Origin of the sequence: Parafrankia irregularis, assembly GCF_001536285.1 — a bacterium.
In the GTDB taxonomy this organism is placed as follows: domain Bacteria; phylum Actinomycetota; class Actinomycetes; order Frankiales; family Frankiaceae; genus Parafrankia; species Parafrankia irregularis.
The window spans coordinates 401,109-516,451 of sequence record NZ_FAOZ01000002.1 but is presented as its reverse complement, the minus strand read 5'-3'; the positions used below and the strand labels follow the sequence as shown (position 1 = coordinate 516,451).

Here is a 115,343-nt window from a genome sequence, read left to right as displayed (position 1 = left end):
CGACCGCCAAGCCCAGGTAGAGCAGGCCGGCGCGGGTGACCACGCCGGTGTCGGGATGGTCGCCGACCAGCCCGTCGTCGACGGCGTAGCGCAGGATCCACGGACCCGCCAGCGACGTGGCCGTGGTCGCGACGAGCAGCAGCGCGGCCAGCGCGACCGCCGCCCAGCGCGGCCGCAGCACCGCCAGGGTCCGCACCGCGAGACCGGCGCCCGCGGTGGACGTCATGGCGTCACCGAGACGGCGCGATCCACGCCGTCAGGGTGCGTGTCCCCAGGGAGCGCGCCGCCGGGGTGCGCGGCCAGCACCCGGCGGTAGCGCGGAGATCGGGTGAGCAGGTCGTCATGGGTACCGAGGTCCGCCACCCGGCCGCCGTCGAGCAGCACGACCTGGTCGGCGAGGGCGATCAATGCGGGCTGGTGTGCGACGAGCAGCGTCGTGCGGCCCTGGATCACCGTCGCCAGGGATGCGACGATCTCGGCTTCCTTCGCCGGGTCCACCGCGCTGGTCGGCGAGTCCAGCAGAAGCACCGGCGGGTCCGCGACCAGCGCGCGAGCCAGTGACAGCCGCTGGCGCTGGCCACCGGACAGGTCGAGACCGCGTTCACCGACGGCCGCGTCGTAGCCGCCGGGACGTCCTGCCACCACATCCTGTGCACCGGCCAGCCGGACGGCGACCCGCAGCCGCGTGTCGTCGGCCTCGGGCGCACCGAAGCGGAGGTTGTCGCGGACCGTCCCGCTGAACAGGAAGGCGTCCTCGAAGCCGACGCCGAGCTGGGCGCGTAGTTCGGCGAGGGGCCACTGCCGGGCATCACGCCCGCCGACGAGGATCCGGCCGGCGTCGACCTCGTAGAACCGCGGCACCAAGGCCCCGAGCGTGGTCTTGCCGCTGCCCGTCGCCCCGACCACGGCGACGCACTCGCCGGCCCGCACCACCAGGTCGAGATCCCGCAGGACGGGACGCCCCGGGCCGTAGCCGAACGTCACGCCCTCGAAGCGGATCTCCAGCCCTCCCGCCACCCGTGCGGTCGAGTGGGTGGGGCCGCCCCCGGCCAGTCTGATCGTCGGCATCGGCATCGGCATCGGCGACGGCGACGGCGACGGCCGCCGCGGCGACGCTTCCTGCCGCTCGTCGAGGACCGCGGCCACCAGGCCGGCCGAGACCACCGCGCGCTTGAGCTGGGACGCGGTCATCCCGGCTATCCGCAGCGGACCGACAATCACCAGCCCGAAGTAGCTGAACTGGACCAGTTCGCCGACCGTCAGGGACCCATGCGCGACCCGCAGCCCGCCGATCCACAGCACGCCGACCAGCCCGAACGCGGGCAGCAGCTCGATCAGGGGCTGATAGGTGGCGCGCACCGTGTTCAGCCGCAGCGCCGCCCGCTGCACCTCACCGGCCCGCTCGTGGATGCGGCGACGTTCGTCGTTCTCGGTGCCCAGGCCCTTCGTGGTCCGCACGCCGGCGATCGATTCGTCCACGGTGCTGGCGAGCCGGCCAAGCCGGGTCTGCAGGTCCAGCGCACGTGGCCCCAGCCGCCGGGTGAACCGGACGGCGACCGCGAACACCGCGACCGCCGGCGCCAGGGCGATCGCCGCCAGCACCGGATCGATCGAGGCCAGCAGGACCGCGGCACCGACGAGCATCACCAGGTTCGAGACCATGATCGCGATATTGATCACGGGCTGCTGAGCCTGCTGCAGGTCGGTCGTCGCCCGGGCGACCAGGACCCCGCCGGGATGCCGATCATGGAAGGCCGCCGGCAGCCGTACCACCTGGGCCAGCAGGCGGTCGCGCAGGTCGGCCTCCACCACGAAGGCCAGGCACTGTCCGTAGTAGCGACGCAGCCCGGCGAAGCCTGCGCCGACCACCGCCAGCCCGCCGAACAGCATCACCCCGAGCCACAGTTGGCTCGTGTCACCACCGAGCACCCCGGCGTCAATGGTCCACGTGACGAGCGGGGGCGCGGCGAGCTTCGTGCCCGTCCAGACCAGGCCGGCACCGATCCCGGCGGCCAGCAGCCGCCGGTGGCGGCCCACCGCCGCGACGATCAGCGGCAGCCCCGGCCCGCCACGCGCCGCCCGCGCGGCCAAGGCTCGTGCGGCCCAAGCTCGTGCGGCCGAAGCTCGCCTGGTCACAGCTCGGTGGTGTCCGGCGTCCCGCCCCCGGCGGATGTGGCGGCGGCAGCCAGCGCGGCCGGTACCGGTGCGACGTCGTCCCGCTGGGCCGCCTCGCCGCGGTCACGCCGGGCCACCTCCGCGCGCACCAGCGGCAGCAGGTGGCGACCGTAGTCGATCGCGTCGTCCAACGGGTCGTAGCCGCGGATCAGCAGCGTCGTGACGCCGATGTCGACGTAGTCGAGCAGGGCCGCGGCCACCGTCTCCGGCGTGCCGACCAGGGCCGTGGAGTTCCCGCCGCCGCCGACCGCGGCGGCCAGTGGCGTCCACAGCGCCCGGTCGTGCAGCTCACCCTTGGCCGCGGCGGCGAGCAGCCGTTGCGAGCCGACGTTCTGGGGCGCGTCGCGGTTGCCGGTGAAGCCGCGGAACTCCTTGAAGTACCGGGCTGCCTTCCCGACGTTCGCCCTGGTCGAGGCAAGGATCTGGTGGGCCCGCTCCCAGGCCAGCTCCTCGGTCGCGCCGAGGATCGGCCGGAACGACACGCTGATGCGAGGCGGCGTGTCGCGGCCGGCGGCAGCGGCGGCGGCGTTGACAGCCGCGATCTGCTGGGCGGTTTCGGCGAGCGGCTCCCCCCACAGCGCGAAGACGTCCGCGTGCCGGCCGCCGACCCGGTAGGCCGCCTCGGACGAGCCGCCGAAGTAGATCGGCGGATGCGGCTGCTGCACCGGAAGCACTCCGGCCAGCTGGTCCTCGAGCTGGTAGTAACGCCCGCGGTGGGAGAAGGGCTCGGTCGCGGTCCAGGTCCGGCGGACGATCTCCAGGTACTCGTCGGTGCGCGCGTAGCGCTCGTCCTTGCTCAGGTAGTCGCCGTCGCGCCGCTGCTCGGCGTCGCTGCCGCCGGTGATGATGTGGATCGCCACCCGGCCGGCGGAGAAGTGGTCGAGCGAGGCGAAGTACCGCGCGGCGACGGTGGGGAACACGACACCGGGCCGATGCGCGACCAGGTAGCCGAGCCGCTCGGTGTGCGCCGCAGCGTAGGCAGCGACCTGCAGGTTGTCGACCGAGCCGCTGCTGTAGCCGATGAGCACGCGGTCGAAGCCGGCGTCCTCGTGGGCGACGGCGAACCGCCGGGTGTAGTCGCGGTCCACGACCGGTCCGGGAGTGAGGCTGCTCGCCTCGGAGCCGGGACGGGTGGCGATCAGGCCGATGAACTCGACCGGCATGGTGGCACCTTTCTCCGCACGGGTGACCGGTTGACTGCGCTGTGATGAAGAAGTGCTGATCGAGGCAACCCCCGCAACCCCCCAACCATCACCCTCTATGTCGATCGACTAAGTGAACTTAATACGGAACGGAACGGGCTTGTCAACACAAGAACAATCAGTTACAGACCTGGTACACCCAGGCAGGCGGTACCGGATGCGCGCCACATCGACCGCGCGACCCGGAAACCCGACAGCCGAGACACCGAAGGCGCGGCAGATGCTCACACCCCGCCACCGGAGCGCGGCCCGCACCATCACCACAGGCGATCGAAAGGTCACCCGAAGGTGGGGCGAGCGCTACTGTTGCCACCCGAAACATGACTCGACGTCGCGCGACAGGGGACGATCAAGGCAGTGACACACGATCGGCAGCTGACCCTTGACGATCAACAAACATGGCGAGATCTCTCCGCCGCGCTGGCAGACAGCTGGCAGGGGCGCACCGTCCTCGCCCAGCTTCGCGACGACCGGGCCGCAGGCACCGAATCACTGCGCGCGATGCTGGCCGAAGGGCCACCACCCGGCTTGTCCAGGCTGGTCGAGCTGTACGGCGTCGATCGACTTGTCGCCTGCGCACACGGGCAGGCCCGCACTCGGCTACCCCGGCGCACGGTGATCGCGGGATGTGTTTTCGTCGCCCTGGTCGTCGCCGCCGTGGTGACGGCCGTCTCGGTCCGCGGCTCGGGCGGAGAGTCACCTCCGCCGGTGAGCCCGACGGCTCGGGAAGCCGCCGCGCTCACCGGACCCGCGACACTCGGCCCGTCGTCGACGTTTCCGGAGCGCACCGGCCCGTTGTCCGGTGACCTCCAGGACAAGGAGCTTCAGGCAGCCCTGGTCCGGCGCCTTGCCGGCGCGCAGTGGGTGCGGTTCACCGAGGAGGGCTTCGCGTACGAGGCACGGGCTGTCATGGTGCATAACCTGACCGACGGGACGGAAAGCACCAGGCCAGGCTTTCACAAACTGGCTTTCCTGATCGAGGTGCATAACCTGCAGCAGGACCGATCAGTACCGATCCCGATCGCGGGCGACTACTTCGGCAGTTTCATAGCCGTCCCGAAGAGTCTCGCCACCGGGGCGGATGGCGACTGCGCGCATCCGTTCACGGACCGGTTCCACACCTCCGCCGCCGAGCTGGTAAACGGAACGGCAGACAAATGCGATATGACACTGCGGCCGTTGACCCATAAGGACAGGTATGAGTTCACCGACCTGAGTTTCGTCGCCGACCAGAACGTCACGTTCGGCATGGTCGCCGAGAGCGACGTGTCCGACCTGGTGCCTGACACCGCGGTCAGCCTTGTTGTCGACAGCGACACGACCGCTGGAAGCACCGACGCTTCCTCCGTGCTCGTCCCCCTCGGATTCGGATGAGGCGGCCGGGGGCGCGGCCAGATCGCCGCACCGGTCAGACGGCGCCGTAGAGGCGGTCGCCGGCGTCGCCGAGGCCGGGCACGATATACGCGACGTCGTTCAGGCTCTCGTCCACCGCGGCCGTGACGACGCGGACGTCGAGACCACTCTTTTCGAGCGCGGTGAGACCTTCGGGCGCGGTGACGGCCGAGACCACCACGATGCCGGTGGCACCCCGAGCCGTGAGCAGCCGCAGCGCGTGCAGCGCCGATCCACCCGTCGCCAGCATCGGGTCGAGCATGAAGACCGGCCGCCCGGCCAGGTCGGCGGGCACCGACTCCAGGTAGACCCTGGGCTCGAACGTCGCCTCGTCCCGGGCGAGCCCGATGAAGGCCGTGCGGGCGTCCGGCATGACCGTGAGCGCGGCCGGCAGCATGCCCAGGCCGGCCCGCAGCACCGGGGCGACCACCGGCTCAGCGGCGAGCACCACACCGGTGGTGGTGGTCAGCGGCGTGGTCACCGAGACGGGCATGGTCGGCAGGCCGCGAGCGGCCTCGTAGACCAGCATCATCGCCAGGTCGTGCAGAGCGGCGCGAAACTGGGGACGCGCCGTCCGCTCGTCGCGCATCACGGTGAGTGCCGCGGCTGCCAGCGGATGGTCGACGACCTGTACCTGCACGGTTGGCTCCTGCCGGGAGACTTTTGGGTCCGGTTTTTCGATGAGCGATGATGCCAGGTATGCCGACGGACCCCACCGTTCCGGATCGTCCCGCGTCGGGCGACGACACCGCCACACCTCCGGCCGCCCTTCGCCGCGCCGACCTGGCGAAGATCATCGATCACACGCTGCTACGCCCGGAGACGACCGGCGAGGAGATCGTCAACCTGTGCACGGACGCGGCGAAGCTCGGTGTCGGCACTGTCTGCGTCGCGCCGACCCACGTGTACCTGGCCGCAGCGAGCGCACGACAGGCGGGCAAGGACGACGAGCCCTCGTTCGCGGTGGCCTCCGTTGTGGGCTTCCCGCACGGCACGGGCCTCACGGTGATCAAGGCCGAGGAGGCCCGCCGCGCGGTCGCCGACGGGGCCACCGAGATCGACATGGTCATCGACATCGCGAACGCCATGGATGAGAACTGGCGCGCCATCGAGACCGAGATCACCGAGGTGCGGCTGTCGGTGCCGCCGCATGTGATCCTCAAGGTGATCCTGGAGACCGCATTGCTGCCCGACGAGTGCATCGCGGCCGCCTGCCGGGCCGCCGAGAGCGGCGGGGCGGAGTACGTGAAGACCTCGACCGGCTTCCACCCCGCCGGCGGCGCGTCGCTGCGCGCAGTCCGGGCGATGGTGGCGGCGGTCGGCGGCCGGCTGGGCGTGAAGGCGTCCGGAGGCATCCGCACCGCGCCACAGGCTCTGGCGTTCCTCGATGCCGGGGCCACCCGCCTCGGGCTCTCGGCGACCAAGGACATTCTGGCCGACATCCCGGTCTGAGCTGACCAGCCGGCTGGCCGGTATCCCGGTATCCCGGTGATCCCGGCGTCAGGCCGGTCTGATCCGGATGCCAGGCCGGCCGGCCGCAACCCCGCCGGCGACAGCCGGCTCGGGCGTTACGCTGGTCCGGAGGTTCACGCCCGCCAGCCATCGCGAGGAGGTGCGCTATCACCGCCGAGATGATCGCCCCTGCCTGGATGCACCAGCAGATCACTGCCGACCAGTACGACGCCTGGTCCCCGGAGCAGTGCGCGGGCATCGAGATCGTGGACGGGATGATCGTCGTGAGCCCCAGCGCGTCCAAACGCCACAATCGGCTGATCAAGATTCTCGCCGTCGCCCTGGAAGCCGCGGCCGGGCCGGGCTGGAACGCCGACTTCGACTTCGACGTCCGGCTCCAGGACGCGCCGCTGACGAACCGGCGCCCCGATGTCACCGTCTACCGCGCCGACACGATCGACATCATGCCGGCCCGCCCCGAGCACATCCTGCTCGTCGTCGAGGTCGTCTCGCCCGGCTCGGAGACGACCGACCGGATCGTCAAGGCCGAGCAGTACGCGAAGGCCGGCATCTCCTACTACTGGCGGGTCGAGCAGCCGCCCGCCGGAGTCCCCGTCGTCTGCACCCACGTCCTCGACCCGGCGAGTCGGACCTACCGCGCCGGTGAGGTCTTCACGGGCGTCATCGACGCCGTCGCACCGTTCCCGGTCAGGGTCGACCTGACCCGGCTCTGACGTCGTCTCCGTGGAGCTGACTACCGGCGGAAAGCCCCGAAGGTCGGGCTCCCACGCCAAGGGCGTTCGGTTGGAGGGCGTTCGCACTCCACGAACGCGCCTGGATCCCTGAGTGCAGGTGGCCCGGTGCGGGAGCGCGGTGGCCCGGTGTGGCGAGTCCGAGGAGTGAAGGACTTTGGTCGTCCTGACGACCAAAGTCCTTCTTTCTTGCGGCCCGCCAAGTGCCTTTTGTTCCTCTTGGGGTGAATTGCTGGTGCTGCGGGGCAGTGCCGGATCCTCGGCGAATGGCGGGTGGCGGGATGGCGGGGTGGCAGAGAGGTGGCCGACACGGACTGGCAGGCCGATGTAGGCGGCCCCGGATCGGCCGCTTCTCGCGGTTCTGCTACCGGCAGCTCGGAAGATCAGAGGATTTTGGTTGTCCCAGCGACCACGATCCTCAGGTCTTCGTTGGAAGCAATGTCAGCCCAAGGGCTCGTAGAACGAACGCCCGTGCGGCTGGCACCGCAGCAGTGCCTGGATGTCGTCGCGCAGCGCCGCGAGTCCGGACTCTGCCCGCCGTCGGGCGGCGGGCAGCCCCATGGCCGCGACGTCCGCCGGGCCCACCACGGTCTGCAGATAGAGCTTGAGCTTGGGTTCCGTCCCGCTCGGGCGGGCGACGACGCGGGCGGCGCCGGCCAGATGAAAGATCAGAACGTCGGCGGCCGGCAGGCTTTCACCGTCCGGCTCGGCACCTCCGGCACCTCCGGCGGACCCGGAACCTCCGGCAGGCCCGGCAGGTCCGGCGAGGAGGTCGCGTACCGCGCTGACCGCCTGGCCGCCCAGGTGCGACGGCGGCGACGCACGCAGGGCGCCCATCACCGCGTCGATCGCGGCGAGGTCGGTGAAGCGGGCGGAGACCTGACCGGTGGCGAAGACGCCCACCTGGCGGCACAGGTCGTCCAGGACGTCAAGCAGCGTCCGGCCGGCGCGCTTCGCGCGGAGCGCGGCGTGTGCCAGGGCGAGGGCGGCGGTGATGCCGTCCTTGTCCCGGACCAGGTCGGGCGCGACGGCGTAGCCCAGGGCCTCCTCGTAGCCGAACACCAGGCGCGGATCCGCCCGCATGATCCACTTGAAGCCGGTCAGTGTCTCCACGCAGGGCACCCCGTACCGGCGCGCCAGCTCCCGCAGCGCCGATGAGCTGACGATGGTGGTGGCCACCGGTCCAGGCCGCTCCCGCAGCACCTGCTCGGCGAGCAGCAGGCCGACCTCGTCGCCGGTGAGGATACGGCGGCCGACCGCGACGGCGCAGCGATCGGCGTCCGGGTCGTTCGCCAGCACCAGGTCGGCTCCCAGACGCTCACCGAGCGTGAGGACCGCGTCCAGGGCGCCGGGCTCCTCCGGATTCGGGAACGGCACCGTCGGGAAGGCCGGATCGGGTTCCCGCTGGTCGGCGACGGCGACGGGGGCAGCCAGACCGGCCCGGCGGAACACCGCGTCGACCACGTCCGCCCCGACCCCGTGCAGCGGCGTGTAGGCGACGCACAGCGGCGGCGGGCCGCCCACCGCATCCGACGCACCGGCGTTCCGGGCCGCACCAGCGCCGTGGGTCGTTCCAGCAGCGCCGGCAGCATCGGCCGGACCGGCCGGGCCGGCAGCAGCACCAGCCGGACCGGCGCCGACCTCGCCGACCGCGGTCACCGCGCCCTCGACGTACGCGGCGACGATCGAGTCGTCCAGGCTGTGCCAGTGGTCGGCGAGAGGGATGTCCACCGCCGGCCCGGCAGCCGCGATCGCGTGTTCGATCTCGGCGTCGGCTGGTGTGACGAGCTGGGCGCCATGCCCGGGGTCCTCGGCGCCGGTTCCCCTGCCGGCAGGTCCCCCGTCGGCGGATCCCCCGCTGCGCGCACCTGCGCCGAAACCGGCCAGATACACCTTGTAGCCGTTGTCGGCGGCCGGATTGTGGCTGGCCGTGATGACGATTCCGGCATCGGCGGCGAGGTGGCGGACCGCGAAGGCCACCACGGGTGTGGGCGTGGGCGCCGACAGCAGCAGCGCCCGCGCCCCGGCACCGGCCAGCACCCGCGCGGCGTCGAGCGCGAACCGGTCGCTCCGCCGGCGCGCGTCGTAGCCGATGACCACCGTCGGGTCCGCCCCGCCGGCCCGGCCGCGCAGCCACTGCGCGAGGCCGGCCGTGGTCCGGCGCACCACGGCGGTGTTCATACCGGCGGGCCCGGGCCGCAGCGGCCCGCGCAGCCCGGCGGTGCCGAAGGCCAGCGGGCCGGCGAAGCAGCCGGCAACCGTTTCGACGTCCCCCGCGGCGATCAGCCGGGCAAGTTCGGCCCGGTCATCCGGGTCCGGGTCGCCGCGCAGCCAGGAGTCGACCTGCGCCGCCAGCGGTCCGGGCAGGCCCGGCGCGTCGGGCGGGCCGGGCACGTCGGGCGGGCCGGGCACGTCGGGCGGGCCGGGTGGTCCGTGCGGCTCGCGGTTCAACGCACTTTCACAACGCCACGGCAGGGGACGTCGCAGCAGCGGGGCGTCACAGCGACGGGACGATCTTCGCGAGGATCGAGCCCATCCGCTCGGCCGCGGCGGCACCCGCGGCAAGCACCTCGGTGTGGCTCAGCGGCGTGCCGGTCATCCCCGCGGCCAGGTTCGACACCAGGGACAGCGCCAGCACCTCCAGCCCGAGGGCACGCGCGGCGATCGTCTCGTGCACCGTGGACATTCCGACAAGGTCGGCACCGAGGCCGCGCAGCATGCGGATCTCCGCCGGTGTCTCGTAGTGGGGGCCGGGCAGCGCGGCGTAGACACCTTCGGCCAGGCCGGGCTCGATGGTGCGCGCGAGTGAGCGCAGCCGCGGCGAATAGGCGTCGGTGAGGTCGGTGAACAGCGGGCCTACCAGCGGGGAGCGGCCGGTCAGGTTGAGATGGTCGGCGATCAGCACCGGCTGGCCGACGTACATGTCCGACCGCAGCCCGCCGGCCGCGTTCGTCAGGATCACGGTGCGGGCACCCGCGGCACACGCGGTGCGGACGGTGTGCACGACCCGGGTGAGGTCATGGCCCTCGTAGGGGTGCACCCGGCCGAGGAAGACCAGCAGCCACTTTCCGCCGACCTGGATGGAGCGGACCTTCGGCGTGTGCCCGGACACCTCCGACACCGGAAAGCCGCCCAGGTCGGAGAAGGGAATGTCGATGACGTCCCCACCGGCGCGCGCCAGGACGTCGGCGGCGGGTCGCCAGCCCGACCCCAGCACGATTGCCACGTCATGCCGATCCACCCCGGTGACACCGGCCAGCCGGGCGGCCGAGGCCTCGGCCTCCGCCCCTGGTTGCCCGCCGATGCTGCCACGTTCCGCCACCAGGCGACTGTACGGGCACGCTCCGACCACACCGGGGTGGCCCACTACACGCCACGACGCGGCGTACGCGGAGCACACTGGAGGGGTGGCGCTCGTGTCCGCTGTTCGCAAGCCCCCGCGGGTCCCTCTGGAAGAGGGCGAGTTCATCGAGGTCGTGCTCCGTGGCCGGATGACCGATCCTGCAGGTGGCGGGCGTGTCGTCGCGAAGGCCGAGCGTTTCATGGGGCATCGGCTCGGAATGTCGCGCTGGATTCTGCTGACGACGCGGCGGCTTCTCGTGGTCGCGCCGTTCCCCCGCGAAGGTGACTGGTTCGACGTCTCGCTCGACCGGCGCGATGTGTCGGCCTCCCGCGGCCTGCGCCACGGCGAGGTGATCGTGGTGGAGCTCACAACGCCCAGCGGGCGTCAGATCCTGCGAATCCCGAACCGGATGCGCGCCGAGGCGGCGCGTTTCATCCGGGCCCTGCGCCGCTGAGGCTGCCGCGCGGCCGATCAACGGGCGTCCTTCCGATAGGGTCGCCGGCAGGCATCACGTATCTCGAGATACAGGATTCCTCTGATTCGTGGTGTCGTGACAGCGGCACCCAATGACAGCGGCACGCAGTGATACAGGACGGATGGCAATGTCGACAGCCTCCAGCACGCCCGGAACGCACAGCACGGCGATGCGTACCCACCTGTGCGGCGATCTGCGGCTGGACAATGCCGGCCAGCGGGTCACGGTGTGCGGGTGGGTCGCCCACCGGCGCCAGCACGGCCAGTCGCTGATGTTCGTCGACCTGCGGGACCATTCCGGGCTGCTGCAGTGCGTCGTCGACGGCTCGGTCGACGCCCGCTCCGAGTACGTCCTGCGGATCACCGGCACCGTCTCCGTCCGGCCCGAGGGCACCGCCAACCCGGGCCTGGCGACGGGTGACGTCGAGCTGACGGACTGTTCGGTCGAGGTGCTCTCCACCGCGACGCCGCCGCCGTTCCCGCTCGACGAGCGGGCCGACTCCGTCGAGGAGGGCACCCGGCTCGCCTACCGCTACCTCGACCTGCGCCGCGAGCGGATGCAGCGCAACCTGCGCACCCGCTCGGCCGTGCTCGGCGCCCTGCGCTCCGCGTTCGCCGACAGCGGTTTCGTCGAGGTGGAGACGCCGCTGCTGATGCCGTCGACGCCGGAGGGCGCCCGCGAGTTCGTGGTTCCGTCCCGGCAGTTCCCGGGCAGCTTCTACGCCCTGCCGCAGTCGCCCCAGCTGTTCAAGCAGCTGCTGATGGTCGGCGGGATGGACCGGTACTTCCAGCTCGCCCGCTGCCTGCGGGACGAGGACCTGCGCGCCGACCGCCAGTACGAGTTCACCCAGCTCGACCTGGAGATGAGCTTCGTCGACGTGGACGATGTCCTGGGTGTGGTCTCCTCGGCCGTGCTGGCCGCGGCCGGGGCCGCCGTCGCGGGCTCCGGGCGGGCGATGCCCCCGATCGAGCGGCTGACCTGGCACGACGCCATGAACCGGTTCGGTGTCGACAAGCCGGACCTGCGTTTCGGGATGGAGCTCGTCGAGCTCACCGCGATCTTCGGGAACAGTGGTTTCAAGGCCTTCGCGGGTGCTCCCGCGATCAAGGGCATCCGGGTGCCCGGTGGGTCGGCCACCCACAACCGCAAGGCGCTCGACACGCTGACCGACCGTGCCAAGAAGCTGGGTGCCAAGGGCCTGGTGTGGATGCGGGTCGCCGCCGCCGGCGCGCTGGAGTCCCCGGTCGCCAAGTTCCTCTCCGCCGAGGAGCTCGCCGCGATCGTCACCGCGACGCAGGCCCAGGAAGGCGACCTGCTCCTGCTCGTCGCGGACGAGTGGGAGACGGCCTGCGAGGTGCTGGGCCAGCTGCGCAACGACCTGGGGCGCCCGCCCGCGGGCGAGGGTGAGCTGCGCTTCGTCTGGGTCGTGGACTTCCCGCTGTTCGTCGGCGTGGACGCCACCACCGGGCGGCCGAAGCCCGGGCATCACCCGTTCACCCGGCCGCATCCCAGCGACGTCGAGAAGATGGAGTCGGATCCGCTGGCCGTCCGCAGCCTTGCCTACGACCTGGTCCTGAACGGGTGGGAGCTGGGTTCGGGGTCGATCCGGATCCACGAGAGCGAGTTGCAGCAGCGGATCTTCGGCCTGCTCGGCATCTCACCCGACGAGGCGCGGCAGCGGTTCGGCTTCTTCCTGACCCCGTTCGGGTACGGCGCGCCGCCGCACGGTGGTTTCGCGTTCGGTATCGACCGCCTCGTCGCGATCCTCGCGGGCGAGGACAACATCCGCGAGGTCATCGCCTTCCCGAAGACCCAGTCCGGGCTGGACCCGATGACGGGCGCGCCGACCACCGTCGACGAGCGGCAGCTACGGGAGCTCGGCATCCGGGTGGTCGTGCCCGCGACCGTGCCGCAGGCCGCGCCCTCGCCGCGCCCCGCCGCGGCCTCCTGACGCTGCCGCGGCCTCCTGACGCTGCCGCGCACCCGCGGGTGCGCGGCAGCCGCGCACCCCTCACCCTTCCCCTCCGCACCCCCTTCGCACCCCCTTTCTTGTCACGGTCGCTCGCCCGCACCACGGCCACGACCTCGGACGTCTCATCATGTCGTGACGCAAAAAAGGCGATGGGTCCGAAATTCCTTCTATGCAAAGCACGAAATGTGACCTTAATATGACTCCGAGTTGGAGCTGATCCGGGAACTGGCGTGCGCACGGTCCGGCGGGGGCCAACAAAGTGGTCCCTTCCGCCGTCGTCGGCGGGGATACGGCCGCGCGGTCTGGGTAACCAGCCCGGAGAGCTCGCTGCCCGAGTTCCGGGTTCGCCCACCGGCGTGCCCGCTCACCCGGAGGAGCCGCGGTGCACATTCCCTTCGTTTCGTCGCCGAGTTCTAGCCTGGGAATCGAGTGGGAGCTGGAACTCGTCGACCTGCAGAGCCGCCATCTGCGTTGCGGCGCGACCGAGATCCTCGAGGACCTGCGCGGGAAGGTCGGCGAGGAAGCGGCGGCGAAGGCCAAGCACGAACTCTTCGAGTCCACGATCGAAGTGATCACCGGGGTGTGCGGATCCGTCCCGGAGGCGCTCGCGGACCTGAGTGGAACCGTCGACCCGCTGCGTGACCTGGCGGAACGGCGCGGCCTCGGCCTGATGTGCTCCGGAACTCATCCCTTCAGCGACTACACGACGCAGCGCATAACCACCGACGACCGCTACAGCCGGCTGGTGGCGCAGATGCAGTGGCTGGCCCGCCGGCTCCTCATCTTCGGGGTGCACGTACACGTGGGTGTCCGCTCGCCGGCGAAGGCGATGCCGATCGTGAACGCCCTGATGTCGTACATTCCGCATTTTCTCGCCCTGTCGGCGTCGTCGCCGTACTGGAAGGGCACGCACACCGGGCTCGCGTCATCACGCTCCCAGATCTTCGAGAGCCTGCCGACCGCCGGGCTGCCGTATCCGCTGCACGACTGGGCCGCCTTCGAGCAGTTCATGGAAACCCTGGTCACGTCCGGGACGATCGAGACGATCCGTGAGGTGTGGTGGGATATCCGCCCACACCCGAACTTCGGCACGGTGGAGCTGCGCATCTGCGACGGCCTGCCGACCCTGATGGAGATCGGGGCGGTCGCGGCCCTGGCCCAGTGCCTCGTCGACCGGATGAACACCCAGCTCGACCGTGGTTACACACTGCCGGCGCCGCACCGCTGGGTGGTTCAGGAGAACAAGTGGCGGGCCGCCCGCTACGGGCTCGACGCTGAGATCGTCGTGGATGACCACGGCGGGGTCCGCCCGGTGCGCACCGAGATCGAGGACCTCGTCGACGACCTTCTCCCGGTCGCCCGCCGGCTCGGCTGCGCCGAGGAGCTCGGCAGCGTCCACCGAATCCTGGCGGATGGTGCCAGCCACGCCCGGCAGGAGACCGCGGCCCGGCGGGCCGGCGGAGACCTTACCGCCGTGGTCGATACGCTGCTCGCCGAGATGAACATGGGGCGGCCAGTGACCCCCGGGTAGCTGGCCGACGAATTCGGCGGAGGGCCTGGGCCCGGTAGATGACATCGGACATGACACACAGGACCGCCGCGGCGATGGCGCCCGCCGCGGCGGTCTGGCTGGCGGAGCACGAGAACGACCTGATCCAGCTGCGCCGTGATCTGCACGCACACCCCGAGCTCGGCCGGCAGGAGCACCGCACGACCCGCGTTGTCGAGGAACGCCTGCTCGCCGCCGGGCTGAGCCCGCAGCGCTTCCCCGACGTGCCAGGCCTGTGGTGCGACATCGGCCCGGGGGTGGACGCCGACGCCCCGGTCGTGATGCTGCGGGCCGACCTGGACGCGCTGCCCCTGCCCGACGTCAAGGACGTCCCGTACCGGTCGACGGTGCCCGGCATCGCGCACGCGTGCGGCCACGACGTCCACACGACGGTCACCCTCGGCGCCGGCCTCGCCCTCGCCGCCTACGCCCGGGCGCACCCGCTGCCCGGCACCGTCCGCCTGCTGTTCCAGCCGGCGGAGGAGACCATGCCCGGGGGCGCGCTGGACGTGATCGACGCCGGCGCCCTCAAGCCGGTGACCGCCGCGATCACGATGCACTGCGACCCGGCGCTCGACGCGGGGATGATCGGGCTGCGCTCCGGCCCGATCACCTCGGCCGCGGACGCGGTGGAGATCACGCTGGCCGGGCCGGGCGGCCACACGTCACGCCCGCAGAACACGGTGGATCTGGTCTACACGCTGGCCCGGCTCGCCGTCGACCTGCCCGCCGCGCTCTCCCGGCGGGTCGATCCCCGCTCAGCGCTGTCGCTGGTCTGGGGCCTGGTGCAGGCCGGCACGGTCACCAACGCCATCCCGCGCACCGGCAAGCTGCGGGGGACGATCCGCACGCTGTCCCGCGAGACCTGGGAGGAGACCCCGGAGCTGCTCGAGCGGCTCGCCGAGCAGATCGTCGCGCCGTACGGGGCGCAGATCGCCATCGACTACGTCCGTGGCGTTCCCCCGGTGGTCAACAACGCCGCCGTCGTCGACGCGTTCGGCGCGGTCGTCGACGCGGTGTTCGGGCACGAGGCGGCGACGTCGGTCGCCCAGTCGCTGGGCGGTGAGGACTTCGGCTGGTATCTCACCCATGTGCCCGGTGCCCTCGCCCGGCTCGGCACCCGCACCCCCGGTGGCCCCACCTACGACCTGCACCAGGGCAGCTTCGACGTGGACGAACAGGCCATCGGCGTCGGTGTGCGATTTCTCTCCACCGCGGCGTGCGAGCTGCTCGACCGCTACACCGACCCGGCGAGCATGGAGGAACCCCTCACCTGAGCGGCTCCCGGGCCCGCCACGACGGGCCCGGGCCGGCGCCGGTAGCCCGCTGGTGCCGGCCACCGGTCAGCGGCTGGCTCCAGCGCCGGTGGACGGCCGGTGCCAGTCCGCGGCTGGCACCGGTGCCGCGCCGGCGGGCGGCTGGTGCCGGTGGCCGCCGTGGGTCATGCGATCGGGCGGCTCCGCAGCTCGGAGACGTATTCGGACGGCGCGCCCGCCTTCTCCGCGGCATCGGCGATCTTGTCGACGTGGTTGCGTGACGGCAGCCCGCCCTCGTAGGCGTTCAGGACGTACGTCCAGGCCAGGCTCTCACCGTCCAGAGTGGACACCCGTACCCGGATCCGGGTGTAGAGGCCGGTGTCCGCCCCCTCCCAGACATCGAGACGCTCCAGATCGTAACGATCGAGGTCGTAGAGGAGCACGTACACGTGGGAGCCCGGCGCCTCGACGATGGTCGAGAGCGCGCCATCCCAACCGACGTTCTCACCGCCGAAGGTCAGGCGCCAACCCCTGATCCACCCGGTACCGATCACCGGGGAGTGCGGCGCACGTTCCTTCATGTGCGTCGGATCGAGGTTGCTCGCGTAGGCGGCGTACTTCGTCATCGTCGGGGTCTTCCGATCTCCCCGCCAGGTGTGTTGACGCGGGGTGCTGCCACGCCGGGAGTGGCCGCCGGCGTCACGGGGGTGGGTCACGGGATGAACCGACGTCACATCAGGTCGTCCGACGTCGGTGGAGATACTACGGAGCCGACCGAACCGGAACGAGAGGGACGTCGGAAGAGGGGCAAACTAGAGGGGTACCGCGAGCTCAGGGAGGACCTCACGTGACGCGAATCGTCATCCTCGGCGGCGGGCCGGGGGGCTACGAGGCAGCCCTGGTCGCCGCGTCGCTAGGCGCCACGGTGACCGTGATCGACTCCGACGGCATCGGCGGCGCCTGCGTCCTGACCGACTGCGTTCCGTCCAAGGCTCTCATCGCGACCTCGGAGACGATGACGAACTTCGCGATGGCACCGGCGCTCGGGGTCCGTCCGCATGCCGACCCCGGTGCCGAGGTCGGCAGCTGGGAGCTGACCGAGCCGCCGCACCTCACCCCGCCCGACGTGGTGTCGGTGGATCCCGAGCAGGTCAACGAGCGGGTGCGGGCGCTGGCCCTGGCGCAGTCCGCCGACATCCGCCACCACCTCGAGCGCGAGCACGTCCACGTGGTGCACAGCACCGGGCGGCTGGTCGGCCCGCACGCCGTCGAGACCGCGGACGGTGAGACCTTCGTCGGCGACGTCGTGCTGGTCGCGACCGGTGCCTCACCCCGCGAGGTCCCCGGCTGCGAGCCGGACGGCGAACGCATCCTCACCTGGCGTCACCTGTACGACCTGAAGGAGATCCCGGAGCACCTGGTGGTCGTGGGCTCCGGGGTGACCGGCGCCGAGTTCGCGAGCGCCTACCGTGCGCTGGGCGCGGAGGTGACCCTGGTGTCCTCCCGCGAGCGGGTGCTGCCCGGTGAGGACTCCGACGCCGCCCGCGTGATCGAGGACGTCTTCGTCCGTCGTGGCATCCAGGTGCTCAACCGCTCCCGCGCCGCGTCCGTGCGGCGGATCGGTGACGGTGTGCTCGTGGAGCTGACCGACGGCAGGGCCGTGACCGGCAGCCACGCCCTGATGGCGGTGGGCTCGGTCCCACGGACGAAGAGCCTCGGGCTCACCGAGGTCGGCGTGCGCCTCGGCTCGGGTGGCCACATCGTGGTCGACCGCATGTCACGGACGTCGGTTCCCGGCGTGTACGCGGCCGGTGACTGCACCGGGGTGCTCCCGCTGGCCTCGGTGGCGGCCATGCAGGGGCGCATCGCGATGTGGCACGCGCTGGGCGAGGCGGTCACCCCGCTGCGGCTGGGCACCGTCTCCTCGAACATCTTCACCGAGCCCGAGATCGCCACGGTGGGCGTGACGCAGCGGATGAAGGACTCCGGCGCGATCGCCGCCGAGGTCACCACGGTGCCACTGGCCCGCAATCCCCGAGCGAAGATGATGGGGATATCGGATGGTTTCGTGAAGTTGTTCTGTCGGCCCGGAAGTGGCAGCGTGCTCGGTGGCGTCATCGTCGCTCCGCGTGCAAGTGAACTAATCCTCTCAATTTCCATCGCGGTGGAGAACGGTCTCACCGTGGACCAGATCGCACACACCTTCTCGATCTATCCCTCCTTGTCCGGTTCCATCACCGAAGCGGCCCGGGTCCTGCGGCCTCGCGACCTGTTCGCCGGGTTCGACACCCCCGCCTGAACAGGCCTGCCACTCCGGCGCAGGCCGGATAATGGGCGCATGAAAGGCGTCTTCGTCGGCCTGACGACGCTTGATTCGGTCTACCTCGTCGACCAGCTGCCAGGCGCCGACGAGAAGTGCGTGGCCCGGGATTTCGCCATGAATGCCGGCGGTCCCGCGACGAACGCGGCGGTGACGTTCGCGTACCTCGGCGGGCGCCCCTGCCTGGTGAGCGCGATCGGCACCTCCCCCGCGGCCGCGCTGGTGCACGCGGATCTCGCCCGCCACCGGATCCGCCACCTCGAGCTGGTGCCCGAGCAGACCGCCGGCGACCCGGCCGGCGGGGCGGGCGGAGCGGGCCAGCACCTGGGCCAGGTCGGAGCCCCGCATCTGCCGCCTGGAACCCGTGCGAGCGGCATCCGGGCCAAGTACGGCCCGCCCGCCACCACCGGAGCCGTCATGCGCGCCAAGGTCACCGGAACCGGTCATCCCGGTGCTGTCGAGAACGGCGGCCTGGTCGTCCCAGGCCAGGCCGGCTCCTTCGGGCGCGGTCGCGCCGCCGCTGCGAACACCGCCGTGACCGGCGACGGCGGCGTGGCCGGGACCGTCGGCAACGGCCCGGCCAGCCCGGGAAGCTCGTTCGCCCTGCCGATGTCGGCGGTCATGGTCACCTCCGTGACCGGCGAGCGCGCGGTGGCCTCGACGCACGGGATGGTGCCGCGGTGCACGGCGAACACCGCCGCCGCGGCCGCCGTCGCCGACGCCGACGTCGTGCTCGTCGACGGCCACCAGGTGGACGCCGCGATCGGCCTGCTCCGGTCGCTACGGCGCGGCGGGCCGCCGGTCCTGCTTGACGGCGGAAGCTGGAAGCCGGGCACCGAGCGGATCCTGCCGCTGGTCGACGTGGTGATCTGCTCCACCGCGTTCCGACCGCCCGGCTTCGACCCCGGCGCGGACATCCTGGACCTGCTGTTGCACTACGGCCCCTTCTTCGTCGCCGTCACGGACGGGCCGGGCCCGATTCGCTGGGCGACGAAGGACCGGCGCGGCTACGTGCTGCCACCCGTCGTCACCGCCCGCGACACTCTGGGCGCGGGCGACATCTTCCACGGCGCCTTCGCCTGGATGGTGGCCCACGGCGCGATCGCGACCGACGAGCTGGTCTCCTCGCTCGGCGAGGCCTCCCGGGTCGCGGCCCGCTCCGTGCAGACCTTCGGCCCGCGGAGCTGGATGACCTGACGCCCGCCCGACGACTGCCCCCGCCCGACGACTGCCGCCGAGCAGGAGTTGACGATCCTGGTCGTCAGGACAGCCAAAATCCCGTGATCTTCAAGCGGTGCCGGCCTCAGCCCGTCACACCGCGCGCCACGCAGCCGTCGAGGTGGTCGTCCACCAGCCCGCAGGCCTGCATCAGCGCGTACGCGGTGGTCGGGCCGAGGAAGACGAAGCCCCGCCCGCGCAATGCCTTGGCCAGGGCCTTCGACTCGGCGGTCACCGCGGGGACGTCGGCGAGCGTCAGCGGAGCCGCGCCCGGCGACGGCGGCGCGAAGGACCACACGATGTCCTCCAGCGGTTCGTCCAGGGCGAGCACGGCGCGGGCGTTCATGATCGTCGCCTCGATCTTGCGACGGTTCCGGACGATGCCGGCGTCCACGAGCAGCTCCGTGACCCGCTGGTCGTCGAACGCCGCGACGGTCGCTGGGTCGAACCCGGCGAAGGCCGCCCGGAACGCCGGCCGCTTGCGCAGGATCGTCAGCCAGGACAGCCCGGACTGGAACGCCTCCAGCGTGATCCGCTCGAACAGGCCGACGGTGTCCCGGACCGGCCGGCCCCATTCCGTGTCGTGGTAGTCGATGTACAGCGGCGTCGACAGCGCCCACGGGCAGCGCAGCGCGCCGTCCGGGCCCGCGACGGCACCACGGACCGGGTCATCAGCCATAGCCGCCACCATCTCACGCCCGGCCGGACATCCAGGTCACGCCGGTCAGGCACCCAGGTCACACCGGCCGGGCGCCGCTGCCCGCCCGGTCAGGCTCCGGGTGCGCCCGGCGGGGTCAGCGCGTCGAAACCGGGCTTGATGACGTCGTTGATCAACATGAGGCGCTGGTCGAACGGCAGGAACGCCGACTTCATCGCGTTGATGGTCAGCCAGCTGATGTCCGGCCAGCCATACCCGAACGTCTCGACCAGGGCGGCGAACTCGCTGGACAGGGTGACACCGCTCATCAGCCGGTTGTCGGTGTTCACCGTCACCCGGAACCGCAGGTCGCGCAGCAGGCCGATCGGGTGGCGGTCCAGGCTCGGCGCCGCCCCCGTGTGCACGTTCGACGATGGGCACATCTCGAGCGGAACACGGACGTCCCGCACGAAGCTGGCCAGATCGCCCAGCGTCGCGTTGCCGTCGGGGTCGACCGTGATGTCGTCGACGATGCGCACGCCGTGCCCGAGCCGGTCGGCGTTGCACCACTGCAGCGCCTCCCAGATGGACGGGAGCCCGAAGGCCTCCCCGGCGTGGATCGTGAAGTGGCCGTTCGCGCGCTGCATGTACTGGAAGGCGTCGAGGTGCCGGGTCGGCGGGTTGCCCGCCTCCGCTCCGGCGATGTCGAAGCCGACCACGCCGGCCTCCCGCCAGCGCACGGCCAGCTCCGCGATCTCCAGCGAACGGGCCTGGTGACGCATCGCGGTCAGCAGTGCCCGGATGTGCAGACCGGTTCCGGCGGACCCGGCGCGGAAACCGTCCAGCACGGCTTCGACGACGTCGTCGAGCGAGAGGCCCTGCCCGACGTGCAGCTCGGGGGCGAACCGGACCTCGGCGTAGACGACACCGTCGGCGGCCAGGTCCTCGGCGCACTCACGCGCGACCCGGGCCAGCGCGTCCGCCGTCTGCATGACGCCCACCGTGTGGCTGAACGTCTCCAGGTAGCGCACCAGGGACCCGGTGTGGGCGCCGCCGCGGAACCAGGTCCGGAGCTTGTCGACGTCCGTGGTCGGCAGGCCGCCGTAGCCCGTGGCGTCCGCCAGCTCGACGATGCTCTCGGGCCGCAGCCCGCCATCCAGATGATCGTGGAGCAGGACCTTCGGCGCCCGCCGGATCTCGGATTCGGTGATCACACCCACCACCTCGCCCCCACCCGCCGGCCTCATCCGCCGGACCTGGCCTTCGGACCCGGTCTGCCGGTTCGCCGCCAGGCCCGCGAGTCCCTTGTCGCCACGTTAGTCCGCACCGCGCGGCCGGCCGTCGTGGCGGCCTCGGCGAGTCCCGGCCGGCGCGGCGGCGACACCGCAGGCCGCCGGCCAGCGGGCTCGCGAGGCCGCCTGCCAACCGGTCGGTCCGCCAACCGGTCAACCGGTCAGCCCGTCGCCGGGTCAGCCGGTCGCCGGATCAGCCGGTCGCCGGATCAGCGGATATGAGCCAGCACGAGAGGTGCGGAGGCAGGTCGGGTCCTGGTGACGGAGACTGCGCCGGCCAGCGCCTCGACGGCGCGCGGGAACGTCGACTCGTCGTCGCTGTAGAGCTCGATCAGCGGTTCTCCGGCCCTGACCTCCTCCCCCACTCCGGCGAACCAGCGAAGACCCGCCGCGGGCACGACCGCGTCCTCCTTGCGCGCCCGCCCGGCGCCCAGCCGCCAGGCGGCGACACCCACGGCACGGGCTTCGAGGCGGCTGAGGAAGCCACTGGCCGGAGCGGGCACGACCTGGGTGAACGCGGGCGTGGGCAGCGCCGCGTCCGGATCACCGCCCTGCGCTCTCACCATCGCGCGCCACACCTCGTGGGCGGCCCCGGAGGCCAGCACCGCCGCCGGATCCGGTGCCGGCGAGCCCGACGAACCCGACGAACCCGGACCGAGGCCGGCCAGGTCGAGCATGATCCTCGCCAACGCGACCGTGATCTCGACGAGGTCGGCGGGCCCCCCGCCGCGCAGCGTCTCGACGGCCTCGGCCACCTCGGGGCCGTTGCCGGCGGTGCGGCCCAGCGGCGTGTCCATCGCCGTGATCAGGGCCTCCGTCCGGACCCCGGCGCGGGTGCCGAGCCGGACCATGGTGCGGGCCAGCTCGTGCGCGTCGTCGACCGAGGTCATGAACGCGCCGCTCCCGACCTTGACGTCCAGCACCAGGGCCGAGGTGCCCTCGGCGATCTTCTTGCTCATGATCGAGGAGGCGATCAGCGGGATCGACTCGACGGTGCCGGTGACGTCACGCAGCGCGTAGAGCCGGCGGTCGGCCGGGGCCAGGCCAGCCCCGGCGGCACAGATCACACCGCCGACCTCGGCGAGGATCCGCCGCATCCGCTCGGCGTCGAGATCCGCGCGCCAGCCCGGGATCGCCTCCATCTTGTCGAGAGTGCCGCCGGTGTACCCGAGCCCGCGTCCCGCCGCCTGCGGGACAGCCGCCCCGCACGCCACCACCAGCGGGACGAGCACCAGGGAGACCTTGTCGCCGACGCCTCCGGTCGAGTGCTTGTCCACGGTCGGCCGGGGCAGCCCGGCCAGGTCGAGGCGCTCGCCGCTGGCGATCATCGCGGCGGTCCAGTGATCCAGCTCGTCCTCGGTCATGCCGTGCCAGCACACGGCCATCAGGTAGGCGGCCATCTGCTCGTCGGCGACCCGGCCGCCGGTGTAGCTGTCGAGCAGCCAGGCGATCGCGTCCCCGGGCAACGCGGCGCCGTCCCGCTTGGCGCGGATGAGATCGACCACATCGAAGGCGCTCATGCCACCGGCTCCGTCCCCGGCCCGGCGGCGGACACCGTGGCTGTGGGCGGGAGGGCGGCGGGGCCGAAGGCGTCGGGGAGCAGCTCGGCCAGTGTCCGCACCCCACTGGCCGTGGTGACCAACAGCTGCGGGCCGCCGTGCTCGTGGAGCAGCTGCCGGCAACGCCCGCAGGGCGCGAGCAGCGCGCCGGCCGCGTTCACGCACACGAAGGCGACGAGACGCCCGCCACCACTCGCCCGCAGCGCCGACACAAGTCCACATTCGGCACACAGGGTCAGGCCATACGATGCGTTCTCGACGTTGCAGCCGACCACGACACGGCCGTCATCGACCACCGCGGCGGCACCCACCTGAAGGCCCGAGTAGGGCGCATAGGCGTACTGCGCGGCCTTCACGGCCTCGTCGCGCAGCCGTAGCCAGGCGTTGTCGTCCACGTTCCCTCCCGGGTTGGTCGGTCTCCTGACCCGGTCGGCACCGTGGCCGAGCCGGGTCGCCGTCGGCCCGGGCCGGGTCAGGGCGGGCTCGTCGGGACCCGCCGAGCCGGCCCCGCACCGGGCCGCACCGGGCCGCACCGGGCCCCGACCAGCATGCCCCACTGACGGGAGGTGTACCGGGTGTGATCCCATGGGGATGATGGAGCGCCGAGCGGAGAGGACTGCCGATGCCAGGCGAGCGCCGTGACGCTCCCGATCCAGCCGCTCCACGCGTGCTCATCGGGCGCCGGTACCGGCTCGACGGTGTGATCGGCCGTGGCGGCTTCGGTGTCGTGCACCGCGCGACGGACGAGCTGCTGCGCCGGCAGGTGGCCGTCAAGGAGGTGCTGCTACCCACCGACGGCAGCGAACAGGAGCGGGAGCTCGCCCGGGAACGGGTGCTGCGCGAGGCCCGCGCCGCGGGCCGGCTGCATCACCCGGGCGCGGTGGCGGTGCTCGACGTCATCTCCGAGGGCGACCTGCCGTGGATCGTGATGGAGCTCGTCGACGGGCAGGCCCTGTCGAAGATCATCGATGAGCGCGGGGCGCTGAGCGTCGCCGAGGTCTGCCGGATCGGGATCAGTCTCGCCTACGCCCTGGAGGCGGCGCATCGGCTGGGCATAGTCCACCGCGACGTCAAGCCGAGCAACGTGCTCGTGACCGGCGATCAGCGGGCACGGCTCACCGACTTCGGCATCGCCGTCAGCCACGGCGACCCCCGGCTGACCAGCACCGGGATGGTCCTGGGCTCACCCGCCTACCTGTCACCCGAGCGCGCCCGCGGCGACGCCGGGACGGCCGCGAGTGACCGTTGGGGGCTGGGCGCCACTCTGTTCACCAGTGTCGAGGGTGCCTCCCCGTTTCCCGGTGGCGATCCGATCGCCGTGCTCGCGGCGGTGGTGCAGGGCCGCCGCCGGCCCTTCCAGGCCGCCGGGCGGCTCTCGCCGGTCATCGACGAGCTGATGGCCCCGAGCCAGGCGCATCGCCCGAGCCTGGCCATGGTGCGCGCGCGGATGCGCGAGATCCTGGAGCAGGAGGAGCGCGGCCGCCCGCATCGCACCCGCAGCCGCCCGGCCCGCCCGCCGGTGTCGACCGCCACCCCGCCGCCGCCGGGGGTCGCGGCCGCCCTCTCACCACGGCCGGAGCCGGCGCCGACGATGGTCCTCGGGGCAGCGGATGAGACCGTGCTGACCAGCCGGCCGACAGCCGGCGCCGCCGTGCCCCCGCCAGCGGTCGCCGCTCCTGGCGCGACTGGTGCTCCTGGCGCGACTGGAGGCCCCGCGGTCGCGGGGTCGGAGACGACCGTGCTGCGGCCTCGGGGGGACGGTCCGCCGTCGTCGTCGTCCCGGTTCGCGAGCCGCCTGGAACGGGTCCGTGCGATGGACCGGCTGCGCGCCGCCGCACCCGACCGCAACCGCGACGCGGACAGGACACGCCAGACCGACCGGCTGCGCGGACTCGACCGCATGCGGGCACTCGGCGGGATCCCGGCACGGGTGCAACAGGCCTCCCAGCAGGCTCCGGCGGCTGACACCGCCACGGCCGCGGCCACCCCGCCCGCCGCCACGGTGACGGCCACCCCGCCCGACTCCACGGCTGTGATCCCCGCGCCCTCCGCCGCACCGGCACCGGCACCGGTCATTTCCTCGGCGCCCGAGGGCCCCCGCGGGACGCCAGCCACGACGGCCCCGGCCTCCGGTGCGGTTCCGACCGCGAGCGTGGACGCGACAGTCGCCGTGAAGCCGAGGGCCCTCGAACCCAGGGCCGTCGAAGCCAGGGCCACGGCAGCGGAGGCCACGGCAGCGCCCCCGGACACGAGCACGGCCGCCGACACAGCCGCGGCTTCAGCCGGGTCCGGGGCTGTGGCCGGAGCCGTGGCCGGGGAGACGGCCGCAAGCTCCTCCGCGGGTACGGGCGCGGTGACACGGACGGGCCCCCGGCGGCGCACTGTGATGCTGGTCGCGACCACGCTGGTCGTTGTCTGCGCGGTGATCGCCATCCTCGTCGCCCGCGGCGGCGGCACGGACGAGGATTCGGGGTCCGCATCCGCTCCGACCTCGACCGTCGATCCGCGGGCCGCAGCCGTCGCGGCGGGAGGCGTCGTCGCGACCGATTCCACCCCGGTCGTTCCGGCGGCCGGCTGGGTCGGCTACACCGACCCGAGCGGGTGGTCGATCGCCTACCCGGCGACGTGGGAAAGCCGGCCGGGCCGCGGAGGCACGGGGAACATGGACTTCGTGGATACTGAGACTGGTACTTTCATGCGCATCGGAAGTATCGCGACGGCGAACACCTCGGCCATCGAGGACTGGCGCCGGAACGAGACAAGCTTTCGAGACCAGGTGAGGGACTACCAGCGGGTACGGATCGAACCGGGCGACGGGGCAGACGGCGCACGGCAGGCCGACTGGGAGTTCACCTACACCTCCAGTGGTGGGGGGACGGTGCATGTGCTCAACCGTGGCGCAGTGCGAAACGGGCATGGCTACGCTCTGTACTGGCACACGCCCGAGGAGCTGTGGGCGACGAACCAGCCGCTCATGCAGCAGCTCTTCTCGACGTTCAGGCCGGCGTCGTGAGTTGCCCGGTGTCCGGATTCCGTCCGCCTGACGAGCGGGGTAGCGTGTGCTCCGATCAATTCGTCTGTCAGACTTGAATCGATGGCCAGATCGGCGAGCGTGCCCCCGGATACCTCTCGGCACGGCACACCGCGCTACGTAGCGCAGCGCTACCGCCTTGACGCCCCCATCGGGCGCGGCGGTGCCGGCGTCGTGTGGCGCGGCGAAGATGAGCTGCTGCAGCGTCCTGTCGCCATCAAGGAAATTCTCGTGCCGATGGCTGGCGCGCAGGCGGAGCGGGATGCGATCCGAGCCCGCGTGCTACGCGAGGCACGGGCGCTGGCCAGGCTGCACAGCCCGGCGATCGTCTCCGTCTTCGACGTCGTCGAGGAGCATGAGCGGCACTGGATCATCATGGAGCTCATCGACGCGGACAGCCTCGGTGACACCATCAAGAACCACGGTCCGCTGCCCTTCGACCAGGTCGCGGCGATCGGTCTCGCGCTGGCCGACGCGCTGGCGGCGGCGCATTCGGCCGGTGTGCTGCACCGTGACGTGAAGCCGGGCAACGTGCTGCTCGGGCGGGACAACCGGGTCCGGCTCACCGACTTCGGCATCGCGGCGACCGAGGGCGACGTCACGCTGACCGGCACCGGCGCGCTCGTCGGTTCCCCGGCCTACATCGCCCCCGAGCGGGTCCGTGGTTCGTCCGGTACGCCGGCGAGCGACCTGTGGGGCCTGGGCGCGACCCTCTACTCCGCGGTCGAGGGCTGCCCGCCCTTCGAGGGGCCGGAGACCTACGCCGTGCTGAGTGCGGTGGTCGAGGGCCGCCGCCGGCCGTTCCGTCTGGCCGGACCGCTGCGCGGGCTGCTCACCGATCTGCTCGACCGCCCCGCGGAGCTCCGCCCGGACGTCGAGGAGATCCGCCGCCGGCTGACCCCGATCGCGCGTAACGCCACGCCCGTCCCGGCGGTCGTGACGAATCCGCGCAGCCGCCCGGCCGAGCCGTCCGACGACCTCGTCGCCTCCGATGACGGCCTGGAGAACCTGTCCGCTCCGTCCGCTCCGTCCTTCCCGCCCCAGGGGGAGCAGCAGGCGGCTCCGGCGGCGGACATCGGCGTGACCGATCGGCTGCCGGCCGGCCACGAGATCACCCCCGTGCCGTCGCTTCCAGGGCTGCCCGGGGGCGACGACGAGCTGACGGCGGTCGGTCTCTCCCCGGTCAGCGGCCCGAACCCGATCGCGTCCACCGGCCCGCATGACGATCTCACCCAGATCGGGCCGCTGGCTCCGGCGCCGGACCTGTTCGACCAGGATGACGCGAACCTGGCCGCCGGACTGCTGAGCCTGGATCGGGATGCCGCACGCGACCGTGAGCGCGGCGATCGCACCGGTCGCGTGCCGGTCTCCCACCGCGCGTCGTCCACCGGTCGAGGCGATCATCGCGGCGAGACGGGCCGCGGCGCCGGCTCGGGACGCCGTCCCCCACTCGTCGTGATCATCGCCGGCGGGGCGGCGGCCGCCCTGGCGGGTCTCGCGATTCTGCTGACCGTGCTGCTCACCGGCGGCAAGGACCCGGCGCAGGGAACCGACGTCGACAACGTCACGCCGTCGCCGTCGGCCACACCCGCGCAGGGAATCTTCGCTCCGGCCACCGATGAGGCGACCGTCGAGCCGACGCCGACGCAGACGCGGTCGACCTACCGCCCCCGGCGGACGACGACTCCCACCCCGGAGGCGACCCAGCCGCCGATCAACGAGCCGCCGCCGGAGACGACCCCACCGGTCAAGGTGTCACCGCCGTCGACGCCGACCACCACACCCGCGAGCACGCCGCCGGTGACCCGCAGCCCGGATGCGCCGTCCACGCAGACCGGCGGCCCGACGGGCTCGCCGTCGGGCACCCCCCCGCCTGGCTTCTGAGAATCGGTCCGCGAGAGCCGGGATCAGCGTGGCCTGCCGGCCCGGCCCTCGCGGCGGCTGGCTGGCCACCCCGGCGGCGGCCGGCAGCGGCGGTTTGCGCCAGCAGCGCCGCTCAGCGCTGGCGGCGCGGCATGAGGTCCTGTGCCTGCAGCGTTCTCAGCAGGTCCTCGGGGTTCACGACGATGCGGCCGGTGCAGGCCCGTGGCGCCCCGGCCTCGTCGTACTCGAGCTCGACGGGCAGTCGGTAGAAGGTCGCCAGGTGCCGGGACAGTTCGAGCAGGCGTCCTTCGAGTTCCCGACTCGTCCGCCAGCGGTCCTCGTCGTGGGGTGTGTCCGCCACCCCCTCCTGCTGGAGGCGGTGGCTGCGGCACAGGCCGTCCGGGTCGCTGGCGAGTGCCCGCCTGCCACACCGGTGGACGGCGTAGCCACGGCCACCGCCCATGACTGTCGCGGTGCAACGGTCACGGTCCCGCATGTCGATCGAGCTCCTGTCTCCCCCGACAGCCCGGCGGCCTGGCGGCCAGGCACCTGCCGGCGCTTGCCGCCGCCCGCCGGTCCCGCACGTCAGGCTATGAGGCCATTCGGGGTATTTCCGCAGGTCAGGCGCGAATTCACCGCACCGTCACAGACCAGCACGGAGACGACCGGACCCGTCCCGGACGACCACCGCGGGCTCTTCTCAACGTGACCGGCCCCGCCGAACCGGCGGACCGCCGCGACCGGCGCCGGACATCACGATCACTTGACATATCGTGGCAATAACCATCAACATAGGTAAGCCTCACTTAAGCGGGGGTTTCCTCCCTTCCGCCGCTTCCCTCGCGCACCAGGAACCACCGGATCGGCCAGGCCGTCTCCAGGGCCGCGTTGACCGCTCCAGGGCCGTGTCGACGTTGTGGCGTTGTGGCGTGCGGCGCGCCCTGCCGTCTGGCCGTCCCGCCGTCTTCAGCCCCGCCGCACCAGCTCTTCCAGCCCCACACCGGACGCCAGGGCCCAGTCCGGCTACCGGCATGCCCTGATGCCCTGATGCCCTGATGCCCTGATGTATCAGCAAGATCCCCGTTCGCAGACCAGAGGAGAAACACAAGACATGCGGGTCGTAATGTTCGGATACCAGACCTGGGGGCATCGCACGCTGCAGGCTCTTCTCGACTCCCATCACGACGTCGCCCTGGTCGTGACGCATGAGAAGAGCGACCACGCGTACGAGAAGATCTGGGATGACTCGGTGGCCGACCTCGCCACCGAGCACGGCGTTCCCGTGGCGATTCGCAACCGGCCTGACGACGAGGACCTGCTGTCGCTGCTCAAGGAGACCGATCCCGACGCCATCGTCGCCACCAACTGGCGGACCTGGATCCCGCCGCAGGTCTTCAACCTGCCGCGGCTGGGAACGCTGAACATCCACGACTCGCTGCTGCCCGCCTACGCCGGGTTCGCGCCGTTGATCTGGGCGCTGATCAACGGGGAGCCCGAGGTGGGCGTGACAGCGCACATCATGAGCGACGAGCTCGACGCCGGTGACGTCGTCCTGCAGCACCGGGTGCCGGTCGGCCCGCGTGACACCACCACCGACCTGTTCCACCGCACCCTCGCGCTGTTCGGGCCGATGGCGGTCGAGGGCCTGGACCTGATGGCCAGCGGCCGCACCGACTGGGCTCCCCAGGACCGTTCGAAGGCCAGCTTCTTCCACAAGCGCTCGGAGCGGGACAGCCTCATCGACTGGACCTGGACCGCCGAGGAGCTCGACCGGCTTGTGCGCGCCCAGTGCGACCCCTATCCCAACGCGTTCACCTACCGCAACGGCGAGCGGGTCCGCATCGTCTCCGCCGAGGTCTCCAAGGGCTGCTACGGCGGCACGCCTGGACGGATCTTCATCCGCGAGGGTGACGGCGTGGTCATCGTCGCGGGCGCGCAGGCACGGCATGGACGCAGCCACGGACTACTGATCCGCACCGTGCGCCTGGACGACGGCCGCGAGCTGGCGGCGACGGACTACTTCACGACCATGGGCGGGTACCTCACCGACCGGGCCTAGATCTGCGGCAGTGAAACCGGGCGGCACGCGCTTGTCTGCGTACCGCCCGGTTTCCGCGTTCATTCGGTGCTGTGCCTGTTTATCTGTGCTGCCGTGTCCCAATCCGTGCCGTGCGGACCGGCACGTCAGCCGGAGGTGCCGGCGACCTTCTCGAGGGTCGACTCAAGCTGCTCGAGCTGCCACGGGATGTTCAGGATGGTCGGGTTGTTGACCGCACCCGCGGTGAATGCGTCCACCTCCAGCGCACGACCGTCCACGACCGCCGGAATCTTCTTGAACAGGTCGTTCGCGTCCATCTGGGTGCGCAGCTCGTCCGTGGCGTACCCGATCAGCAGGAAGTCGGCGTCGAGCTCGCCGACCTTCTCCAGGCTCAGTTCGCGGTCGACGACACTGGCCGTCACCTTCGGCGAGAGCTTCATGCCGAGCTGGGAGTACAGCTGGATGGAGACGGTCTCCGGGTCGTCGATCACCGCGAGGCCGTTGGCGTCGTAGTAGAAGCTGTAGCTGAATGTCTTGTCCTTCAGCCCGGGAAGCTTCGCCGCGGTGTCGGTGATGCTCTTCTCGGTGGCGGCGACCGCCTTGGCGACGTCGGCCTCACGCCCGACCGCCTTGCCGATCGTCGTGCTGACCTCCTGCCAGGTCGCGATGCCGGCCTCGGTCTTGTAGGCGACCGTCGGCGCGATCTCGGAGAGCCGGTCGTAGTAGTCCTCGAGCCCGTAGAAGTTGGTGGCGAGGATGAGGTCTGGCTTCAGCGAGGCGATCTGCTCGAGGTTGAGGTCGCCGCTGGTGTCCAGACCCGTGCTCTTGGCAAGGTCGATCTTGCCGTCGAGCCAGGGGAACTTCCCGTCTTCCTTGTAGGGGTTCGTCGCGTAGGCGATCGGCGTGATGCCGAGCGTCGCCAACGTGTCCTCTTCGTAGCTCAAGGCGATGATTCTCGTCGGCGCCTTGTCAATCGTCGTAGAACCGAACTTGTGCTCGATGGTTACCGGGAAACCGGCGGCCGCCGCGGTATCCGCCTGGGTCGAACCGCTGTCGTCGTCATCCCCACAGGCCACCAGCCCGGTCATGACCGCACCGGCAACACACAGTGCTGCCAGTGTGCGCGCTATTCCCCGCACTACAGTCCTCAGCCTTCCGCCCTCGCCACGCCAGCGCGACGATTCGCTTGATCGAATAAAATTTTGGTTAGCTTAACCTAAATCGTTGCCAGGACAACAGGTGCGATCAAGCCGAAACGCACCTGGCGCGGGTCAGGGCCGGCCACGAGTTCGCTCCCTTCGGGAGCAGGTCAGTAGGTCGCGGGCAGGCCTCGACGTGCGAATGTCGGGCGCGGCCCACACCGGGCGGGTCTGCGACGGGAAGGGCTCACTGGTCGAGCCGGTTCCGCAGCTCCCGCTTGTCGATCTTCCCGACGGCGGTGTAGGGGAACCCGTCCATGACCTCGAGCCGGTCGGGAAGCATGAACCGGGCCAGGCCGCGGTCCCGCAGATAGTTCTTGATCTCCTTGAGCCGGGGCGCGCCACCCGGGGCCGCGACGACGACCGCGCAGACGCTCTCCCCGACATCGGGGTCGGGCAGCCCGACGACCGCCACCTGGGCGACCGCGGGATGGGTCTGCAGGTGCTCCTCCAGCTCACCGGCCGAGACGTTCTCCCCGCCGCGGTTGATCACGTCCTTGACCCGGCCCTCGACCACCAGATGCCCGGTGGGCAGCTGACGCACGAGGTCGCCGGTGCGGAAGAAGCCGTCGGCACCGAAGACGGTCGCGTTGTGCGCCGCGGCCCGGTAGTACCCGCGGATGGTGTAGGGCCCGCGGGTCCACAGCTCACCGACCTGGCCGGCCGGCACCTCGTACCCGGACCCGTCGAGCACCCGGACCTCGTCCGCCTCGGCCAGCGGCCGGCCCTGGGTGGTGAAGACGGTCTCGTCGGGGTCGTCGAGGCGGGTGTAGTTCAGCAGCCCCTCGGCCATCCCGAAGACCTGCTGGACGCCGGCCCCGAGCGTCGGCGTGATCCGCCGGGCGAGGCCCTCGTCGAGCTTGGCGCCGCCCACCTGGAGCAGGCGCAGGCTGGTGGTGTCCGGCCCCTCCCACCCGGCCGCCTCGACCCACAGCCGTGCCAGCGGCGGGACGGCCGCGGTGACCGTCACCCGCTCCCTGCTGATCAGGTCGAAGACGGCGTCCGGGCTGGACGACAGCGCCATCACCGCCGACGCACCCACGGTGAACGCGCCGAGGATCCCCGGGCAGGCCAGCGGGAAGTTGTGCGCCGCCGGCAGCGCGACCAGGTAGACGTCGGCGGCGGTGAGCCGGCACACCTCGGCGCTGGCCCGGGCGTTGTAGGCGTAGTCGCGGTGGGTGCGCGGGATCAGCTTCGGCTTGCCGGTCGTCCCGCCGGAGATGAGCAGCACGGCGATGTCGCCCGGATCCCGCCCGGGGACGGTGGCCCCGCCAGCGGTAGCCCCTCCTGCCGTAGCCCCGCCAGCGGTGGCATCGGCAGCGGCGGCGTCGGCGGTGGCGGTGGCGGTGGCAGCGGAAGGCGCGGCGGCCAGCCGGGTGGAGCGGCCCGCCGAGGCCAGCGCGTCGAGGCCCGTGTACGGACCGGGCTCGCCCGCCACCAGAACGTGCCGCACCGACGGCACCGCCTCGGTCACCTGGCGGGCCAGCTCCCGGTAGTCGAAACCTTCGAACCGGTCGGCGATGACATACCCGACGGCGCCGGCCAGGCTCGCGAAGTGCTCGATCTCCACCCGCCGGTGGGCCGGCAGCGCGAGGATGCCGATCGCGCCGCGGCGCATCAGCGCGAACAGCGTCGTCACGAACTCGGCGCGGTTCGGCAGATGCACCACCAGGTGGTCACCGGGGCCGATGCCGATCGAGGCGAGCCCCGCGGCGAGGTCGTCCACCGCCTCGTCGAGCTCGGCGTAGCTGATTCGCCGGTCCCCGCAGACCAGCGCGGTGGCCGGCCCGGACCGGCGGGCCCACTCCCGCAGCAGCTCGTCCAGCGTCCGGTCGCCCCAGTAGCCGGCCTCCTGGTACCGCTCGACGAACTCCGCCGGCCACCGGTTCCACCCCGGGCCCGCCGCGCCGCCGCCGGGCTGGCCGTCAGGCTGGCCTTCAGGGTGGGCGTCGAGCTGGCCGTCGGGCCGGTCAGTCGTCGACGGGACGGTCACCGTGCGCCTCCCGGTTCGTCGAGTCCCGGTTGTTCGAGTCCCGGTTGTTCGTCCAGTCCCGGTTGGTCGAGTCCCGGTGCGGTGAGGTCCGTCGCCTCGCCGCCGAGCGCGGCGGCCACCTCCGCGTCGGTCATCGCCGCGATCTCCAGGGCGATCGCGGCGACCCGGTCCGCCCGGCCCGGGACGGGGTCGGCGGCCCGGATCCGCTCGGCGAGCGTCGCGACGGTCGGCGCCGCGAACAGGGAGCGGACGGTGACCGCGGCGGTGTCCAGCTCGTCGCGCAGCCGCCGCACCACGGCTGTGGCCAGGACGGAGTCACCGCCCAGCGCGAAGAACTCGTCGGTGACGCCGAACTCCGGCACGCCGAGCACCTCGCGCCAGACGTTGAACACGACCTGTTCGAGATCGCCGCGCGGCGGGGTGTGCTCCCCCGTGCCCGCGCCCAGGGCGTGGCGCACGGCGGCCGTCACCGCCTTGCGGTCGATCTTCCCGTTCGCGGTGAGCGGGAGGGTGTCGAGCGTGACCACCAGGTCGGGCACCATGTGCGGCGGCAGCATCCCGCGCAGGCCCTCCCGCACCGCGGTGGCCAGCTCCGTACCCGCCAGATCCGTACCCGCGGCGTCGGCGCCCACCGCGTCGCCGCCCGCAGTGTCGACGGGGACCACGCCGGCTCCGAGCGCGGCGGGGTGGCCGGCGGCGCCCTCGACGAGCACCGCCACGCCGGCCCGCACCTGCTCCAGCGTGTCCAGCGCGGCCTCGACCTCACCGAGCTCGACCCGGAAGCCCCGGATCTTGACCTGGTGGTCGCGCCGGCCCAGGAACTCGACCGTCCCGTCCGGCTGGTAGCGGGCCAGGTCACCGGTGCGGTACCAGCGCAGGCCGCCGTACTCGACGAACCGGTCCGCGGTCCGCTGCGGGTCCCCCAGGTACCCGCGGGCGACCCCGTCGCCACCGATCCACAGCTCGCCGGTGACGTGGTCGGGGCAGTCCCGGCCGAGCGGGTCGACCACCCGCAGCCGCACGTTGCGCAGCGGCGTGCCGTACGGCACCGAACGCCACCAGTCGGGCACCGGCTCCGTGCCGACGACCTCGCAGATCGTCGAGTGGATGGCCGTCTCGGTGGTGCCGCCGAGACCGAGGAAGCGGCAGCCGGGCACCGCGGCGTCCAGCCGGCCGGGCAGGTCGACACCGACCCGGTCGCCGCCGAGCAGGACGGCCCGCAGCGTCGGGCCGAGGTCCACCCCGGCGGACAGGACGAGGTCGAGCACGGTGGGAACGCAGTTGAGGATGGTCACCCGGTGATCCCGGACGAGCTCGGCCCACCGGTGCGCCTCCCGGCGCGACTCCTCGTCGAGCAGCACCACCGCACCGCCGACTGACAGCGGCGCGAACAGGTCGAACACCGACAGGTCGAAGTCGAGGGCCGACACCGCCAGCGTGCGGTCGTCGGCACCGAGGCCGAGCCGGTCGATCAGGTCCTCGATGGTGTTCGCCGCGGCCCGATGCCCGACCTCGACCCCCTTGGGCTGGCCGGTCGACCCGGATGTGAACAGCACGTAGGCGGGCCGGTCCAGCCCGCCGAGCTCCGCGGGCGCCAGCAGATCCGGAACCGGCAGCGGCTGCACAGCCGGGTCGGGCCGGGCGGCCTGGTCGGGGGCGATCTGGACAACGCCGGCGGGGACCCCGTCGCGCGGCGCCTCGGTGATCAGGACGCCGAAGCCGGCGGCGGTGGCGATGCGCTCCACCCGGGCGGGCGGCTGCTCGACGCCGACCGGCACGTACGTCGCGCCCGCGGCCAGCACGCCGAGCACGGCGACCACCTGGGACGGCCCCTTGGGCAGGCTGACACCGACCAGGTCACCGCGTCGCACGCCGTGACCGACCAGCGCGCCGGCCAGGCTCAGCGCCCGGCGCCGCAGCTCGCCGTAGCTGAGCTCGCCCCGGCCGGGCGCGCCGGCGGTGTCGTCCCACACCAGCGCGGGCGCGCCGGGGGCGCAGACGGCCCGCTCGAAGAACCCCTCGTGCAGCAGCCGGGTCGGCACCCGCCCCGCGGTCTCGTTCACCGCCCGGCGGATCTCACCGGTCGCCGCGGGCAGCAGGCCGTCGACAGGGACGTCCCAGGCCTCCCCGGCGGTGGCGAGATCCCGGACGAGACGTTCGAAGGCACCGAACATCCCGTCGACGGCGCCGGCCGGGAACTCGTCCTCACGGACGTCCCAGTTGATCAGCAGGCCGCCGTCGATCTCGGTGACCTGCGCGTCCAGGAGCACCTGGGGACCCTGCGAGATGATCCAGACCGGGTCGCCGAAGAGGCGGCGCACACCGGCGTCGAACAGCTCGCCGAGCCCGAGGGCGCTGGTGAACACGACCGGCGCGAGCACCTGCTCACCGGTGCGGCGGGTCAGGTCGCGCAGCACCTCGACGCCCGAGTACTCGGCGTGCGCGGCGTCGGCGTGCAGCCGCGCCTGGATCTGGCGCACCCGGGCCGCGAACGGCAGGTCCTCGGTGACGTCGACCTCCAGCAGCACCGAGCTGGTGAAGTCGCCGACGACCTGGTTGATGTCGGGGTGGACCGGCTCCCGGTCGAACATCGGGACGTTGAGGACGAACCTCGACTCGGTGCTCCACCCGGCGAGGACCTCGGCGAACGCGGTGGCCACGGCCATCGCCGGGGTGACGCCCCGGCTGTGCGCGGCCGCGCGCAGGGCGTCCCGGGCCGCCGGCGGGAGGACGAAGTGGCGCCGTGCCACCGACGGCCGTCCCCGACTGCCGGCGGCGTCGGCGACCCGGGGCAGGCCGGGGGCGCCGGGCAGGCTCGGCAGCCGGCCCTGCCACCACTCGGCCGCCGCTCGGGCGGCGGCGGTGCGCTCGGCCGCCCGCGCGGCGCGGTACTCGCGGTAGCTGTAGCCCAGCGGCGGGAGAACCTCCTGCGGCTGATCGTAGAAACGGGCGAGGTCGGCCAGCAGGACGCGGAAGCTCACCGCGTCGGCGGCGACCATGTCGACGTCCAGGTGCAGTCGGGTGCGCCCCGCCGGCAGCAGGCTCAGCGCGGTCGCGAAGACCTCACCGGACTCGATGTCGAGCATCTCGTGCGACATCCGGTCCCGGATCTCGTCGAGGCGGGCCCGCACCGTCGGCTCGTCGAGGGCACGCAGGTCATGGACGGTGAGCCCACGCCAGCCCGAGTGCTCCTCGACGATCTGGGCACCGTTGTCGGTGACCCGCACACGGAGCATGTCGTGCCGGGCCACCAGCCGCTCGACTGCGCCGCGCAGCCGGTCGGGGTCGACGTCCTGGCCGTCGAACTCGGTGAACAGGTGCGCGGCGACCTCGCCGAGCGGCTGGCCGCCGTCCCGGCCGACCCAGTAGGCGTGCTGCATGAGCGCGAGCGGAAACTCGGCGTCGTCGGTGTCCGTGTCGGCGTCGGCGGTGCCGGTGCCGGTGCTGAGGTTGAGGTCGAGGCCGGTGTCGGCGGCGGTGTCGCCGTCCGCATCGGCGGGGGCTTCGGCAGGCTCCCCGACGGGGCTCGGCGAAATCGCCGTGACGGCCTCACCGGCAGGCGGCGCCCCCGCGGGCGGCAGCCCGGCAGGCGCGATCCCGGCAGGCGGCGTCGTCACGGCGGAGGGCGCGCCGGCGGGAGGTGCGTCCGACGCCGGGGCGCTGGGCATCCGGGCGGAGAGGATCTTGAACCAGCCGTCCACGGTCGGGTTCTCGGCGAGCTCGCCGAACGAGACCGCGACCCCGGCCTGTCGCCAGCGTCCGACCGCCTTCATCAGGGCGATGGACTCCAGCCCGAGCTCGAACAGGTTCGCCTCGTAGCCGACGTCCTCGGGCTCCTCGTCGAGCATCTGCGCCACGATCGCGCGGACCGCGTCGATGTCCTGGGCCAGCGCAGGGCCGGCGGTCGCCGCGGCGGCCACGGTCCGCGGAGCCGGTGCGGCCGGTGCGGCCTGCGCGGCCGGCGCAGCTGGCGCGGCCGTGACGAGGAAACGGCTGACGCTGCGCAGCTTCTCCCGGGTCTCCTCCGCCTCACGGTCGGGCTCGGACTGGGCGACGATGCCGGCGCCGGCCCGCAGCCATGTCCGGCCCTCGTGCTGGAAGACGGTGCGCAGGACGAGCGCCGCGTCCAGGGACCCGTCCGCGTCGACGGTCAGCACCGCCCCGCTGTAGAGGCCACGCGGTTCGCTCTCGTACCCGGTGATCGCCTCGCAGGCGGCTGCCTTCGGCACCCCGGAGGCGGTGATCGACGGGAAGACGGTCCCGAAGGCGTCCCAGGCGTCGCGGCCGACGGCGAGGCGCCCGGCGACGCGGGAGGCCAGGTGCTGGACGCTGCCGCGTTCGAGCACGGTCATGAACTCGTCGACGGCGACCGAGCCGGGCCGGCAGAAGCGACGAAGCTCCTCCTGGCAGGCCTGCACGGAGACGGCGTGCTCGTAGATCTCCTTCGGATCGGAGAGCAGCACGTCACGCAGCCCGCGGTCGGTGGCGGCGTCGCCGGTGAGCGCCCGGGTGCCGGCCAGCGGCTGGGTGGAGACGAGGCCGTCGGCGCTCACCTCGACCACGGTCTCCGGGCTGAAGCCGGTCGCGCGCAGGTAGCCGACGTCCAGCAGGAAGGAGCGCGCCGGGGTGTTCCCGGCCCGGCCCGCCTCGTAGGTGGCGACCAGGTCGATGTCACCTTCGACGGGGACGACCCGGGAGAGGATCACCTTGCGCAGCCGTTCGGCGTGGATGTCGGCGACGGCCGTGGCGACGGCCTGCCGGTACCCGTCGACGCCGTGCTCGAGGTCGGCGACGGCGAGTGGACCGGCGGCGCTCGGGGCGTCCACGGCACCGCCCGTGACCAGTTCTGCCAGCTCGGCCAGCGCCGCCTGCTCGGACGAGTCGGCCAGCCCGCCTGTCGCCGGTGGGATGGCGGCCGCCGCCAGGGTGCGCAGGGTCGCGACACCGTCGAGGAGCCGAGCCTCCTGCCGGGGCACGATCAGGTGCAGCAGCGGTGCGTCCCCGGTCGGCACGGCGAGGCCGGCGAGCAGGTGGCTGAGCTCGAAGGCCGCCCAGCCGTAGGCCCGCCAGCCGGCGATGTCGAGGCCGGCGAGGATGCCCGCGACCTGGCGCAGCGGCGCGGGACCGGTCGGCTCGACCTGCCACTGCCCGGCGCCCGTGCGGTGACGCAGCTCGTGCGCACGCAGCTCGATCTCGGCCAGGACACCCGTCCCGAAGGACCATTCGCCCGCGCGCTCGTACACGACGAACGGGCCGGTGGCGGAGCGGGCCAGCCGAGCGGCTACGGCTGCGGGCTGCTGGCCGAACGGGACGATCCTGCGGTGGCGGTCGGGGCGGGTGGTCACCGGGAGGCTGAAGCGTCGGAGCGGGCGACTTCCCCGGCACGGGCGTCGGAATCCATCTGAGCGACCAGGCTCAGCGGACGCAGATCGGTCCAGTGGGCCTCGACGTAGTCCAGGCAGGACTGACGTGTCTCCTCGCCGTGCACAACGGTCCAACCCGCCGGAACGGCGGCGAAGCCCGGCCAGAGGGAGTGCTGACCCTCGGAGTTGACCAGTACGAAGAAGCTCCCGCTTTCGTCATCGAAGGGATTCGTCGACATACCCGCCGTCTCCTTGATCGCACCAGAACAGTTAGGCCGACCTAAGTCGGTATAAGGTGAGGTTAGCCTAACTAATGCGGTATGACCAGCGATTACGCCGGATCGCTCACAATCGGATCGCTCTGCAGCTGGCTGGGCACGGAATGTCCCGCATCGACCAGGACGTCTCCCCCGACAGCTCCCCGGACGTCTCCAGCGGTCTCTCCAGCGGTGTCGCCCGCGACGAGACGGCCGGAGACGAGGCGAACCCGCCGCGGCAGGCGGTCGATGGTCGCCTGACGGTGCGCGATGACGATCAGCGTCCGCCCCGGGCGCAGGTGCTCCACCGCTGTCTCCAGCCGGCGCGCCACGTCGGGGTCGAGGTCGGCCGTGGCCTCGTCCAGCACCAGCACCGGTGGGTCGACCAGGGCTGCCCGCACCAGTCCGACGATCTGGCGCTCGCCCGCGGACAGCAGCTCACCGCGGGCGCCCAGGGACGCGTCGAGGCCACCGGGCAGTCCCGCCACCCACTCGGTCAGACCCAGCACTTCCACCGCCCGCTCCATCGCCGCGCGGTCGGGCTCGCCCGGCGCCAGCGCGAGGTTCTCCGCGAGCGAGCCGGTGATGATGTGCACCTGCTGCGGCACGAGGACGACATGGCGCCGGATCTCCTCGGGCGACACGGTGCTCAGGTCGACGCCGCCGAACGTCACCACGCCCGCGTCGGGCTCGTAGAGACCGCACAGGAGCTTCGCGAGCGTCGTCTTGCCCGAGCCGGTGGTGCCGACCAGCCCGGCCCGGTCGCCGGACGGGAAGCGCACCGACACCCCCCGGAGCACCTGCGCGTCCTCGTCCGTCCCGTAGCCGAACCGCAGGTCCGTCGCGGCGAGCTCACCGCGCGGCGGGAGCGACACCGCACCACCACCGGCGGTGGGCGCGTCGGAGGCGGGCGCACCCGTGGCGGACGCGGCAGTGGCGGACACGGCAGTGGCGGACACGGCAGTGGCGGACGCGGCAGTGGCGGGCAGATCGATGGCGGCGGAATCGGTGCCAGGCGCGTCGGTGCCAGTCGCGTCGGTGGCTTCCAGCAGGTCGGCCAGGCGGGCCACGCCGACCCGCGCGGTCTGCAACTGCCCGATCAGGCGGGACAGGCCGGCCAGGCCCTCGAACAGGTTGCGGGTCGCGAGCACGAACACCACGACGGTGCCCACGCCGAGGTGACCGGACCGGGCCAGCCACACGCTCAGCAGCAGCAGAACCGCGGTGGCCAGTCCCTCGAGCAGGCTGAAGAGCTCCAGCCGGTTCTGCGCGCCGATGGTCCGGTTGGACGCCCGCAGCAGTTCGTCGTTGTCGCGGCGGAACCGCTCGACCCACTCGCCGGGACGTCCGACGACCACCAGTGCCTCGCTGGCGGCCAGCGTCTCGGTGAACGTCGCGGTCATCGTCGCGTCGGCCGAGGCCTGCCGGCCGAACGCCGTGCGGGCGACCTGGTCGAACCACCGGACCACCGCAACCGCGGCGGGGATGAACAGCACGACGAGCACCAGCGACAACAGCGGCGAGTAGACGATCAGCAGCACCGTCGTGAGCACCACGGTGAGCCCGATGCCGAGCAGGTTCGGTAGCTGTTCACGGATGAACAGCGCCAGATCGGCGATCTCGCCGGTGGCTCGCCGCAGCAGGTCCCCGGTGCGGTGCGCCTCCACGAACCGCAGTGGCGCGCCCGCGAGCCGCTCCACGACGAGGTCGCGCAGGTCCTGCACCACCCGTTCGCCGGCCCGGGCCAGCAGCACCTCCGACCAGCGCAGGAGCAGCAGGCGGGCGAGAACGAGCACGATGAGGCCGCCGACGGTCCACCACAGTGCCGTCCGGTCGCGGGCGATCACGGCGTCGACACCGCGGCCGATCACGGGGGCGATCCCGACCACGGCGGCGGTGCTCGCGACCGTCGCGGCCAACGCGGCGGTCAGCAGCCGGCGGTGTGGTCGCAGGTGGCGCCACGCCTGGCGCAACGCGCCCGCGGTGGCCGGGTCCTCGTGCAGCATGCGGACCTCAGCCACGGTGACCTCCGGCGGTCAGATCAGCGGCACCAGCGGACGGCGCGGCACCGCCAGAGAACTCGGCAGCAGCAGCGGGCTCGGCGGCAGCGGCAGACGACGACTCGGCAGCGGAAGCCGGCTCACGCTCGGCACCGGGCGGCGCGGTGTTACGGGAGGGCGGTGGCAGCGTCAGCACCCGGTCGGCGGCGTCCAGCACCGCGGGCCGGTGCGACACCACGACGATCGCGCCGGTGGGATTCCATTCCCGCAGCCGGCGCAGCACCGCCGCCTCGGTCTCGACGTCCAGCGCCGAGGTGACGTCGTCCAGCACCAGGACCGCGGGACGCCCCAGCAGCCCGCGGGCGAGCGCGAGCCGCTGGCCCTGCCCGCCGGACAGCGTGCCGCCCCGCTCGCCGACCACCGTGTCGTACTGGTCGGGAAGGCTCATGATGAACTCGTCCAGCGCGGCGGCGTGGCAGGCGGCCCGCAGCTCGGCCAGCTCGATCTCGCGGCCCAGCCGCAGGTTGTCGGCGATCGTGCCGGTGAGTACGAGCGGCCGCTGCGGCACGAGGCCGATCCGGGTCAGCACCTCGGTGCGCGACGCGGCCCGCAGGTCCACCCCGCCGTAGCGGATCGTCCCCTCGGTCGGGTCCTCGATCCGGCACAGCAGCCGGGCCAGGGTGGACTTGCCCGATCCGGTCGGGCCGGTGACCGCGATGAACTCGCCGGGCGCGGCGCACAGATCCGCCGGCCCGAGCACATGGCGGTCGCCGTGGCGGACCACGGCTCCCTCCACCCGCAGGGCGCCGGTGGCCGGCAGCGGCACCACGGCGGCGGGGTCCTCGGCCAGCCCCGGGGTGCCGAGCACCTCGGCGATGCGCTCGGCGGCGACCCGGGCCTGGCCGCGGCCGGCCAGCAGGTCGACCAGGATGGCGATGGCCAGCGCGAGGGTCGTCATCCAGGAGGTGAAGGCGACCAGGCCGCCGATGGTCAGATCACCGCGGATGGCGGCGGCCCCGCCGATGCCCAGGCCGACCGCGATCGCCAGCCGGGGCAACGCCGGCGGCACCGCGGACCACCAGGCCGACACCTCGGCGACCCGAAGGGACGTGCTCGTCACCGACCGGGACAGGTCGTGATGGCGGCGGACGAGCACCCGCTCGCCACCGAGCCCCCGCACCGCGGCGCTGGCCGACAGCAGGTCCTCCACCGCGTCCGCGCGGGAGCCGTGCGCCTCGGAGAGCGCCTCGTTGGCGGTGTCGTAACGGCCGGGGAAGAACGCGTTGGCCAGCCCCACCAGCGGCACCGTGACGACGGTGACGAGCAGCAGCAGCGGGTCGAGCAGCCCGATGGCCGGCAGGACGACCACGAGGGTGACGATGACCCGGACCCAGACCCCGAGGTTCTGCAGCCACAGCCGCACCAGGTCGACGTCCCGGGTGACCCGCATGACGAGGTCGCCGCGCCCGAAGCCGACCAGCGCGGGCCGGTCGAGGGTGGTCACCTTGTCGATGAGCCCGCTCCGCAGGCCGTGCGCGACCCGGTTGGCCGCGATACCCGACCACCACTGGCCCCCCACCCCGCCCACCAGGAACGCGAGCGAGATACCCGCGGTGATGAGCGACCAGCGCACCGTCTGGTCGACGTCCAGCGGGGTGATGCCGTCGTCCAGGGCGTGTTGGATGCCCCAGGGCAGCACGAGCATCGCCAGCTGTTGGACGAGGGTCGCCAGCACGCCGAGGGACAGCGGACCGGGCATGGAGCGCAGCTGCGCCCACAGGACGGTGTTGCCAGCCGACATGGCCATCGCCAGGACCACTCCAGAGTGGGTGCCCGGCCCGGCCGGGAGCCGCCGCGGCGGAGCGCCCGGCGCTCGGGTGCGAGCAGAGACGGGGTCGGGACACCGGCGACGAGACAGCGGCCCGCCGTCGGGCGACCGAAACCTAAGGGAGACAACACCGATATATTAGGTAAAGCTTAACTAAGTGCCTGGAACGGGTCAATCGATACGCCGGCGTAACAGCATCCGCGCGGGCACCGTGCTCAGATCCGCCGCCGCTGCCGGGCCAGCAGCCACACCAGGTAGAGACCGCCGACGGCGTTCGTCGCCACCCCGACGGGCAGCTGCGAGGGAGCGAACGCCCGCTGGGCCACCAGGTCGCTGGCCACCACGAGCAGCGCGCCGAGCAGCGCCGCCGGCAGCAGCGCCGCACCCGCCGACCGCGCCAGATGCCGCGCGAGCTGCGGCGCCGCCAGCGCGACGAAACCGATCGGGCCCGCCGCCGCGGTCGCGCAGGACGCGAGCGCCGCACCCACACCGAGCAGCGCGAGCCGGCTGCTCTCCACCGACACGCCGAGCGCCCGCGCCGTGTCCGCGCCCATGGCCAGCATCGACAGCCGCCGGCTCAGGTAGAGCGCGGCCGGCAGCAGCACGATCACGGCGAACACCAGCGGGCGGACCTGCTCCCAGCTGCGCCGGCTCAGGCTGCCCAGCAACCAGGTCTGGGCCGTGATCGCGTCACCGAGGGTCGCCCGCGCGATCAGGTAGGCGTTCAGGGCGGTCAGCATCGACGCCACCCCGATCCCGATCAGGATCAGCCGGGGGCCGGCGACACCCCGCCGGAACGACAGCAGGTAGATCGCGACCGCGGTCAGCACACCGCCGGCGATCGCACCGAAGGACGTCTCGTAGACGCTGCCGTGCAGGACCAGGATCACGATCACCGCTCCGGTGGCCGACCCGGCGGTGAAACCGATGACGTCCGGGCTGCCGAGCGGGTTGGCCGTCATCGTCTGGAAGATCGCCCCGCTGACGGCCAGGGCCGCGCCGACCAGCAGGCCCGCCACCAGTCTCGGCAGCCGCAGCGTGCGGACGATGAAGTCCGTGCCGGAGCTGCCCTGCCCGAGCAGGCTGTCGACCACCTCGCGGACCGACAGGTGGTAGTCACCCGTCGTCAGGGTCAGGACGCTGACCACCCCGATAGCCACGACCAGCCCGAGACAGACCAGCACCCCGCGGCCGTCGACACGCAGCGACACCCGGTCACCTCGGTCGCGAATCACCCAGCCGCGTGGCACCACACCCCCGGGCAGGACCCCACCCGGCGGCAGGACCCCACCCGGCGGCAGGACCCCGCCCGCGGCGCCGGGCAGGCCCGCCGCTCCGGTCACTCCTGTCGCCATGGACTCACCTCCCCCCGCTGCCGCCCCGCTGGCTCCAGTGGCCGCGCGCGTGGTCATCGTCGCCACCGCGGGGCGTGTTCCGCTCACAATCGACCCAACCGTGCGCGCCGACACAGCACGATGAAGACCGGGGCGCCGACGAACGCGCTGACCACACCGACCTCCAGCTCGGCGGGAGCGATGATCACTCGGCCGACGACGTCGGCGGTGAGCAGCAGCACCGGGCCGAGCACGGCGGAGTAGGCCACCACCCAGCGCTGGTCCGGGCCGCAGATCGCCCGCGCGATGTGCGGGACGCCCAGCCCCACGAACGTGATGGCGCCGGCCGCAGCGGTGCCGGCGCCGCACAGCAGAGCGACGGCGAGCACCCCCAGCGTCCGGGTGCGGGCCACGTGGACCCCGAGGCCGCGGCCGGCATCCTCGCCCATGGCCATCGCGTTGAGCGCGCCGCCGATGGCGAAGGCCACCAGCAGGCCCACGCCGATGAAGGGCACGACGACGGCGAGCTGTGGCATGTCGGCCCGGGCCAGCGAACCGACATCCCAGAAGCGCAGCCGGTCGAACGTCTCGTGATCGAGGAAGGCGACGGCGTAGGTGAAGGCGGCGAGCACCGCGCTGAGCGCGGCGCCGGCCACGATGAGCCGTTCCGGCGCGACGGCCGCCCGGCCCGTGGCACCCAGCACGTAGACGGCGGCGGAGGCGGCGGCGGCGCCGAGCAGCGCGAACCACACGTAGCCGCTGGGCGAGGTCACACCCAGGAACGACACCGCGGCGACGACCGCGGCGGCGGCCCCGAGGTTGACCCCGAGCAGGCCCGGGTCGGCGAGGGAGTTGCGGGTCAGCGCCTGCGCCAGCGCGCCGGCCACCCCCAGCCCCGCGCCGACGACGAGCCCGACGAGGGTGCGGGGGACCCGCATGTCGTGGACGATCACGGCGGCCTCGGACCGGTCGTCGTGCCACAGCACGCGCCAGACGTCCGACAGCGCCAGGTGGTTCGCACCGACGGCGATGCTCATCAGCACGGCGCCGGCGAGCAGCACGACCGCGGCGACAAGCCCCAACGGCCGTAGCGCTCCCCGCGCCGTCCCACTCGCGGACGGGTCCGTGGACCGGCCGGCCGACGGGCTCGCGGACAGACCGGCCGACGGGCCGGTGGACATGCCCGGGCTCCCCACAGCCGCTGTGGCCGGCGCCCTGGGCCCCGCGGAAATCCCGATCACCGTTCCCCGCTTCACGACGTTATTTAGGTCAGGCTTACCTCTAGTAGTCAACACCAGTGCGAATCGCTCGGGTGCGCGCGGCGCCAGGAATCACGATGAGGCCTTGACCAGCAACGGAAGCAGCCCACACGATAAGTGAGGCTTACCTAAAGAGATCGGGGTTGGTAGAGGCCTTGAACACACGACGTGGACAGCGCCCGGCATCGTTGCGCAGGACTGCCGCATCCGCCGACGGCGGCGAGGGGAAAGCAGGCCTGCCACAGCGCAGCGACGACGGCGGTTCCACGACAGCGGCCGCGGTGTCGACCGCCGCAGCGGCCATGGCGTCCCAGCCGGCCGTGGATTCCCAGCCCGCCGTGGATTCCCAGCCCGACGGGGAGCCCCGGCTGCACGCGAGGGACCTGACCCTCGCCTACGACCAGCGCGTCGTCGCCACCGACCTCGGTGTGCGCATCCCCGACAACTCCTTCACCGTCATCGTCGGCCCCAACGCCTGCGGCAAGTCGACCCTGCTGCGGGCGCTGGCCCGGATGCTGCGCCCACGCCACGGCGCGGTCTACCTCGACGGGGCGCTCATCCGGTCGCTGCCGTCCAAGGAGGTGGCGCGCCGGCTGGGGCTGCTGCCGCAGACCTCGATCGCCCCGAGCGGCATCCTCGTCTCCGATCTGGTCGCCCGGGGCCGCTACCCCCACCAGCGCCTGCTGCGCCAGTGGTCCCGCCAGGACGAGGACGCCGTCCGCGACGCGCTCGCGGCCACCCATACCGAGGACCTCGCCGACCGGTTCGTCGACGAGCTCTCCGGCGGCCAGCGCCAGCGGGTCTGGCTCGCGATGGCGCTGGCCCAGCAGACGCCGATCATGCTGCTGGACGAGCCGACGACGTTCCTGGACCTCGCGCACCAGATCGAGATCCTCGACCTGTGCGCGGACCTGCACGAGGAGAGCAACCGAACCCTCGTCGCCGTCCTGCACGACCTGAACCAGGCCTGCCGGTACGCCACCCATCTGGTCGCGATGAAGGACGGGCGCATCGTTGCACAGGGGGACCCCAACGAGATCGTCACCGCGGAGCTGGTGGAGGAGGTCTTCGGCATCTCGTGCAGCGTCGTGCCCGACCCCGAGACCGCCACACCGCTGGTGGTGCCCGCGGCCCGGGCCCGGCGCCGCGAGCTTCGCGAGAACCTGGCGATAGCCGAGCAGGCCCGGCCTCGGTCCCACGCCGCAGACACGGACTCCGACTCCGACTCCGACGGTGCTGCTGGCGCAGATCCCTCCGGCGACGCGGCGTCGGGCAAGGCCGTGGCGGTCAGCGCCGGCTGACGGCCACGGCCTTGCAGGCTCCAGGGCGGCGGCGGTGACAGGGATGCCAGAGGTTCCGTCCGAGGTGATCTCGGCGCAGCGGATCGTCAGTGCCCACTCCCCGTCACCCTCGGCATCACACCAGCACCAGCCGACGAGACCGGGTAGCAGCCTCGGTCGACCGGCTCGAGGTCGCCGATGGCGGCACGGGCCGCGGACGTCGGCCACCCGCACACCGCCGGGGTGGGGTGCAGCGCGGCGGCGAGACGAAGTAACGACACCTACAGATCCACGAGCCAACCGCTGATCCGCGTCGGCAGGTGCCACATGGTCGCGGTGCGGATGAGCGTCGGGGCCGCCGGGACGGCCAGGCCCACGCAGCAAGGGCGTCGGGGCCGCCGGGACGGCCAGGCCCACGCAGCAAGGGCGTCGGCGACCGCGTCGACGACGACCGCGTGCTCGTGCAGGCCCTTGGCGGAGGCAGGCAGCGCGGCGGCCCGGCGGCGGTCGGTCTCCGGTTCGGCGCCGCAGCCCGCCGATCGGCCGTGCCTCGTCCTCGTCGTCGACGCAGAGATCTTAGGTTAACTTAACCTATACTTTGCAGGGCGCAACCAGTCAAGGCGCCGAGAGCCATGCGAGTTGCCACATCCGGCCCGCTTGACCACCAACCGCATCACACCTAAGTTAGGTTCACTTAACACATCCAGCCCAAGCGGGCCCGCGGTCGTCGCGACATACGGTCATGTTTGGTCACGTACCGTCGCCAACACCCATCCGCAGCGACCCACCGCAATCGCGATCCTTCACCCCGACGGGCGCAACAAATCAACAACGGATACCAACCACAAGGTCTCCACACACACTCCGGGTGGACCCGACCGAGCACCCCCATCACCACCTCGACCGGCGCGACCTCGGCGAACACCTTGACAGGGCAACAGGTCGACCCGAACATAGGTAAAGTTAACCTAAATTCACATCCGGTCAGATCAACCGACAAGAGGGGCAGCCGTGGGAGACCGTCCACCGACCGCGGAACTCGGTGTGCACGACGTCATCGGAGTCGGGTTCGGACCCTCGAACATCGCCCTAGGCATCGCGATCCAGGAACACAACAGCAGCGTCTCCGCCGGGGCCGCACTGCGCGCGATCTTTCTTGAACGCCAGCCCCGCTTCGGTTGGCATCGCGGGATGCTGCTCGACGGCGCCACGATGCAGGTGTCCTTCCTCAAGGATCTGGCGACGCTGCGAAATCCGTCCAGCAGCTTCAGCTTTCTGAACTACCTGCATTCGCAGAACCGGCTCGTGGACTTCATCAACCACAAGACGATGTTCCCGCTGCGCCACGAATACCACGACTATCTGGAATGGGCCGCGGGCCGGCTCGACTATCTGGTCGAATACGACACCGAGGTCGTGGATCTGCGGCCGGTCGTCCACGAGGGCGTGGTCGCCTACATCGACGTGATCAGCGGCCGGCCCGGCCAGCCGGGCCGAACCGTCGTCCGCCGGGCCCGCAACGTCGTCATCGCCGCCGGGCTCGAACCGCGGCTGCCGGAAAACGCCGAGCTCGGCGACCGCCTGTGGCACAACCACGACCTGCTGCACCGGCTCGCGCAGATGCCGTCGACACCACGCCAGCGCTTCGTCGTGGTCGGGGCCGGCCAGAGCGCCGCCGAGGTGACCGAACACCTGCACACCCGGTTCCCGCAGGCCGAGGTGTTCGCGGTCTTCGCCCGGTACGGGCTCACACCGGCCGACAACAGCGGCTTCGTCAACCAGATCTTCGACCCGGACGCCGTCGACGAGTTCTACCACGCGCCGGAAGGCGTCCGGGAGATGCTGCTGACCTACCACCGCAGCACCAACTACGCCGCGGTCGACATGGACCTCATCGACGAGCTCTACCGGCGCAGCTACCAGGAGAAGGTCCGCGGGCCCCAGCGGCTGTACTTCCTGCGAGCCTCGCAGGTGGAAGCCTACGAGGCGCTGCCGGACGGCACCCGGGTCCACATCCGGCACCTGCCCACCGGCGACAAGCGGGTCCTGGACACCGACATCGTCGTGCTCGCCACCGGCTACAACGCCCGGGACCCGCGGCGCGTGCTCGGTAGCATGGAGGACGCCTGCCTGGTCAGCGACTCCGGCCGGCTCCAGGTCGCACGCGACTACAGCATCGAGACGAAGCCCGACACCACCGCCGGCATCTACGTTCCCGGTGCGAGCGAGTTCCAGCACGGCATCTCGTCATCCCTGCTGTCCAACATCTCGATCCGGGCCGGCGAGATCCTCGACTCGGTGCTGCGTCGACAGGAGCTGGAAGAACCACTGGCGGCCATTGGCCAGGGCATCACAGCCCCCTCGTATCTCCCCGCCCAGCACAAGGCCCAGCCGCAGAACTGACCCGCGTCGCCGTCGCCGTTGTCACCGTTCCGAAGTGCGCGGGCCAGGTACACGCCCGAAGACGCAGGAATACGCGCTGGTGCCGCCGTGAGCCTTCTCCATCTCACGGTGCGTGGTCAGAGCCTGGGGCAGGCCCGAGCTCGACGGCGGAAAACGCACGATGACGGAAGACGGGCGTGGAGAACGCATTCGCCGAGCACTCCCGGACGCCGGCCAGCCCCGGCTGGTCGACCTTCTCCGCGCCCGTCAACTCGTCAGACCGTCGCCGTGCCTGACGCACCGCGGCCACCTCAGGCCTGAGCGAGGCCCGCGTTGGCGGCAGCGGTCCAGCGTCCCGGAGTTCGGTGTCCCGGAGTTCAGCGGTCCGGTCCGCGCGGGCACGTCCGGTCAGGCCGGCGCCAGGCCCGCGTTGGCCGCGGCGACGTCCCTGCGGAAGCGGACCAGTACCAGCAGCCACTCGCCCGCCAGCAGCAAGATCCGCGGATCGTCGAGTTCACACCGGGCAGGCTGGTGCTGTCGCCTACCGGACCAGGACAGCCAGGAGCCGGCACACAGCACCAGGCACCGATTCTGCGCCCTGTCAAGGGCGGCATCACGAACAGAGACGGGGCGCCACCCGGCCGAATTTCATCAAAGAATCCTCGAGGCCGCCGCCTGTCCCACGGAAGACATCGTCGCCCTGGTCTCGGGGCGGCCTTTCTCCGGCATCGTGTTGCTCGTTGAAAACAACGACAAATGCCGTTCCCGTAACGGCTGGCGATGTGCACGGAGGTAGGGATGAGCGGCCTGCGACGGGTCCGGAATGTGCGCCGATCGGTGGTCGGTGCGATCGCCGCGTGGGCATTGGCTCTGCTGTTCTCGGGATGCCAGGAAGGCGGCCTCGTGATCGCGCCGCCGACCACCCCGGCGGCTACGCCATCGGTGGCCACCGCGGCGCCGGCGACCGGTCCCGTCGCCCCGGCCACCGGCGCACCGGCTCGGGACCTTCGCGCGGGTGACTACGTCCTCACGGCCGCACCGGAGACGGCGGGCTTCGAAAGCTCGGGCGGCGCGGACGACCCCGACAGCAGCCTGATCCGCGGCGAGGTCGCGGAATGCGTCGGCATCACCGGGTACGACTCGTCACCGCCGTCGGACGAGACGGCCGGCGACACGTTCTTCAACACCGACACGAACGAGATCCAGGCGACCAGCCACGCGAAGGTTCTCTCCGCGAACCAGATCCAACAGAACGCCGACATCGTCACCAGCCCGCTTTTCGGTGACTGTTTCCGCGGGGCGTTCGAGGAACAGCTGGCGGGCGAGCAGTCGGAAGAACTCACCGCCGAGGTCGTCGCGGTTGACACGTCCTTTCTGCCACGTGGCTGCACCGCACTGGTCCGTACCTCGATGAGCATCACCGACCAGACCGGTACCTACAGCTACATCTTCGACACGGTCTACTTCTACGTGGGTCAGGTCGCCGTCGAGCTCACCGTCACCAACATCCAGGATGTCCCCCCGCAGGACACCGAGCAGGGTTTCATCGACCAGATCGCCGGCAAACTGACCAACCAGTGAGCCCACCGGTGTCAGCTGATCGCGGACCCCGGCCAGGGCGGTGACGTCACCACGGCCAGTTCGGCGTTCGCCGCGGTGACGCGCTTACGAAAAAGGGGCGACACCCACAGCCTCTCTCCCGACAGAAGCATCGCGCCGGACAGACCCCTCGGCGGGCCCAGAACGGTCCGCCTCGGAAGGCGGAGAAGCGGCGGCCCGTTCGGTGTGGCCCAGGCGATCAGGCCGGCTCCCATCAGGAGAATGGCCTGGTTGGTCACGACCAGAATCCTGTTCCGCACACGGGTCAGGTAGATCGTGCAGCAAGCCAGGAACAGGGCCGCCATCACGGCACCGGAAGCGAAGAAATAGTACTCCGACCAGGGGAGAAGATTGGTTGTCAGGTTCCAGGAAAATAATCCGAGTGTTGGCACGAGATTGAAGTACGGGGATATACCCGCCTGCACCAGAACAACGTGCTGGACCTGCTCCCCCGGAGCCAGGTACGGGCGCACCTGAAAGGCGATCCCATCACGCAGCGCCATCCCGCTCCCCCGCCGCTGTCGCCTGGATCGGGCAACCCCGTGCCAGGAGACAAAACCTTACGCGCCTACCGCGCACGCGTCATGGAGTTCGGCGTTCAGCCGGTCTCCATCGCCAGGGCCAGCGGCATCACGGCGGGTGCGCCGGCGGCACGCAGTGCGCGGGCCGCCGCCGTCATCGTCCAGCCGGTGACGACCAGATCGTCGACGAGCAGCACCGGGCCGGTCAGGCCACCGAGCGTTTCGGCGAGCGGAGGCGGCACGTCGAATGCCGACCACAGCCCGGCGAGACGGTGCGCGCTGTTGTGCACCTGGCCGGCGAACGGCCCACCCGCGCCCCGCGGCAGTTCCCCGAGCAGCGGCAACCGGCCCACCTGGGCGATGCGCTGACCGAGGTCCCCGACCAGCCGCGGCCGGCTCCGGGACCCGATCGTCACCACCGCCACCGGGCGCTGCTCCCATTCCCACGCCGCGAGCATCCGCACGACACCGTCGAAGACGTCGTCGGGAACCGGCTGGTCCACGCCGCGCGCCTCACCCGAGCCGGGCGCACTGTCGAACATGGGCCGTAGCCGGTTGCCCCACCCGAGGTCGTTGAGACGGGCGAGGGCCCGACCAGGCAGGGCGCCGGCCGAGGCGGGAATCCGGCCGGAGGCGTTGATCCCCAGCGTGCGCATGCCGGTGGGCCACATCTTGCGCGGTTCGACGACGACCCCGGGCCGCCGCAGCTCCGTGCGGGCGCTGGCCCGCGCCTGCGCCGAGACATCCGCCGCCCAACTCCGGCCGGTACACCGGTCGCACCGCCCGCAGGCAGCCGCGTACGGGTCGTCGAGGGCCCGGCGCAGGAACTCCATCCGACAGGACGTCGTCGCGATGTAGTCGAGCATCGACTGCTCCTCGACCGCACGCGCCGCGGCGACCCGCTCGTAGCGGCGCGCGTCGTACGCCCAGGGCTGCCCGGTGTGCTCCCAGCCGCCCTTGACCCGCCGGACCGCGCCGTCGGTGTCCAGCACCTTCAGCATCTGCTCCAGGCGGCCCGGCCCCAGGTCGACCACGGCGAGCAACGCCTGGGTCGACATCGGCTTCGACGCCTGCTCCAACGCGCCGAGCACGTCCCGCACCAGCCGTTCCGGTGGGAAGGAGGTGTCGGCGAAGTAGCGCCAGATGGCACGGTCCTCCGCGGCCGGCAGCAGGATCGCCTCCGCCGACTCCAGCGCGCGGCCCGCCCGGCCAACCTGCTGGTAGTAGGCGATCGGCGAGTTCGGCGCCCCGACGTGCACGACAAAGCCGAGATCCGGCTTGTCGAAGCCCATCCCCAGCGCGCTGGTGGCGATCAGCGCCTTGACCCGGTTCGCGAGCAGATCCTCCTCCGCCGCGATGCGCTCCGCCGGTTCCGTCCCGCCGTGGTAGGTCGCCACGGTGTGGCCCTGGGCGCGCAGGAACCCGGTGAGCTCCTCGGCGGCGGGCTTGGTGAGCGTGTAGACGATCCCGGAGCCGGGCAGCTCGGGGAGACGATCAGCCAGCCAGCCGAAGCGCTCCTCGGCGGTGGGCAGGCTGACCACGCCCAGCCGCAGGCTCTCCCGCTCCAGCGGCCCGCGCAGCACCAGCGTCTCGGCGCCCACCGTGCCGTCAGGTGCGGCAACGACGCCCGCGCCGAGCTGCTCGCTGACGTCCTCGACGACCCGCGCGTTCGCGGTGGCCGTCGTGGCGAGGACGGGAACGCCCGGCCGCAGCTCACCGATCAGCGACCGCAGCCGGCGGTAGTCCGGCCGGAAGTCGTGCCCCCAGTCGGAGATGCAGTGCGCCTCGTCGATGACCAGCAGGCCCGTCGTGCGTGCCAGTTCCGGCAGGTACTCGTCCCGGAACGTCGGGTTGTTCAGCCGCTCCGGGCCGACCAGCAGCAGGTCTAGCTCGCCGGCCCGCAGCGCGCCGTAGACCTCGTCCCACTCGGTGAGATTGCCCGAGTGGATCTCCCCGGCCCGGATGCCCAGCCGCGCGGCGGCAGCCGCCTGGTTGCGGATGAGCGCCAGCAGCGGCGACACGATCACCGTCGGCCCGACCCGAGGCGGGGTCGGGCCGCCAGTCGAGACCTCGGCCCCCCGCAACAGAGCCGTGGCCAGGAAGTACACGGCGGACTTGCCCCAGCCCGTGCGCTGGACGAGCAGCACCCGGCGCCGCTCGCTCACCAGCGCATCGATCGCCCGCCACTGGTCGTCGCGCAGCACCGCACCCGGACCCGCCAGCGCCCGCAGCAGCTCCTCGGCCCGAGCCCGCGACACCCCGCCGCCTGGACTCCCCGGAACCGAGGCGGCGGAAAGCGCCGGGGCAGGGTGCACAGCCTGATCAGCCATGCACCCTGTCTACCCGACGCCGCCGACAGTTCGGGCGTTCACCTCGATGGCGACGGCTACACGGCTCACGGCTCACGGCGCCCCGCTCACCGCTCACCGCTCACGGCTCACGGCTCACCACTCACGGCTCACCGCGCCCCGGTCGCGGCGCCCCGGTCGCGCGGGCAGTCCCCCGCCGGGGATCCCGCACCGCGCCTCGCCATGCCTCGGAAATTCATGCCAATACAAGCAAAAGGGGCATGGAGTCGTTGACGATCAGCAAGAAGTGAGGATTTCGGCTGCGAGAACAACCAAAACCCTCGTTTCCTGATCGGAAGCAGCGGAGCGCGGAAGCCGAAGGTCGGGATCCGGCACATTACCCGGACTGTCGGCCGACGAGATCGCGATGGGCGGCAACATAATCATTGGCGGTCCGGTGCAGGTGCCGGACAGCGAGTTCCTGGTCGTTGAGCGGGAACTCCGAGACGGCCCTTGTCTCCAGCATTTTCTGGGTTGCTTCCAGGGTGTTGCAGTCCTGCAGCGCGAACTCCTTGAAGGTGACCGCGGCCAGCTCCTGCCGCAGCCGCTCGCTCGGCGTTCTCGGCGGGACGAAGTACAGCGTCCCCTCGAAGATGTGCCGGTTGTAGGCGGTCGGCCAGTAGTGGTAGGTGAGGTACCAGCCCGGCGCCCACACCACAATCATGAAATTCGGGAAGAAGACATAGGAGTCGAGGCCCCAGGCCTTCTGCCGGGACGGGTTCACACCCGGCGGCAACGGATCGAGGCCGGGGATGTCAGGCCTGTCCCACGGCCCGAAGTTCCCGCTGCGCAGCACCTGTTCGATCGGCTTCACCATGGAGAGATCACGGGGTGGCGCCATTCCGCCCCAGGCCGACTGCATCGAGTGCGGACCGTCCAGCTCGTAGTGCAGCGACTCGTAGCCGTAGCCGAGCAGTTTGCGCGACTCGTCGCTCACGTACTGCTTCGCGTGCAGCACGGGTGCGTGGTAGAATTCGGCGAACGCGTCGAGGTAGAGCTTCCAGTTGCTGCCGACGTCGGCCCGATATCGGTAGACCTCGGTCATCTCGCCGAACGGATAGCCCTCAAGGCCGGCGGCGAAGCGCCCGAGGTATTCCCGTAGCGGGCCGGCCTCGTTGTCGAAGTTGACGAAGATGAAGCCCTCCCACACCTCGCAGCGCACCGGGACGAGGCCGTAGTCAGCCCGGTCGAAGTCGAAGAACTCGGACTCCTGCTGAACGAAGGTGCACGCACCGTCCAGCCCGTAGCGCCAGGCGTGGTACTTGCAGGTGAACTGCCGCGCCGTGCCGCTCGTCTCCTCGCGCGGGAAATCGTTCCAGACCAGCTTGTTGCCACGGTGCCGGCAGATGTTGTGAAACGCCCGGACCTGGTTCTCCCTGTCCCGCACGATGATCACCGACGCGTTCGCGGCGTGGATCTCCTTCGTGAAGTAGGCGCCCGTACGCGCGACCTGCTCCACGCGGCCGACGTTCAGCCAGGTCCGCCGGAAGATCGCGGCACGCTCCCGTTCGTAGTGCTCGGGAGAGATCGAGTCCTCGAACGTGACCAGCCCGGTGCCGAGGTCCGGGTAGTGCTCCGTCCAGCTGCCCTCGACAGGCTTGGGGAAGTGGGCCATGCGTCTACCTCCGAGACCACACACGAGATGGAACGTCGAGAAAACGTACGACTGAGTCGGGTTTCCGGTCAACGGTCCCGAGCCCAGACTGCAGGCCAGGCACATGTGCTGCCCGCAGGCCATCCGCCGGCCGACCGAGCCTTGACCCAGAAGACGACCGGACCGTACGTTTTTTCGATGGAGCCCAGAGCGAACGACGGTGCGCGGTCCCGGGCCGGGAGACCGACCTCCGAGGAAGCGGCGCGGCTGACGGAGAAGCTTCGCCGGGCCGCCGTCGACACGTTCCTCGAACACGGCTACGACCGGACCACCATGGAGGCGGTGGCACGAGCCGCGGGCGTCACCAAGAGCACCCTGTACGGCCGGTACCCGGACAAACGGACCCTGTTCATCGCCGTCAGCTCCTGGGCGCTCACCCGCCAGGAACGCGACGCCCGGGTCCTGGAGCCGCTGCCCGACGACCTCGCGGCCAGCCTGACCCTGATCGCCCGGGCGATTCTCGCCCGGTCCGTCGACCCGGACATCGTCCGCCTCAGCCGGATGGCGATCGCCGAGTCGGCCCGGTTTCCCGAGTTCGCGGCGAGCTCCCAGGCCACGACCTGGTCACCGCGCATCCAGGTCATCATCGATCTGCTGCGGGAGCACGAGCGCGCCGGCGCGGTCTCGGTCAGCAACGTCGAACTGGCCGCCGAGCAGTTCTTCGCCATGGTCGGCGCGATGCCGGCCTGGCTCGCGGCCTACGGCATCTACCGCAGTCCCGAGCTTGAGGACCAGCGCCTTCAGCACGCCGTGCAGCTCTTCCTCAGCGGCGTCCTCACCCGCGGCCCCGGCCACCAGGACCGCCCCGACTCCTCCCCCGCCACATCACTCGCCGGCGCCGGTCACCCGAGCCCAGGCACTGGCGCTGGCGCTGGCGCTGGCGACGACGTGGTCGACGACGCCAGTTCCAGCCAGACCACCACCTCCAAGCACGCCGGGCCCAGGCGCGAGGCCGCGGCGATGCGGTATTCGCGGCTCGGCCGAAGCGGCCTGGACGTCTCCCGGCTCGCCCTCGGCATCCGGGCCTTCGGGGCGGCCGGCGGCGGCTGCGATCCGGCGACCGCGGCGGGTCTGGTCGCCCGCTACCTCGACGCCGGCGGAAACCTCATCGACGCCACCGACGTTTCCGCCGACGCCGCGGAGATCTGCGCGGCTTCGCTGCGCGGCAGGCGTTCCCAGATCGTGCTGGCAGCCGGAACGAGCACCGGAACAGGCATCGGAACGAGCGGTGGCGGTGGCGGTGGCGACACCGGTATGGCGCTGGATCAAGCCCGCCATGGCGGCCGGAACAGCCGGCGCCACCTCCGTGCGGCCTGCGACGCGACCCTTCGCCGGCTCGGGACCGACTACATCGATCTCTACCAGCTGAGCGCCGACGACCCGTCGACCCCGCTGGAGGAGACCATCGAAGCACTGGATGATCTCGTTCGCGCGGGCAAGATCCTCTACGTCGGCGCCGCCGACTTCCCCGCCTACCGGATCATGAAGGCAGTCGCCGCCAGCGACCGGCTCGGCCGGGCCCGGTTCATCTCCCTGCGCTCCGCGTACGGACCGACGGCACGAGCGGCGGAACGCGAGCATTTCCCCCTTCTCGCCGAGGAGGGCCTCGGGTTCATCAGCACTCCACGCCCCGAGAACGAGACCGACCCCACGAACCCCGCGCTGACCGCACGACTACAGGCGGCGGCGGCCCAGCTCGGCTGCACGACCAGGCAGCTTGACCTGGCCTGGCAATGGACGAGACCCGTCGCCACGGTAAGCGTCGACGTCTCCGGCGTCGCCCAACTGGACGAGCTTCTCGCGGCAGCGGACGTCGACCTTCCCGGCGAGGTCATCACCGCGATCGACGGCTCCACCGCGCCATCCGCCCGCCTGTGACCCCAGCCGAATCCGGCGACGGCCGGCAGCTGCCACTCATCCCTCTCTCATCGCGTTCTTCTCTCTCATCTCGCGGGCAGTCGACGCGGAAAGGAAAGACACACATGGCCGGGACACTGAACAGCAAGGTCGCCGTCGTGACGGGCGGCGCCTCGGGAATCGGGCGTTCATGCGCGCTGCGGCTGGCCCGGGACGGCGCCAAGGTGGCCGTGCTGGACCTCAACGAGGGCGACGCCAAGCAGGTCGTGGCCGAGATCGAGGCCGACGGCGGCACAGCGCACGCTCTCGCCGTCGATGTCGCCGACCGCGCGAGCGTCGACCAGGCCCTGGCGCAGACCCGCGAACACCTCGGGCCCGTCACCATCCTGGTGAACTCGGCCGGAAAGACCGGCTACCACCGGTTCATCGACATGTCCCTGGAATCCTGGACGTCGATCCTCACCGTGAACCTGACCGGGACGTTCCACTGCTGCCAGTCCGCCCTCCCGGACATGATCGAGGCCGGCTGGGGCAGGATCGTCAACATCTCCTCCTCCAGCGCGCAGGGTGGCCAGCCCTACATGGCCCACTACGTCGCTTCCAAGGCCGGCGTCATCGGCTTCACCAAGGCCCTCGCGCTCGAACTCGGCCCGAGCGGCATCACCGTCAACACCATTCCTCCGGGTTTCGTCGACACCCCGATGCTGCGTCTCAGCGAGCAGAAAGGCCGTTTCGGCGCGACCGTGGACGAGCACGCCGCCCGAACCCCGGTCCGCCGCGTCGGCCGGCCGGAGGACATCTCCGCGGCGTGCGCGTTCCTTGTCTCCGAGGAGGCCGGCTACATCACCGGCCAGATCATCGGCGTCAACGGCGGCCGCAACACCTGACCTGACCGGCGCCACCGTCGCCGGGACAGGTACGGGGCGAGATCCTGCTCCGCTCCCTGGCCGTCATCGTCCGGCGTGCCTCCGGCGGACAACGCATCCTCCAGGGAGGGCCGTTAATGCCGGGGGCACTGGCACACCGCCTTGTCAGGACACAGCAAAGGCGTGGACGAGCTCCCGGATCCAGGCGTGATCCGCAACGGCAACCGCGAAGCCGTCGATGTCGTGGCTGCCGAGGAAAAGTCGGTTCGGCGGGGGAAGACGCTCAGCCCCATCCGGGCCGACGGTCATTCGTCGCCGGTAGCCCGCCCGCAGCGCGGCGTTGAGCCGACCGTGCCGCCCGGCCGCGAGGGCAGCGCCCAGGTCCGCCGCGACCTGCTCCACATGACGGCTCCGTTGGACCTGCCTGAGCTGTGCGGCGGCTCGGGGGCGGTGATAGATGGGATGATCCCGACTACGCAGCGAGGATTCGATGTGCTGGACCGCGTGACGGCCGATCAGAGTGTCGGGAAGTAGCCGCGCGAAGTGCCCGACCTTTTCGCCGACCGGAGCGGCGCTCAGCCGCGGATCCCGCTCGATACGCACGCCGGCCCAGCGGATCAGTGAGCCGGTCTTGTCCGCCCCGCGCCGAGCCCACACCACGTCGCTGACCTCCTGTCGGCGACGTTTATCGAAGAAATCCGCACCGTGTTCGTCGGGATCCGCCAGGCCACAGAATCCGGCGAGGATGTCCCGCTGTCTGGTGCGGCAACGCTTGTGAGCGCGACGCCGGTCCACCCGAGCACTACGGCGCCTCGTCGACGGCAGCACCGACTCCGCCATATCCTTGATCTTCTCGTCATGGTTACGCATGCAGCGTCGTCTCCCGTAACTCGAGACCGCCGGGGCTTTCGGTGCGGCCGTCGCCGGCTGAGAATAACGCCTTTCGAGACCCTCATCACCTGATTAAAAGACGCACCGGACGACTCGGCCGCAGGATCGCCGCACCGGGGATGCCGGGTACATCACCGTCCAGATCATCGGCGTCAACGGCGGCCGCAACCTCTGACCCAGCGAGCGCGGCTGTGGCCAGAATATCGCCCTGGCCACAGTCCACACCTCCGCACCGCCCGCCTTCGGCGCTCGTTGCATTCCCGCCAGAGTCCCGAATGCCGCCACCAGGACTGGAACTCACCATTATCCGGATGACCGGTCGGCCGCGTCACCGCCGTTGCCAGCGCTTTCTCGACGAGGAAACGATGACGACCCGCATCGCCCGCCGCCGCTGGACGGACGAGGCCGAGGCGTGGCATCGGCGCCCCGGTGGACCAGGCTCGCGGACCAGTCCTCCTGCAACGACTACCGGAGCCAACCTGGCCGACCAGGACACGAAACGTCCCGCGCCGCCGTCCACCTGAGGGCGTCAGCGACCAGAACTGACCATATGGTCAGACGAGGCTGCGCCGGGAACCGCAGTGCGCCCCGCACGCGCTCCGCGGATGCCGAGCCAACCGACAACGGAGCCGATGGCCAGAGAGGTGGCGGTCAGGACCAGGTGGACCGTGAAGAAGCCCGTCGGACCATCATCCCAGGAACGATCATCCTTCCAGATGTTCTTGAGGAAATTCGGCCAGATCGCCCACGTCCACACACCCACCACGATCAGAAACCAGGACGCACGCTTCGACAGAGTCACTCCACCAGCCTCGCACCCACGGGCGCCGTGGCCTCTCTGTGGGCGCGCGATTTCAGCCACGTTGATCGCCATAGAGTGGGATAGCGGCCGGAGTCGCGACGGGCGAGAAGATCGATGGAGGGTGAGGCGGGTGAACCAAAGTTACGATGTCGCCATGACGGAGATGCCGCTCCCCCCCGACGACCAGCTTGCCGAGGTCGTCCGAGAGGCTGCCGCGTCCGGTCAGGTCGTCTACCTGACAGATAAGGGCCAGCGGCTGGCCGCCATCGTGCCGGCAGGTCTCGCTGAACTCCTCGAACGGGGCGAGACGACCAACGGACGGCGCGTACTCGGCGCCCGCGGCGCAGGCCGCAGCGGCCGGCAGGACATCTCCGAACGCATGGAGGAGATCCTCGCCAACGAGGTGGCGTCATAGCCCTCGTAGTCGACGCCGGCCCGCTCTACGCGTACGTCGACGCCGACGACCAACATCACGACGCCTGCGCGGACCTGCTGGAAACCCACCCCGGACCGCTGATCGTCCCCACCCTCGTGATCACCGAGGTGGTCTACCTGCTCGGTACCCGGCTTGGCACACAGGCCGAGCTGCGTTTCCTCGCGGACCTGGCCTCCGGGGCGTTCGATGTCGAGGCCGTCCACCCAACCGACTGGCTGCGGATCGCCGACCTGGCCAACCAGTACCGCAACCTGCCCCTGGGCACCGTGGACGCATCGGTGATCGCCTGCGCGGAGAGACTCGGGGTTGACGAGGTCGCCACCGTCGACCGCCGGCACTTCACTGTCGTCAAAGCCAATCGAACGCTCACGCTGCTGCCCTAGCCGATCCTCGATGGAGGCGGCAGGCTTCCAGCGTGTGACGGGCACGTGCGTCCAGCGAGCCCCTCCTTCGCTGGATACCCACCATCTGGCCCCCGCAGCCACTGGCCGATCACCAGCGTGGCCCAGACCCAAGTACCTAGGTCATAAGTGAATGTTCTACAAATTCGGCCAGATCACCCACGTCCACACACCCACCGCGATCAGGAACCACGTCGCACGCTTCGACAGAGTCACCTGTACAGCTTCACAGCCACCCCGACGGCCAACATGATCATCAATCATGCTGGCCGGTGAGACCGAACACGTCCGCGGAGCCACCGCCCAACCGACGGACCCTCAGCGACCCGACCGGCCCCGAAGCACAGATGTGACCTCCACCGCCTCAAAGACACGACCGTAGCTTCGCCCGGTACGTTCCCGTAGGATTTCCAGATCCACAAGCCTGGCGACGGCATTACTGGCTGCCTGCAGAGTCCTGCCGGTATCTTCACTGATCGAACGCACCGTGACGAATGGACTCCCGATCAGTCGGTCGATGATATCGCGAACCAGTCCACCGGCCAGGCCCGCCACCTTGAGGCGTCGCACGTATTCGACCTGGAGAGCAAGAAGATCGTCGACCGTCCGAATAGTTCGCTCACAGGACTCGGCCAGACCTTCGGAAAAGAAGGAAATCCAGCCGTCCCAGTCGCCTACTGCACTAACTTCCCTCAAACGGTCCTGGTACTCTTCCCGACGCGCCTCGAACCAGGGCGACACAGCCAGCAGCGGCTCCGCGAGAACCCCTTTCCAGCAAAGATCGAGGACCACGAGAAGCCGCCCAATTCTGCCATTTCCATCATTGAATGGATGAAGAGTTTCAAACTGGTAGTGCGCCATCGCGGCAGCCACGACCGGATCGATGCCCTTCGAATCCACGTTGATCCAGTCCAGCAGATCGCGAACAGCGGCGTCCAGCTCCAGTCCGGGCGGTAGTGGGACGAAACGAGCGGTATCGATCGCTCCACCGCGGCTTCCGATCGCAACCTGGATCGAGCGGATTCTCCCCGCGTCACGGGTGCCCGCAGGAGTTTCACGCACGAGGTCTCGATGAATCTGGCAGAGCGCAGCGACCGTGAGTGGACGGCCGTCGCCTATCCACGCGAATGCCGCTTCGGCTGCCCGAACGTAGTTGAGGACCTCACGGACCTCCTCACTCTGCGAGGTCGGCTCTGCGACCTCGGCCGCGAGCACGTCCTCCAGCGGAGCGAAGGTCCCCTCCAACGCGGACGTGCTCTGCGCCTCCGTCCGAAGGGTGGGCTGCAGAAGCAAGGCCGGTTCAGGAATCTGTCGGCCGGCCTGATCGAGACGACCGAGAGCGCGCCCCGCGCGGGCTACGTTTCGCCACGTCTCTCCCGCCAGTGACGGCTCGGCGACCGCCAGTGGGTCCGGCTGGAAGGCCACGTGTTCGTACGCGACACCCGTCCGCCCGTCCGTTCCAGAGACCTTGACGAGGTGTCCGGTGGGGCTGCGCTCGAACCGACTCCGATCCACAATCCAAGTTTACGGACCAGAACTTGAGATCTTCCCGTGCGACTCCAAGTCCGCTTGTAGAACCCGTCCTCAACGCCATCCTGCCGACCGATCGATCGACATCCGCTGGGCTCAACCTCGCTTCGACCACGGGCTGTCGCCACAACAGCGGCTGACTGCCACCGACCGTGACGTAGCAGGCTGGAGTACCTCCTCGAAGCCGGCACGTCCCAGAGCCTTCACCACCCTTGCCCCGGAGACCCGAGGCGGCGCGGGTGTCACGCCGACGGGCGGATGTCCAGTGGAGCGACGATGGGACCGTCCGCGGCGATGGCGGGGAGGGTCGGCTGACAGGCACGGTCAGCCGACGGGCAGGGCCTCCCGCTGGGGGATGGTGTCGGAGGCGACCGACCGGCCCGGGGCCGCCGGCTGACCGCGTGCGGACGGTCCCGATCGCCCTCCGGGGCCGTCCGCACACATTTTTCACGTTTTCTCCCGTCGCGTGTCCACCGATCCCCCGCCCGCCGGCGTCATGAAGGTGACCGACGTTCCGGCGACATCCAGTGGGGAGTCGAGGACGGCGGTGGGGAGGGATGCAGATGGCGGAACACTCCGCCTCGAAAACAGCGGCGTTCGAGCTCTTCGTCGCCACCCGCGGGACCGCGATGCTGCGCACGGCCGTCTTCCTCGCCGGCGACCCGCACACGGGCGAGGACCTGCTCCAGGACGTCCTGCTGCGCGCCTACCGGCACTGGCGCCGCGTCGACGACCCCGACGCCTACGTCCGCCGCGCCCTCGTCAACGCCGCCGCCAGCCGACGCCGCCAGCGCCGCTTCCGCGAGGACCCGCTCGACACCGCCACGGCGCCCATCCCGGACAGCGCCCCGGACGGTACGGACACGCTGTCCAACCGCGACCTGCTGTTCACCGCACTGCGCCAGCTCCCGCCACGCCAACGCGCGGTGATCGTGCTGCGCTACTTCGACGATCTCAGCGAGACCCAGATAGCGACCGCCGTCGGCTGCACCCCGGGCAGCGTCAAGACCCACGCCGCCCGCGGCCTCGCCCGGCTGCGCACCGTCCTCGGCCCCGAGAACACCCCCGTGGAGAGGAGCAGCGCCCATGACTGACACAGACGCGGACCCCGGGTTCGAGCTGCACCTGCGCGCGAGGATGGCCTCGGTCGCCCGGACCATCCAGCAGCCATCCGACCTGGCGCAACACGTGATCGAACGCGGACGCCGCCACCGACGGCGCAAGGCGCTCGCCGCCGCCGTGGCACTGACCGTCGCGGCCGTCGGCGCGGTGGTCGTCCCACAGGTCCTCCCTGAGAAGGAGTCGGCGATATACCCCGCCGACACCAGCGTCCTGAGTTCCCCGCTCGACTCGGTCTACGGGGTGGACGTCCGCTGGCTCCCCGACGGCTACGGCGTGCGCTCGCGCCAGCCCGAGAACCTCTTGGGGGGACTGGACTCGGACCTCAGCTCGTCTCAGATTGCCACCGACTACAGCAGCCTTCCGACGACCGCGAGGTTCTCTCCCCACACCGTCCGGTACACACCGGACAGCCCGAACTACACAGTGACGGTCAGCCGCGACCCCAAAATAGATCTTGAGGCCAGGATGCGGCAGATGAACGAAGCGGCCGTGCACCCCGTCCTGGGGAGACCGAGACTGACATCGGGTGTGGGTGGCCACCGGGCCTATGCGTACACGATGGGCGACGGCTCGGAGAACCTGATCTACTGGCTGACCTGGAGCCCAGCGCCGGCGGTGGTGCTCACCGTGCGGGGGCCGTCGGAGACCGACATACGGAAGATCGCCGAGAGTCTCGTCGTCGGGCCGGCGCCGCACGGTCCCCGGGACCCGGGACAGTCGCTCCAGGTCGAGCAGGCGGCACGCGATGCCTTCACTCCCGGCTCCGGAACGACCCCCTGGGCCGCCCTCGACCGGGTGCAGGGCGGCGACGGCCTGCGCGCGGCCATGGACGAGGCGGTACGGACCGATCGGAAGCCGGTGGAGAGCATCCGGGTGACGTCGACCGGGCCGGTCACCTTCCTGAGCGAGACCGAGGCAATGATCATTCTTCTGATCAACGCCCAGGAACGGCAGGGCCGCGCGATGAGCGAAGTCGCATGGGCCGCCTCCGTCCGCATGATCCGAACCGCCGACGGGTGGAAGGTCCGGAAACAGGACTACTGCACTCACATGACGTGGGCGCTGATCTGCCCACCGATCACCATCTCGTGACCAGGAGACATCGGGGCCGTCCCTCCGGCGGACCCAAGGACACCACAGCCGTCCCCGATGCCTGGCGGCTCCGGAGGTTACCCGTAGTCGTCGCGGCAGTGATGCTGGCGGCCGTCCTCGCTTTCAGCACCGTCCTTGCCACCAGCGCCGTCGTACCGGCGAAGCAGCGCACCACCCATGACGCGCCGAGCCGGCTCGGCGCCGTCGGTGAGATCCGGGACCAGGTCCGGGGGGTGGACGTCGGCTGGGTTCCCGCCGGGTTCCGCCGGCAGTCACGCGAGGGTGAGTACTTCCGGGACGCCCGCGGCCCGCGGCGTGACCATTTCGAGGTGCGGGTGGTCTACGCCGCCGTGCCCGCCGGCCCCACGAGCGCCCGGCCCGTCAGCGCCCAATCCGCCAACGCCCGCGCTGTGAGCGCCAGTGCCGGCAGGGACGCCCGGCGGAGCCGGCGACGTATGGGATCAATGTCCGGCGCGGCCCGGTGGTTGACCTGGCCGCCGAGGTCGCGCACGCTCCGGCCGCCGGCTGGGAGACGGTGCTGCCCGCCGTCGTCGACGGTCACGGCGGGTACCTCGGTCGAGGCCGCGGTGCGGGCCTGCTTCGGCACCGGGAGGCCAGCCGGCGCCTACCCGCCCGCCGCGGGTGGCGCCGGGGAAGGTCCAGCTTCGCACCCGAACAGAGGACCTGGCCGATCAAGGAAAGTCGCACCACGTGAGGTCGAGCACGGCATGCACAGCCAGACCCCGACGCCGGATCGCAGAGACTCCTACGCGCTGAGCCTCAGCCCAGGCCCTGTGAACGTCATCATGACCTCGCCGAGTGTTGTATCCGACGAATAGCCCACATCGGCCGTCCCGACACCAGTCCGACGTCCGCCACCAAACTGCAGAGTCCACAGCGTCGACTCCTCCGCAGGCAGGGCAACCACGACCGGATCGGCAACGTCGTCCAACTGAGCTGTCAGCCAGGAGATCGAGTCGCTCGGCAGCGCGCAGACGTAGACGACCTCCCCCGCGGAGTTCGGCGGCGCCGCACGCAGCCGCTCCGCCTGCTCCTGGACGCCGAGCGCAGCCCCCAACCGCTCCGCGACCAGTTGCCGCTCCCATCCGAAGGCATCCTGAGCAATCCGAACAACAACCCCGCGTAGTTCCTGCTCAAGATGCACGAGGATCTCGAAGTCCGGGTCTCCGTCGAAGTACCAGGTAAAAGCCTCGGGCAGGGCCGCGCGCAGCTCCGCCGCAGTCGGCTCCGCAACCGCGAGGCCAGGGCACTGCGGCGACCACGCCGACCAGGACTCGCCATCCCGCCGCACGATCACCGTGATCGCCCTAGTCACCGTGGATCACCTCCAGCGCCTCCTCCACGGTCAGACCCACCTGCTTCACCGGTATCTGACGAACCAAGCCCGGACCAACAGTCAGACGATCGTGGAACGCCAGCCGTAGCCGCGGGCGCCCGTCCGCCTCCAGCCACCGGTGCGACGAGCCGTCCTGCCTGGTCACGCGATACCCCAGCCGCCCGAGTACGCGCAGGAGCTGCCGAGCCTTCAGCGACGGAAACTCTCCAGTCACGACGACACGAAGGTCGAGTCTCGCCGACCGCAGCTTCCGTCACCCGCAGTTCGAGGGAACGCTTTCAGCGGCGCCTCCGCACCTTGATCAGGGATGCGGCCCCAGCGTAGGTGTCCACATGTCGACGAATGCCTCCAGGACACGAGGAGACACGGCTCCGTACCTAGGCCATAAGTGAATGTTCTACAAATTCGGCCAGATCGCCCACGTCCACACACCCACCGCGATCAGGAACCAGGACGCACGCTTCGACAGCGTCCCCCGTCCAGCCTCGCACCGGCCGCGGGCCGTGGTCTCCCTGTGGGAGCGCGAGTTCGGACACGTTGATCGCCATAAAGTGGGCGGACAGAAAAAACCCCGGGGGCTTGCCGTTTCAGCAGTGAAGCCGCTCAGCGGTAGAGGCCATCCGGGGTGTCCGTCGCCCAGTGTAGAAGACCGGTAGCTCGATGTCGAACGACCTGACGCCGTCGCACGCCCTCGCGGTCCAACTCCGGCGCAGGCTGAGCGCCGAGCGCCTCGATCCGTACGAACGGGCCTGCAATCACGACCTTGAACAGGCAGTGGCCCTGTACGAGTGGAACAGCAGCATCAGCGCCGCGTTCCACGAGGTCCTCGGACTCTTCGAGATCGTCCTGCGCAACGCCCTGCACGACCAGCTCACCCGCTGGCATCAGCGCCAGCGAAGGCCCGGCCAGTGGTACGACGACCCAGCCGGCGTCCTCGAAGCTCATCGACGGCAGGACGTCGCTGACGCCTACGCCAGGCTGCGGCGCGACGGCAAGGTCATCACACCTGGCCGGATGATCGCCGAGCTGACGTTCGGATTCTGGCGCTACCTTCTGACCAGGCGATACGAGACAACCCTGTGGACTCACGCATTCCGCCGCGCGTTTCCGAACCTTCGCCCGGCGCAACGGACCCGGATCCACAACCCCGTCGACAGCCTCGTCCGGCTCCGCAACCGCGTCGCACACCACGAACCGATCCACAACCGACCGCTCGCGACACTCCACCATGATCTGCTACATGTCGCCGGGCACCTCGATGGAGACGTCGAAGAATGGATCCGCAGTCGAAGCCGAGTGCCCGCTCTCCTGCTGTCACGACCGACGCAGCTGCCCGCAGCAACTAGGTCATAAGTGAATGTTCTACAAGTTCGGCCAGATGGCCCACGTCCACACACCCACCGCGATCAGGAACCAGGACGCACGCTTCGACAGAGTCACCCGTCCAGCTTGCACCCGGAACCACGCGCAGCTCAGGTGAGCAACATCCTAAGCTCCTCCGCCTCGATGCCCGCCTGGCGCAGAACAGAGGCGAGAGTTCCTGCCGCCAGCTCCCGGTGCAGCGGGACGATCACGACCCGGGCGTTCTCCTTGTGCCGCAGCTTGCAGTGCGAGCCACGCGTGGCGACCTCCTCGAAGCCGGCACGCCCCAGAGCCTTCACCACCTTCGCCCCGGAAACCCGAGGCAGCGCGGGTGTCACGCCGACAGGCGAATGTCCAGCGGAGCGACGATGGGACCATCCGCGGCGATGGCGGGGAACGGCTGGTCCTCGAAGTACAGCTCCAGTGCCTCGCGGAGATTCGCCAGCGATTCCTCGACGCTGACTCCCTGGCTGGTCACCTCGACCTCCAGAGCCCGCGCCACGTACCAGTCACCCTCGTGCGTGACGACAGCCGTCAGCCGCGCCGCTCGCTCCATGGAGATCAGCCTAGCCGTCCCTGCCACTCCTGGCGAAGCGCTCACCGCCACCTCCTCGACATGATCGACCAGACCTCTGTCGACCATACGAGCAGAAACGATCTCTAACAGCTCGAGTACACGCGAGAGACACAAGACCAGCCCCGACCCAGCGGGAGTACCTGGTCATAAGTCATAAGTGAATGTTCTACAAATTCGGCCAGATCGCCCACGTCCACATACCCACCGCGATCAGAAACCAGGACGCACGCTTCGACAGAGTCACCCACCCAGCCGCGCACCCGGACGAGCGGACGGACCAACCGAACACTGTCACGGTGCGTGAGGCCGGACACGCCGGACGGTGCTGACGTCCAGGCCGCTGTAGCCCTGGTCAGCAGACACCTGCCGGTGGGACATCATGGTCCGTCCCAGCGCTCCAGCCCGGAACAGGCATGATCACCGTATGCTGAAGCCCGAGAGGGGGTGGCCCGTGCACTTCACCCGCATCACGGTGAACCCGGCGCAGATGGGCGGGGTTCCCTGCATCCGTGGGTTGCGCATCCCGGTAGCAACAGTCGTCGGCATGGTCGCGGATGGCATGTCCGCCACCGAGGTCATCGCTGAGCTGCCAGACCTCGATGTGGACGACGTCCGCGAAGCCCTCCGATTCGCAGCCGAGGCTGTCCGCGAGCAGCAGCTTCCGCTGATCATCCCAGCCTGACCGACGTGCGCTTCCTGCTCGACAACAACCTGTCGAGCACTCTCGCGACCGGCCTGCGCGAGGCTGGGCACGACGTTCTCCATGTTCGAGACGTCGAACTGGGCGCGGCCGACGACACCACTGCCACAGTCGTTCTGGAGTCGCAGAACGAGCACGTCATGAATGGCGCCGCATCCCAGACCAATGCCCCCAGAGCAATGGGCCCCAGGTCAGCGTCGAGGTATCGAAGGAAGAGGGTAAACCAGCCAAGGTGACCGCGAAGGTCACCTGGCAGTTCTAATGAGCGAATACGATCTTCCACATGTCAGGATACTGGCCGGCGGGCCGGGCCCGGCAGCGAGTCACGGCCGGGCACCGGGGCGCCGTTACCCGGTCGTTCTACTCGGCGCGGTGCTGGCCATGGCGGCGATGACGGGGACCTCGGCCGCAGCCACCGTCACCGCCATGAAGACCGGCGGCTGTATTCCTGGGCCAACCTTTCCCAAGAGCCCGACCAAACCCATCACCTCGACGAATCCAGTATGAACCACTGATTTCGAAGAACCCACATCTCAGATGTTGTGGGTGGCCGGCTGGAAGACCGGTAGCCCGATGTCGATCGCGGCAGCATTCCGGATAGGGTCGGATCATGGACGCTTCGACGGATAGCCCTTCGATTCTCGCCATGGCCGATCTGGCGACCCCCATGTCCATACGGGTCGCCGCGACACTCGGTCTGGTCGAACATGCGGGCAGTGCGGGGGCGACCGCGGAACAACTGGCCTGCGACACGGAGACCTCCGCACCGGCACTTCGGCGGCTCCTCGACCATCTGGTCACGATCGGGGTCTTCGTCCTCGACGCCGAGTCCGGCCGCTATCGGCCCACAAGCCTCGGTAACCAGATGGCCGGGGAAGCCCCCGAGGGATACAAGACCCTGCTCGACATCAACTGCGCGGGCGGACGGGCGGACCTCGCCTTCGTCGAACTGCTCGAAACGATCACCACCGGCGCACCCGGCTACCAACACCGCTATGGGCGCGGTTTCTGGGGGGACCTCGACGCCCACCCGGAGCTGCGGCGTTCGTTCGACGCCCAGATGAACTGGCGGTTCCGAGCACAGGCGCCGCAGATCGCCAGGCGCTTCGACTGGGCCCGGTTCTCCGAGATCCTGGATGTGGGCGGGGGCGACGGGACCGTTCTCACCGCTATCCTCGCTGCCCATTCCGATCTGCGCGGACGGGTGCTGGACCTGGCTCCGACCGCCGCCGCTGCCAACGCAAGGTTCGTGGCTGCCGGGCTCGGCAATCGAGCCAGCGCCATTGCCGGGAGTTTCTTCGACCCGCTGCCCGGCGGCGCGGACGTCTACCTCCTGTCCGACATCCTGCATGACTGGGATGACGAGCACGCCCGCGGAATTCTGGCCGGGTGCCGTCGGGCCGCCGCGCCGGACGGCACCGTCGTGGTCATCGAGCCGGTGCTGGGGCGGGGAGCCGGCACCGCGTTCGACCTGTTCATGCTGATGTGTTTCAGCGGCCGGGAAAGAACGGTCGGCGAGATAACCAGGCTGGCCGCGGACTGCGACCTTGTACTCCGCCACGCCGAACCGGTGGCGGACGGACGGACAGCACTGGAGTTCGGAATCACCCCCGCCGTGTAGATCAGAACATTGAGTGAGTGGCTGGCCGGTCTGAGCTTTCTTCAGCCCGACGATCGGTCATCGGACGCCGGCGATGGCCGGCGGGACGGGCACGCGCAGGTGGGCCAGAAGATCGGCCAGTTTCTGGTCCAGTTCCAGGCCGACCTGGGTGATGTCGAGATCACCCAGGCTCGCGAAAAGCGAGCTTGGCTGGTCGATGGTCAGGCAGGTCAACAGGCCGCGCTGGTCGCTTTCGCGGCGCTGGTCGCTTTCGCCGCGCTCGCCATCGTAGATCGCCAGCCGCAGCGGTGCGTACAGAAGCGCCGCCGGGTCATGGCGGTACATCCGCTCGGCGATCACATGGTTGCCCATCAGGTACTCGACGCAACGCCGGGTACCGCCCGCGAGCCGCATCAGCGCGGAGGCCTCGAGACTCCAGTAGATCATGAAGCCGTGCGGGGCGTTCTCCGCCGTCAGTCGCGAGACGTCCGCCCAGGCGGCATCTTGTCGGTCCAGTTCCTCGAACCGGGCGGCGTCGAATCGAGGAACAGCGCGCTCGAAACGCTCCCGGAAACGGTCGAATGGCTCGTCGACGGTAACAGTCAACCGGCAGGCCTCATAGTTGGTGGTTGTCACGCCGGCTGCGACCATTGTCATTTCCTGTGCACTCACGAATCCCCCCGACCGCACCTGGACAACTGGGTGGTCCATCGTCAGCGGATGCCCGGGCGATCGCAACCCGCCCGGGTGGCGGCGAGCGCGAGCAGGTCCGGGACCGCGTGGTCACCGTCGTCCTCGGCGGTCTCCCGCAGGACGAGCCCGGCGCCGGTCAGCGCGTTCAGCAGCACAGGCAGAGGGACGTTGACCACCCCGACCCGGGCGCGGATCCCGTCCCCGAGCAGGGGATGCTCCTCGACCCGCTGATGGACGCGGTAACCCGCATGGACGACGCAGGAGCCCTGGCTGTCACGTTCGACGAAAACGCCGCCGAAGCACGGGTGCGCGGCGACCACCACCAGACGTCCGCCGGGGCGTAGCGCCCGGTGGGCTTCGGTGAAGACGGGAAGCAGGTCATCGAAGTCCGTGGTCGTCATGATGGTGGCGACAGCATCCACGGACTGGTCGGCGATCGGCAGCCGGTCGGCGCTGGCGACCACTGCCTCGATGCGCCGCCTGCGGGCGAGGGCGATCTGGCGTGCGGAGATGTCGACGCCGATCACGCGCCAGCCCAGACCGGTCAGTGCGGGAACATGCACACCGCCGCCGCAGCCGAGGTCGAGGCAGAGGCGGCCCTGGCCGGAGCCGAGGAGCCGGGTCAGCAGGCGGTCTGCCGCGCGGGCGACTGGTTGGCCCATTCCCCGGGTCGCGTAGACGTCGTACCAGTCGGCGAAGTCGTCGTAGCGCTGTCGCATGCGACAACCCGATCAGAGATCGGGTTGCCCGCCAAAACGATTTCTCCTCCGGCGGCCGGTCCGGTCCGGTCCGGTCCGGTCTGGTGGCGGTGGCGGTGGATGGCTGGCAGGGCGCGACCTTCCTCGAACACGACAGGTGGTGTGCCCGAATCCGGGCACACCACCTGCCTTGAGGTACCGCACCGATCAGAGGAGATCAGAGGACTGTGAGGGTCACGTTCAGAACCTGCCCGACAACCGGGCGGTACATGGTGAAGTTCGTCGAACGGTAGGTTCTGTTACCGGCGATGTCGCAGCGCACCTGAGCGGTCGCGATACTGGGGAGCTGCGGGTTTCCGAAAACCACCGAGAACCGGCCGCCGACGCCGACGGAGGCACCGTGCGACTCGCCACCACCGGTGATCAGAAGTGATTCGGCCGAACCGACCTGACACCGCACCGTGCCGGTGACCGTCAGCGGATTGTTTGTCGTTCCCGCGCTCGCCGGTGCCATGGGAACAACGGCCAGCGTCGCGCCCACCCCGACCACCAGGCCCAGTGCCCTGATTCTCGAAAGTCCTCGCATGACGCACCCCCCACGCTCACACCAGAATGATGTCGCGTGCGGCTCGGTGTACCCGACCCCGGAATATTCACACGCCGGTGCCACTCGACTGCCGGATGGCGACCATTCGACCGGAGGCCGACCGCGCGGGCCGACCGAAATCCGGCCAGACCTGGATAATCCGATGTTCGAACAGCTCGAGCGTGAGGCGAAATCCTGGGCTTCGGGCCGCCACAGGCGTCGGCACGGTCCGGCGTTGGCGTCGGTCCTTGTGGCGTGCGAGCATTCTCACCTCCAAGCTCCGGACGTCACCGCGACCATCGCCACTGCCGCTTTGTCCGGGACGTCCCCGATTCGTGGGGGCGCATTATCCGATGAGTGGCGAGTCGACCGTTCATGACGTGACCTACCAGTTGCTGCGATCGCTGGGGATAACGACCGTCTTCGGTAATCCGGGCTCGACCGAGCAGACCTTCCTCCAGGACTTCCCGAGCGACTTCACCTACGTCCTCGGCCTGCAGGAGGCGTCCGTCATGGCGATGGCGGACGCGTTTGCACAGGTGACGCGGCGGCCGGCGCTGGTGAACCTGCACTCATCGGCGGGTGTCGGGCACTCCATCGGAAACCTCGTGTCGGCCTTCGACGCGCATACCCCACTCATCGTGACGGCCGGCCAGCAGCACCGCGAAATGGTGATCGGCGAGCCCTTCCTGAGCAATCGTGAGGCGACGAACCTGCCCAGACCCTGGGTGAAGTGGTCCTACGAGCCGGCCCGTGCACAGGATGTCCCCGAGGCGTTCATGCGCGCCTGTGCGATCGCGACCCAGCCCCCGGCGGGGCCGGTCTTCCTGTCCATTCCGCTCGATGACTGGAACGCCCCGATGACGGGACCGGCCGTGGTCCGCAGCGTGAGCACGGTGTGCGCGCCGGAAACCGAGCGCCTGCGTGGTTTCGCCCGACGTATCCGGGCCAGCCGGCACCCGGTTCTGGTGTTCGGGCCCGAGGTGGACCGTTCCGGTGGCTGGCATGCCGCCATCGCACTGGCCGAGAACCTGGGTGTGCCGGTCTTCGGCGCGGCCCTGCCCGACCGCGTCTCGTTCCCGGAGGATCACCCGCTTTTCCAGGGCCGGCTGGGCATGTCACAGAAGTCCGTCAGTGACCGGCTCACCGGGTACGACCTTGTTGTCGTCGTCGGTGCGGCGGTTTTCCGTTACTACCCCCATGTACCCGGCGACATCCTGCCGGCGGGGACCGAGCTGCTGCACATCACCGGCGATCCGGCCGTCGCCGGAGCGGCGCGGGTCGGCGACAGTGTTCTCGGTGACGCTCGGCTCGCCATCGAGCTTCTCACCGAGCTGCTGGACGCCGAAGCGGCCCGCGCTCCGCGGCACCCCCAGCACACCCACACCCAGCACACCCACACCCGGCATCCCCAGAACCGGCAGCCGCCGCAGACCCGGTTCCAGGAACAGGCCCAGCGGCGGCCACCGCGGCACGCACCGGATCGTCCGCAGACCACGGGCGGCCCGCTCTGCGCGGACGAGGTGCACGCGGTCATCAACGCCACCCGCCCACGAAACGCGGCGCTCGTCTACGAATCGACGTCCACCATCGGCGAACAGGTCGAATGGCTACCGGTGATCGAGCCCGCCTCGTTCTTCGCGAACGCCAGCGGCGGCCTCGGCTGGGCGGTTCCCGCCGCCGTCGGGGTGGCCCTCGGCGATCGGGATCGAGGGGTCCACCGCCCGGTCATCGGCATCATCGGCGACGGGGCCTTCCAGTACTCCGTGCAGGCGTTGTGGACGGCGACGCAGCACTCGCTGCCGATCGTCTTCGTCGTCCTGCAGAACAACGAGTACTCGATCCTCAAGTCCTTCGCGGAGCTGGAGCGCACGGCCGGCGTGCCCGGCCTCGACCTGCCCGGCCTGGCCATCGCGTCGCTGGCGCACGGCTTCGGCTGCCGGGCGGTCGACGTCTCCACCCGGGCCGAGCTGGAGAAGGAGCTCACCGCCGCGCTGGAGGCGGACACGACCACCGTGATCGTGGTGCCCACCCGGCCGCAGCGAGCCTCCCTGCGCTGACCCGGGAAAGGAGGACGAGGAGGTAAAGAGGCTGAGGAGACGAGACGAAGAGACGACGGCGGAGGCGTTGGCAGACCACAGGGCCCTGGGCATTTCCCTGCACAGGTAGCCGGCCTGCGGCTACCGTGTCCGTCCATGCTCGCCGTGTTCGGGTCGCCGGGTCGTTACGTCCAGGGGCGGGACGCCACCGCCGCGCTCGGTCCCGAGATGGCCCGGCTCGGGCTCACCGGGCCGGCGGTGATCGTCACCAGCGCGGCACCGCTGCGGCTGCTGGAGGACACCTGGCGGACCAGCCTGGACGGCGCGGGCATCCCGTACACGGTGCACCTGTTCGGCGGCGAGTGCAGCGACCAGGAGATCGACCGGGTGCTCTCCACCGCGCGTGATCCGGAGGCGACGGTGATCGTGGGTGCCGGCGGCGGCAAGGTGCTCGACACCGCCCGGGCCGCGGCGGCGGCGCTCGACGTCCCGGTGGTGAACTGCCCGACGACCGCATCCAGCGACGCGCCGTGCAGCGCGTTGTCCGTCGTGTACTCCCCCGACGGAGCGTTCGAGCGTTACCTGTTCTATCCGCGCAATCCTGATCTGGTGCTGGTCGACACGACCGCGATCGCCGCGGCGCCGGCCCGGCTGCTGGTCGCCGGCATCGGCGACGCGATCGCCACCTGGTATGAGGCTCGCACCGTCCGGGAGGCCCGACGGGCCAACCAACTGCACGGTGCCCAGACGGCCAGCGCCGGTGCACTGGCCGAGCTGTGCCGACGGATCCTGTTCGACGACGCCGCGGCCGCGATCCGGGCGGTCCGGGCCGGGGCGGTGACCCCGGCCGTCGAGCGGCTCGTCGAGGCGAACACGCTGCTTTCCGGTCTCGGCTTCGAGTCCGGTGGTCTCGCGGTGGCCCACTCGGTGCACAACGGGCTGACGGTGGCGGCCGAGACCCATCGATTCCTGCACGGCGAGAAGGTCGCTTTCGGGCTGCTGGTCCAGCTGGTGGTGGAGGGGCGGGCGGAGGACGAGCTGGCCGAGGTCCTCGCGTTCTGCGCGCAGGTGGGGCTGCCCCGCACGCTGGCGCAGGTCGGGCTGGCTGATCCGCCGATCGAGCTGCTGCGAAGCATCGCCGTGCGGGCGCTCGCCGAGGGCGAGACCGCGCACAACGAGCCGTTCGATCTCGACCCGCCGGCGCTCGTCGACGCCATCCTGGCCGCGGACGCCGCCGGACGTGCCAGCCTCAGCAGCCGTACCAGCCGTGCCACCCACTGAGCGTTCCCGGGCCTTCCTGAGCCTTCCTCGGACGTCCGCCCGCACCAGGCCGCTGACCAGCGCGCGACAGGCGACGGAAGGGCGACAGAGGTCACGGGCGACCCCATAGCAGAACAATCGCGAGGGCCGGCTATCCTTGACAACAGATTTCCCATCCTCTACTGAGGCTGACCAGAGGAGGTGGCCGCTGTGAGTCCTGGCGGGTGCTCCAGTAACGGCCGCTTCCTGCTGGTGGGCGCCGGCTGACGATCAGCCTGGCGGTCGGCCTGGTCCTCACCTCCTCCGCTCGCGAGGTGGTTCACGCGACCAGTGGCTCCGACCCGCGTCCATGACACCCGGGTGCTGGTGATCTCCCGGGTTCTTCTCCGGCAGGTGCGGTCCCTCAGCGACGTGTCGGTCCGGGCCGCCGTGGGTTCTTCCCCTCGCGGCCTGCTCTGGAGTGCGTCTCGGGCCTGATTCCCCTGTGGCGGTCCGAGCGCGGAGGGGACTCTCCCATGAGCGTCAACACCACTGCCCGCCTCGCGATCCGCCGCGGATCCGGCGCCGACCGGCTTGACCTGCCGGTCGACGGCCGATCCCCGCTGATCTCGGGCCGGGTGGACCGTGAATCTCTCAGCCGCGGCGCCGAGACCATCGCCCGTTTCCTGGGCACCGGGCGCTACCTGGCGATCCAGACCTGTGTGGTGATCGTCTGGATCTCGCTGAACGTGGCCCTGCCGCTCCTGCGGTGGGACCCTTACCCGTTCATCCTGCTGAACCTGGCCTTCTCGACCCAGGCCGCGTACGCCGCGCCGCTGATCCTGCTGGCGCAGAACAGGCAGGACGACCGCGACCGCGCGGCACTCACCGAGGACCGGGCCGCGGCCATCCGGATGCGGGAGGACACCGAGTTCCTGGCCCGCGAGGTCGCGGCCCTGCGACTCGCGCAGAGCGACACGGCGACCAGGCAGTACCTGCGCGGCGAACTGTCGAACCAGCTCGAGTCACTGCGCGGTGACATCGAGACACTGCTTCGCGCTTCACTCGTGCCGGCATCACCCGCACCGCTCGCGGCACCTGCGCCACAGCCCGCCCTGGCCACCCCAACCCTCCTGGCCACCCCGAACGGATCGGCGTCTCGGACGGCGCGGACGAACCCGGCAACATCATCCGTGTTCGGCACGTCAACCGCCGCCTCGCCGACAGCGGGCGCGGCGTCGCCGGATGTCGCTGCGGCAACAGCTCTCGTCGCTCACGATGACGCTGCTGGCGGCACCGGCCCCGATGGGGGAACCGGCCTGCCGGCCGCTCGGCTCCCCGAGGCCACGCCGCCGGACGGGGGTACCACTACGGGCCATCTTTTCCTCCCAAGCCGAACCAGCTCGCGGGGTGGACGAAAGGTACCCATCCGGACAACCCGAGCACGGATCCGAGACACGTGACTCGGCAAACTCACCAAATGAAGATCGGACGGTAACGTTCGGTAGGTGCATGCCGGCCGGACGCGTCGATCTTGCCCCGACTCGCTTGTCCCGCACCGCACCAGCCAACGGCAGGCCGCCCGGCCTGGCCGTACGCCTGCGCCTGCGCGCGCGTCTCGCCGGCTGTGTGCCCGATCGTCTCCGGCGATCCGTCGTGCGGTCCTGACAGCGACCGGTGTGGCCTCGTCCTTCCTGCTCGCGATCGCCGCGGCGCCCACGCCGGCCGCGACGGCCTCGACGACGGCGACGGCGACGGCGACAACGGCCGCCGAGACGGCGGTGAACACAACCGCCGCAGTCGCGCCGGTCCCGCCGCCCTGGTCGCTCACCGCCCCGGCGATTCCCGGGGAGCCGCAGGTCGGGGTGGTGTCCCCGCCGACCCCCGCGGCCGCGTTGACAGCCGGCGAGCCGACGGCGCCTGGGAACGGCAGTCCAGGTGCCGCCGAGACATCCGTGCCGGAGCCCGCCGGCATCACCGCCGAGGCGTGGATGGTGGCGGACGCCACCAGCGGTGCCATCCTCGCGGCCCACAATCCGAACCTGCCCGACCTGCCCGCCAGCACGATGAAGATGCTCACCGCGCTCACCGTGCTGCCGAGCCTGCCTCCCGACCGCGTGGTGACGATCAGCGACGAGGCGGCGCGGGTCGACGGCACCCGGGTCGGGCTCGTCCCCGGAGTCCGCTACACCGTGCGCGACCTCGCCACCGCGATGCTCATCGCCAGCGGCAACGACGCGACGGTCGCGCTGGTGGAGGCGGCCGGCGGGCGCGACACCGTACTCGAGCGGATGAACCGGCTGGCCGCCAGCCTGGGCGCGCACGACACGGTGGCCGGCGATCCCACCGGCCTCGACGCGCCGGGGCAGCACACGACCGCCCACGACCTCGCGGTGATCGGCCGGGCGGTGCTGAACAATCCGACCGTGCGCGCGTATCTCACCATCCCACGGGCCGTGCTGCCCGGTCGGGGCGATGAACGCTTCGAGATCGCGAACCACAACACCCTGCTGGGGACCTACGAGGGGACCATCGGGATCAAGAACGGCTACACGATCGCGGCCGGTGCGACGTTCGTCGGCGCCGCGGCACGAGACGGGCGGACCCTCATCGTCTCCCTGCTGCGGACCGCGCCAACCTATGCGACAGACGCCAAGGCGCTGCTGGACTGGGGCTTCGCGCACGCGGCCAACGTCCGCCCGCTCGGCCGGCTGGCCGAGCCGGCACGCACGGATCCCGCGACAGCGGCGCAGGCCGGCGCGGGCACCGACACAGGGACCGGTGGGCCGGGCCCGGCACAGGCCGCCGGCGCCGCCGCCGGCGGCGAAGGCCGCGACGGCGACAGCGGCTCCAAGGAGAATGACCGATTCCGCCAGGCGGCGGCACCGGCCGACTCCGGGGGCGGCGTCGGCACGGCGACCTGGGTGGCACTCGCCATCACCGTCGCCGTGTCAGCCCTGACGCTCCTCGGCCGCACCCGACGCCGAGCCGACGCCGTCCATAGGGCCCCGCGTCCACCGGCCCGCCACGGCCACCATCACCGCCACCGAGACGGGCATCGACACAGCACCCGAGCGCACCATCCGGACCACCAGGAGATCACTGTCGTCCCGGCGTCCGGTCGGACCCGGGCAACTCGACCAGACGGGCCCACGAGCCACGAAGCGAACACCGCACGGCTTCGGCACGGACGTCTCCCCGCTCCAGCGGAGCGGCGCGCGAACGGGACGGACGGCGTGCGCCCGCACCCCGGGCCCGGCACCGTGCACGCCCGGCCGAGGTCCGAGGGCCGCCGACACCTCGTGGGGCTGCCGTCGCTGCTCCCTGACGCGCCGCTGGAGGGCAACGGGGAGCGCGGCCGAACGGACACTCCCCCGTTCGGCACCGCACGCTCACCTGCGCCCTGATGGCCGGAGCTGCCGCTGCTGCCGAGCAAGACCCGGGGATTACGGCCGCGAGAGCGAAAGAGCCTGTCACATACTGACACCGATCAAGATCTCTGGCCGGTGGGCGGGGAGGGTCGCATTCCACGAACGCCGCCGGACCTCCGAGCACCCGGAGGCCCGGAGGCCCGGCAGCCCGGTTTGGCGAGTCGCAAGAGTGAACGATTTCGGTCGTTCCGACGACCAAAATCGTTCGTTCATGCGGGTCGCCAGGCTCTTTTGGGCGATTTGCCGCTGCTGGGCGGCGGGGCGGGATCGTCGGTTGGGTGGCCGTGTGGGTGGGATTCGCCCTCCGTCAGCACGGCTCCGCCAGGCCCACACCGGTGCCCCGGATCCGCCGTGTCTCAGGATTCTGCTACGGGCTCGAGAACGACCAAGAGCCTCAACGCTTCGGATGGCCGCCGCCCGGGTCGTGCTGGCCGGAGGCAGCGCTCTGGCGATCGGTAGCCGTCGCCGCCGTCGCTGTACCCGACGGATCGACGTCCGACGTGTATGGGCCGGTCACCGCCCATGCGGCGACGAACAGCATCCACCGCATCATGATGTTGATCCAGATCAGCAGCCCCACGATGACGGCGAACGTCCCGTACACCGGGTTCGAGGTGGTCTGGCCGACCAGCCAGGTTCCGAGGATCTTGAGAAGCTCGACGCCGACCGCGCCCAGCAGGGCCGCACGCAGCACCCGGTCCCGGTTCGTCCGCTCGGGCAGGTACCGGAAGATGAAGACGAACACCGCCATGTCGATGGCGAGCGCGACCCCGAGGGCCAGCAGGCCGGTGACCCACGCGGCCGCGGTGTTGCCGGCAAGGCCGATCCAGCGCAGGAACGCGTCGGTGGCCGACGTCGCGAGGCTGGTGACGACCAGCGACACCGCGAGTGTCAGACCGAGGCCGGCCAGGATCGCGACGTCTCGGATCCGGCGCATGACGAAGTTGCCGGCTTCGAGGCTCTGGTGCCAGATGATGCGGATGCTGTCGCGCAGCGCCGAGACCCAGGCGAGGCCGGCGAGCAGCAGGCCGGCGAGACCGATCAGCCCGGCGCCGACCTTGGCCCGGCCGATGGTGGCGACGTCCAGCCGGTCGGCGAGGCCGGGCAGATAGTCGTTGATCTGCTCGGTGAACTTCGCCTGGGCGTCGGGATAGGCGTCGACCACGAACCCGAGGACCGAGAAGGCCAGCGCCATGATCGGGAAAAAGGAGAGAAAGGCGAAATACGTGGTGGAGGCCGCGCACCGGTCGCCGCCGTCGCCCGTATAACGCTGGTAGGCGCGGACCGCGTGGTCTATGGCCGGGCGCCGGCTACGCACACCGCCGACGGCGGCGCCCACCGACACCACGCCCGCTTTCACCGCATCTCGTTGTCCTGCCACGTCGGCCTGCCACCTCCGCCTGCAAACGGAAAATGACGCAACTGGCGCCAGGCGCAGTCATCGCCGCGTTCATAGAGCTCGAAACCTGTGACCTCGAACGAGGCCCGGTATTCGGCCAGCAGGTCGAACGCACGATCCAGCGACACCTCGTCGAGTTCGTGCGCGACCGTCACGTGCGGGTGGTACGAGAAGCGGGCCGGCCGGTCCAGGGGGCCGGAGCGAACAGCCTTCTCCAACAGCTCGCAGCAGGAGGTCCCCTGCGCGAGGGTCACGAACACCACCGGGGACAACGGCCGGAAGGTCCCGGACCCCTGCAGCCGGATCACGAAAGGCTCGTGGCCGACGGCCACCCCGGCAAGATGACGTTCGATCGTCGCCACCTCCGAGGCGAGCACCTCGGTCGGCCCGAGCAGGGTGACATGGGGCACGATAAGCCCCGCGTTGGGATCACCGAGCCGCTTGCGCCAGTCCCGGAGTTCCGTGCGAAACGGCTCCGGAATCCCGATGGCCACACCGATGGAGCGCACCGCGTTCATCTGGCGGTCCTTCACCTGGCGCCGGTCCGGCCCGACCACGCGGTGGCTGACCACGAGACACGAAGCAAGCTCTGCCGACGAACCATGGCGCCATCATGGCCCACGAGACCACACTGTCTCCCGGGGACCAGGGATGACCTCGCTCCGCTGTCGCACACCGACGCAGAAGCACCAGGTCATGCTCGCCGACCGTGTCCACGGCCTGACGCAGCGGGCCTCGAACCGGGCTCAGGCAGGCCTCGGACAGAGCTCGGACACGGCTCAGACAGGGCTCAGACAGGGCTCCGGCGACAATCAGACGAGGTTCAGGTGCCGCCCGAACGGATAGGTCAGGCCACCGAATCCGTCGAGGCCGCGAGCTCGGCGAGGACATCCCGGGACAGCACCGGCCACGCCGCGGCCGCCCATTCCCCGAAATCCCGGTCGGTCAGCGCCACGCAGGCCACGCGCACCTCGGGATCGACCCACAGGAACGTGCCGGAACGGCCGAAATGGCCGAAGGTCGCCGGGCTGTTGGTCGCGGCGGTCCAGTGCGGGCTCTTGTGCCCGCGGATCTCGAACCCGAGGCCCCAGTCGTTCGGGTCCTGCCCGCCGAAGCCGGGCAGGATTCCGGTCAGGCCGGGAAAGACGACCGACGTCGCCCGGGCGAAGGTCTGGGCGGACAGCAGCGTCGGTGCCAGCAGCTCGGCGGCGAACGCGGCCACATCGGCCAGGCTCGCGGTGACCCCGAAGGCCGGTGAATCCGTCAGCGCCGCGGTCTTCATCCCCAACGGCTCGAACACGGCCTCGGCGAGATAGGTCGCGAACGGGATCTCGGTGACCCGTTCGAGATGGCGGCCCAGCTCGTCGAAACCCGAGTTCGAGTAGATGCGGCGGGTACCCGGCCTGGCCAGTACCCGGCTGCTGGCGAACGCCAGGCCGGACGCGTGTGCCAGCAGGTGGGCGACAGTCGATCCCTCGGGCCCGGCCGGGTCGTCGAGCGCGACAGCGCCCTCCTCGACCGCGACGAGCATCGCGTACGCGCTCATCGTCTTGGACACCGAAGCCAGGCGGAACGGCAGCTCCGGATCGCCGCTGACGCCGACCTGCGTGACCGCGTCACCGGCACGCCGAAGCACGACAGCCGAGACTGATCCCACCGGCCACTGGTTCAACTGTCGGAGCGCGTCCATATTTCGCACTCTACGAACTGGCCCCATGTTCCACGAGCCTCGCCCGGCCAGCGTCCTCGTGCGGGCTGCCACACTGGCAGGCGTGCCTGTCCCAGCTCCCTCCCGCCCCGCCTCGCAAAGCAGCTCCGCAGGCGGGGCCCACGAACCGCCGCTGGACCTGCTCGTCGTGGGCGGTGGGCCGGCCGGCAGCGCGGCGGCGCTGCGGGCGCTGCAGCTACGCCCCGACGCCCGGGTGATGATCCTCGATGCCGCCGACTTCCCCCGCGACAAGACCTGCGGCGACGGAATCGCGCCGCACGGCCTGGACGTCCTGCGTGGGCTCGGCGTCACCGATGTGACCCGCGGGTACCACCCGGTGGACCGCATGCGGCTGCGTACCCCGGGCGGTGCCGAGGTCGCGACACCGTCCGAGCGGGCCACCCACGTGATCCCCCGGGAGGTGTTCGACGCCCGGCTCGTCGCCGCCGCGCGGGCTCGTGGCGCGCTGTTCACCCGCCGGCGGGTGCGGGCGCTGGAGGTCATACCGGCGGACGGCCCCGGGAAACCGGCCATGGTCGCCCTCGACGGCGGTGCGTTGCGCGCCCGGGTCGTGATCGGTGCGGACGGCGCGAACTCGACGGTGCGCCGGGCGCTCGGCATCGGGCCGAACCCGCCCGAGGGGCTCGCCATCGCCGTCCGCGCCTACGCGGACGCGCCCAAGGAGGACCGCCCACCCGAGCAGCTCATCCACATGACGGACGAGGGCTGGCCCGCCTACGCCTGGTCGTTCCCCATCGGGGACGGCCGGGCCAACATCGGGTACGGCATGCTCCGCTCCCAGCTGCGGGACAGCGCCGGGACCCCGAAGGACGTCCTGCACGGCACCCTGGCCCGCCTGCTGCCGGACACACCGGCCTACGCCGGCACGCTGCGCGCGCACCACCTGCCGCTGTCCACGCATCGCCCCCGGCTGCCGGACGGGCCGGTGCTGCTCGCCGGCGACGCCGCGTCCCTCATCAACCCGCTCACGGGTGAGGGCATCTACTACGCGCTGCTGTCGGGATCACTCGCCGGCGGGGCCGCGATCACCGATCCGGGGCCGGCGGCGGGGCAGGTCTATCGGCGGGCACTGCACCGCGAGCTCGGCCGGCATCTTCGGCACACCACGCTGCTCGCCGATCTCGCCGGCCGGCACCGCCCGCTGATGGACGCGGCGGTGCGCTCGGCAAGCCGACGGACCGATCTCTACGACAGCCTCGTCGAGATCGGGCTCGGCAAGGGCACGATCCCGGCCGCCTCGCTGGCCCGGCTCGCCCTCCGCCGGGCCGTGCGCGGGCTGCGCTGACCTCGCACCCCCCGCACCGCCATCCACGCATCGCCATCCCGCCCACGTGCTGCCGCGCGGCTCACCGCTCGCGGCGCGCGGGCACGCGCCGGCCGGGAAAACGCCGGCCGGCCGAAGAACGCCGGCCCACAGACCACAGGCTGTGGGCCGGCAGGGCAGTCATGCGACAGGCTGGCGAACTACAGAACTACAGGCTGGCGACGTCCGCCTGCTTGGCGCGCACGGCCTCGGCAGCCGTCTTCAGCGCGGCCAGCTCGGTGTCGGTGAGGTCGAGCTCGACGATCTTCTTCACGCCGCCGGCGCCGATCTCGGCCGGGACACCGAGGTACACGTCGGAGATGCCGAACTCGCCCTGCACCCAGGCACAGACGGGCATCACGACGCCGGAGTCCTCGGCGATGGCCTTCACCATGCGCGCCGCGGCCGCGGACGGGGCGTAGTAGGCCGACCCGGTCTTGAGCAGCGCGACGACCTCCGCGCCACCGTTACGGGTCCGGTCGACCAGCTCATCGATCTTCGCCGCCGGGAGGAGATCGCTCAGCGGCTTGCCGTCGACGGTGCACTGCGAGGGCACCGGGACCATCGTGTCGCCGTGCGAGCCCAGCGTCAGCGTCTTCACCGACGCGACCGGCACGTTCAGCGCCTCCGCGACGAAATCGGTGAACCGGGCGGTGTCGAGCATGCCTGCCTGGCCGATCACCCGCGAGCGCGGGAAGCCCAGGACGTTGGCGGCCAGCGCGGTCATCTCGTCGAGCGGGTTGGACACCACGACGACGACCGCGTCCGGCGACGTCTTCGCGATGCTCTCCGACACCTGACGGACGATCTTGGCGTTGACCTCGATGAGGTCCATCCGGCTCATGCCCGGCTTACGGGGCAGGCCGGCCGTGATCACGACCACGTCCGAACCGGCCGTGTCGGCATAGTCGTTGGTGCCGACGACCTTGGTCTCGAAGCCCTCGATCGACCGGGACTGGTTGAGGTCGAGCGCCTGGCCCTGCGGCTTGCCCTCGACGATGTCGATGATGACGACGCTGTCGAAGATGTCGTACTCAGCCAGTCGCTGCGCGGTCGTCGAACCGTAGAAACCGGCTCCTACGACAGTGACTTTTCCCGGCATTGGACTGATCAGCTCCCCAATATCGCGATGATCGCGGTAGCGATCGCGGCGGTGCCCACGGCGGGGTCGGTACGCGTCGGCGCGAAGGTCTCAGGTGACCGATCCGCCCTGGCTCCGATCGCCTCGGTGGCAGGCTCGCCATGCCACCCGGGAGCGTCGGTCGGCTCGGGCCCGATGCCGCCGCCGAGTATCAGGGCTACCTGACGGTTCGCCATAGGCGCGGTTCGCCCCGCTTATCTGTGCACGGTTGTCTCCGATGACCTGCCGAGGCTATCGCGCGAGTCGCAGGTACGGCAGTGGACGGCGACGTGCGCCACGTCGCCGTGGGGTGACGACTCGTGGCCGCCGATGGGGCCCACACCTGGTTACAGCCCGAACCGTGACCTCAGCTGCCGCTTTCGGTGGCAGATCCGCCTCACCCACCGACGTGGGGGACCTCCAGAGTGAGGACGATCACACCAAGGCCCAGTACAACGAGGGTGACAGTGTCGAAAAGCCGCCCGCGGACAGCCAGCATGCCGACTTTGCGGGTTGGCAGGCACAGCCGAAGCGCACTGGCCACCAGCAGGACACCGCCGACGGTGAGCAGCCCACGACGCCAGTAGTCCTGGGTGACGAGTAGCAGGCCCAGCGTGACGCCACCGAGAACGGCCACGAAGAGCATCTTGCCGAAACGGCCGTTGGATGGCGGTCCGGACGAGCGGGGGCCGCCCGACGGCCCCTCGGATCCCTCGTGACGCTCGGCGCGGGGCGGCCCACTCCGGTCCGGACGAGGGCGCGACGGACCGGCACCTGACAGGCCTGCACCCGACGGTCCGAGGCTGGTGCTGGCCGGACCAGGGCTGACTGGAGCGGGGCCGACTGGAGCGGCACCCGACGGTCTCCGTTCCGGCCGGTCGGACCGACCGTGCCGTTCGCCGTGGCCGTCGCCCCCGGACAGGTGGGGATCACCGAAGGACGGCCCTGTCGGGAGTGGGGCGGCCCACCGGCCGCCCGGGTGCGGCTGGTCGAGATCCCGGCGGGCCGGCCAGCCGTCGGGCGGCACGGCAGCCGGACCGGCCGTGGGCCGCGTGTCGGGGTAGGCAGCCGCCGGCGTCATCCACGCGGAACGCGGCCGCTCCGGCCGCTGCCCGACGTCCTCCCGCTGGGGCCGATCCCACGCGCCCAGGGCGCTGTCGGTCATCTGCTCCCGCCTCCCCGACCCACGCCAGACGTCGACGCCCTGCCCGGAGGCCCGCCACGCGCTCGGTCCGAGTACACCGGTCCGGGCCTGCGCGCGACCTGACCCTCCGCGCCATCTGAGCCCACACAGTAGGCGCCCGCCGATCCGGCCGTGCAGGCAGCCACCCACCTGGCCGGGGATGGTGCCGCCGCACGCCGGACCTTCGCCGGCTTCGTCAGCACGGGACCTTCACCAGGCCCGAGACCTCCACCGAACCGACCCTTCGCAGCCGTGGCCACCTCGGAGTGACCGAGGCCCGTTCGCCAGGGCCATCCGGCCCCCCTCCCGTCGCGCGATGGCTCCAGCGTGGTGCCCTGTTCGTGTAACTCCGCTCGCATCGACATCAACCAAGACACAACAGAATCACACTCCCGCGACGCACACCCGGACCCTCCCTCATCCCACGGATGGCGACGACCGGGGCACTCTGCCCAGAGCACAGGCAGATCACGCGCCCCACAGTGGCAAACAGCGATGACTACGGACGATCCCCGCATCTCACGCGGACACCAACGATCTAGACCCCCCGAGTGCACACGTCGTGCGCGACTAGGGGAGACTGCCGCCGCGGTCCCCAATTGGTAGGGAGTTCGACGTGGCAGACGATTCGCCGCACAGCAAGAAGCTTCAGGAACTGATGTTTCGGGCGTGGGAGACCTTCGGCGACGCGCGCCATCTCGACAGCGATGACCGGGTCTTCGTGCAGGCGCTCGCGCGCCAGACCGCGGACCGCATCTCCGTCCTCTACGGGGCGAGCTGGCGAGAGGCGCTCGACTGGGTGGCGCAGCGGTACGTGCCGACCGCGGATGTTCCCGGCGGGGCGGCGGCGACCGCCCAGTCGAACGGGTCCTCGAACGGCAGCCCGACGGTGACCCGTCGCGGGAGCGCCGCCGCGGAGGTCGGCTCCACCTCCTGAGCACCGCCCGGGCCGCGTTCGACCGGCCCGGGGCAGGCGCGTGCGGCACACGGCATCGAGGCCGGCCGCTTCGAGGAGTGTGTGCCCGACACCCGACGACTCCGTGCCCGCCTCGGCCGGGACAGCGGTGGCCGGCGTGGCAGGTGTGCAGGCCCAGGACCGATTCACCCGCCGCACCTGCCAGCCGCCCCCGTGGAGCGGAGCCGTCAGTGCGCGAAGTGGCGCACCCCGGTGAAGTACAGGCTCACACCGGACTCCCGCGCAGCGGCGATCACGTCCTCGTCCCGGACCGAACCCCCCGGCTCCACCACCGCGCGGACACCCGCGTCGGCGAGGACCTGGAAGCCGTCCGGGAAGGGGAAGAACGCATCGCTGGCGGCCACCGAGCCCTTCGCCCGGTCGCCGGCGCGCGTCACCGCGAGGCGCGCGGCGTCGACCCTGTTGACCTGCCCCATCCCGACCCCGACGGTCGCCCCGTCCGCGGCGAGCAGGATCGCGTTCGACTTCACCGAGCGCACGGCGCGCCAGGCGAAGCCGAGGTCGGCGAGGGTGGCCTCGTCGACCGGTGCGCCGGCCTCCAGCGTCCACCCCGACGTGACGTCGCCGGCGGCGTCGAGCGCGTCCCGGGACTGCAGCAGCATGCCCCCGCTGACCTGGCGCATCTCCACACCGCGCGGGTGGGCTGGCGGCGCGCACAGCAGCAGGCGGATCGACGGCTTGCGGGAGAGGATCTCCACCGCGCCGGGCTCGTAGTCGGGCGCGACCACGACCTCGGTGAAGATCTCCGCGATCTGCTCGGCCAGTTCCACGCTGACCGGGCGGTTCACCGCGATCACCCCGCCGAACGCCGACACCGGGTCGCAGGCGTGCGCCTTGCGGTGCGCCTGCGCGACCGTCGCCGCGACAGCGATGCCACACGGGTTCGCGTGCTTGATGATCGCGACAGCCGGGTCCGCGAAGTCGAACACCGATCGCCAGGCGGCGTCGGTGTCCGTGTAGTTGTTGTAGGACATCGGCTTGCCGTGCAGCTGCTGCGCGGACGCGAGGCCGGTGCTGCCGTCCTCGCCCACGTACAGCGCGGCCCGCTGGTGCGGGTTCTCGCCGTACCGCAGGACGCTGGTGCGATGCCACTGCGCGGCCAGCACGTCGGGCCAGCCGCTCTCCTTCGCCGTCTCGTCGGGGGCCAGCACACTGGCGAACCAGGAGGCCACCGCGGCGTCATAGGACGCGGTGTGCGCGAACGCGCGGGCGGCCAGCCGCCGCCGGGCGGGCAGGTCGTAGCCGGAGCCCCGGACCGCGGCGGCCAGGTCCCCGTAGTCGCCCGGCGACACCACCACCGCGACGGACGCGTGGTTCTTCGCCGCCGCGCGCAGCATCGCCGGCCCGCCGATGTCGATCTGCTCGATCGCCTCGTCCTCGGTCGCCCCGGAGGCCACCGTCTCCCGGAACGGGTAGAGGTTGACCACCAGCAGGTCGAACGGCTCGATGTCGAGCTCCGCGAGGACCGCCGCATGCTCGGCGTTGCGCAGGTCCGCGAGCAGACCGGCGTGCACGCGGGGATGCAGCGTCTTGACCCGGCCGCCGAGAACCTCCGGGAAACCGGTCACCGTGCTCACCGGTGTCACCGCGACGCCGAACCTGGCCAGCGCGTCGGCCGTCGACCCGGTCGACACCACCTCCACACCGGCATCGACGAAGGCGGCGGCCAGCTCCTCCAGCCCGCTCTTGTCGTAGACGCTCACGAGCGCACGCCGCAGGCGACGGTGCCCGGTCGCCACCACCTCGCTCGAGGTCTCGGCCTGCCCGTTGCCCGACGCGGTCGCCGCGCTGGTGCCGCCCTCACCGATCTCCGTAGTCGACGCCCCCGACATGAGCCCTCCTGAACCTTCCACAACGCCTCCGTTGGCATGAACTTCCACCGCTGCGACCTCGTCCCCCGCCCCCGAACGCGCCGCCCCCGGACGTGCCCCGGCTGCGCCCGCGCCTCCCGGTGCGGACGTACCCGCCGCCCTGCCCTCCCATGAGAGCTCACCACGGACGAAACGGCCGATGGTGTCGACGAAGAGGCCACGCTCCACGGCCTGGATGCGTGACCTCAGCGCGTCCTCGTCGTCGCCGGGACGCACCGGGACCGGCGTCTGGGCGATCACCGGCCCGGTGTCGACTCCCTCGTCCACCCAGTGCACCGTCACGCCGCTGGTCCGCACACCGGCGGCGAGCGCGTCCCGGATCGCGTGGGCGCCCGGGAACGCGGGAAGCAGCGACGGATGCGTGTTCACCGTGGGAAAGCGCCGGATCACCTGCGCGCCGAGGATCTTCATGTAGCCGGCGAGAACCAGCAGATCCGGCTCGTACCGGGCGATGCTGGCCGCGGTGAGCTCGTTGAACGCGCCGCGGTCGGCGCAGTCCTCGAGTCGCACCGTGAACACCGGCACACCGGCGGACTCGGCCCTGCGCTGCGCGACGGTGCCCACCCGGTCCGTCCCGACGGCCACGACCTGCGCACCGAAGGCCCGGTCCGCACAGGCGTCCAGGACTGCCTGCAGGGTGGTGCCGGCCCCCGAGGCAAGGACGACTAGACGAGCGGGCACAGACCCCTCCGTGAACTGGTCGGCCGGCCGACGTCGACCGGCCGGGAGCTCGGGAATCCGCGGGCGATGGCCAGCGACGACGGTCCGAATCTACTTTCTCGGTGCTCCAGACACGCCGGACCTGCACGGAACGCACCGGGCCGGCCGCCGGTCAGGCGGCCTGGCTGCCCCAGCCAGCGTCCTCGGGGCCGCTCTGATGCACCATCATCACTGCTGGCGCGCGCACCCAGTCCACGTCCTGATCCGGGCCGTCGCAGCCTCCGAACGACTCGCGCCGCCGCTCGGGCCGCGCTCCGGGCACCTCACCACCACCACCCGCCCCGCCGCCGGCCGCCCCGTCGCCGGCTGCCCCGTCGCGACAGTCGGAGAAGGCCCCGCCGGCCTCGTGCCGATACCTGCTCACACCTCGGCCTGAAGTCTCGGCCGCAGGCGCACGCCCCGGCATGGTCTCCAGATCGCCGCAGTCCATCCCGTCCAGAAGATCACCTGGCCGGCAGTGGTAGAGCTCGGCCAGCCGGGCCAACGTCCGTGCGGAGGGCTCCCGCCCACCCCGGCCCGGCCACACTTCCCAGTAGGAGATCGCTTTTCCGGTCTTGACGACGGATCCCGCCCCCGACCAGCGTTCGTTCCACTGGTGAGCGACCTCCTCCTGGGTCCACCCGTGGGCGAGGCGGTATGCGACACGGGCGTTGACACGATGACGCAGCCGTAGCTCCGCCGCGATCCGGCGGTAGCTCCAGCCGAGGCCACGCAGGCGGGCCGACTCGGCCCGCAGCGCCTTCGAGGGACGGGGCATGGGACCTCCCGACGTCGATGAACCGGGCGGGACCGTACCGGAAAGGGCCGACATTTCCCGCCAGCCCGGTTCACGTGCCCACGACTCCTACGATGTCGTCCAGGCGCGTGGCGGGAACCACCGGGAGCAGACGACGGCGGAGCTGCCGGGCGACCGGGCGCGCGCAGCGACGCCAGACGCGCCGGGGCGGAAAGACGGAGAGACGGAGAGACGGTGTCCGAGCGGCCTGATCACGACCCTGCCTCCGCACCGGGATCCGGCCCGCGGTGGGCGGGCCACCACGAGACACAGCCCGCGTACCCCGACCGGCTCGCCGCCCGCTTCATCCGCCGCGGCGAGGCCACCGGCCAGGCGTCGCCGCCCGGCCGCCGCGCCGGGCGAGGGGCCGTTGCCCTCGGTGCGCTGGCCCTGGTCACCAGCCTCGCGGTCGTCGGCGGCGTGCTGGGCATCGCGGCCATCGTGGTCGGGATGCGGGCCCGGGCCGAGGCCCGCCGGGACGGTGCCGGTGGTGGGGCGGGCACCATAGGGCTCGCGCTCGGCGCGCTCTCGCTGCTCATCGCCTTCACCATCGCCAGCGGCATGTGGGTCTTCTACGAACGGCATGGCGACGACCTGCACCAATATCAGGAATGTCGGCGGGTGGCCCGTTCCGACGCCGAGCTCGAGGACTGCAGCCGCCGCTTCAGTGACGCGGTCCGGACCGACCCGACCTCGAAGGGCTGACCTGCCCGCCGCGACGCCAGCTCCGCGACGCCGGACACCACGACAGCCACCGCCGCGAGCTCCGCTGCCGCTGCCAGACCCACCAGCCACCCCGAGGGCCCGAACCTCGCCGACCCGCTGCCCAGCCGGCCCGCGGACAGCTGCGTGACGACCATCAGCAGCAGCCCGCCCACGCCCGCGGCCACGAGGGTCGTCCGCAGCCGATCACGGTGGGGGGCCCCGACCATCCCGCGCCGCACCGACAGGGCGAGCATCGTCCCCGCGATGAGGGGAACCACCGCCAGCACCAGCCATCCAGGACGCGGCAGCGGACCGGGCGGCAGCGCGGCGAACACCGGCAGATCCGGGAACAGCCCCGACTGCACCTCGGCGGGCCGCACGAAACCGCCACCGACGGCGAAGCCAGGCCCCAGCGTGTAGGCCAGCGCCCACAGGACGAGATTCGGCAGGATCGCGAGCTGGATGGCCGCGAGGCCCACCCCGCCGACGACTCCCGCGCCGAGCCCGCGATCTGTCGCCGCGATCTCGGGCAGCGTGGCGGCCAGTACCAGCGCCACCCCGAACGCCGCCGCGGCAAGCATCGAGGTGAACGCGGTCAACGCGGCCGTGGCGGGCACCCTCACCGAAGCGGGCAGTGCCCGCCAGGCCGAACGCAGCGCCCCGTAGCCGGACAGCACGCCGATCACCGCTCCCGACAGGCTGAACGCCAGCGCTCCGACCACCACGGTGAAGACGTCCGGCCGCGCCGCCGGTGTGGACACGATCAGCGCGATCACCAGTACGAAGACAGTCTGCGTACCCGCCACGAGGGTCACATCACGGATCACGGCTCTCCAGGGCGGCGGTATCTCGGCCCGGGACAACCGCGCCGTCTGCGCCGGCCCCCCTGGCTGTGCCGGGTGCCCTGGTTGTGCCGGCTCCCCTGGCTGCCCCGACTGTTCCGGCCGGGGACCCCGCGGACGCCTGCCACGAGCCGATGCCGGCAGCCGCTCGACGTTGCCGGCCGCCCGCCGGTGACCCGCCGTCGTCGCGGCGAGCAGCGGTAGCACGGCCAAGCCCACCGGGAGAAAGTCGACCGATCCGGCCGAAAGATGGATCGTGGCGCCATGGGCGAGCAGCCAGAGGTCAGCGCCGACCCGGGCGGCATCGTCCGGACCGGCCGCCGAGCTGGTGTCCGTCCCCCACACGACGAGCACGATGAACTGGATGACGACCAGCCCCGCGGCGCTGGTCGCGACGGCGCTCACGACGGGCCGTCCGAGGCGTGCCCAGAGTGCCGTGAGTGGCCCCGGGGCGATCCGTTCGTCGACCACGTGAGCTCCGGCCCGGCCTCCCGGGCTCACCCCGGTGACAGTGCCGGAGTTCTGCACGGGAGTACCCACGCCGGCAGGCTTGCACGGCCGGAGGACCACTTCCGGGACAACACGCCGAGATATCCAAGAACGACCCACGTCGGTAACAGGACACGCAGTAGGTACGCGCCCAACTCGGCAGCTCGGTAGGGTCTTTTTCCGCGCCGGCCCCACCCAGGTGCCCCGAAACAGACTGGGTGCCCCGAAACAGACGCGGTGCACCGAAACGGACGTCGCGCGTGGACAGGCCCGCGCCGGCCCGGACGTCAGCCGCCCGGGCGCAGGGCCGCCCCGAACCCCGATCGCCGCGACGCCCAGGCGCAGGCGGCCAGCTCGATCGAGGTGCCGACGAGCGCGAGGTAGAAACCGGCCCCGGGTACGGCAGGCATCGCCGGCCCGCTACCGGGCCAGGGCAGGAGAACACCCGCTTCCGCGGCCCGCCCGGGGCCGGGCAGGGCTGGATCGGTGAATGACGGGGCCATCAGCCACCCGGCCAGCACCACGAGCACAGCCGTACCCGCCACTGCGACGGACAGGCCGACGGTCAGCCGAGGCGGGCGCAGCCGCCGCACCACCCCGGGCCACACCACCCGAGACCGCGCCGCCCGGAGCGCCACCAGGCGTGCGGACGACGGCCGGGACGACGGGAACCATCGGACGACGAGCGGCAGGACGACCGCGAACATCAGACCGAGGCCGAGCACGAACACCGCTGCGGCCGCCGGTCCGAGTGACCAGCAGGAAGCGGCCGAGCGGTAGGAGCTGTCGACCGGAGTGAACCAGGGCAGGAAGCCGGAGACGAGTATCAGGAGCCCACCGGTCAGAATTCCGGCCCTGGCCGAATCCGGGGTGGGCCGATCCCCCGCTGGCGTCACCACTGGCCTCACCTGGCTGTCAGATCCACGTACCGGTGGGCGCCGCCGGATGCGAGCGGCGCCCCACAGGTCGAACTACTGGCCCGCCGGCGGCTGGCCATAGCCCTGCGGCGGCTGCTGGCCATACCCGCCACCGGTCGGCGGCTGGCCGTATCCGGGCTGCTGGCCGTAACCCTGCGGCGGCTGCTGGCCGTAGCCCTGCGGGGGCTGGCCATAGCCCTGCGGCGGCTGCTGGCCGTACGGCTGGCCGTACGGCGGCTGGCCCTGCCCCGGCCAGTTGGTCGGCGGTGCCGGCGGGTTGCCCGCGACTCCGGTACCCGCCCGCAGGTTCAGCACGTTGAACACCGTCTGGGCGATGGCCGCGATGAGCGCGAGGAAAAGACCGAACGAGGCGCCGCCGCTGATGCCGCTCGGGATGTCCGGGTAGGCAAGCCAGCGGATGAGGATCAACAGAATCGACAGTCCCGAAGCACCCGCCAGGACGAGCGGCAGCGGCAGCGGCAGCGATGGCAGCCGGACGTTCCCGAAGGTCAGCGCCGCGGTGAGACCCGCGACCGCGAGCAGCAGGAGGATGGCCAGCCAGCCCCAGAAATAGCCGCCGAGATCCGTGCTCCACCCGTTGGCGCTATTGGAATACGAGGCCCCGTAGTAGGTGCTCTTGATGGAGAACCAGGGCACGAAACTGAAGATGAACGCTACGGCGCCGGCGCCGATGACCCCGACGTCGTTGGTCGCAACACTACGACCACCGATCTGTACCACGACTGAAATCCCCACTTCGTCTGGTCGGTCGGTCAGGTGGGCCGACCATCATCCCACGGCCCATCCTGACCACAGCAGGAGTCTCGCAGCAAGACCGCGAGACGGAAAGCGTTCGCGTTCGTTCGCGTCCGCGCCCCGCCCCCGGCGACCGGAAACTCCTTCGACCGCCCAGACGCGGGGGTCTCCCTCGTGGTGGAAGAAGACCCCCCGCGAACAGTGCTACAACGACCGCATGATGTCAGCCATCAGCCGCGCGGTTTCGCTCGGGGTCTTGCCGACGCGCACGCCGGCCTTCTCCAGAGCTTCCTTCTTCGCCTGCGCGGTGCCTGAGGAGCCGGAGACGATGGCCCCGGCGTGACCCATGGTCTTGCCCTCCGGCGCGGTGAAACCGGCGACGTAGCCGACCACGGGCTTCGTCACGTGCGCCTCGATGTGTGCCGCGGCGCGCTCCTCGGCGTCGCCACCGATCTCGCCGATCATGACGATCGCGTCGGTGCCGGGGTCTGCCTGGAACGCGTCGAGCGCGTCAATGTGTGTCGTACCGATGACAGGGTCACCACCGATACCGACGCAGGTGCTGAAACCGAACTCGCGCAGCTCGTACATCATCTGGTAAGTCAGCGTGCCGCTCTTACTGACAAGACCGATCCGCCCACCAGGAGTGATGTCGGCGGGGATGATGCCGGCGTTCGAGACGCCGGGGCTGGCGATTCCCGGGCAGTTCGGCCCAATGATCCGGGTCGTGCCCTTTGACTTCGAGTACGCGAAGAACTCGGTGGTGTCGTGAACCGGCACACCCTCGGTGATCACCACGGCCAGCGGGATCGCGGCGTCAACAGCCTCGATCGCGGCGTCCTTGGTGAACTTCGGCGGAACGAAGATCACGGATACGTTCGCGCCGGTCTCGGCCATGGCGTCCGCCACGGAACCGAAGACCGGTACGCCCTCGACCTGCTGCCCCACCTTGCGCGCGTTCACACCGGCGACGACCTTCGCGCCCGATGCGAGCATCCGCCGGGTGTGCTTGCTGCCCTCGCCGCCGGTGATGCCCTGCACCACGATGCGGCTGTTCTCGTCGAGCCAGATAGCCATCGGTTGTGTCCTCCGACCCAGGTCAGGCCGCGGCCGCGGCGAGCTCGGCGGCGAGCTTCGCCGCGCCGTCCATCGTGTCCACCGGCTTGACCACCGAGAGGTTGGCCTCCTTCAGAATCCGGCGGCCCTCCTCGGCGTTGTTGCCGTCGAGGCGCACCACCAGCGGGGTCGTGACGTTCCCGACGATGTCGAGCGCCTGGATGATGCCGTTGGCGACGGCGTCGCAGGCGGTGATCCCACCGAAGATGTTGACGAAGACACTCTTGACGGACGGGTCGCTCAGGATGATCGACAGGCCGTTCGCCATGACCTCGGCCGAGGCGCCACCACCGATGTCGAGGAAGTTCGCCGGCCGCTGGCCACCGAACTCCTCACCGGCGTAGGTCACGACGTCCAGCGTCGACATGACGAGGCCGGCACCGTTGCCGATGATCCCGACCTGGCCCTCGAGCTTGACGTAGTTGAGGCCCTTCTCCTTGGCCTTCTGCTCCAGCGGGTCGACCGCGGACGTGTCGACGAGCTCGGCGTTCTCCGGGTGCCGGAAGTCCGCGTTCTCGTCCAGGGTGACCTTGCCGTCGAGCGCGACGACGTTGCCCTCACCCGTGAGGATCAGCGGGTTCACCTCGACCAGGGTGGCGTCGGACTTGACGAACACCTCCCACAGCTTCGCCAGCAGCGTGCTCGCGCCGTCGAGCGCGGCGTCGGGCAGCTTGGCCGCGACCGCGATCTCGCGGGCCTTCGCGGCGTCGACGCCGGTCAGCGGGTCGATGTGGATCCGGGCCAGGGCGGCCGGGTTGGTCGCCGCCACCTCCTCGATCTCCATGCCACCCTCGCGGGAGGCCATGGCCAGGAAGGTGCGGTTGGCACGGTCGAGGAGGAAGGAGGCGTAGTACTCCTCCGCGATGTTGCTCGCCTGCTCGACGAGGACGGAGTGGACCGTGTGGCCCTTGATGTCCATCCCCAGGATGGCCGACGCCTTCTCGTAGGCGTCGTCCGGGCCGTCGGCGACCTTCACACCGCCGGCCTTGCCGCGACCGCCGGCCTTGACCTGAGCCTTGACGACCACCTTGCCGCCGAGCTCGGTCGCGATCTCACGCGCTTGTTGAGGGGTTGTGGCAACCTTCCCGGTTGGTACCGGTACGCCATGTTCGGCGAAAAGCTTCTTCGCCTGGTATTCGAAGAGATCCACGGTCCGTCCAGTCGGATGCGGTCGGTCAGGGGATGCACAGAACGCCTGCGAGCCTACTGACGAGGCCCCTCCGACGCTCGACCCTCGACCGTGACCCTGAGTTGATCCCGGTCACCTCCGGACCGACGCCGGGCCACGACCGACGCCGTTGCGCTACGCGGTCACCACTGCGGACGACGGCGCTTTCGTGGCGGTGGTCGGCCGCGCAGAACCGCCGTCAGGCAGGCATGATCCTGCGCTATTCGAGCCCGCGGCGGCGGCCGACACCGACAACCCGAAGGGGCGCCACGCAGCAGTGCGCATCGTGGCGGACAGTGACCGCCCTTGGACGTGCGCGAAGCGCTGATGGCCTCACACCCCCGAGCCGGACTCAGGTATGTCCGATCTCACACAACTAAGCCGAGCGCTGATCAGCCTACGGACGAGACGAACGCCACCAGCGCGCTCGTGGCTTCTCAGAAAATCGCCCGGACCAGAGCGCCGACCACCGCGGTGGCGGCGATACCGAGGCAGCCCAGACCAATGCCCACCGTGGCCGCGAGAGATCCCCGCTGACGCCGGCGGCGAAGCTGCCATCGGGCGACGAGGCCCAGCACCACCGCGGCGACACTGCCCACCCCGAAGATCCACAGAATGCCCAGCGCGAGGGAGAGCAACGCGCAGAGGTTCCACTGCTCAAGCAGCCCTGCCAGCATCAGCCGCACTCCGGCAGGACGCGCGGCCGCAGCCCCCGGGGACGCACCAGCGGGCGGGTAGCCGGCCCCGGGCGACGCAGGGGGACGCGATTCCGGGGGAAATGCCCCCGTGCCCCTCGCCGCGGGCCACAACCGGGGATCCGGTGGTGCTCCCGGAGGCATCGGGTCAGCCGGGCGGAAGGTGGGATCGGCCGAGCCCCGGGAGTCGGGCGCACCGGGACGAGCCCCTTCCCAGCGCTCGCGCGTGCCGTCGGCGCCCGAGCCAGCCCAGGCCGGCGGCGCGGCCAGGGGACTGGACACCTGCGGCTTCCGTGGCACCGGTTGCGCGGGCTGTATGGGCGGCACGGGCTGCACCGGCTGAATGGGCTGCCCCGGATGGCCTGGATGGCCTGGCGGGCCTGGCGGGCCTGGCGGGACCGGCCGTGCCGGGCTGCCCGGCACGCTCGGACCTCGCCGGGCCACCCCCGGGCCGGACGTCGCGCGGAAGGCCGACGCCGGCGGCGGCGGACCGAACGGGCCGGGCCCCTGCGGCGACGATCCCGCCGGCGAGCCACCGGTCACCGGGCGTTCCGCCCGACGATGCTCGCCACCCGGCCGCGGTGGCGTCGGCGCCTCCGGGATGCCGAATGCCGGGGACGGGCCGGTCCAGGTCTGCTCCAGGATCGATCCGGCCGCCCGGTCGGCCTCGGCCACGCCGCGGACCTCATGCCCGACGAGTGCGGCGAGCAGGCTCGCTGGAACAGGCCTGTCCCGCGCCTCCTTGGACAGCGCCCGGGCGACCAGCTCGCGGAGGTACCCCGGCAGTCCGTCGATGTCGGGATCGTCGCGCTGGACGCGCTGCGCCAGCAGATCGGGGGCGTCGGCGTGGAAGGGATGGCGCCCCGTCGCCGCGTAGGTCACGCAGCTTGCCCAGGCGAAGACGTCCGCGGGTGTTCCGGCCGACTCACCGCGCATCTGTTCCGGTGCCATCCAGGCCAGGGTGCCGATGACATGGCCGCTCCTGGTCAGGGTGGCGCTGTCGGTGAGCTGGGCGATACCGAAGTCGATGACCTTGGGGCCGTCCCAGGCGAGCAGGATGTTCGAGGGCTTCAGGTCCCGGTGGACGACGCCCGCCGCGTGGATCGCCACCAGTGCGTCAGCGAGGCCTACCGCGAGACCACGGACCAGATGGGGTTCCAGCCGGCCGCGCCGACGGACCGCGTCGGCCAGATTCACGCCTTCGACGTACTCCGTCACCATCCACGGCTGTGACGCGGTCGTGTCCGCGTCGAGCACACTCGCCACGGCGCCGCCGCGGACCCGCAGCGCGGCCCGCACCTCCCGCTCGAAGCGGGAGCGGAACTCCTCGTCCTCTGACAGCTCGGCGGCCGCGACCTTCACGGCGACCGGTTCGGAAGCGGGCGTGAAACCCAGGTAGACAGTCCCCATGCCGCCGGCGCCGATCCGGTTGTGAAGCCGGTACCGACCAACCTGCCGCGGGTCTTCCTCCGTCAGCGGTGTGAGCATGACTCCCCTCTACCTGGCCCTGTATCCGGCCGTTGTCCGGCCCGCGCGATGCGACCGCTCCAGGAGCAGAGCAGACCAGACTATTCCGAACCATATGACGCTCGACGACGCGGTCCGCGACTAGCAGCGACAATCTCGTCCGCCCAGCGGCGAGGATCCAGAAGGCTCGCGGAGAGGCTCACTCCGGACGACCCAGCACGGCCCCGGGGCAGCACGGGTCTGGGCGAGAGCGATCCCACACGTCAGCGCGCCGCCCGCCCCCGCCCCGGTGAAGATCTATGGCTATGGCGCGACGCGAGACGACCACGCCGCCCCGGGACTGGCGGCATGACCTGCTGGCCGAGGTGGTCCGCCAGCCGGGTGGCCCGGCGGCGCCCAACCGCCTGGGCTGGCCGGACTACGACGGCCGCCCGGCATTGTGGTGGGGCACCGGCCCCGTCGAGGGCACACCGGCCGTGGTCGCGGTCTGGGACTTCACCATCCACGGCGGCAGCTTCGGCGAGGCGGACGCGACCGCGTTCACCGCGGCGGTGAACGCGGCCATCGCGGCCCGCCGCCCGCTCGTGTCGCTCGTGCGAAGTGGCGGAACCCGGCTGCAGGAAGGCGTCGCCGGCCTGGTCGGCCTGGCCCGGGTGTCCATCGCGCTCGGCCAGCTGGCCGCGGCGGGTCTCGGGCACATCGCAGTCTCCGACCAGCCCACCACCGGCGGCATGTGGGTGACCGTCGGCTCCCAGGCCGATCTGCGCTGCGCGGTCCTCGGCGCGACGGTTGGCTTCTCCGGGCCCAGAGTCGTGGCCGCCGTGACCGGCGCGCTCCCGCCCAGCGACAGCCACACGGCACTGGCCGCCGCGGCCGCCGGCCTGGTGGACGCCGCCGTGGAGCCGTCGGCCGTGGCCAGCTGGCTCGGCCACGCACTGCGCGCGGTCGCACCACCCGATCGGCCACCCGTCGGCCAGGCTCCCGCCGGCCAGGCACCGCTCGCGGGTGAGGCACCGGGCCCGCGCCGGAGCGGCTGGGAGCAGGTGCTGGCGGCCAGGGAGGGGCCGCGCCGACCCGCCGGCGTGATCCTGGCCGACCTGCTGACGGCCGGCGTCGACCTGGTTGGGCCGGACCGGACGGTGCGGGCCCGGATCGGGCTGCTGCCCACGGGGCTCGCCGCCGTGGGAGTGGCGGTGGCCGCGCAGCGCGGTGGTGCGCCAGGGCCGGACGGCTACCGCCTGCTCTCGAGGGCGGCCCGTCTCGCGGGCAGGCTCAGCCTGCCGTTGCTGACCCTGGTTGACACCCCGGGTGCGGCCTGCGGACCGGCCGCCGAGGCCGCGGGAATCGCGCCCCAGATCGGTGCGGCCATGGCTGCGGTGCTCGCCTGTCCTTCCCCGACCATCTCGATCATCGTCGGTGAGGGCGGCTCCGGCGGGGCACTCGCGGCGGCCTGTGCCGATGTCGTCCTGGTTTCGCCGGATGGGTACCTGACCGCACTGGCGCCCGAAGGTGCGGCCACGACCCTGCGCATCGACCTCGCGGCGGCGGCGGACAGCGCGGGGCTGCGGCCCTACGACCTGCTCGCCCTGGGTTTCGCCGATGCCGTCCTGGAGCGCTGTGACGCTGACCTGCCCGGGCTGGCACTACGGGTCGCGGATCTTCTGCGTGACCTCACTCTTCGTGACGCGGATGTCCGTCTTGCGGCAAGGCATGACAAATGGTCGACAGGCTTGGTTGGCTTTCAGTAACGTCGTTTGCCCAACCTGCCACGAGGACAGGTCCTCACGAAGGGGACGGTCATCGACACCCGACTGTTCACCCGACTCGGGGCCACGCAGTTCGACGGTGTGAAGGGCCTCATGGTCGAGGCGGCCTGTATCGCGACGCACGCAGCCCTCTACCCGGCTGCCGTGGTCGGGCGGCGCCGCGACGAAGGCCCCACCGACCGCTACCGCCTGGCGGACCTGACCCCGCTCCAACGCGGCCTGATCGTCGGCGATCCGGCGACCGCCGGGACGCCCGTCCTGCTCGTCCACGGCCTGGTGGACAACCGGTCGGTGTTCGCGCGCCTTGAGCGTTCCCTGCGCCGCCGCGGATTCACCACCGTGACCTCGGTGGACGTGCCGTTGTTCGCGACCAGCGTCCAGGCCGCAGCCGAAGCGCTCGCGGCCGCGGTCGAGCAGGCCGCCCGGCGGCACGGGCACCCGGACGTGAACATCGTCGCCCATTCGCTCGGCGGCCTGGTGGCGCGGTACTACGTCCAGCGACTCGGCGGGGACGAGTACGTGCGCACCCTGATCACGCTGGCGTCGCCCCACAACGGCACCCGGCTCGCCAGCCGCCTGCCAAGGGCGGTCGCGTACCGGGTGCTGGCCCAGCTGCGGCCGGGGTCCGCCCTGTTGGAGGAGCTCGCCGAACCGGCCCCGGGCCTGCGTACCAGGTTCGTCGCCGTCGCCGGCAGCCTGGACACGGTGGTGCGACCGGACGAGGCCAGGCTCAACCACCCCGACCTGCACACCGAGAACGTCCTGGTGGACGGCGTCGGGCACCACGGTCTTCCGTTCTGCGGCGCGGTGGCGCAGCTGACCACCCGTCTACTCACCCCGGCTCAGCCGCCAGCACCAGCCGTGCTGGCACCAGCCGTGCTGGCACCAGCCGTACCGGCACCGGCACCAGCACCGGCGGCACCCGTAGCGGGAGCGCCGCAGGCAACGGCGGCGACAGGTCTGGCGACTGACCAGCCCGAAAGTGCCACATCTTTACGGCTAGTTGGAACTATCTGCCAGAAAGAGACGGTGTAACCTCCTCATCGGTTTAAGGGCCCTCCCACCCGGCTGGTTCGTCCGACGGGTGCCTTGTGACCAGGGGAGTGCGTGTTGACACGACCGCCGTTCCCGAGATCCGAGCACGGAACGCACCCACGTCGGAACGCCTCAGTCGCCGACGAGTGGGACGAGTCCGTACCCGGAAGATCGGGTTTCGTCTCCGTGCAGCTGCGACGTACGGGCGCCGCCACCGCGGTCGTCTCGACCATCGGCCTCGTGCTCATCAATGCCACCGGCATCGCGCATTCCGAGACCACGGCCCAGCACCAGCCGGGACGGACCGGCAGCACGCTGGCGGCGTCCGCGAGCGGAGCATCAGCGGGCCAGTCCGGCACCGTGCAGGTCGTGTCCACGGCGGGCGCGGATGATCTGAGCGGGCCGATCGACACCGAGGTGTCCGACGACCAACGCCGGATGGCCGAGCTGCTCGAGGCGAAGGACCTGGTCGCCACCCGGGTGGCAGCCGTCGCGCTGGCCCAGCGCGACGCCGCGGCCGCCGCGGAGGCGGAACGGGTGGCAGCGGCACGTTGGGTTCGCCCGATCGAGGCCCGCGTCACCCAGGGATTCGGCGGCTCGAACCACCACATCGGCGTGGATTTCGGCGCTCCCCACGGAACGACCATCCACGCGGCACACCGCGGGACGATCATCTACGCGGGCTGGGAGACCGGCTACGGAAACTTCGTGCAGATCATGCACGAGAACAACGTGGTGACCAGCTACGGCCACATGTCACGCATCGACGTCCGGGTCGGCCAGGAGGTCGACACCGGCGAGCAGATCGGCCTGGAGGGGAACACCGGGAAATCCACCGGCCCGCACCTGCACTTCGAGGTCCGTCTCAACGGGCAGTACGGGACGAAGGTCGACCCCCTCGCCTGGCTCGCGGGCCACGGGGTCACGTACTGAGCCGTGCCCCCGACCCCGCTGCCGCCCGCGCTGGGCGCGGCAGCACGGGGGCCGGGGCCGCGTGGCCGGAGGCCTCGGCTCAGAGCTTCTCCACCGGCGCGTACCGCAGCAGGAGATCCTTCGTCCCGGCGTCGGAGCCGAAGTCGATCTTGGCCTGGCGGGAGTCACCGACTCCGCTCGTCGCCACGACGACCCCGAGGCCGAACGTGTCATGGGTGACCCGGTCGCCGGGATTCAGGTCGATGATCGGGCGCGCGGCCGGCCGGGAGCTTTTCGCCCCGAACGGGGAGTTCACCGGCCTCGCACCGGCGCCACCGAAGCCGCCTGCCCCGCCCGAGCCCGCGCCTGAGCCGGCGAAGCGCCCGCTGTTGGTGGCCGGAGCCGGCTCGGGCAGCCGGCGCCATTCGACGAGCGCATCCGGAACCTCGCCGAGGAACCGGGAGGGCGGGTTGTAGGCCGGCTGCCCCCAGGCGCTGCGGACCTGGGCCCGGGTGAGGTACAGCCGTGCCCTGGCCCGGGTGACACCCACATACGCCAGCCGCCGTTCCTCCTCCAGCTCGGTCGGATCCCCGAGCGTGCGCAGGTGCGGGAAGACACCGTCCTCCAGCCCGGTGAGGAACACGACCGGGAACTCCAGGCCCTTCGCGCTGTGCAGCGTCATCAGCGTGACGACGCCGTCGGAGCCGTCGTCGTCGGGGATCTGGTCCGCGTCCGCGACGAGCGAGACCTGCTCCAGGAACTCGGCCAGACTGCCGTCGGGACGCCGTTCGGTGAACTCCTGGACCACCCCGACGAGCTCCCGCAGGTTCTCGACCCGCCCCTGGGCCTCGATGGTGTCCTCAGCGACGAGCTCGGAGAGATAGCCCGTCCGCTCCAGCACCGCCTCGATCACGGCCAGTGGGCCGCTCGGCAGCAGGTCACGCAGATCGCCCAGCAGCGCCACGAAGTCCCGGACCGACCGGGCCGATCTGGTCGCCACCCCGGGCACCTCGTCCACCCGGGCGAGTGCGTCGGCGAACGGGATGCGCTCGCGCTCCGCGAAGGCCGAGATCATCGCCTCGGCGCGGTCACCGATCCCGCGGCGCGGAACGTTGAGAATCCGCCGCAGGTTCACCGTGTCCGTCGGGTTCGCCAGCACCCGCAGGTAGGCGAGCAGGTCACGGATCTCGCGGCGCTCGTAGAACCGGACGCCGCCGACCACCCGGTACGGCAGCCCGACCCGGATGAAGATCTCCTCGAACACCCGACTCTGGGCGTTCGTCCGGTAGAAGACCGCCACATCCGCCGGCCGGGCGAGCTTGTCGTCGCTGAGCCGGTCGATCTCCTCCGCGACGAAGGCGGCCTCGTCATGCTCGTTGTCGGCGACGAAGCCGACGATCCGCTCCCCGTCACCGGCATCCGACCACAGGCGCTTCGCCTTGCGCTGGGCGTTGCGCGCGATCACCGCGTTCGCCGCGGAGAGGATCGTCTGGGTGGACCGGTAGTTCTGCTCCAGCAGGATGACGGCCGCGTTCGGGTAGTCCTGCTCGAACTCGACGATGTTGCGGATGTTCGCCCCGCGGAAGGCGTAGATCGACTGGTCGGCGTCCCCGACCACACACAGCTCCGCCGGCGGCAGGGCGCCGGAGGCGGGGACCGGACCGCCACCGCCGTACTCCGCTCCCGCCAGCCCGGCAGCGTCCTCGCCGCCCGTGCCGTGCTGGCCCACCGCCGCCGACTCGGCCCCCGCCCCCGTGCTCCCGGCCGGACCAGGGCGGCCGACCAGCTCGCGGACGAGGACGTACTGGGCGTGGTTGGTGTCCTGGTATTCGTCGACGAGCACGTGGCGGAACCGCCGCCGGTAGTGCTCGGCGACGTCGGGGAACGCCTGGAGCAGGTTGACCGTCATCATGATCAGATCGTCGAAGTCCAGCGCGTTCGCCTGTGCGAGCCGCTGCTGGTAGGAGGCGTACACCTCGGCGACGGTTCGCTCGATGTGGCTCGCGGCCCGGTCCCGGGCCGTCTCCCAGTCGACGAGTTCGTTCTTCAGAGCGCTGATCGCCACCGCGAGCGCCTTGGCGGTGTGGCGCTTGGGGTCGAGGTCGAGATCGCGGGTGACCAACGTGAGCAGGCGCTGGGCATCCGCCGCGTCGTAGATGGAGAAGGAGGAGGCGTACCCGAGCCGCGCCGCCTCCGAGCGCAGAATGCGCACGCAGGCCGAGTGGAACGTGCTCACCCACATCGCTCTGGCCCGCCCGCCGACGAGCGCCTCGACGCGCTCCTTCATCTCCCCCGCGGCCTTGTTCGTGAACGTGATCGCGAGGATCTCGCCCGGCCGCACGCCACGCGCCGCGAGCAGGTAGGCGATGCGGTGGGTCAGCACCCGGGTCTTGCCCGAGCCCGCACCGGCGACGACGAGCAACGGCGCGCCCGCGTGCACCACCGCCGCGTGCTGCTGCGGGTTGAGCCCCTCCAGCAGTTCGCCCGGGTCGAGCCGAGGCGGCCTGGGGCGACCCGCCCCGGCCTCGAGCACCGCCGGGCCGAAGTCGCCCGACGCCCGACCGCCGCCGGCGGCCCCGCCGCGCGCCGCACCGCCGGCCGCCGCACCCTCCCGCGAGCCCGCGCCACCAAGGGGTGCCAGACCGTCGACCAGCGATTCAGGGCCAAAGGTGTCGTCGAAAAGAGTGCTCATCAGACCTCGATCGTACGTTCGACGGACGAACCGCCCGACGCGGTGGCCAGCTCAACCACAGCGCCATGATGCCGGGCGGGTCCGACACTTCCATGCGCGGCCCGCGGGTCGGCGTTCGGGTCCGGATGCTTTCACCCGGACGCGGTCGCCCAGTCGCGGTCACCCAGGCGCGTTCGTCCGAGCGCCGGCGGACGCGTCGGCCGCGAGCGCGGCCACCCTGGTGTCCACCGCGGGGTCGAGATTGCCGCCGGAGAGCACCACCGCCGTGACACCGCCCGCGAGCTCGGGCATCCGCAGCAGGGCCGCGACGCCGGCGGCTCCCGCGGGCTCCACCCGGTGGCCCGACCGCCGCAGCGCGACCATCGCCTCCCAGAACGCGTCCTCGTCGACCGTGACGACGTCGTCCACCAGCCGTTCGGCCAGTGCCAGGGTAAGCCGGCCGGGCGCGCCGACCGCCATGCCGTCGGCCACGGTTCCCGTGGCTGCCCCGGCCTGGCCGGCATCGGCGAGGCAGCCCGCGCCGCTACCGGCAGCGCCCGGTGGGACGACCAGACGGCGGGCGGTGTGAAAGGACGACGCGAACGCCGGCGCGGCGGCCGCCTGAACGCCGATCACGCGTACGTCCGGCCGCAGGCCACTGAGCGCCACCGCCAGACCACTCAGCAGACCCCCACCACCGACCCCGACGATCACTGTCGAGAGCTCCGGCACCTGTTCCAGGAGCTCCAGCCCGATCGTTGCCTGGCCCGCGATGACAGCCGCGTCGTCGAACGGGTGGACCAGCAGGCCACCGCTGGCGGCGGCGTAGGCGTCGGCGGCTCGCAGCGCGGCGTCGACGCCCCCCGGTACGTGCTCGACGCGGGCGCCCAGCGCACGGGTACGCGCGACCTTGGCCGGGTTCGCGCCCTCGGGCACGAAGATGGTCGCGGCGACGCCGAAATGAGCCGCCGCGAAGGCGACGCCCTGGGCGTGGTTGCCGGCGCTCGCCGCGACGACTCCCCGCGCGCGTGCCCGCGGCCCCGCGGTCGCGATCCGGTTGAACGCGCCCCGCAGCTTGAAGGAACCGGTGTGCTGCTCGTGCTCGCACTTGAGCCAGACCGGCGCACCGACATGCCCGGTCAGACTCCCGGCCGCCGGCACGACCCGGGTACGACGCGCCACACCGCCCAGCCGCCCGGCGGCCGCGGTGACCTCGGCGAGATCGACCGGCAGGCCGGAAACGCCAGCGCGGACAGGACCGCCGGACAGGCCGAAGCTGCCAGCCAGCCCAGCGGTGCCAGCCAGCCCCGAGCTGCCAGCCAGTCCCAAGCTGCCAGCAAGGCCGGCGGGACGCAGCCCGGCCGCGTCACAACCGCGGGCGCGGGGAGCGGTGCGCCCACCGGACGGGCGGCGGGCGGGCAGCGTGCCTCGGGCGCGTTCGGGCGCCGGCACGGCTGACTGCGGACTGATCCGGGCGAGGGCCCCCGTTGCCCCGCCCTGACGTTCTCCGGCGCCGTCGGCGTCGGTCGGGTCGTCCGCGCGGGACGACCCGGCGCCATCAGCCGGCGGCCTTCTTACTGATGGTGATGTCATCGACACTCTCCTGGTGGCTCGGCGGCCACCTCACCCCTGCGGCCGCGGCAAACAAAAAAGCCCCCCGCCGATGGGCGGAAGGGCTTGGCGCGCGACCCTCTCGGGCGGTCGCGCGCCTACGTAATCACCATGAGGAACAGCGGCACACCTCTAGAGTGCGCCGCGGCGCGGACGTAGTCAAACCGGCCGGCCGGCAGGGGACGCTTCGTCCGGGCGACCGAGCCGCCCGCGACCAGCCCGACACCGGGCGGTTCCACTCCGACGCGATCGCCGTTGTGAACCGAAGGCAGCACCTCATACTCCACTAAATATCCGTAATGTCCGGTTCGCTATGTTCCCCACGGTGAATCACCGGATCGCTTCGGAGGTTTATCGCCACCGAGCGGCGACTCCCCGACACAAAACACCGGCCGCCGGGATCGTATGAAGTCGCCTCGAACATCCGAGCGGGAATACCATCCGCCGGCGCAACCAAACCTATGTCCCGACCGAGTGCGGGTGGCTCACGATGGCACCGGACTAGGCCGGACAGGTCTATGAAGTCCGCACCGAGGTCAACCCCCGGAGAGCCTCCAGACGGACATCCGCAGAATGCATCGTCGCCCATGCACCATGCCGACGGGCCACTGCGAACCCACAAACAGTCACGAAACGACACAAAACCAACGACGATCGACGCCCGACCGCAATATTGGGACATGTAACCCCCAACACCTGACGCCAAGACCGCCCGCCGACGGTCCAGCGGTGTAGCCGGCGGACCACCGGCCACACCGAAACCGATCGCCTTACTCCCACTCAATCGTGCCGGGCGGCTTCGACGTGATGTCGTAGACGACCCGGTTCACCTGCGGCACCTCGTTGACGACCCGGTTGCTGATGCGCTCCAGCAACGCGGCAGGCAGCCGGGCCCAGTCGGCCGTCATCGCGTCCTCACTGGTCACGGCACGAAGAACCACCGGGCAACCGTAGGTCCGCTCGTCGCCCTGGACCCCCACCGACCGAACATCCGCGAGCAGCACCGCGAAGACCTGCCAGATCTCGCGGTCGAGCCCGGCCCGGCGGATCTCCTCGCGGACCACCGCGTCTGCGGCACGCACGATGTCGAGCCGCTCGGGCGTCACCTCGCCGATGATCCGCACGGCCAGCCCGGGCCCGGGGAAAGGCTGGCGCCAGACGATCTCCTCGGGGAGCCCGAGTTCCTCGCCGAGGTGGCGGACCTCGTCCTTGAAAAGCGTGCGCAGTGGCTCGACCAGCGCGAACTGCAGGTCGTCGGGAAGGCCACCGACATTGTGATGGGACTTGATCTTTGCCGCGGTCGGCGAGCCCGACTCGATGACGTCGGGATACAGCGTGCCCTGCACAAGGAATCCGATCCTGGCGCCCTCGGCCTCGGCCCGCGCGTCGAGCTCGCGTGCGGCCTCCTCGAAGACCCGGATGAACTCGCGGCCGATGATCTTCCGCTTCTGCTCGGGATCGGTGACACCGGCCAGTGCCGCCGCGAACCGGTCGGCCGCCTTCACGTGCACCAGTTCGACGCCGGTCGAGGCGACGAAGTCGCGTTCGACCTGCTCGGCCTCCCCCGCCCGGAGCAGGCCGTGGTCGACGAACACGCAGGTCAACGCATCCCCGACGGCCCGCTGCACCAACGCGGCCGCCACCGCCGAGTCGACGCCGCCAGACAGACCGCAGATGAGGCGACCGCCGCCCACCTGCTTGCGCACGGCGGCGACCGCCTCGTCGACGATGTTGAGCATCGTCCAGGACGGCCGGCAGCCCGCTCCCGCGAGCAGGAAGTGACGCAGGACGTCCATCCCCCGCTCGCTGTGGACGACCTCGGGATGGAACTGCACGCCGTAGAGGCGACGATCGGGATCCTCGAACGCCGCGACCGGCGTCGACGGGGTCGAGGCGGTCACCCTGAACCCGGGGGGCGCCGCCGTCACCGAGTCACCGTGGGACATCCACACCTGCTGGGAGACGGCGAGCCCGTCGAAGAGCACTCCGGGGTCGCTCACCTGCAGGCGGGTCGCCCCGTACTCGGCGGTGCCGGTACGCGCGACCGTCCCCTCCAGCGCCTGGGCCATCACCTGGTGGCCGTAGCAGATCCCGAGGACCGGGATCCCGGCGGAGAAGAGGGCCGGATCGACCCGCGGGGCGCCCGGCGAGTAGACCGACTTCGGGCCACCCGAAAGGATCAACGCTGCCGGACGGCGAGCCAGGATCTCCGCGACCGGCATATCCCACGGGACGATCTCCGAGTACACATGGCACTCACGCACACGGCGAGCGATCAACTGGGCGTACTGCGCGCCGAAGTCGATCACAAGAACGGTGTCGTATCCGGGATGTGCATCGGTGGAGCCATAGCTGCCACGAGGTGACTCGTTCACTCATCAAGCCTACGGACGCCGACGCGGATGCGTGCCGGGTGGCACGCGTCGCCCGGCGGCGGCACATTGGAGGCGTCTTCGGCTCGTCCGGACGAACCGACCGGCGAAGGACTCGCGAAGTCCATGATGCGTGATCCCATCGAAAGGTCCATGAACGTCCTCACCCGCGATCGATGCGGCCAACCCATCGATCAGCTCGACCCACAGTGCCCACCGAGATGGGCATCGGTGACAAACTCGGGCGCAAACCGCCCACAACTGGCCCGTGACCCACAACGGGCGTACGGTGGGCGCCTTTCGGATGCTCACTACGTCCCGCTAAGGTGCGTTGTGAGGGACATCCGGGCCCGATACCGAGCCATCCTGGTACGACCTGTTCCGGGAGGCTGGCGGAGAGGTTGCGAAGGTACGTGCGCAGACAACCGATGGCCAGCAGCACGGGCATGGCCACAGACCAGCCGCCCATGGCTGCCGCTGGTTCGTCCGTGGAAGACAACGGACACCACGGCGACCAGCCCCCGACGCCGCCACGACCGGAACGAGCCGGTGGGCGCGGCCTTCGTCAGACGGTGACCGACCCGACCAACTGGCGGGTACGCACCAAGCTGATCGCGATTCTCGCCGTGCCCGTCGTGGCCATCCTGGTCAACTCCTCGATCCAGGCGGCCTCCGTGCTGACCAGCACTCGGGACGTCAACCGGATCCGCGACCTCATCGAGATCAACCGATCGGCGTCCACCCTCGTCCACGCCCTGCAGGAGGAGCGGACCTACACCGCCGGCAGGATCGCCTCCAGCGGCAGCAGCAGCGGTGGCGGCAGCGGGAGCAGTGCCGTGGCGTCCGTAGCCGCCCGGCAGACGGCGACGAACGACGCGCTCACCAGCTACCAGAACATCGTCAAGCGGCACCAGGGGTCCTTCGGGCCCGAGGTCCGCAACTCGCTGCGTGACACCACCAACGCCCTGGGCCATCTGGCCAACCTGCGCAAGGCCAGCACCACCATGGCGGACCCGAGCTCGGTGCGCGCCGCATACTCGCCCCTGATCACCTCCCTGATCGACCTGGTGGTCCTGATCCCCCAGGGAAATGACGATCCGACGCTGCTGCGCAGCGTCAACGCCGCCGATCACCTCGTTCGCGCGAACGAGGAAATCGCGACGACGCAGACCCTCGCGTACAGCGTCATCCTGAGCGCTGATCCATTCTCGACCGATGACTACCGCGAGTTCCTCACCGCTCACTCACAGCGGATCGAGTTGGTCCGCGCGTTCGAGGAAGACGCGACTCCCGCTCAGCTCAGCCGCTTCCGGGAGAAGCTCAACCCCGACGAGAGCCTGGACATCAAGAGCACTGATCTCTACACGGAGCAGATACTCGAGGCCACCACTGGCCAAAAGCTCGCGTCTCCGCCGTCAGAGAAGTGGGCTCGAGCCACCCAGGAATGGATCAACCTCAGCTCCGAGGTGGACGCCACCCTGTTCAACGACATCGATGATCGGGTGGACGAGCTGCGCGGCAGCATTCAGCGCGGCGCGCTGCTCTCCGGTCTGCTGATCGTCTTCATTCTCGCCAGCGCCCTGCTGGCGGCCGTGGTCGTCGCCCGGTCGCTGGTCCGGCCGCTGCTCTCACTGCGAACGGCCGCACTCGACGTCGCCGGCCGACGGCTGCCCGAGGCCGTCCGCCGACTGCGCGACTCCAGTGATCAGACCCTCAACGACGACGTCGAGCCGATCGGTATCGACTCCGACGAGGAGATCGGTGAAGTCGCGCGGGCGTTCGACGCGGTCCACCGGGAGGCGGTCCGGCTCGCCTCCGAGCAGGCCGTCCTGCGGAACAACGTCAACGCGATGTTCGTGAACCTCTCCCGGCGAAGCCAGGGACTCGTCGAGCGGCAGCTCCGCCTGATCGACGATCTGGAGAACCGTGAGCAGGACCCGGACCAGCTCGCCAACCTCTTCAAGCTCGACCACCTCGCCACCCGTATGCGGCGGAACAACGAGTCGCTGCTGGTTCTCGCCGGCACGGACACCGCGCGGCGGTGGACCCACCCCGTCCCGGTCAACGAGGTCGTACTCGCGGCCATCTCCGAGGTGGAGCAGTACACCCGGGTCAAGCAGACCGGTGCCGCGCCGGTCTCCATCGCCGGCAGCGGTGTGAGCGACGTCGTCCACCTGATCGCCGAGCTGCTCGAGAACGCCACGTCCTACTCCCCACCGGTCACGGACGTCCTGGTCTCCAGCCACTCACTCGGCCCGGGTGCCGGCGCCATGATCGAGATCGAGGACCAGGGCATCGGCATGCCCGCGAAGGAGCTCGAGCGGGTCAACGACCGCCTCGCCAACCCGCCGGTCGTCGACGTCTCCGTCTCCCGGACCATGGGTCTGTTCGCCGTCGGTCGGCTGGCCAGCCGGCACGGCATCCGCGTCCAGCTGCGCGAGTCCGCCTCCGGCGGCATCACCGCGGTTGTCCGGCTGCCAGCGAAGCTGGTCACCGGTGACAGCGGAGCCACCCCGAGCGGCCCACGCCCGGCCGCCCTCAGCCCGGGCACGGGTGGTCGGGACGCCGCCGCCCTCCCGCCCGCGCGCGGCAACGCCCTACCCCCTGCCCCCGAGCGCAACGGGCTGGGAGCAGGCCTGCAGACCACGAACTTCAGCCCCGTCGTGGATCCTGCGGCAGCCTCGGCGGCCGGCGGCTCCTCGTACGCGCCCGCCAGCAACGGGCTCGGCCGGGACCCCGGTTTCGGGCAGCCGGCGAGCGGGGGCTTCGCCACCCCCGGCGGGGCGTCGCTGTTCGACGGCTCCCGGTCCGACCGATCCGACCGGTCCGACCGCAACGGCCAGTACGCGCGTGACCCTCGCGGCTACCGGGACAACACCTCTGACCGGGCTCCCGCCGGTGCCGAACCAGGCGGCGGCGACTCGACCGGCTCCTACCCGATGCACGGGCGCGGCCCGGAGGACTCCGGCGAGTTCTCCCTGGAGGCCCTCAACTCCGGTCCGCTTCCGCTGCCCTACCGCGACGGCGCCGGCTACGGCGGACCGCACTCCGGCGAGCAGCCCCGCGCCTACGCGCCTCCAACGGGGCGACGTGAGCTGGAACAGGCACCGGAGCCCGGCCCTGACCTCGCCGACACCGGTGGCTTCTCCACAGACACCGGCGGCTACTCCCTCGACACCGGTGGCTTCTCCACGGACACCGGCGGCTTCCCCCTCATGGATGGCCGCTACGACGAGGCACCGCCCTCCGGTCCGCTGCCCGTCGGGCCGGTCACCGGCCCCACCCAGATGTACAGCGAGCCGGACACCGACGCTCTGCAGCGGCCGGGCGGGGTCTTCAACCGGGCGCCCAGCCGACCCAGCCCCGAGCCGAACGACGCGTTCCCCCAGACCGGCCCGAACCTCGCCGCGGCCTTCCGGAGCAACCGGGGGGTGGACCCGACGCAGAGCGGCCCGCTCGCCCGGACCGCCTTCGGGCGCGGAGAGGACACCGGCGAGATCGTCGCGGACGAGCAGGAGGGGGATGACGCCCTCACCACGCCGATCTTCGATTCGGTCTCGGCCTGGTTCCAGCGCAGGACACCTGAGCCCGCCGACGGTGCGGCCAACGGCCAGCAGGCCCCGGTCCGCCCGGGCCCGGTCCGCGGTCAGGGCCCGGCCCGACCAGCGGCCGCATCGGTGTCGGGGACGCCTCTGCCACGGCGGCCCCAGCCGCAGGCACCAGCCCGACCGGGTATGCCACCGGCGGCCGCACCGCGGGTACCGACGCGGGGCGAACCCCTTCTCGAATCCCCCGCTCGGGGGATGCGCCGCCCAGGGGCCGGGATTCCGGCACCCGCGGCGGCACAGGCGCCGCGGCCGATGCCGCAGACCGGGCCGCAGCGTCTGACCCCCACCGGGCCGGCCGCCGGCCAGACCGCCGACGGCTCCTGGTCTTCGGCGGGTGACGAGGGCTGGAAGGCCGCGGAGCAGCTCCGTCAGCCCAGCACCGGCGGCACCACACGGTCCGGACTACCGGTTCGAGTTCCCATGACCCATCTCGTGCCCGGCAGCGCCGAACCAGCGCCCCGCCGGCGTCCCCCCGAGCCGACGACACGCTCGCCAGAGGCTGTCGGTGGACGGCTCGCCAGCTTCTACCAGGGCGTGCGGCAGGGACGTGATGTCGGAGTCGACACCACGAGGAACCCCCGACGTGACGCGCAGGAGGAACGGTGACACCCGTGAGTACCGAGGCTCAGAACCTCAACTGGTTGATCAACAACTTTGTTGACCGGGTTCCGGGCGTCGCCCACACCGTGGTGGTTTCCGCCGACGGACTGTTGTTGGCTGTTTCGGACGGTTTCCCCCGGGACCGGGCCGACCAGCTCGCCGCGGTCGCCTCTGGGCTGGTGAGCCTCACCGGCGGCGCCGCCCGGGTGTTCGAGGCCGGAGCCGTGACGCAGACCGTCGTCGAGATGGAACTCGGCTTCCTGTTCATCATGGCCATCAGCGACGGGGCCAGCATGGCGGTACTCGCCGCGCCGTCCTGTGACATCGGCCTTGTCGGCTACGAGATGGCATTGCTCGTCACCCGTGCCAAGGACGTCCTCACGCCGGCTCTGCGAGCCGAGCTGCAGGGAACGCTTCCGCGGTGAATGTGGGTAGGTCCAGGGAGTCAGGGTGAGCATCGATCCCGAGAACGCGCCCGGACCGGTCGTCCGCCCCTACGCGATGACCGGTGGGCGGACTCGGTCCCGTTACGAGCTCGCCATAGAGGCACTCGTCTTCACAACCCCGCTCGGTGAGGAGCGGGCACTAAGCCTCAACCTGGAGCAGCAGACCATCGCTGCCATGTGCCGGCAGGTGCGGTCAATCGCTGAGATCGCCGCCGGTCTGAGGGTGCCTCTCGGGGTCGCCCGCGTCCTGGTAGGCGACATGGCGGACGAAGGCTTCGTCCGCGTCCACCAGCAGCCGGACCGCGATGAGGCGCCGGATCTCGCGTTGCTCGAAAGGGTTCTCAGTGGCCTTCGAAAGCTCTGACCACAGACGGGTCAACTCCGCCGTCGCCACCACATCGGTCAAGATCGTGGTGGCGGGCGGGTTCGGCGCCGGCAAGACGACGTTCGTGGGCTCCGTGTCCGAGATCGTCCCGCTGCGCACCGAGGCCGTCATGACCGAGGCCGGCGCACACGTCGACGACCTCACTCATCTCGTTGACAAGACCACCACGACCGTGGCGATGGACTTCGGCCGTGTCTCCCTGGACGAGGACCTGATCCTCTATCTGTTCGGGACCCCCGGGCAGTACCGGTTCTGGTTCATGTGGGACGACATCGTCCGCGGTGCGATCGGCGCGATCGTGCTGGCGGACACCCGGCGTCTCGCGGACTGCTTCGCGGCGGTCGACTACTTCGAGCAGCGTCAGCTCCCCTTCGTCATCGGGGTGAACTGCTTCGACGGCGTTCTTCGGCACTCCATCGAGGACGTGCGGGAGGCGCTGCAGATCAGCCAGGCCGTGCCGATCATCACCTGCGACGCGCGCAACCGCGACTCGACCAAGAGCGCGCTGATCGCGGTCGTCGAGCACACGATGTCGCGCGCGGCGGCACGGACCTGACCCGCGGACGACGGATTCGCGGGCCCGGTGCCCGACGCTGACAACGGCGTGGGGGCGTTCCCGATCACGGGAGCGCCCCCACGCCGTTGTCGTGGATCTCTCGAATGGTGGAAAGCGGACGAGCCGGTAAACCGAAAGCCGACCTGGTGGCGGTGGGCCGCGGCTCGGTGGAGCCGCGGACCACCGCCACCAGTCAGCTGTGGTCCACCGGTCAGGTGTTAATGCTCTGCAGGTCGACCATCCGGGTGCTGTCGGCGTCCGCGGCGAGCGTCAGCCCGTTGGCCTCGACGACATGCAGGGCATAGGGGACGCTGGAGGACTGCTGCTTCGTCCACTTCCCGCCGGCCAGCGGAACGGTCGCGACGTTCTTGGGGATTCCGGTGTTCGGGGCGTTGTTGAAGCTGACGTTGCCGACGATCGTGCTCGCCTGCACTCCGGCGATCGCCGCGGCAACCGCGCTGCGGTCGTCGATGGAGTCGACGCTCTCGAGCGCCTGGGCGACGATCTCGAACAGTGCATGGATGAAACCGAGCGGCTGGGACCAGGTGCCCATGTCGAACTCGTTGGCCAGTTCCTCGGCCGTCCGCTTCGTCAGATAGCTGCGGTACTGGAACTTGGGCGACCAGCCGACCTCGGTCGTGAACCCGTCGGCCGCGAGACCGAGCGCCTCCACATCCGTCGGGAAGAGGAGGGTGCTTGACAGGGTGACGATGTGCGGTTTGTAGTCCTTCTCGTTGAGCAGTTTCCAGAACGCCGAGAAGTCGGTGATGCTCGGGTTGCCGGCGATTATCGACACCTTGTTGGAGACGATACCGTCCACGAACGTACCGAACGACTGGTCGCCGACGTTGTAGCGGTGCGTACCGGCAATCTGAAAACCATCGTCGGTGAGCTTCGACAACCCGTAGGCGGCGTTGTTGAAGGCCTCGCCCTCCTGGTTGTTGGGGAGTAGCAGGGCGACGCTGTGCGGGACGTCGAGCGCCCGCCACATCGCCCGGTAGGCCCCCCGGAGCTCCGCCATCCCCCAGTAGACGTGGTACGTCCAGGAGAACGGTGTCTCGGCCTTGCCGCCACGGCTGTAGAACCACGCTTCCCAGGGCACCGAGGTCGAAAGGCAGGGAACGCCCTGCGCCTCACAGACGTCGGACACCGGGTTCACGTTGTCCGCGCCGCCGCCGACCAGGACGATGTCCACGTTGTCGACGAAGATCAGATCGGCCGCGGCCGCGGCCGCGCGGTTCCGGTCGGACTGCCCGTCCCGGACGAAGATCTCCACCGGTAGCGTGTTGCGCCCGACCCGGGTGCCGTCGGCGAAGATGGTGTTCATGCTTTCGACGACGTGGGAGTCCACATCGGCGTAGCTTCGCAACGCCCCGGTGCGCGGGCTGACCATGCCGATGCGCACCTTACGGGCCTCGCCGCCACCGGAACCGCCGCCACAGGCCGCCAGCAGGGCCGCCGCGGGCGCCGCGGCCGCGGCCATACCGGCCGCCTTGAGAATGCCGCGACGATCAACCAGCCGCCAGCCCTCCGGACGCATCTCGACCCGCGGGGCAGCCAGGACCGGCGGTGCCGTTTCCGGCGCCGACCCGATCGGATCAGGGAGGCTGGCACCTCCGTTGACCGAGACCTCCTGGGCGGCGTCCCGCCGCCTGGCACCCGCAACGCGGTCAGACCAGAACATGACACACGATCCTGCCGCATGACCAAAAAATGGAATTCACCGGGTCCATCCCACTCCAACTCCGCCGCGAACGCCAGTGCGCAAGGCGGCCCCTTATGTCGGACTTCTACCGAAAGCCCTCACGGAGGGCAGCAGGTTCGATCCGTGCCGCCAACAATGATCTGTGCCGCGATCCGCGAAGCGCCGATACTCGGCCCTCGCACTCGCATTCCGCACAGCGGGTGCCGCACTCATCAGCGTGCGCTCCGCCGGGCAGCCGCCGTGCCGGCCGGGAACCACTCAGTTCACGTAGCAGTACCGACGCGGCTTGCTCGGATCGTTCGCCACGGGCGCCAGGTAGAGCGTTCCCTGGGCGGCGCCACCGTTCATTTCGGAGAGGAGATGATCGGCCGACACCCCGGCGAGCGGCCCGCCGGTGAACTCGACCCGAGAGATCTTCGAACCCGACCGGTCGCCCTCAGACGGCGATATCGTGTACGTTCCCGGCGTATCGTTCCACGTGTATGTCAGCCCCGCCGCAGGGACGACGAGCACATCCGGGAGCACGTCACCAAGCATGTCGCCATTAGTGGCGCTCTCATTCTGCAGACGGCACCGCCAGGTCCCGTTGACCATGGCCTTTCCCGCGATCGCCTCCTGTGAGG

General features: G+C 71.0%; 95 protein-coding genes and 1 pseudogene (2 of these 96 cut by a window edge). 39 read left to right on the top strand and 57 right to left on the bottom strand.

Going from position 1 to position 115,343, the window contains the following annotated elements; translation table 11 throughout:
- The 3 genes in view from AWX74_RS04800 to AWX74_RS04790 are tightly spaced (at most 41 nt apart) and all read right to left on the bottom strand, a layout consistent with a single transcriptional unit that may run on beyond the window.
- A protein-coding gene (locus tag AWX74_RS04800; protein WP_091271878.1) for an ABC transporter ATP-binding protein crosses the window boundary here: on the bottom strand, positions 1-226 show its beginning. The gene continues 1,487 nt to the left of window position 1, outside the view; 226 of the gene's 1,713 nt are visible here — the first part of the coding sequence; the start codon lies at positions 224-226; the stop codon falls past the left edge of the window.
- Positions 223-2,091, bottom strand: coding sequence for an ABC transporter ATP-binding protein (locus AWX74_RS04795; protein ID WP_226931045.1), 1,869 nt, complete (start codon positions 2,089-2,091; stop codon positions 223-225). The genes AWX74_RS04800 and AWX74_RS04795 overlap by 4 nt, the downstream gene beginning before the upstream one ends.
- Positions 2,092-2,132: 41 nt before the next feature.
- Positions 2,133-3,338: an LLM class flavin-dependent oxidoreductase gene (locus tag AWX74_RS04790; RefSeq protein WP_091271874.1), complete on the bottom strand. Its 1,206-nt coding sequence runs from the start codon at positions 3,336-3,338 to the stop codon at positions 2,133-2,135.
- A gap of 396 nt (positions 3,339-3,734) precedes the next feature.
- Between AWX74_RS04790 and AWX74_RS04785 the strand changes: the two genes are divergently transcribed.
- Positions 3,735-4,751, top strand: coding sequence for a hypothetical protein (locus AWX74_RS04785; RefSeq protein ID WP_091271872.1), 1,017 nt, complete (start codon positions 3,735-3,737; stop codon positions 4,749-4,751).
- A gap of 34 nt (positions 4,752-4,785) precedes the next feature.
- On the opposite strand, the gene upp is transcribed toward AWX74_RS04785, so the two are convergent.
- The gene (gene upp / locus AWX74_RS04780) at positions 4,786-5,409 is read right to left on the bottom strand and encodes a uracil phosphoribosyltransferase (protein WP_091271870.1); all 624 of its coding nucleotides are present in this window, start codon (positions 5,407-5,409) and stop codon (positions 4,786-4,788) included.
- Between the two features lie 50 nt (positions 5,410-5,459).
- Here upp and deoC point away from each other — a divergent pair, with 50 nt between their 5' ends.
- Positions 5,460-6,221 (top strand): deoxyribose-phosphate aldolase, encoded by a 762-nt coding sequence (gene deoC / locus AWX74_RS04775; RefSeq protein ID WP_091272121.1) that lies wholly within the window; start codon positions 5,460-5,462, stop codon positions 6,219-6,221.
- Positions 6,222-6,400: 179 nt separating this feature from the next.
- The gene (locus AWX74_RS04770; protein WP_091271868.1) at positions 6,401-6,955 is read left to right on the top strand and encodes a Uma2 family endonuclease; all 555 of its coding nucleotides are present in this window, start codon (positions 6,401-6,403) and stop codon (positions 6,953-6,955) included.
- Positions 6,956-7,414: 459 nt separating this feature from the next.
- Here the strand turns inward: AWX74_RS04770 and AWX74_RS04765 are convergent, their stop codons facing one another.
- Positions 7,415-9,367, bottom strand: a complete 1,953-nt coding sequence (locus tag AWX74_RS04765; RefSeq protein WP_242666081.1) for a phospho-sugar mutase — start codon at positions 9,365-9,367, stop codon at positions 7,415-7,417.
- A gap of 103 nt (positions 9,368-9,470) precedes the next feature.
- Positions 9,471-10,295 carry a purine-nucleoside phosphorylase gene (locus tag AWX74_RS04760; RefSeq protein ID WP_242666069.1) on the bottom strand — a complete coding sequence of 275 codons (825 nt, stop codon included), beginning with the start codon at positions 10,293-10,295 and terminating at the stop codon, positions 9,471-9,473.
- A gap of 94 nt (positions 10,296-10,389) precedes the next feature.
- Here AWX74_RS04760 and AWX74_RS04755 point away from each other — a divergent pair, with 94 nt between their 5' ends.
- From AWX74_RS04755 to AWX74_RS04740, 4 genes are all read left to right on the top strand, one after another.
- Positions 10,390-10,770: a hypothetical protein gene (locus AWX74_RS04755; RefSeq protein ID WP_006543018.1), complete on the top strand. Its 381-nt coding sequence runs from the start codon at positions 10,390-10,392 to the stop codon at positions 10,768-10,770.
- 148 nt (positions 10,771-10,918) lie between these two features.
- The gene (gene aspS / locus AWX74_RS04750; protein WP_091271866.1) at positions 10,919-12,742 is read left to right on the top strand and encodes an aspartate--tRNA ligase; all 1,824 of its coding nucleotides are present in this window, start codon (positions 10,919-10,921) and stop codon (positions 12,740-12,742) included.
- 403 nt (positions 12,743-13,145) lie between these two features.
- The gene (locus AWX74_RS04745; RefSeq protein WP_091271863.1) at positions 13,146-14,294 is read left to right on the top strand and encodes a glutamate--cysteine ligase; all 1,149 of its coding nucleotides are present in this window, start codon (positions 13,146-13,148) and stop codon (positions 14,292-14,294) included.
- 74 nt (positions 14,295-14,368) lie between these two features.
- Positions 14,369-15,589, top strand: coding sequence for an amidohydrolase (locus AWX74_RS04740; protein WP_091272114.1), 1,221 nt, complete (start codon positions 14,369-14,371; stop codon positions 15,587-15,589).
- A 164-nt stretch (positions 15,590-15,753) separates the two neighbouring features.
- On the opposite strand, the gene AWX74_RS04735 is transcribed toward AWX74_RS04740, so the two are convergent.
- Positions 15,754-16,194 carry a gamma-glutamylcyclotransferase family protein gene (locus AWX74_RS04735; protein WP_054570530.1) on the bottom strand — a complete coding sequence of 147 codons (441 nt, stop codon included), beginning with the start codon at positions 16,192-16,194 and terminating at the stop codon, positions 15,754-15,756.
- Between the two features lie 221 nt (positions 16,195-16,415).
- Between AWX74_RS04735 and AWX74_RS04730 the strand changes: the two genes are divergently transcribed.
- Entirely contained in the window at positions 16,416-17,867 is a 1,452-nt protein-coding gene (locus AWX74_RS04730; RefSeq protein ID WP_054570529.1) for an NAD(P)H-quinone dehydrogenase, read from the top strand.
- Between the two features lie 39 nt (positions 17,868-17,906).
- Entirely contained in the window at positions 17,907-19,085 is a 1,179-nt protein-coding gene (locus tag AWX74_RS04725; protein ID WP_091271861.1) for a PfkB family carbohydrate kinase, read from the top strand.
- A 106-nt stretch (positions 19,086-19,191) separates the two neighbouring features.
- Here the strand turns inward: AWX74_RS04725 and AWX74_RS04720 are convergent, their stop codons facing one another.
- The 4 genes from AWX74_RS04720 to AWX74_RS04705 all read right to left on the bottom strand — a co-directional run bounded on the left by AWX74_RS04720 (position 19,192) and on the right by AWX74_RS04705 (position 22,989).
- A complete protein-coding gene (locus tag AWX74_RS04720; RefSeq protein WP_091271859.1) occupies positions 19,192-19,785 on the bottom strand; it encodes a DNA-3-methyladenine glycosylase I in 594 nt (197 codons plus the stop codon).
- 89 nt (positions 19,786-19,874) lie between these two features.
- On the bottom strand, positions 19,875-20,990 hold the full coding sequence (locus AWX74_RS04715; protein ID WP_091271855.1) for an adenosine deaminase: 1,116 nt from the start codon (positions 20,988-20,990) through the stop codon (positions 19,875-19,877).
- Between the two features lie 254 nt (positions 20,991-21,244).
- A complete protein-coding gene (locus AWX74_RS04710; RefSeq protein WP_091271853.1) occupies positions 21,245-22,555 on the bottom strand; it encodes a thymidine phosphorylase in 1,311 nt (436 codons plus the stop codon).
- Complete coding sequence (locus AWX74_RS04705) at positions 22,552-22,989, bottom strand: cytidine deaminase (RefSeq protein ID WP_091272112.1); 438 nt, start codon at positions 22,987-22,989, stop codon at positions 22,552-22,554. Before AWX74_RS04705 ends, AWX74_RS04710 begins: the two co-directional genes overlap by 4 nt.
- Positions 22,990-23,216: 227 nt before the next feature.
- On the opposite strand from AWX74_RS04705, the gene AWX74_RS04700 reads away from it, so the two are divergent.
- Both AWX74_RS04700 and AWX74_RS04695 read left to right on the top strand, forming a co-directional pair.
- Entirely contained in the window at positions 23,217-25,607 is a 2,391-nt protein-coding gene (locus AWX74_RS04700) for a serine/threonine-protein kinase (protein WP_091271851.1), read from the top strand.
- Positions 25,608-25,688: 81 nt separating this feature from the next.
- A complete protein-coding gene (locus tag AWX74_RS04695; protein WP_091271849.1) occupies positions 25,689-27,509 on the top strand; it encodes a serine/threonine-protein kinase in 1,821 nt (606 codons plus the stop codon).
- 112 nt (positions 27,510-27,621) lie between these two features.
- Here the strand turns inward: AWX74_RS04695 and AWX74_RS04690 are convergent, their stop codons facing one another.
- Complete coding sequence (locus tag AWX74_RS04690) at positions 27,622-27,984, bottom strand: hypothetical protein (RefSeq protein WP_193209746.1); 363 nt, start codon at positions 27,982-27,984, stop codon at positions 27,622-27,624.
- Positions 27,985-28,599: 615 nt separating this feature from the next.
- On the opposite strand from AWX74_RS04690, the gene AWX74_RS04685 reads away from it, so the two are divergent.
- Positions 28,600-29,547: a methionyl-tRNA formyltransferase gene (locus tag AWX74_RS04685; RefSeq protein WP_091271843.1), complete on the top strand. Its 948-nt coding sequence runs from the start codon at positions 28,600-28,602 to the stop codon at positions 29,545-29,547.
- A 125-nt stretch (positions 29,548-29,672) separates the two neighbouring features.
- Here AWX74_RS04685 and AWX74_RS04680 read toward each other — a convergent pair whose 3' ends face one another.
- From AWX74_RS04680 to AWX74_RS04645, 8 genes are all read right to left on the bottom strand, one after another.
- Entirely contained in the window at positions 29,673-30,614 is a 942-nt protein-coding gene (locus AWX74_RS04680) for an iron-siderophore ABC transporter substrate-binding protein (RefSeq protein ID WP_226931046.1), read from the bottom strand.
- Positions 30,615-30,912: 298 nt separating this feature from the next.
- The gene (locus AWX74_RS04675; protein WP_091271837.1) at positions 30,913-32,718 is read right to left on the bottom strand and encodes a (2,3-dihydroxybenzoyl)adenylate synthase; all 1,806 of its coding nucleotides are present in this window, start codon (positions 32,716-32,718) and stop codon (positions 30,913-30,915) included.
- Positions 32,715-38,063, bottom strand: a complete 5,349-nt coding sequence (locus AWX74_RS04670; protein ID WP_091271834.1) for a salicylate synthase — start codon at positions 38,061-38,063, stop codon at positions 32,715-32,717. Before AWX74_RS04670 ends, AWX74_RS04675 begins: the two co-directional genes overlap by 4 nt.
- The gene (locus AWX74_RS04665; protein WP_091271831.1) at positions 38,060-38,320 is read right to left on the bottom strand and encodes an MbtH family protein; all 261 of its coding nucleotides are present in this window, start codon (positions 38,318-38,320) and stop codon (positions 38,060-38,062) included. Before AWX74_RS04665 ends, AWX74_RS04670 begins: the two co-directional genes overlap by 4 nt.
- Positions 38,321-38,412: 92 nt before the next feature.
- A complete protein-coding gene (locus AWX74_RS04660; protein ID WP_242666068.1) occupies positions 38,413-40,359 on the bottom strand; it encodes an ABC transporter ATP-binding protein in 1,947 nt (648 codons plus the stop codon).
- The gene (locus tag AWX74_RS04655) at positions 40,352-42,145 is read right to left on the bottom strand and encodes an ABC transporter ATP-binding protein (RefSeq protein ID WP_091271828.1); all 1,794 of its coding nucleotides are present in this window, start codon (positions 42,143-42,145) and stop codon (positions 40,352-40,354) included. The genes AWX74_RS04660 and AWX74_RS04655 overlap by 8 nt, the downstream gene beginning before the upstream one ends.
- A 236-nt stretch (positions 42,146-42,381) precedes the next feature.
- Entirely contained in the window at positions 42,382-43,521 is a 1,140-nt protein-coding gene (locus AWX74_RS04650; protein ID WP_091271826.1) for a FecCD family ABC transporter permease, read from the bottom strand.
- Between the two features lie 83 nt (positions 43,522-43,604).
- The gene (locus AWX74_RS04645) at positions 43,605-44,681 is read right to left on the bottom strand and encodes a FecCD family ABC transporter permease (protein ID WP_091271824.1); all 1,077 of its coding nucleotides are present in this window, start codon (positions 44,679-44,681) and stop codon (positions 43,605-43,607) included.
- 380 nt (positions 44,682-45,061) lie between these two features.
- Between AWX74_RS04645 and AWX74_RS04640 the strand changes: the two genes are divergently transcribed.
- The gene (locus tag AWX74_RS04640; protein WP_226932250.1) at positions 45,062-46,060 is read left to right on the top strand and encodes an ABC transporter ATP-binding protein; all 999 of its coding nucleotides are present in this window, start codon (positions 45,062-45,064) and stop codon (positions 46,058-46,060) included.
- A gap of 86 nt (positions 46,061-46,146) precedes the next feature.
- On the opposite strand, the pseudogene AWX74_RS41130 reads toward AWX74_RS04640, so the two are convergent.
- Positions 46,147-46,614, bottom strand: a pseudogene (locus AWX74_RS41130) (chorismate-binding protein).
- Positions 46,615-47,050: 436 nt separating this feature from the next.
- Here AWX74_RS41130 and AWX74_RS04630 point away from each other — a divergent pair.
- Together AWX74_RS04630 and AWX74_RS04625 are read left to right on the top strand one after the other, a co-directional pair.
- Positions 47,051-48,442 (top strand): lysine N(6)-hydroxylase/L-ornithine N(5)-oxygenase family protein, encoded by a 1,392-nt coding sequence (locus AWX74_RS04630; protein ID WP_091271821.1) that lies wholly within the window; start codon positions 47,051-47,053, stop codon positions 48,440-48,442.
- 777 nt (positions 48,443-49,219) lie between these two features.
- Positions 49,220-50,002, top strand: coding sequence for a hypothetical protein (locus AWX74_RS04625; RefSeq protein WP_091271819.1), 783 nt, complete (start codon positions 49,220-49,222; stop codon positions 50,000-50,002).
- Positions 50,003-50,013: 11 nt separating this feature from the next.
- On the opposite strand, the gene AWX74_RS04620 is transcribed toward AWX74_RS04625, so the two are convergent.
- From AWX74_RS04620 to AWX74_RS04610, 3 genes are all read right to left on the bottom strand, one after another.
- Entirely contained in the window at positions 50,014-50,523 is a 510-nt protein-coding gene (locus AWX74_RS04620; RefSeq protein ID WP_091271816.1) for a hypothetical protein, read from the bottom strand.
- Between the two features lie 95 nt (positions 50,524-50,618).
- Positions 50,619-52,871 (bottom strand): RecQ family ATP-dependent DNA helicase, encoded by a 2,253-nt coding sequence (locus tag AWX74_RS04615; protein WP_226931047.1) that lies wholly within the window; start codon positions 52,869-52,871, stop codon positions 50,619-50,621.
- A gap of 355 nt (positions 52,872-53,226) precedes the next feature.
- Positions 53,227-54,504, bottom strand: a complete 1,278-nt coding sequence (locus AWX74_RS04610; RefSeq protein ID WP_091271813.1) for an aromatic ring-hydroxylating oxygenase subunit alpha — start codon at positions 54,502-54,504, stop codon at positions 53,227-53,229.
- A gap of 177 nt (positions 54,505-54,681) precedes the next feature.
- Between AWX74_RS04610 and AWX74_RS04605 the strand changes: the two genes are divergently transcribed.
- Together AWX74_RS04605 and AWX74_RS04600 are read left to right on the top strand one after the other, a co-directional pair.
- On the top strand, positions 54,682-56,421 hold the full coding sequence (locus AWX74_RS04605) for an aldo/keto reductase (RefSeq protein ID WP_091271810.1): 1,740 nt from the start codon (positions 54,682-54,684) through the stop codon (positions 56,419-56,421).
- 104 nt (positions 56,422-56,525) lie between these two features.
- Positions 56,526-57,287, top strand: a complete 762-nt coding sequence (locus tag AWX74_RS04600) for an SDR family NAD(P)-dependent oxidoreductase (RefSeq protein ID WP_091271807.1) — start codon at positions 56,526-56,528, stop codon at positions 57,285-57,287.
- A gap of 144 nt (positions 57,288-57,431) precedes the next feature.
- Here the strand turns inward: AWX74_RS04600 and AWX74_RS04595 are convergent, their stop codons facing one another.
- Together AWX74_RS04595 and AWX74_RS04590 are read right to left on the bottom strand one after the other, a co-directional pair.
- Complete coding sequence (locus AWX74_RS04595) at positions 57,432-58,136, bottom strand: hypothetical protein (protein ID WP_131799402.1); 705 nt, start codon at positions 58,134-58,136, stop codon at positions 57,432-57,434.
- 550 nt (positions 58,137-58,686) lie between these two features.
- The gene (locus AWX74_RS04590; RefSeq protein WP_091271802.1) at positions 58,687-58,959 is read right to left on the bottom strand and encodes an SCO4848 family membrane protein; all 273 of its coding nucleotides are present in this window, start codon (positions 58,957-58,959) and stop codon (positions 58,687-58,689) included.
- A gap of 154 nt (positions 58,960-59,113) precedes the next feature.
- Between AWX74_RS04590 and AWX74_RS04585 the strand changes: the two genes are divergently transcribed.
- Both AWX74_RS04585 and AWX74_RS04580 read left to right on the top strand, forming a co-directional pair.
- Positions 59,114-59,374 (top strand): hypothetical protein, encoded by a 261-nt coding sequence (locus tag AWX74_RS04585; protein WP_054570505.1) that lies wholly within the window; start codon positions 59,114-59,116, stop codon positions 59,372-59,374.
- Entirely contained in the window at positions 59,371-59,778 is a 408-nt protein-coding gene (locus AWX74_RS04580) for a type II toxin-antitoxin system VapC family toxin (protein WP_091271800.1), read from the top strand. The genes AWX74_RS04585 and AWX74_RS04580 overlap by 4 nt, the downstream gene beginning before the upstream one ends.
- Before the next feature lie 156 nt (positions 59,779-59,934).
- Here the strand turns inward: AWX74_RS04580 and AWX74_RS42805 are convergent, their stop codons facing one another.
- Together AWX74_RS42805 and AWX74_RS04570 are read right to left on the bottom strand one after the other, a co-directional pair.
- Positions 59,935-60,060 carry a hypothetical protein gene (locus AWX74_RS42805; protein WP_479724489.1) on the bottom strand — a complete coding sequence of 42 codons (126 nt, stop codon included), beginning with the start codon at positions 60,058-60,060 and terminating at the stop codon, positions 59,935-59,937.
- Between the two features lie 54 nt (positions 60,061-60,114).
- On the bottom strand, positions 60,115-61,221 hold the full coding sequence (locus tag AWX74_RS04570; RefSeq protein WP_242666067.1) for a Fic family protein: 1,107 nt from the start codon (positions 61,219-61,221) through the stop codon (positions 60,115-60,117).
- Positions 61,222-61,889: 668 nt separating this feature from the next.
- Here AWX74_RS04570 and AWX74_RS04565 point away from each other — a divergent pair.
- Both AWX74_RS04565 and AWX74_RS04560 read left to right on the top strand, forming a co-directional pair.
- On the top strand, positions 61,890-62,420 hold the full coding sequence (locus tag AWX74_RS04565; protein ID WP_091272105.1) for a SigE family RNA polymerase sigma factor: 531 nt from the start codon (positions 61,890-61,892) through the stop codon (positions 62,418-62,420).
- Positions 62,413-63,540, top strand: a complete 1,128-nt coding sequence (locus AWX74_RS04560; RefSeq protein WP_091271796.1) for a hypothetical protein — start codon at positions 62,413-62,415, stop codon at positions 63,538-63,540. The genes AWX74_RS04565 and AWX74_RS04560 overlap by 8 nt, the downstream gene beginning before the upstream one ends.
- Before the next feature lie 340 nt (positions 63,541-63,880).
- Here the strand turns inward: AWX74_RS04560 and AWX74_RS04555 are convergent, their stop codons facing one another.
- From AWX74_RS04555 to AWX74_RS42800, 4 genes are all read right to left on the bottom strand, one after another.
- A complete protein-coding gene (locus AWX74_RS04555) occupies positions 63,881-64,102 on the bottom strand; it encodes a hypothetical protein (RefSeq protein ID WP_131799401.1) in 222 nt (73 codons plus the stop codon).
- A gap of 204 nt (positions 64,103-64,306) precedes the next feature.
- Positions 64,307-64,876 carry a hypothetical protein gene (locus AWX74_RS04550; protein WP_091271791.1) on the bottom strand — a complete coding sequence of 190 codons (570 nt, stop codon included), beginning with the start codon at positions 64,874-64,876 and terminating at the stop codon, positions 64,307-64,309.
- Complete coding sequence (locus AWX74_RS04545) at positions 64,869-65,111, bottom strand: type II toxin-antitoxin system HicA family toxin (protein ID WP_091271789.1); 243 nt, start codon at positions 65,109-65,111, stop codon at positions 64,869-64,871. Before AWX74_RS04545 ends, AWX74_RS04550 begins: the two co-directional genes overlap by 8 nt.
- A 183-nt stretch (positions 65,112-65,294) precedes the next feature.
- Positions 65,295-65,366, bottom strand: a complete 72-nt coding sequence (locus AWX74_RS42800; protein ID WP_479724492.1) for a hypothetical protein — start codon at positions 65,364-65,366, stop codon at positions 65,295-65,297.
- A gap of 191 nt (positions 65,367-65,557) precedes the next feature.
- On the opposite strand from AWX74_RS42800, the gene AWX74_RS04540 reads away from it, so the two are divergent.
- Positions 65,558-66,250 carry an Abi family protein gene (locus AWX74_RS04540; RefSeq protein ID WP_091271786.1) on the top strand — a complete coding sequence of 231 codons (693 nt, stop codon included), beginning with the start codon at positions 65,558-65,560 and terminating at the stop codon, positions 66,248-66,250.
- 9 nt (positions 66,251-66,259) lie between these two features.
- Here AWX74_RS04540 and AWX74_RS42795 read toward each other — a convergent pair whose 3' ends face one another.
- The 4 genes from AWX74_RS42795 to AWX74_RS42790 form a co-directional block, all read right to left on the bottom strand.
- Positions 66,260-66,337 carry a hypothetical protein gene (locus tag AWX74_RS42795; RefSeq protein ID WP_476610303.1) on the bottom strand — a complete coding sequence of 26 codons (78 nt, stop codon included), beginning with the start codon at positions 66,335-66,337 and terminating at the stop codon, positions 66,260-66,262.
- A 32-nt stretch (positions 66,338-66,369) separates the two neighbouring features.
- Positions 66,370-66,558: a type II toxin-antitoxin system HicA family toxin gene (locus AWX74_RS04535; protein WP_242666066.1), complete on the bottom strand. Its 189-nt coding sequence runs from the start codon at positions 66,556-66,558 to the stop codon at positions 66,370-66,372.
- Between the two features lie 35 nt (positions 66,559-66,593).
- Positions 66,594-66,860, bottom strand: coding sequence for a type II toxin-antitoxin system HicB family antitoxin (locus AWX74_RS04530; RefSeq protein WP_242666065.1), 267 nt, complete (start codon positions 66,858-66,860; stop codon positions 66,594-66,596).
- 142 nt (positions 66,861-67,002) lie between these two features.
- Entirely contained in the window at positions 67,003-67,080 is a 78-nt protein-coding gene (locus AWX74_RS42790) for a hypothetical protein (protein WP_479724491.1), read from the bottom strand.
- Positions 67,081-67,260: 180 nt separating this feature from the next.
- Here AWX74_RS42790 and AWX74_RS04525 point away from each other — a divergent pair, with 180 nt between their 5' ends.
- From AWX74_RS04525 to AWX74_RS04515, 3 genes are all read left to right on the top strand, one after another.
- Positions 67,261-67,518 carry a DUF433 domain-containing protein gene (locus tag AWX74_RS04525; protein ID WP_091271779.1) on the top strand — a complete coding sequence of 86 codons (258 nt, stop codon included), beginning with the start codon at positions 67,261-67,263 and terminating at the stop codon, positions 67,516-67,518.
- Positions 67,519-67,523: 5 nt separating this feature from the next.
- Positions 67,524-67,772 (top strand): DUF5615 family PIN-like protein, encoded by a 249-nt coding sequence (locus tag AWX74_RS41125; RefSeq protein ID WP_091271778.1) that lies wholly within the window; start codon positions 67,524-67,526, stop codon positions 67,770-67,772.
- Between the two features lie 410 nt (positions 67,773-68,182).
- A complete protein-coding gene (locus AWX74_RS04515) occupies positions 68,183-69,157 on the top strand; it encodes a methyltransferase (protein WP_226931051.1) in 975 nt (324 codons plus the stop codon).
- Between the two features lie 57 nt (positions 69,158-69,214).
- Here AWX74_RS04515 and AWX74_RS04510 read toward each other — a convergent pair whose 3' ends face one another.
- The 3 genes from AWX74_RS04510 to AWX74_RS04500 all read right to left on the bottom strand — a co-directional run bounded on the left by AWX74_RS04510 (position 69,215) and on the right by AWX74_RS04500 (position 71,113).
- Positions 69,215-69,787, bottom strand: a complete 573-nt coding sequence (locus tag AWX74_RS04510) for a DUF302 domain-containing protein (RefSeq protein ID WP_091271774.1) — start codon at positions 69,785-69,787, stop codon at positions 69,215-69,217.
- A 62-nt stretch (positions 69,788-69,849) separates the two neighbouring features.
- Positions 69,850-70,548 (bottom strand): class I SAM-dependent methyltransferase, encoded by a 699-nt coding sequence (locus AWX74_RS04505; protein ID WP_091271773.1) that lies wholly within the window; start codon positions 70,546-70,548, stop codon positions 69,850-69,852.
- A 196-nt stretch (positions 70,549-70,744) separates the two neighbouring features.
- Complete coding sequence (locus AWX74_RS04500) at positions 70,745-71,113, bottom strand: hypothetical protein (RefSeq protein WP_091271771.1); 369 nt, start codon at positions 71,111-71,113, stop codon at positions 70,745-70,747.
- A gap of 353 nt (positions 71,114-71,466) precedes the next feature.
- On the opposite strand from AWX74_RS04500, the gene mdlC reads away from it, so the two are divergent.
- The 4 genes from mdlC to AWX74_RS04480 all read left to right on the top strand — a co-directional run bounded on the left by mdlC (position 71,467) and on the right by AWX74_RS04480 (position 77,798).
- On the top strand, positions 71,467-73,173 hold the full coding sequence (gene mdlC / locus AWX74_RS04495; RefSeq protein ID WP_091271769.1) for a benzoylformate decarboxylase: 1,707 nt from the start codon (positions 71,467-71,469) through the stop codon (positions 73,171-73,173).
- A 135-nt stretch (positions 73,174-73,308) separates the two neighbouring features.
- Entirely contained in the window at positions 73,309-74,433 is a 1,125-nt protein-coding gene (locus AWX74_RS04490) for a glycerol dehydrogenase (RefSeq protein ID WP_091271767.1), read from the top strand.
- A 494-nt stretch (positions 74,434-74,927) separates the two neighbouring features.
- Positions 74,928-75,854 (top strand): DUF1003 domain-containing protein, encoded by a 927-nt coding sequence (locus tag AWX74_RS04485; RefSeq protein WP_091271765.1) that lies wholly within the window; start codon positions 74,928-74,930, stop codon positions 75,852-75,854.
- Between the two features lie 216 nt (positions 75,855-76,070).
- The gene (locus tag AWX74_RS04480) at positions 76,071-77,798 is read left to right on the top strand and encodes a D-alanyl-D-alanine carboxypeptidase family protein (protein ID WP_091271763.1); all 1,728 of its coding nucleotides are present in this window, start codon (positions 76,071-76,073) and stop codon (positions 77,796-77,798) included.
- Positions 77,799-78,216: 418 nt separating this feature from the next.
- Here the strand turns inward: AWX74_RS04480 and AWX74_RS04475 are convergent, their stop codons facing one another.
- The 3 genes from AWX74_RS04475 to AWX74_RS04465 form a co-directional block, all read right to left on the bottom strand.
- Complete coding sequence (locus AWX74_RS04475; protein ID WP_242666064.1) at positions 78,217-79,182, bottom strand: YihY/virulence factor BrkB family protein; 966 nt, start codon at positions 79,180-79,182, stop codon at positions 78,217-78,219.
- Positions 79,179-79,739 carry a 2'-5' RNA ligase family protein gene (locus tag AWX74_RS04470; protein ID WP_091272102.1) on the bottom strand — a complete coding sequence of 187 codons (561 nt, stop codon included), beginning with the start codon at positions 79,737-79,739 and terminating at the stop codon, positions 79,179-79,181. The genes AWX74_RS04475 and AWX74_RS04470 overlap by 4 nt, the downstream gene beginning before the upstream one ends.
- Positions 79,740-80,068: 329 nt before the next feature.
- Positions 80,069-80,911 carry a serine hydrolase domain-containing protein gene (locus AWX74_RS04465; protein WP_091271761.1) on the bottom strand — a complete coding sequence of 281 codons (843 nt, stop codon included), beginning with the start codon at positions 80,909-80,911 and terminating at the stop codon, positions 80,069-80,071.
- A gap of 25 nt (positions 80,912-80,936) precedes the next feature.
- Here AWX74_RS04465 and AWX74_RS04460 point away from each other — a divergent pair, with 25 nt between their 5' ends.
- The gene (locus AWX74_RS04460; RefSeq protein ID WP_226931052.1) at positions 80,937-82,235 is read left to right on the top strand and encodes an NAD(P)/FAD-dependent oxidoreductase; all 1,299 of its coding nucleotides are present in this window, start codon (positions 80,937-80,939) and stop codon (positions 82,233-82,235) included.
- Between the two features lie 187 nt (positions 82,236-82,422).
- Here the strand turns inward: AWX74_RS04460 and mdh are convergent, their stop codons facing one another.
- Both mdh and AWX74_RS04445 read right to left on the bottom strand, forming a co-directional pair.
- Entirely contained in the window at positions 82,423-83,355 is a 933-nt protein-coding gene (mdh, locus tag AWX74_RS04455; protein WP_054570486.1) for a malate dehydrogenase, read from the bottom strand.
- Positions 83,356-83,770: 415 nt separating this feature from the next.
- Positions 83,771-84,019, bottom strand: a complete 249-nt coding sequence (locus AWX74_RS04445; protein ID WP_091272100.1) for a DUF3017 domain-containing protein — start codon at positions 84,017-84,019, stop codon at positions 83,771-83,773.
- 1,153 nt (positions 84,020-85,172) lie between these two features.
- On the opposite strand from AWX74_RS04445, the gene AWX74_RS04440 reads away from it, so the two are divergent.
- The gene (locus AWX74_RS04440) at positions 85,173-85,493 is read left to right on the top strand and encodes a hypothetical protein (protein WP_091271756.1); all 321 of its coding nucleotides are present in this window, start codon (positions 85,173-85,175) and stop codon (positions 85,491-85,493) included.
- 206 nt (positions 85,494-85,699) lie between these two features.
- Here the strand turns inward: AWX74_RS04440 and purH are convergent, their stop codons facing one another.
- Both purH and AWX74_RS04430 read right to left on the bottom strand, forming a co-directional pair.
- The gene (purH, locus tag AWX74_RS04435; RefSeq protein ID WP_091271753.1) at positions 85,700-88,084 is read right to left on the bottom strand and encodes a bifunctional phosphoribosylaminoimidazolecarboxamide formyltransferase/IMP cyclohydrolase; all 2,385 of its coding nucleotides are present in this window, start codon (positions 88,082-88,084) and stop codon (positions 85,700-85,702) included.
- Between the two features lie 151 nt (positions 88,085-88,235).
- Entirely contained in the window at positions 88,236-88,880 is a 645-nt protein-coding gene (locus tag AWX74_RS04430) for a helix-turn-helix domain-containing protein (RefSeq protein ID WP_091271751.1), read from the bottom strand.
- A gap of 213 nt (positions 88,881-89,093) precedes the next feature.
- Between AWX74_RS04430 and AWX74_RS04425 the strand changes: the two genes are divergently transcribed.
- Positions 89,094-89,603 carry a hypothetical protein gene (locus AWX74_RS04425; protein ID WP_091271749.1) on the top strand — a complete coding sequence of 170 codons (510 nt, stop codon included), beginning with the start codon at positions 89,094-89,096 and terminating at the stop codon, positions 89,601-89,603.
- Here the strand turns inward: AWX74_RS04425 and AWX74_RS04420 are convergent.
- The 6 genes from AWX74_RS04420 to AWX74_RS04395 form a co-directional block, all read right to left on the bottom strand.
- Positions 89,504-90,916 carry a cell division protein PerM gene (locus AWX74_RS04420; protein ID WP_091271746.1) on the bottom strand — a complete coding sequence of 471 codons (1,413 nt, stop codon included), beginning with the start codon at positions 90,914-90,916 and terminating at the stop codon, positions 89,504-89,506. The two genes, AWX74_RS04425 and AWX74_RS04420, sit on opposite strands and share 100 nt — an antisense overlap.
- Positions 90,917-91,221: 305 nt before the next feature.
- On the bottom strand, positions 91,222-91,833 hold the full coding sequence (locus AWX74_RS04415) for a hypothetical protein (RefSeq protein WP_091271744.1): 612 nt from the start codon (positions 91,831-91,833) through the stop codon (positions 91,222-91,224).
- 72 nt (positions 91,834-91,905) lie between these two features.
- Positions 91,906-92,592 (bottom strand): hypothetical protein, encoded by a 687-nt coding sequence (locus AWX74_RS04410; RefSeq protein ID WP_091271742.1) that lies wholly within the window; start codon positions 92,590-92,592, stop codon positions 91,906-91,908.
- Between the two features lie 219 nt (positions 92,593-92,811).
- On the bottom strand, positions 92,812-93,684 hold the full coding sequence (gene sucD, locus AWX74_RS04405) for a succinate--CoA ligase subunit alpha (protein ID WP_006543493.1): 873 nt from the start codon (positions 93,682-93,684) through the stop codon (positions 92,812-92,814).
- 22 nt (positions 93,685-93,706) lie between these two features.
- Entirely contained in the window at positions 93,707-94,873 is a 1,167-nt protein-coding gene (sucC, locus tag AWX74_RS04400) for an ADP-forming succinate--CoA ligase subunit beta (RefSeq protein ID WP_091271740.1), read from the bottom strand.
- Between the two features lie 455 nt (positions 94,874-95,328).
- A complete protein-coding gene (locus AWX74_RS04395; RefSeq protein WP_091271738.1) occupies positions 95,329-97,074 on the bottom strand; it encodes a serine/threonine-protein kinase in 1,746 nt (581 codons plus the stop codon).
- A gap of 284 nt (positions 97,075-97,358) precedes the next feature.
- On the opposite strand from AWX74_RS04395, the gene AWX74_RS04390 reads away from it, so the two are divergent.
- The 3 genes from AWX74_RS04390 (at position 97,359) to AWX74_RS04380 (ending at position 100,787) form a co-directional block, all read left to right on the top strand.
- The gene (locus AWX74_RS04390; RefSeq protein ID WP_091271737.1) at positions 97,359-98,801 is read left to right on the top strand and encodes a carboxyl transferase domain-containing protein; all 1,443 of its coding nucleotides are present in this window, start codon (positions 97,359-97,361) and stop codon (positions 98,799-98,801) included.
- A 6-nt stretch (positions 98,802-98,807) separates the two neighbouring features.
- Positions 98,808-99,854 carry a lipase family alpha/beta hydrolase gene (locus AWX74_RS04385; RefSeq protein WP_091271734.1) on the top strand — a complete coding sequence of 349 codons (1,047 nt, stop codon included), beginning with the start codon at positions 98,808-98,810 and terminating at the stop codon, positions 99,852-99,854.
- Between the two features lie 186 nt (positions 99,855-100,040).
- The gene (locus AWX74_RS04380) at positions 100,041-100,787 is read left to right on the top strand and encodes a M23 family metallopeptidase (RefSeq protein WP_242666063.1); all 747 of its coding nucleotides are present in this window, start codon (positions 100,041-100,043) and stop codon (positions 100,785-100,787) included.
- A gap of 79 nt (positions 100,788-100,866) precedes the next feature.
- On the opposite strand, the gene pcrA is transcribed toward AWX74_RS04380, so the two are convergent.
- From pcrA to guaA, 3 genes are all read right to left on the bottom strand, one after another.
- Entirely contained in the window at positions 100,867-103,458 is a 2,592-nt protein-coding gene (gene pcrA, locus AWX74_RS04375) for a DNA helicase PcrA (protein WP_091271729.1), read from the bottom strand.
- 159 nt (positions 103,459-103,617) lie between these two features.
- On the bottom strand, positions 103,618-105,030 hold the full coding sequence (locus tag AWX74_RS04370; protein WP_091271726.1) for a threonine ammonia-lyase: 1,413 nt from the start codon (positions 105,028-105,030) through the stop codon (positions 103,618-103,620).
- A 788-nt stretch (positions 105,031-105,818) separates the two neighbouring features.
- A complete protein-coding gene (guaA, locus tag AWX74_RS04360) occupies positions 105,819-107,423 on the bottom strand; it encodes a glutamine-hydrolyzing GMP synthase (RefSeq protein WP_091271720.1) in 1,605 nt (534 codons plus the stop codon).
- A 425-nt stretch (positions 107,424-107,848) separates the two neighbouring features.
- On the opposite strand from guaA, the gene AWX74_RS04355 reads away from it, so the two are divergent.
- The 4 genes from AWX74_RS04355 to AWX74_RS04340 are packed head-to-tail and all read left to right on the top strand — an operon-like array spanning position 107,849 to position 113,015.
- Entirely contained in the window at positions 107,849-111,634 is a 3,786-nt protein-coding gene (locus AWX74_RS04355; RefSeq protein ID WP_091271719.1) for a nitrate- and nitrite sensing domain-containing protein, read from the top strand.
- Positions 111,631-112,053, top strand: coding sequence for a roadblock/LC7 domain-containing protein (locus tag AWX74_RS04350; RefSeq protein WP_006541597.1), 423 nt, complete (start codon positions 111,631-111,633; stop codon positions 112,051-112,053). The genes AWX74_RS04355 and AWX74_RS04350 overlap by 4 nt, the downstream gene beginning before the upstream one ends.
- A gap of 25 nt (positions 112,054-112,078) precedes the next feature.
- Entirely contained in the window at positions 112,079-112,438 is a 360-nt protein-coding gene (locus tag AWX74_RS04345) for a DUF742 domain-containing protein (RefSeq protein WP_006541596.1), read from the top strand.
- Positions 112,419-113,015 carry a GTP-binding protein gene (locus AWX74_RS04340; RefSeq protein WP_035952152.1) on the top strand — a complete coding sequence of 199 codons (597 nt, stop codon included), beginning with the start codon at positions 112,419-112,421 and terminating at the stop codon, positions 113,013-113,015. Before AWX74_RS04345 ends, AWX74_RS04340 begins: the two co-directional genes overlap by 20 nt.
- Positions 113,016-113,226: 211 nt before the next feature.
- Here the strand turns inward: AWX74_RS04340 and AWX74_RS04335 are convergent, their stop codons facing one another.
- Together AWX74_RS04335 and AWX74_RS39405 are read right to left on the bottom strand one after the other, a co-directional pair.
- Positions 113,227-114,699, bottom strand: a complete 1,473-nt coding sequence (locus AWX74_RS04335) for an ABC transporter substrate-binding protein (RefSeq protein ID WP_091271717.1) — start codon at positions 114,697-114,699, stop codon at positions 113,227-113,229.
- Between the two features lie 279 nt (positions 114,700-114,978).
- Positions 114,979-115,343: the end of a hypothetical protein gene (locus AWX74_RS39405; RefSeq protein WP_091271714.1), read on the bottom strand. The gene runs 2,686 nt beyond the window's last position; the window shows 365 of its 3,051 coding nt (coding positions 2,687-3,051); its start codon lies beyond the right edge, outside the window; the stop codon is at positions 114,979-114,981.

What these genes read in the sequence shown, in the direction of transcription:
- AWX74_RS04790 (WP_091271874.1), bottom strand. Translation starts at nt 3,338, where the DNA reads ATGCCGGTCGAGTTCATCGGCCTGATCGCCACCCGTCCCGGCTCCGAG.
- deoC (WP_091272121.1), top strand. Translation starts at nt 5,460, where the DNA reads ATGCCAGGTATGCCGACGGACCCCACCGTTCCGGATCGTCCCGCGTCG.
- AWX74_RS04770 (WP_091271868.1), top strand. Translation starts at nt 6,401, where the DNA reads ATGATCGCCCCTGCCTGGATGCACCAGCAGATCACTGCCGACCAGTAC.
- aspS (WP_091271866.1), top strand. Translation starts at nt 10,919, where the DNA reads ATGTCGACAGCCTCCAGCACGCCCGGAACGCACAGCACGGCGATGCGT.
- AWX74_RS04740 (WP_091272114.1), top strand. Translation starts at nt 14,369, where the DNA reads ATGGCGCCCGCCGCGGCGGTCTGGCTGGCGGAGCACGAGAACGACCTG.
- AWX74_RS04735 (WP_054570530.1), bottom strand. Translation starts at nt 16,194, where the DNA reads ATGACGAAGTACGCCGCCTACGCGAGCAACCTCGATCCGACGCACATG.
- AWX74_RS04725 (WP_091271861.1), top strand. Translation starts at nt 17,907, where the DNA reads ATGAAAGGCGTCTTCGTCGGCCTGACGACGCTTGATTCGGTCTACCTC.
- AWX74_RS04720 (WP_091271859.1), bottom strand. Translation starts at nt 19,785, where the DNA reads ATGGCTGATGACCCGGTCCGTGGTGCCGTCGCGGGCCCGGACGGCGCG.
- AWX74_RS04715 (WP_091271855.1), bottom strand. Translation starts at nt 20,990, where the DNA reads ATGAGGCCGGCGGGTGGGGGCGAGGTGGTGGGTGTGATCACCGAATCC.
- AWX74_RS04710 (WP_091271853.1), bottom strand. Translation starts at nt 22,555, where the DNA reads ATGAGCGCCTTCGATGTGGTCGATCTCATCCGCGCCAAGCGGGACGGC.
- AWX74_RS04700 (WP_091271851.1), top strand. Translation starts at nt 23,217, where the DNA reads ATGCCAGGCGAGCGCCGTGACGCTCCCGATCCAGCCGCTCCACGCGTG.
- AWX74_RS04695 (WP_091271849.1), top strand. Translation starts at nt 25,689, where the DNA reads ATGGCCAGATCGGCGAGCGTGCCCCCGGATACCTCTCGGCACGGCACA.
- AWX74_RS04690 (WP_193209746.1), bottom strand. Translation starts at nt 27,984, where the DNA reads ATGCGGGACCGTGACCGTTGCACCGCGACAGTCATGGGCGGTGGCCGT.
- AWX74_RS04685 (WP_091271843.1), top strand. Translation starts at nt 28,600, where the DNA reads ATGCGGGTCGTAATGTTCGGATACCAGACCTGGGGGCATCGCACGCTG.
- AWX74_RS04680 (WP_226931046.1), bottom strand. Translation starts at nt 30,614, where the DNA reads ATGACCGGGCTGGTGGCCTGTGGGGATGACGACGACAGCGGTTCGACC.
- AWX74_RS04665 (WP_091271831.1), bottom strand. Translation starts at nt 38,320, where the DNA reads ATGTCGACGAATCCCTTCGATGACGAAAGCGGGAGCTTCTTCGTACTG.
- AWX74_RS04655 (WP_091271828.1), bottom strand. Translation starts at nt 42,145, where the DNA reads ATGGCCATGTCGGCTGGCAACACCGTCCTGTGGGCGCAGCTGCGCTCC.
- AWX74_RS04650 (WP_091271826.1), bottom strand. Translation starts at nt 43,521, where the DNA reads ATGGCGACAGGAGTGACCGGAGCGGCGGGCCTGCCCGGCGCCGCGGGC.
- AWX74_RS04645 (WP_091271824.1), bottom strand. Translation starts at nt 44,681, where the DNA reads ATGTCCACCGGCCCGTCGGCCGGTCTGTCCGCGAGCCCGTCGGCCGGC.
- AWX74_RS04640 (WP_226932250.1), top strand. Translation starts at nt 45,062, where the DNA reads ATGGCGTCCCAGCCGGCCGTGGATTCCCAGCCCGCCGTGGATTCCCAG.
- AWX74_RS04625 (WP_091271819.1), top strand. Translation starts at nt 49,220, where the DNA reads ATGAGCGGCCTGCGACGGGTCCGGAATGTGCGCCGATCGGTGGTCGGT.
- AWX74_RS04620 (WP_091271816.1), bottom strand. Translation starts at nt 50,523, where the DNA reads ATGGCGCTGCGTGATGGGATCGCCTTTCAGGTGCGCCCGTACCTGGCT.
- AWX74_RS04615 (WP_226931047.1), bottom strand. Translation starts at nt 52,871, where the DNA reads ATGGCTGATCAGGCTGTGCACCCTGCCCCGGCGCTTTCCGCCGCCTCG.
- AWX74_RS04610 (WP_091271813.1), bottom strand. Translation starts at nt 54,504, where the DNA reads ATGGCCCACTTCCCCAAGCCTGTCGAGGGCAGCTGGACGGAGCACTAC.
- AWX74_RS04605 (WP_091271810.1), top strand. Translation starts at nt 54,682, where the DNA reads ATGGAGCCCAGAGCGAACGACGGTGCGCGGTCCCGGGCCGGGAGACCG.
- AWX74_RS04600 (WP_091271807.1), top strand. Translation starts at nt 56,526, where the DNA reads ATGGCCGGGACACTGAACAGCAAGGTCGCCGTCGTGACGGGCGGCGCC.
- AWX74_RS04595 (WP_131799402.1), bottom strand. Translation starts at nt 58,136, where the DNA reads ATGCGTAACCATGACGAGAAGATCAAGGATATGGCGGAGTCGGTGCTG.
- AWX74_RS04585 (WP_054570505.1), top strand. Translation starts at nt 59,114, where the DNA reads ATGACGGAGATGCCGCTCCCCCCCGACGACCAGCTTGCCGAGGTCGTC.
- AWX74_RS42805 (WP_479724489.1), bottom strand. Translation starts at nt 60,060, where the DNA reads ATGATTGATGATCATGTTGGCCGTCGGGGTGGCTGTGAAGCTGTACAG.
- AWX74_RS04565 (WP_091272105.1), top strand. Translation starts at nt 61,890, where the DNA reads ATGGCGGAACACTCCGCCTCGAAAACAGCGGCGTTCGAGCTCTTCGTC.
- AWX74_RS04560 (WP_091271796.1), top strand. Translation starts at nt 62,413, where the DNA reads ATGACTGACACAGACGCGGACCCCGGGTTCGAGCTGCACCTGCGCGCG.
- AWX74_RS04540 (WP_091271786.1), top strand. Translation starts at nt 65,558, where the DNA reads ATGTCGAACGACCTGACGCCGTCGCACGCCCTCGCGGTCCAACTCCGG.
- AWX74_RS04525 (WP_091271779.1), top strand. Translation starts at nt 67,261, where the DNA reads ATGCTGAAGCCCGAGAGGGGGTGGCCCGTGCACTTCACCCGCATCACG.
- AWX74_RS04515 (WP_226931051.1), top strand. Translation starts at nt 68,183, where the DNA reads ATGGCCGATCTGGCGACCCCCATGTCCATACGGGTCGCCGCGACACTC.
- AWX74_RS04510 (WP_091271774.1), bottom strand. Translation starts at nt 69,787, where the DNA reads ATGGTCGCAGCCGGCGTGACAACCACCAACTATGAGGCCTGCCGGTTG.
- AWX74_RS04505 (WP_091271773.1), bottom strand. Translation starts at nt 70,548, where the DNA reads ATGCGACAGCGCTACGACGACTTCGCCGACTGGTACGACGTCTACGCG.
- AWX74_RS04500 (WP_091271771.1), bottom strand. Translation starts at nt 71,113, where the DNA reads ATGCGAGGACTTTCGAGAATCAGGGCACTGGGCCTGGTGGTCGGGGTG.
- mdlC (WP_091271769.1), top strand. Translation starts at nt 71,467, where the DNA reads ATGAGTGGCGAGTCGACCGTTCATGACGTGACCTACCAGTTGCTGCGA.
- AWX74_RS04490 (WP_091271767.1), top strand. Translation starts at nt 73,309, where the DNA reads ATGCTCGCCGTGTTCGGGTCGCCGGGTCGTTACGTCCAGGGGCGGGAC.
- AWX74_RS04485 (WP_091271765.1), top strand. Translation starts at nt 74,928, where the DNA reads ATGAGCGTCAACACCACTGCCCGCCTCGCGATCCGCCGCGGATCCGGC.
- AWX74_RS04470 (WP_091272102.1), bottom strand. Translation starts at nt 79,739, where the DNA reads ATGAACGCGGTGCGCTCCATCGGTGTGGCCATCGGGATTCCGGAGCCG.
- AWX74_RS04465 (WP_091271761.1), bottom strand. Translation starts at nt 80,911, where the DNA reads ATGGACGCGCTCCGACAGTTGAACCAGTGGCCGGTGGGATCAGTCTCG.
- AWX74_RS04460 (WP_226931052.1), top strand. Translation starts at nt 80,937, where the DNA reads ATGTTCCACGAGCCTCGCCCGGCCAGCGTCCTCGTGCGGGCTGCCACA.
- mdh (WP_054570486.1), bottom strand. Translation starts at nt 83,355, where the DNA reads ATGCCGGGAAAAGTCACTGTCGTAGGAGCCGGTTTCTACGGTTCGACG.
- AWX74_RS04445 (WP_091272100.1), bottom strand. Translation starts at nt 84,019, where the DNA reads ATGCTCTTCGTGGCCGTTCTCGGTGGCGTCACGCTGGGCCTGCTACTC.
- AWX74_RS04430 (WP_091271751.1), bottom strand. Translation starts at nt 88,880, where the DNA reads ATGCCCCGTCCCTCGAAGGCGCTGCGGGCCGAGTCGGCCCGCCTGCGT.
- sucD (WP_006543493.1), bottom strand. Translation starts at nt 93,684, where the DNA reads ATGGCTATCTGGCTCGACGAGAACAGCCGCATCGTGGTGCAGGGCATC.
- AWX74_RS04395 (WP_091271738.1), bottom strand. Translation starts at nt 97,074, where the DNA reads ATGCTCACACCGCTGACGGAGGAAGACCCGCGGCAGGTTGGTCGGTAC.
- AWX74_RS04390 (WP_091271737.1), top strand. Translation starts at nt 97,359, where the DNA reads ATGGCGCGACGCGAGACGACCACGCCGCCCCGGGACTGGCGGCATGAC.
- pcrA (WP_091271729.1), bottom strand. Translation starts at nt 103,458, where the DNA reads ATGAGCACTCTTTTCGACGACACCTTTGGCCCTGAATCGCTGGTCGAC.
- AWX74_RS04370 (WP_091271726.1), bottom strand. Translation starts at nt 105,030, where the DNA reads ATGACATCACCATCAGTAAGAAGGCCGCCGGCTGATGGCGCCGGGTCG.
- AWX74_RS04355 (WP_091271719.1), top strand. Translation starts at nt 107,849, where the DNA reads ATGGCCAGCAGCACGGGCATGGCCACAGACCAGCCGCCCATGGCTGCC.
- AWX74_RS04335 (WP_091271717.1), bottom strand. Translation starts at nt 114,699, where the DNA reads ATGTTCTGGTCTGACCGCGTTGCGGGTGCCAGGCGGCGGGACGCCGCC.